This window comes from Micromonospora sp. NPDC000442 (assembly GCF_042898635.1).
Classification (GTDB): domain Bacteria; phylum Actinomycetota; class Actinomycetes; order Mycobacteriales; family Micromonosporaceae; genus Micromonospora.
Window position 1 is genome coordinate 114,242 of sequence record NZ_JBIAYZ010000011.1, and the last position, 93,677, is coordinate 207,918.

General features: G+C 70.3%; 86 protein-coding genes and 1 pseudogene (1 of these 87 cut by a window edge). 44 read left to right on the forward strand and 43 right to left on the reverse strand.

What is annotated here, in order from left to right; all coding sequences use genetic code 11:
• The 3 genes from manD to ACFY2A_RS19305 all read right to left on the reverse strand — a co-directional run.
• On the reverse strand, positions 1 to 70 hold the beginning of the coding sequence (gene manD / locus ACFY2A_RS19295) for a D-mannonate dehydratase ManD (RefSeq protein ID WP_363925329.1). It extends 1,139 nt beyond the left edge of the window; only the first 70 of its 1,209 coding nucleotides appear in the window; its start codon is at positions 68 to 70; the stop codon falls past the left edge of the window.
• A 200-nt stretch (positions 71 to 270) separates the two neighbouring features.
• Entirely contained in the window at positions 271 to 1,878 is a 1,608-nt protein-coding gene (locus ACFY2A_RS19300; RefSeq protein ID WP_387173253.1) for an RICIN domain-containing protein, read from the reverse strand.
• Positions 1,879 to 2,081: 203 nt separating this feature from the next.
• On the reverse strand, positions 2,082 to 3,446 hold the full coding sequence (locus ACFY2A_RS19305; protein ID WP_387173255.1) for a PHB depolymerase family esterase: 1,365 nt from the start codon (positions 3,444 to 3,446) through the stop codon (positions 2,082 to 2,084).
• A 217-nt stretch (positions 3,447 to 3,663) separates the two neighbouring features.
• On the opposite strand from ACFY2A_RS19305, the gene ACFY2A_RS19310 reads away from it, so the two are divergent.
• Positions 3,664 to 5,301, forward strand: coding sequence for a glycosyltransferase 87 family protein (locus ACFY2A_RS19310; RefSeq protein WP_387173257.1), 1,638 nt, complete (start codon positions 3,664 to 3,666; stop codon positions 5,299 to 5,301).
• A gap of 3 nt (positions 5,302 to 5,304) precedes the next feature.
• Here ACFY2A_RS19310 and ACFY2A_RS19315 read toward each other — a convergent pair whose 3' ends face one another.
• Together ACFY2A_RS19315 and ACFY2A_RS19320 are read right to left on the reverse strand one after the other, a co-directional pair.
• Complete coding sequence (locus tag ACFY2A_RS19315) at positions 5,305 to 5,475, reverse strand: hypothetical protein (RefSeq protein WP_199172109.1); 171 nt, start codon at positions 5,473 to 5,475, stop codon at positions 5,305 to 5,307.
• A 105-nt stretch (positions 5,476 to 5,580) separates the two neighbouring features.
• Entirely contained in the window at positions 5,581 to 6,687 is a 1,107-nt protein-coding gene (locus ACFY2A_RS19320) for an L-dopachrome tautomerase-related protein (RefSeq protein WP_387173259.1), read from the reverse strand.
• Between the two features lie 212 nt (positions 6,688 to 6,899).
• Here ACFY2A_RS19320 and ACFY2A_RS19325 point away from each other — a divergent pair, with 212 nt between their 5' ends.
• Positions 6,900 to 7,469, forward strand: a complete 570-nt coding sequence (locus ACFY2A_RS19325) for an STAS domain-containing protein (protein ID WP_387173261.1) — start codon at positions 6,900 to 6,902, stop codon at positions 7,467 to 7,469.
• A 67-nt stretch (positions 7,470 to 7,536) separates the two neighbouring features.
• Here the strand turns inward: ACFY2A_RS19325 and ACFY2A_RS19330 are convergent, their stop codons facing one another.
• The 4 genes from ACFY2A_RS19330 to pgi form a co-directional block, all read right to left on the reverse strand.
• Entirely contained in the window at positions 7,537 to 7,836 is a 300-nt protein-coding gene (locus ACFY2A_RS19330) for a BON domain-containing protein (protein ID WP_093407153.1), read from the reverse strand.
• A 244-nt stretch (positions 7,837 to 8,080) separates the two neighbouring features.
• Positions 8,081 to 8,455 (reverse strand): YciI family protein, encoded by a 375-nt coding sequence (locus ACFY2A_RS19335; RefSeq protein WP_387173263.1) that lies wholly within the window; start codon positions 8,453 to 8,455, stop codon positions 8,081 to 8,083.
• Positions 8,456 to 8,558: 103 nt separating this feature from the next.
• Complete coding sequence (locus ACFY2A_RS19340; RefSeq protein ID WP_387173265.1) at positions 8,559 to 9,743, reverse strand: RNA polymerase sigma factor; 1,185 nt, start codon at positions 9,741 to 9,743, stop codon at positions 8,559 to 8,561.
• Between the two features lie 141 nt (positions 9,744 to 9,884).
• Entirely contained in the window at positions 9,885 to 11,519 is a 1,635-nt protein-coding gene (gene pgi, locus ACFY2A_RS19345) for a glucose-6-phosphate isomerase (protein WP_387173267.1), read from the reverse strand.
• Positions 11,520 to 11,750: 231 nt separating this feature from the next.
• Here pgi and ACFY2A_RS19350 point away from each other — a divergent pair, with 231 nt between their 5' ends.
• The gene (locus ACFY2A_RS19350) at positions 11,751 to 13,193 is read left to right on the forward strand and encodes a glucose-6-phosphate dehydrogenase (protein ID WP_387173270.1); all 1,443 of its coding nucleotides are present in this window, start codon (positions 11,751 to 11,753) and stop codon (positions 13,191 to 13,193) included.
• A gap of 68 nt (positions 13,194 to 13,261) precedes the next feature.
• Here ACFY2A_RS19350 and ACFY2A_RS19355 read toward each other — a convergent pair whose 3' ends face one another.
• A complete protein-coding gene (locus ACFY2A_RS19355) occupies positions 13,262 to 14,704 on the reverse strand; it encodes a cellulase family glycosylhydrolase (protein WP_387173272.1) in 1,443 nt (480 codons plus the stop codon).
• A 193-nt stretch (positions 14,705 to 14,897) separates the two neighbouring features.
• Positions 14,898 to 15,128 (reverse strand): hypothetical protein, encoded by a 231-nt coding sequence (locus ACFY2A_RS19360; RefSeq protein WP_387173274.1) that lies wholly within the window; start codon positions 15,126 to 15,128, stop codon positions 14,898 to 14,900.
• Between the two features lie 180 nt (positions 15,129 to 15,308).
• Between ACFY2A_RS19360 and ACFY2A_RS19365 the strand changes: the two genes are divergently transcribed.
• The 4 genes from ACFY2A_RS19365 (at position 15,309) to ACFY2A_RS19380 (ending at position 18,045) form a co-directional block, all read left to right on the forward strand.
• Complete coding sequence (locus tag ACFY2A_RS19365; protein ID WP_387173276.1) at positions 15,309 to 16,190, forward strand: hypothetical protein; 882 nt, start codon at positions 15,309 to 15,311, stop codon at positions 16,188 to 16,190.
• A 141-nt stretch (positions 16,191 to 16,331) separates the two neighbouring features.
• On the forward strand, positions 16,332 to 16,655 hold the full coding sequence (locus ACFY2A_RS19370; RefSeq protein WP_363925313.1) for a plasmid stabilization protein: 324 nt from the start codon (positions 16,332 to 16,334) through the stop codon (positions 16,653 to 16,655).
• Between the two features lie 322 nt (positions 16,656 to 16,977).
• Complete coding sequence (locus ACFY2A_RS19375; protein ID WP_387173278.1) at positions 16,978 to 17,457, forward strand: aromatic ring-opening dioxygenase LigA; 480 nt, start codon at positions 16,978 to 16,980, stop codon at positions 17,455 to 17,457.
• Between the two features lie 222 nt (positions 17,458 to 17,679).
• Positions 17,680 to 18,045 (forward strand): MmcQ/YjbR family DNA-binding protein, encoded by a 366-nt coding sequence (locus ACFY2A_RS19380; RefSeq protein WP_387173280.1) that lies wholly within the window; start codon positions 17,680 to 17,682, stop codon positions 18,043 to 18,045.
• Positions 18,046 to 18,519: 474 nt separating this feature from the next.
• On the opposite strand, the gene ACFY2A_RS19385 is transcribed toward ACFY2A_RS19380, so the two are convergent.
• The gene (locus ACFY2A_RS19385; RefSeq protein ID WP_387173411.1) at positions 18,520 to 19,191 is read right to left on the reverse strand and encodes a response regulator; all 672 of its coding nucleotides are present in this window, start codon (positions 19,189 to 19,191) and stop codon (positions 18,520 to 18,522) included.
• 5 nt (positions 19,192 to 19,196) lie between these two features.
• Entirely contained in the window at positions 19,197 to 20,432 is a 1,236-nt protein-coding gene (locus ACFY2A_RS19390; RefSeq protein WP_387173282.1) for a sensor histidine kinase, read from the reverse strand.
• A 153-nt stretch (positions 20,433 to 20,585) separates the two neighbouring features.
• Between ACFY2A_RS19390 and ACFY2A_RS19395 the strand changes: the two genes are divergently transcribed.
• The gene (locus ACFY2A_RS19395) at positions 20,586 to 21,005 is read left to right on the forward strand and encodes a DUF6220 domain-containing protein (protein WP_387173284.1); all 420 of its coding nucleotides are present in this window, start codon (positions 20,586 to 20,588) and stop codon (positions 21,003 to 21,005) included.
• On the opposite strand, the gene ACFY2A_RS19400 is transcribed toward ACFY2A_RS19395, so the two are convergent.
• Positions 20,983 to 21,297, reverse strand: coding sequence for a hypothetical protein (locus ACFY2A_RS19400; protein ID WP_387173286.1), 315 nt, complete (start codon positions 21,295 to 21,297; stop codon positions 20,983 to 20,985). The genes ACFY2A_RS19395 and ACFY2A_RS19400 overlap by 23 nt on opposite strands.
• A 23-nt stretch (positions 21,298 to 21,320) precedes the next feature.
• Here ACFY2A_RS19400 and ACFY2A_RS19405 point away from each other — a divergent pair, with 23 nt between their 5' ends.
• The 3 genes from ACFY2A_RS19405 (at position 21,321) to ACFY2A_RS19415 (ending at position 26,738) form a co-directional block, all read left to right on the forward strand.
• Positions 21,321 to 22,967 carry a multicopper oxidase family protein gene (locus ACFY2A_RS19405; RefSeq protein WP_387173288.1) on the forward strand — a complete coding sequence of 549 codons (1,647 nt, stop codon included), beginning with the start codon at positions 21,321 to 21,323 and terminating at the stop codon, positions 22,965 to 22,967.
• A gap of 343 nt (positions 22,968 to 23,310) precedes the next feature.
• Complete coding sequence (locus ACFY2A_RS19410; RefSeq protein WP_387173290.1) at positions 23,311 to 25,026, forward strand: ABC transporter ATP-binding protein; 1,716 nt, start codon at positions 23,311 to 23,313, stop codon at positions 25,024 to 25,026.
• A complete protein-coding gene (locus ACFY2A_RS19415) occupies positions 25,023 to 26,738 on the forward strand; it encodes an ABC transporter ATP-binding protein (protein ID WP_387173292.1) in 1,716 nt (571 codons plus the stop codon). The genes ACFY2A_RS19410 and ACFY2A_RS19415 overlap by 4 nt, the downstream gene beginning before the upstream one ends.
• A 135-nt stretch (positions 26,739 to 26,873) precedes the next feature.
• Here ACFY2A_RS19415 and ACFY2A_RS19420 read toward each other — a convergent pair whose 3' ends face one another.
• Positions 26,874 to 28,277, reverse strand: a complete 1,404-nt coding sequence (locus ACFY2A_RS19420) for an MFS transporter (RefSeq protein WP_387173294.1) — start codon at positions 28,275 to 28,277, stop codon at positions 26,874 to 26,876.
• Positions 28,278 to 28,490: 213 nt separating this feature from the next.
• On the opposite strand from ACFY2A_RS19420, the gene ACFY2A_RS19425 reads away from it, so the two are divergent.
• Positions 28,491 to 29,177: a TetR/AcrR family transcriptional regulator gene (locus ACFY2A_RS19425; RefSeq protein WP_387173296.1), complete on the forward strand. Its 687-nt coding sequence runs from the start codon at positions 28,491 to 28,493 to the stop codon at positions 29,175 to 29,177.
• Positions 29,178 to 29,278: 101 nt separating this feature from the next.
• On the opposite strand, the gene ACFY2A_RS19430 is transcribed toward ACFY2A_RS19425, so the two are convergent.
• Positions 29,279 to 30,643: a PHB depolymerase family esterase gene (locus tag ACFY2A_RS19430; RefSeq protein ID WP_387173298.1), complete on the reverse strand. Its 1,365-nt coding sequence runs from the start codon at positions 30,641 to 30,643 to the stop codon at positions 29,279 to 29,281.
• Positions 30,644 to 30,929: 286 nt separating this feature from the next.
• Here ACFY2A_RS19430 and ACFY2A_RS19435 point away from each other — a divergent pair, with 286 nt between their 5' ends.
• Entirely contained in the window at positions 30,930 to 32,024 is a 1,095-nt protein-coding gene (locus ACFY2A_RS19435) for a PaaX family transcriptional regulator C-terminal domain-containing protein (protein ID WP_387173300.1), read from the forward strand.
• Between the two features lie 54 nt (positions 32,025 to 32,078).
• Here the strand turns inward: ACFY2A_RS19435 and ACFY2A_RS19440 are convergent, their stop codons facing one another.
• Positions 32,079 to 33,212: a sensor histidine kinase gene (locus ACFY2A_RS19440; protein ID WP_387173302.1), complete on the reverse strand. Its 1,134-nt coding sequence runs from the start codon at positions 33,210 to 33,212 to the stop codon at positions 32,079 to 32,081.
• A 75-nt stretch (positions 33,213 to 33,287) separates the two neighbouring features.
• Here ACFY2A_RS19440 and ACFY2A_RS19445 point away from each other — a divergent pair, with 75 nt between their 5' ends.
• The 4 genes from ACFY2A_RS19445 to ACFY2A_RS19460 all read left to right on the forward strand — a co-directional run bounded on the left by ACFY2A_RS19445 (position 33,288) and on the right by ACFY2A_RS19460 (position 39,172).
• The gene (locus ACFY2A_RS19445) at positions 33,288 to 33,926 is read left to right on the forward strand and encodes a nitroreductase family protein (protein ID WP_363925294.1); all 639 of its coding nucleotides are present in this window, start codon (positions 33,288 to 33,290) and stop codon (positions 33,924 to 33,926) included.
• Between the two features lie 136 nt (positions 33,927 to 34,062).
• Positions 34,063 to 34,485, forward strand: a complete 423-nt coding sequence (locus ACFY2A_RS19450; RefSeq protein ID WP_363925292.1) for an OsmC family protein — start codon at positions 34,063 to 34,065, stop codon at positions 34,483 to 34,485.
• Positions 34,486 to 34,622: 137 nt separating this feature from the next.
• The gene (locus ACFY2A_RS19455; RefSeq protein ID WP_387173305.1) at positions 34,623 to 37,457 is read left to right on the forward strand and encodes an AAA family ATPase; all 2,835 of its coding nucleotides are present in this window, start codon (positions 34,623 to 34,625) and stop codon (positions 37,455 to 37,457) included.
• Between the two features lie 158 nt (positions 37,458 to 37,615).
• Positions 37,616 to 39,172 (forward strand): SGNH/GDSL hydrolase family protein, encoded by a 1,557-nt coding sequence (locus tag ACFY2A_RS19460; RefSeq protein WP_387173307.1) that lies wholly within the window; start codon positions 37,616 to 37,618, stop codon positions 39,170 to 39,172.
• Between the two features lie 68 nt (positions 39,173 to 39,240).
• Here the strand turns inward: ACFY2A_RS19460 and ACFY2A_RS19465 are convergent, their stop codons facing one another.
• From ACFY2A_RS19465 to ACFY2A_RS19480, 4 genes are read right to left on the reverse strand one after another with little or no spacing between them, the layout of a single operon-like run.
• The gene (locus ACFY2A_RS19465; RefSeq protein ID WP_387173309.1) at positions 39,241 to 40,467 is read right to left on the reverse strand and encodes an ABC transporter permease; all 1,227 of its coding nucleotides are present in this window, start codon (positions 40,465 to 40,467) and stop codon (positions 39,241 to 39,243) included.
• Between the two features lies 1 nt (position 40,468).
• Positions 40,469 to 41,164 carry an ABC transporter ATP-binding protein gene (locus tag ACFY2A_RS19470; protein ID WP_387173311.1) on the reverse strand — a complete coding sequence of 232 codons (696 nt, stop codon included), beginning with the start codon at positions 41,162 to 41,164 and terminating at the stop codon, positions 40,469 to 40,471.
• On the reverse strand, positions 41,161 to 42,237 hold the full coding sequence (locus tag ACFY2A_RS19475) for a peptidoglycan-binding protein (protein ID WP_387173313.1): 1,077 nt from the start codon (positions 42,235 to 42,237) through the stop codon (positions 41,161 to 41,163). Before ACFY2A_RS19475 ends, ACFY2A_RS19470 begins: the two co-directional genes overlap by 4 nt.
• Positions 42,234 to 42,767, reverse strand: coding sequence for a hypothetical protein (locus ACFY2A_RS19480; protein ID WP_387173315.1), 534 nt, complete (start codon positions 42,765 to 42,767; stop codon positions 42,234 to 42,236). Before ACFY2A_RS19480 ends, ACFY2A_RS19475 begins: the two co-directional genes overlap by 4 nt.
• A gap of 129 nt (positions 42,768 to 42,896) precedes the next feature.
• Between ACFY2A_RS19480 and ACFY2A_RS19485 the strand changes: the two genes are divergently transcribed.
• On the forward strand, positions 42,897 to 43,553 hold the full coding sequence (locus ACFY2A_RS19485; RefSeq protein ID WP_363925285.1) for a response regulator transcription factor: 657 nt from the start codon (positions 42,897 to 42,899) through the stop codon (positions 43,551 to 43,553).
• Positions 43,550 to 44,713 carry a sensor histidine kinase gene (locus tag ACFY2A_RS19490; RefSeq protein WP_387173318.1) on the forward strand — a complete coding sequence of 388 codons (1,164 nt, stop codon included), beginning with the start codon at positions 43,550 to 43,552 and terminating at the stop codon, positions 44,711 to 44,713. The genes ACFY2A_RS19485 and ACFY2A_RS19490 overlap by 4 nt, the downstream gene beginning before the upstream one ends.
• A 46-nt stretch (positions 44,714 to 44,759) precedes the next feature.
• Here the strand turns inward: ACFY2A_RS19490 and ACFY2A_RS19495 are convergent, their stop codons facing one another.
• The gene (locus ACFY2A_RS19495; protein ID WP_387173320.1) at positions 44,760 to 45,875 is read right to left on the reverse strand and encodes a GNAT family N-acetyltransferase; all 1,116 of its coding nucleotides are present in this window, start codon (positions 45,873 to 45,875) and stop codon (positions 44,760 to 44,762) included.
• A 57-nt stretch (positions 45,876 to 45,932) separates the two neighbouring features.
• On the opposite strand from ACFY2A_RS19495, the gene ACFY2A_RS19500 reads away from it, so the two are divergent.
• The gene (locus tag ACFY2A_RS19500) at positions 45,933 to 46,382 is read left to right on the forward strand and encodes a MarR family winged helix-turn-helix transcriptional regulator (RefSeq protein WP_387173323.1); all 450 of its coding nucleotides are present in this window, start codon (positions 45,933 to 45,935) and stop codon (positions 46,380 to 46,382) included.
• Between the two features lie 170 nt (positions 46,383 to 46,552).
• On the forward strand, positions 46,553 to 47,050 hold the full coding sequence (locus tag ACFY2A_RS19505; protein WP_387173325.1) for a VOC family protein: 498 nt from the start codon (positions 46,553 to 46,555) through the stop codon (positions 47,048 to 47,050).
• A 27-nt stretch (positions 47,051 to 47,077) separates the two neighbouring features.
• On the opposite strand, the gene ACFY2A_RS19510 is transcribed toward ACFY2A_RS19505, so the two are convergent.
• Entirely contained in the window at positions 47,078 to 48,544 is a 1,467-nt protein-coding gene (locus ACFY2A_RS19510; RefSeq protein ID WP_387173327.1) for a hypothetical protein, read from the reverse strand.
• A gap of 430 nt (positions 48,545 to 48,974) precedes the next feature.
• On the opposite strand from ACFY2A_RS19510, the gene argS reads away from it, so the two are divergent.
• Positions 48,975 to 50,699, forward strand: coding sequence for an arginine--tRNA ligase (gene argS / locus ACFY2A_RS19515; RefSeq protein WP_387173413.1), 1,725 nt, complete (start codon positions 48,975 to 48,977; stop codon positions 50,697 to 50,699).
• A gap of 202 nt (positions 50,700 to 50,901) precedes the next feature.
• On the opposite strand, the gene ACFY2A_RS19520 is transcribed toward argS, so the two are convergent.
• Positions 50,902 to 51,543, reverse strand: a complete 642-nt coding sequence (locus tag ACFY2A_RS19520; protein ID WP_387173329.1) for a maleylpyruvate isomerase family mycothiol-dependent enzyme — start codon at positions 51,541 to 51,543, stop codon at positions 50,902 to 50,904.
• Positions 51,544 to 51,599: 56 nt separating this feature from the next.
• On the opposite strand from ACFY2A_RS19520, the gene ACFY2A_RS19525 reads away from it, so the two are divergent.
• The gene (locus ACFY2A_RS19525) at positions 51,600 to 52,307 is read left to right on the forward strand and encodes a winged helix-turn-helix transcriptional regulator (protein WP_387173331.1); all 708 of its coding nucleotides are present in this window, start codon (positions 51,600 to 51,602) and stop codon (positions 52,305 to 52,307) included.
• Entirely contained in the window at positions 52,304 to 52,600 is a 297-nt protein-coding gene (locus ACFY2A_RS19530; protein WP_387173415.1) for a dihydrofolate reductase family protein, read from the forward strand. Before ACFY2A_RS19525 ends, ACFY2A_RS19530 begins: the two co-directional genes overlap by 4 nt.
• Positions 52,601 to 52,676: 76 nt before the next feature.
• Here ACFY2A_RS19530 and ACFY2A_RS19535 read toward each other — a convergent pair whose 3' ends face one another.
• Complete coding sequence (locus ACFY2A_RS19535) at positions 52,677 to 53,186, reverse strand: GNAT family N-acetyltransferase (RefSeq protein ID WP_387173333.1); 510 nt, start codon at positions 53,184 to 53,186, stop codon at positions 52,677 to 52,679.
• A 274-nt stretch (positions 53,187 to 53,460) separates the two neighbouring features.
• Here ACFY2A_RS19535 and ACFY2A_RS19540 point away from each other — a divergent pair, with 274 nt between their 5' ends.
• The 3 genes from ACFY2A_RS19540 to ACFY2A_RS19550 all read left to right on the forward strand — a co-directional run bounded on the left by ACFY2A_RS19540 (position 53,461) and on the right by ACFY2A_RS19550 (position 56,893).
• Positions 53,461 to 54,915, forward strand: a complete 1,455-nt coding sequence (locus ACFY2A_RS19540) for a glycoside hydrolase family 43 protein (protein ID WP_387173335.1) — start codon at positions 53,461 to 53,463, stop codon at positions 54,913 to 54,915.
• A gap of 222 nt (positions 54,916 to 55,137) precedes the next feature.
• A complete protein-coding gene (locus tag ACFY2A_RS19545; protein ID WP_282238207.1) occupies positions 55,138 to 55,365 on the forward strand; it encodes a potassium transporter TrkA in 228 nt (75 codons plus the stop codon).
• Between the two features lie 49 nt (positions 55,366 to 55,414).
• Complete coding sequence (locus tag ACFY2A_RS19550; protein ID WP_387173337.1) at positions 55,415 to 56,893, forward strand: cation:proton antiporter; 1,479 nt, start codon at positions 55,415 to 55,417, stop codon at positions 56,891 to 56,893.
• Positions 56,894 to 56,939: 46 nt separating this feature from the next.
• On the opposite strand, the gene ACFY2A_RS19555 is transcribed toward ACFY2A_RS19550, so the two are convergent.
• The 4 genes from ACFY2A_RS19555 to ACFY2A_RS19570 all read right to left on the reverse strand — a co-directional run bounded on the left by ACFY2A_RS19555 (position 56,940) and on the right by ACFY2A_RS19570 (position 63,678).
• On the reverse strand, positions 56,940 to 58,595 hold the full coding sequence (locus tag ACFY2A_RS19555) for a hypothetical protein (protein WP_387173339.1): 1,656 nt from the start codon (positions 58,593 to 58,595) through the stop codon (positions 56,940 to 56,942).
• A gap of 349 nt (positions 58,596 to 58,944) precedes the next feature.
• The gene (locus tag ACFY2A_RS19560; RefSeq protein ID WP_387173342.1) at positions 58,945 to 59,595 is read right to left on the reverse strand and encodes an MIP/aquaporin family protein; all 651 of its coding nucleotides are present in this window, start codon (positions 59,593 to 59,595) and stop codon (positions 58,945 to 58,947) included.
• Between the two features lie 110 nt (positions 59,596 to 59,705).
• Positions 59,706 to 61,298: an FGGY-family carbohydrate kinase gene (locus ACFY2A_RS19565; RefSeq protein ID WP_387173344.1), complete on the reverse strand. Its 1,593-nt coding sequence runs from the start codon at positions 61,296 to 61,298 to the stop codon at positions 59,706 to 59,708.
• A 4-nt stretch (positions 61,299 to 61,302) separates the two neighbouring features.
• Positions 61,303 to 63,678 carry an aminotransferase class III-fold pyridoxal phosphate-dependent enzyme gene (locus ACFY2A_RS19570; protein WP_387173346.1) on the reverse strand — a complete coding sequence of 792 codons (2,376 nt, stop codon included), beginning with the start codon at positions 63,676 to 63,678 and terminating at the stop codon, positions 61,303 to 61,305.
• 98 nt (positions 63,679 to 63,776) lie between these two features.
• Here ACFY2A_RS19570 and ACFY2A_RS19575 point away from each other — a divergent pair, with 98 nt between their 5' ends.
• The 4 genes from ACFY2A_RS19575 (at position 63,777) to ACFY2A_RS19590 (ending at position 68,396) form a co-directional block, all read left to right on the forward strand.
• Positions 63,777 to 64,958, forward strand: a complete 1,182-nt coding sequence (locus ACFY2A_RS19575) for a PucR family transcriptional regulator (protein WP_387173348.1) — start codon at positions 63,777 to 63,779, stop codon at positions 64,956 to 64,958.
• Positions 64,959 to 65,453: 495 nt separating this feature from the next.
• A complete protein-coding gene (locus ACFY2A_RS19580) occupies positions 65,454 to 66,488 on the forward strand; it encodes a glycoside hydrolase family 11 protein (protein ID WP_387173350.1) in 1,035 nt (344 codons plus the stop codon).
• A 271-nt stretch (positions 66,489 to 66,759) separates the two neighbouring features.
• Positions 66,760 to 67,653 carry a DUF1996 domain-containing protein gene (locus tag ACFY2A_RS19585; RefSeq protein WP_387173353.1) on the forward strand — a complete coding sequence of 298 codons (894 nt, stop codon included), beginning with the start codon at positions 66,760 to 66,762 and terminating at the stop codon, positions 67,651 to 67,653.
• 74 nt (positions 67,654 to 67,727) lie between these two features.
• Positions 67,728 to 68,396, forward strand: coding sequence for a DUF305 domain-containing protein (locus ACFY2A_RS19590; RefSeq protein ID WP_387173355.1), 669 nt, complete (start codon positions 67,728 to 67,730; stop codon positions 68,394 to 68,396).
• 57 nt (positions 68,397 to 68,453) lie between these two features.
• Here the strand turns inward: ACFY2A_RS19590 and ACFY2A_RS19595 are convergent, their stop codons facing one another.
• A complete protein-coding gene (locus ACFY2A_RS19595; RefSeq protein WP_387173357.1) occupies positions 68,454 to 68,870 on the reverse strand; it encodes a DUF6223 family protein in 417 nt (138 codons plus the stop codon).
• Between the two features lie 229 nt (positions 68,871 to 69,099).
• Between ACFY2A_RS19595 and ACFY2A_RS19600 the strand changes: the two genes are divergently transcribed.
• Positions 69,100 to 70,233, forward strand: a complete 1,134-nt coding sequence (locus tag ACFY2A_RS19600; protein ID WP_387173359.1) for a sensor histidine kinase — start codon at positions 69,100 to 69,102, stop codon at positions 70,231 to 70,233.
• Entirely contained in the window at positions 70,230 to 70,892 is a 663-nt protein-coding gene (locus ACFY2A_RS19605) for a response regulator (RefSeq protein ID WP_387173361.1), read from the forward strand. The genes ACFY2A_RS19600 and ACFY2A_RS19605 overlap by 4 nt, the downstream gene beginning before the upstream one ends.
• Positions 70,893 to 70,950: 58 nt before the next feature.
• Here ACFY2A_RS19605 and ACFY2A_RS19610 read toward each other — a convergent pair whose 3' ends face one another.
• Both ACFY2A_RS19610 and ACFY2A_RS19615 read right to left on the reverse strand, forming a co-directional pair.
• Positions 70,951 to 71,265 carry a hypothetical protein gene (locus ACFY2A_RS19610; protein ID WP_387173363.1) on the reverse strand — a complete coding sequence of 105 codons (315 nt, stop codon included), beginning with the start codon at positions 71,263 to 71,265 and terminating at the stop codon, positions 70,951 to 70,953.
• A gap of 9 nt (positions 71,266 to 71,274) precedes the next feature.
• Positions 71,275 to 71,433 carry a hypothetical protein gene (locus ACFY2A_RS19615; RefSeq protein ID WP_387173365.1) on the reverse strand — a complete coding sequence of 53 codons (159 nt, stop codon included), beginning with the start codon at positions 71,431 to 71,433 and terminating at the stop codon, positions 71,275 to 71,277.
• A 372-nt stretch (positions 71,434 to 71,805) separates the two neighbouring features.
• Between ACFY2A_RS19615 and ACFY2A_RS19620 the strand changes: the two genes are divergently transcribed.
• The 7 genes from ACFY2A_RS19620 to ACFY2A_RS19650 all read left to right on the forward strand — a co-directional run bounded on the left by ACFY2A_RS19620 (position 71,806) and on the right by ACFY2A_RS19650 (position 79,430).
• Positions 71,806 to 72,579: a (Fe-S)-binding protein gene (locus tag ACFY2A_RS19620; protein ID WP_387173367.1), complete on the forward strand. Its 774-nt coding sequence runs from the start codon at positions 71,806 to 71,808 to the stop codon at positions 72,577 to 72,579.
• 17 nt (positions 72,580 to 72,596) lie between these two features.
• Positions 72,597 to 74,006, forward strand: coding sequence for a lactate utilization protein B (locus ACFY2A_RS19625; protein ID WP_387173417.1), 1,410 nt, complete (start codon positions 72,597 to 72,599; stop codon positions 74,004 to 74,006).
• Positions 73,988 to 74,647 (forward strand): lactate utilization protein C, encoded by a 660-nt coding sequence (locus tag ACFY2A_RS19630; protein WP_387173369.1) that lies wholly within the window; start codon positions 73,988 to 73,990, stop codon positions 74,645 to 74,647. The genes ACFY2A_RS19625 and ACFY2A_RS19630 overlap by 19 nt, the downstream gene beginning before the upstream one ends.
• Before the next feature lie 69 nt (positions 74,648 to 74,716).
• Positions 74,717 to 75,166 (forward strand): helix-turn-helix transcriptional regulator, encoded by a 450-nt coding sequence (locus tag ACFY2A_RS19635; RefSeq protein ID WP_387173371.1) that lies wholly within the window; start codon positions 74,717 to 74,719, stop codon positions 75,164 to 75,166.
• 4 nt (positions 75,167 to 75,170) lie between these two features.
• Positions 75,171 to 75,581 (forward strand): VOC family protein, encoded by a 411-nt coding sequence (locus tag ACFY2A_RS19640; protein ID WP_363922097.1) that lies wholly within the window; start codon positions 75,171 to 75,173, stop codon positions 75,579 to 75,581.
• Positions 75,578 to 77,956 carry an ATP-binding cassette domain-containing protein gene (locus ACFY2A_RS19645; protein WP_387173373.1) on the forward strand — a complete coding sequence of 793 codons (2,379 nt, stop codon included), beginning with the start codon at positions 75,578 to 75,580 and terminating at the stop codon, positions 77,954 to 77,956. Before ACFY2A_RS19640 ends, ACFY2A_RS19645 begins: the two co-directional genes overlap by 4 nt.
• A 277-nt stretch (positions 77,957 to 78,233) precedes the next feature.
• On the forward strand, positions 78,234 to 79,430 hold the full coding sequence (locus ACFY2A_RS19650; RefSeq protein WP_387173375.1) for a helix-turn-helix domain-containing protein: 1,197 nt from the start codon (positions 78,234 to 78,236) through the stop codon (positions 79,428 to 79,430).
• A 512-nt stretch (positions 79,431 to 79,942) separates the two neighbouring features.
• On the opposite strand, the gene ACFY2A_RS19655 is transcribed toward ACFY2A_RS19650, so the two are convergent.
• From ACFY2A_RS19655 to ACFY2A_RS19670, 4 genes are all read right to left on the reverse strand, one after another.
• Positions 79,943 to 80,182, reverse strand: a complete 240-nt coding sequence (locus tag ACFY2A_RS19655) for a hypothetical protein (protein ID WP_387173377.1) — start codon at positions 80,180 to 80,182, stop codon at positions 79,943 to 79,945.
• A gap of 86 nt (positions 80,183 to 80,268) precedes the next feature.
• A complete protein-coding gene (locus tag ACFY2A_RS19660) occupies positions 80,269 to 80,406 on the reverse strand; it encodes a hypothetical protein (protein WP_387173379.1) in 138 nt (45 codons plus the stop codon).
• A 572-nt stretch (positions 80,407 to 80,978) separates the two neighbouring features.
• A complete protein-coding gene (locus ACFY2A_RS19665; protein WP_387173381.1) occupies positions 80,979 to 81,458 on the reverse strand; it encodes a hypothetical protein in 480 nt (159 codons plus the stop codon).
• Between the two features lie 573 nt (positions 81,459 to 82,031).
• The gene (locus ACFY2A_RS19670; protein ID WP_387173383.1) at positions 82,032 to 82,799 is read right to left on the reverse strand and encodes a transposase family protein; all 768 of its coding nucleotides are present in this window, start codon (positions 82,797 to 82,799) and stop codon (positions 82,032 to 82,034) included.
• A gap of 229 nt (positions 82,800 to 83,028) precedes the next feature.
• Between ACFY2A_RS19670 and ACFY2A_RS19675 the strand changes: the two genes are divergently transcribed.
• A complete protein-coding gene (locus ACFY2A_RS19675) occupies positions 83,029 to 83,733 on the forward strand; it encodes an NADPH-dependent F420 reductase (protein WP_387173385.1) in 705 nt (234 codons plus the stop codon).
• Between the two features lie 503 nt (positions 83,734 to 84,236).
• Here ACFY2A_RS19675 and ACFY2A_RS19680 read toward each other — a convergent pair.
• The 3 genes from ACFY2A_RS19680 to ACFY2A_RS19690 form a co-directional block, all read right to left on the reverse strand.
• Entirely contained in the window at positions 84,237 to 85,031 is a 795-nt protein-coding gene (locus tag ACFY2A_RS19680) for a hypothetical protein (protein ID WP_387173387.1), read from the reverse strand.
• 57 nt (positions 85,032 to 85,088) lie between these two features.
• Positions 85,089 to 85,496 carry a VOC family protein gene (locus tag ACFY2A_RS19685; protein WP_387173389.1) on the reverse strand — a complete coding sequence of 136 codons (408 nt, stop codon included), beginning with the start codon at positions 85,494 to 85,496 and terminating at the stop codon, positions 85,089 to 85,091.
• 203 nt (positions 85,497 to 85,699) lie between these two features.
• Entirely contained in the window at positions 85,700 to 85,987 is a 288-nt protein-coding gene (locus tag ACFY2A_RS19690) for a hypothetical protein (protein WP_387173391.1), read from the reverse strand.
• Between the two features lie 127 nt (positions 85,988 to 86,114).
• On the opposite strand from ACFY2A_RS19690, the pseudogene ACFY2A_RS19695 reads away from it, so the two are divergent.
• Positions 86,115 to 86,250, forward strand: a pseudogene (locus ACFY2A_RS19695) (IS5/IS1182 family transposase); the annotation flags it as partial.
• A gap of 58 nt (positions 86,251 to 86,308) precedes the next feature.
• On the opposite strand, the gene ACFY2A_RS19700 reads toward ACFY2A_RS19695, so the two are convergent.
• From ACFY2A_RS19700 to ACFY2A_RS19710, 3 genes are all read right to left on the reverse strand, one after another.
• On the reverse strand, positions 86,309 to 89,266 hold the full coding sequence (locus ACFY2A_RS19700; RefSeq protein WP_387173393.1) for a M48 family metalloprotease: 2,958 nt from the start codon (positions 89,264 to 89,266) through the stop codon (positions 86,309 to 86,311).
• A 3-nt stretch (positions 89,267 to 89,269) separates the two neighbouring features.
• Positions 89,270 to 89,842, reverse strand: a complete 573-nt coding sequence (locus ACFY2A_RS19705; RefSeq protein WP_387173395.1) for a hypothetical protein — start codon at positions 89,840 to 89,842, stop codon at positions 89,270 to 89,272.
• A gap of 296 nt (positions 89,843 to 90,138) precedes the next feature.
• Positions 90,139 to 90,378, reverse strand: coding sequence for a hypothetical protein (locus tag ACFY2A_RS19710; protein ID WP_387173397.1), 240 nt, complete (start codon positions 90,376 to 90,378; stop codon positions 90,139 to 90,141).
• A gap of 255 nt (positions 90,379 to 90,633) precedes the next feature.
• Between ACFY2A_RS19710 and ACFY2A_RS19715 the strand changes: the two genes are divergently transcribed.
• Positions 90,634 to 91,551, forward strand: coding sequence for a DUF2199 domain-containing protein (locus tag ACFY2A_RS19715; RefSeq protein ID WP_387173399.1), 918 nt, complete (start codon positions 90,634 to 90,636; stop codon positions 91,549 to 91,551).
• A 76-nt stretch (positions 91,552 to 91,627) separates the two neighbouring features.
• Here ACFY2A_RS19715 and ACFY2A_RS19720 read toward each other — a convergent pair whose 3' ends face one another.
• Positions 91,628 to 92,269: a DUF4291 domain-containing protein gene (locus ACFY2A_RS19720; RefSeq protein WP_387173401.1), complete on the reverse strand. Its 642-nt coding sequence runs from the start codon at positions 92,267 to 92,269 to the stop codon at positions 91,628 to 91,630.
• A gap of 232 nt (positions 92,270 to 92,501) precedes the next feature.
• Here ACFY2A_RS19720 and ACFY2A_RS19725 point away from each other — a divergent pair, with 232 nt between their 5' ends.
• Positions 92,502 to 93,260, forward strand: coding sequence for a formylglycine-generating enzyme family protein (locus ACFY2A_RS19725; RefSeq protein ID WP_387173403.1), 759 nt, complete (start codon positions 92,502 to 92,504; stop codon positions 93,258 to 93,260).
• The last annotated feature ends 417 nt before the right edge of the window (positions 93,261 to 93,677 follow it).

Consider the following 93,677-nt stretch of genomic DNA (forward strand, 5'->3'; position numbering starts at 1 on the left):
TCACGAGCTTCAACGTGACGAAGTTCCGGCCGGGACAGCTGACGATGACCCGGGCATCGGCGATCTTCATCCAGGCTCCTCACCGGTGGCCGACGGGATCGACGCGAGCCAGTCTGGGATCGCCCTCATGATCTGTCAACCGGCTCCACCGCGGTGACCGGTCGTGCCGATCGGTCGCCTGACCTGCCGGCACCCCGTGCACCCGGTGGTCGGTTGACCGACCGCCGTGGGGCGGGGCCGCCCGGGCTGGCGCGGGCGGCCCCGGCACGGTCAGCAGCGGCTGATGCTCGAATTGCTGAGGGTGACGTTGCTGATGGTCAGGTTGGTGGTGCAGGGGCTTTCCAGGATCCGGCTGTTGACCAGGGTGAAGTTGCGCAGGGTGATGTCCCGGTTGCCGGGGAACTCCGTCCGCGCCGCCAGCCGAACCTCTCCGCCGCCGCTGATGGTGCCGCCGCCGGCCGCGATGTCCACGCCGTAGCAGTTCTCGAGCAGGATTGCGTTGTTGCCGGTGTTGGCGATGTCGACCCGGTTGACCGCCACGCCGCCGGATTCGGAGACGCAGAAGATGCCCCGGCCGCCGCCGCGTGCCCGCACGGTGCCGACCCGGATGTTGGTCGGGTAACTGGAGCCGATCCGCCCGGCACGGTTGGCGGTGCGGAACGCGGCGTAGCCGGTGCCGGTGCCGGCGTTCTCCGCGTCGACAGTGGTCACGGTCGCGTTGATGGTCTCGTTGAGCAGGAGGCCGGAACCGCCGACGTTGCGCGCGGTCACGGTGCCGACGGTCAGGCCGTCCACGCCGTATGTCTCGACGCCGTGCGTGCTGGTGCCGGAGACGTAGACGTTGTCGATGCGCACGTTGCGCGTCCACTGGCTGGTGTCGCCCCGGTTGTCGATGCGTACCCCCAGCCCGCTGGAGAGCCGCAGGTCGATCTGGCCGAGGATCACGTTTGTGACGTTGCGCATGAAGATCCCGTAGAGGGGCGTGCCGGTGACGGTGAGGTTCTGCACCTCGACCTGGGTGGTGCCGCGCGAGTAGATCGGCGCCTGGTCACCGGAGCCGGAACCGGTCACGTTGATCGTGCCGCAGACGTCGATCGTCGTGTAGCTCGGCAGGGAGATGCGCGAGCCGGCGCTGATCGAGCCGGAGCCGCGTACCACGACTCGTTGCTTGCTGGTCCGGCCGGCGCTGAGGCTGTTCACCGCCGCCTGCACGGCGGCCTGCATGCTGCTGCCGGAGTAGACCGTGCTGCCGCCGTTGCGGGCGGTCCAGGTGCCGCCGTTGAGGACCGCCTCGGCCTGGAACGAGCCGCTGCCGCAGCCGTTACCGTTGCCGCCTCCCAGGGCGACCAGTTGCCACTGTTGGTTGGCGCCGTCGTGGTCCTGGTACTGCGAGATCATGCCGCCGTCGGCGGTGGACCAGCCCCACACGTCGAGGGCCTTGTTGGAGTGTCGGTTGAGGAACCGGACGTACCCACCGGCGGAGTCGGCGAGGCGGAAGTGCTGGCGGGTGTTGCCGCTGGCCGCGGCGTTCTGCACGAGTTGGACGCCGTCGTTGGCGTTGGGCAGTTCGAGGACCTTGCCGCTGTGTACAGAGCGGACCTGGTAGTAGCCGCTGCCGACGTCGACGAACCGCCACTGCTGGACGGCCGCGTCGCTGCGGGCGTACTGGTTGATCGGGGCATTGTCGGCGGTGGACCAGTTCCACACGTCCATCGCCTTGCCGCTGTGCCGGTTGACGAACACGTAGGTGGCGTTGGGATCGACCGTCGCGGCCTGGGCGCTCGGCGAGGCCACCACCACGCCGGCGCCGAGCAGCGCCAACGTGGTGGTGGTGACCAGCCAGCGCCGAGGGGTTCGTCTTCCTGTCCTGAACAGCATGCGGGTTCCTCCGGGGGCGGGTGCGGTGGCGGAGCGCGTGCCGGAGTAGTGAACGACGCAGAGCAAGCGCTTTCCTGACATCGACAGGAATATATCTTCCTGTCGGCCTCAAGCCAATGGCGGTAGGCGGGTCGATCCTGCCGGCCCGGTGTCCGTACGGACGACAGCCGTACGGACACCGGGCCGGGTGGAGCGGGTGACGGTCAGCTGACCGTGCAGGGAGCGCCGTTGAGGGTGAACGAGGGCGGGCTGGCGGTGTTGCCGCTGTGGTTGGCCTGGAAGCCGATGGTGACCGAGCCGTTGGGGGCGATGGTGCTGTTGTAGGAGACGTTGCGGGCGGTCACCGCCCCTGAGGTCGGCGAGTAGGTCGCGTTCCAGCCGTTGGTGATGTTCTGCCCGGGGGGCAGGGTGAACGCCAGGTTCCACCCGTTGACCGCCGTGACGCCGGTGTTGGTGATGGTCACCGAAGCGGTCAGTCCGGTGTTCCAGGCGTTGACCGCGTACCCGATCCGGCAGCCCGTGCCCGGCGGCACCGTCGGCGGCGTGGTGGGGGTGGGGGTGATCGTCGGCGTCGGCGTCGGCGTCGGCGTGGGCGTGGGCGTCGGAGTGGGCGTCGGCGTGGGGCTGGTCGGCGTCGGGGTGGGGGGCCCGGCGTCGAGCCCGAAGAAGCGGATCGCCTGCGCGGCGTCGACCGGCAGGTTGTGCGACACGCCCTGCATGCTTATCGCCTCGACCGGTGCGTTGCCGCCGGAACCGCCGTACCGGGTCCGGGTGTAGCCGGACTGCGGGCTGTCGGTGAAGGTCGGGGTCTGGCTCAGCCCGTGCAGGTTGGTCCACTGCTTGATCTGCTCGCCGAAGTTCGGGTAGCGCAGGATCTCGTCGTTGGTACCGTGCCAGATCTGCATCCGCGGTCTGGGCCCGGTGTAGCCGGGGTAGGCGTTGCGGACCAGGTCCCCCCACTGCTGCGGGGTGCGGCTGATCTGCCCGTTGGCGCACTCGCTGTTCCACTCCGAGCCGCCGGTGGTGGCGAAGCAGCCGAAGGGCACCCCGGCGAAGGCCGCGCCGGCGCGGAACACGTCCGGGTAGAGCCCGAGCAGGACGTTCGTCATCATCGCTCCGGACGAGGTGCCCGTCGCGGCGATCCGGGTCGGGTCCACGGAGTAGCGGTTCCGGACGTGGTCCACCATCGACATGATGCCGACCGGGTCGCTGCCGCCACCGCGACGCAACGCCTGCTGCGAGTAGACGTCGAAGCACTGGCTGCTGCGGGTCACCGACGGGTAGATCACGATGAAGCCGTACTGGTCGGCCAGGCGTGCGAACTGGGTGCCCGAGTACATCGCGGGCCCGCTGCCGGTGCAGTAGTGGACCACGACCAGCAGGCCCGGCCGTGGCGCGACCCGGTCCGGTACGTACAGGTACATGCGCAGGTTGCTCGGGTTGGTACCGAAGTTGGTTACCTCGGTCAGCGTCGCCGCCGACGCCGGTGTCGGGATCGACAGCGCGGCCAGCGCCGTCAGGACGATGGTCGCCAGCGCGGCGCACCACAGTCGGATCGCCTTCTTCATGAACAGGTCCTCCGGACGGAAGGGGACATGGTGGTGTTCCGATCGAGGGCTGCCCGGTGCCCTACCTCGTCCGGCTCTCAGAACATCGACAATTGTCTTCGTGGATGCGAAGGGGTGACAAGGCGTGGTGGCGCAGCCGCGCTGAGCGGTGGTGGGACCGCGCCGAGCGGCGAACAGTCTCGCGCCCAGCGGTCACCGGTACCTCTATTCTCTGTCCATGCGGGATCGTCGGGCGGCGCTGCTGTGGGTGGGATTCGCGGTCGCGGCAGCGGTCTCCGTCGCGCTGGTGCTGCGGCGCCCCGACCGCCTGTCCGACCTGCACATCTATCACGGAGCGCTTACCGACCTGCGCGCCGGGCGTCCGCTGTACGGGTACGTCGCGCCGAACGGGGGACCGTTCACGTACCCGCCGTTCGCGGCGCTCGTCCTCTGGCCGATCACGACCGTGCCGCTCGGCGTGGTCGAAGCGCTCTGGCTGGCGGCGACCTGTGCCGCCGTAATCGCCATCGCCGTACCCGTCGGTCGCGCGCTGGTCGCGGGTCGCACCGGCCCGCCGCTGCGGGGCACGGCCGGCAGCCACCTGACGACCTCGGCGTCCGTCAGCATCGCGGCGGTCGCGGCGGTGCTCATGATCGCCGCGCCGGTGCAGAGCAACCTGCGGTTCGGTCAGGTGAGCATCTTCATCGTGCTGATGGCGCTGCTCGACGGGATGGCGCCGCCATCACGGATGCGCGGTGTGCTTGTCGGCGTGGCGGCGGCGATCAAACTGACGCCGCTGCTGTTCGTGCTCTACTTCGTGGCCTGCGGCCGGTACCGCGACGCCGCTCGCGCGCTGGCCGCCTTCGTGGGCTGCGGAGCGCTCGCCCTGGCCGTCCTGCCCGCCGAGAGCCTGACCTACTGGGCGGGCACGGTCACGCAGACCTCCCGGATCGGCAACCTGGCGTCGCTGGGCAACCAGTCGGTGCACGGGATGCTGCTTCGTATCGGCATGGACGAGGGGTCCCTTCCGCTGGTCTGGGCCGCCCTGGTGGCCGTCATCTGCGCCCTGGCGTTGCTCCGCGCGCGGGCGCTGTCCCGGCTGGGGCGGCCGGGGCACGCCGCCGTGCTGGTCGGCTGCGCCACCGTGGCCGCGTCCCCGGTCTCCTGGACCCACCACCAGGTGTGGACCGTCCTGGCCGCGATGCTGCTGGTGGGTGCCGTCGGCGTGACCCGGCGGGTCGCCGGTGCCCTGCTGCTGACCAGCATGGTGCTCTCGCTGGGCGCGGTGCTGGCCCCGGTGTCGATGCGACCCGGTGTGCAGTTCCTCTTCGAGAACGCCCGTGCCGTCGGCACCGTCGCGCTCTGCGTGGCGGGGTTCGGCGCGGTCGCGCTCACCACCGCCCGCACCCGTCCCACCCGGGCCGTCCAGCGCGGGTGGCTGCGGGTCGGCGTCGCGTCCCTCGGCGCGCTGGCGTTCTTCGCCGTGCAGCCGTTGCCGGCCGGCGCCGATCCCACCTTCAAGGCGTACCGCCTCCCGGACGTGGTCAACTCGCGGTACTTCTTCGTCTGCCGCGGGCAGGTGGAGTGCGCCCGCTACGGCACCGATGCCCCGGTCACCTTCGGCACCCGCAGCGAGAAGACCAAGGTGCGCGTCAACGGTGTGGTCTCCGACCAGGTGGCGCGGCTGGACTACCACTCCGCTCCCGGCGGCCCACCCCGCAGCATCCCGCTGCTGGCCGCCTATCCCGGGGTACGGACGTTCTCGTTCCGGTCGGCCACCATGGTCCACGGGCGGCTGATCGCCTACTCCGCCGACGGACGTGCCCTGGCCCGCTACGACGACGAACTGACCGCCGCGGTACGCGCCGGCGGGTAGCCGCTACTGCTCTCCGTCGATCACGTCGGTTTCGCCGTCGTGAGAGTACGTCACCGGCGGGTGCTCGTCGGGTAGCGGCGTCTGCGCCGGATTGTGATGGGGGTCGCCGTCCGGGGAGAACAGCACCGGGTCGGTCTTCGCGCTCTTCTCGCGCTCTTCCTCCGGCTCGGTCACGACCCGCTCCTCACCTCGTGGGCATTTCCCTCCGACGCTACGTGCGGCGTGCGGCGCGCCGCCTCGATCGGGTGCCACTTCCACCCGATCGAGGCGCGCTGGTCGTCACGGTCGCAGCAGCACGGGGCCCGCGTCGATGCGGGTCCGGAACAAGGCGTACGGCCTGCGTCGCAGGTCCCGGCCGCGGTTGAACGGTGGCTGCCGGTGCACCTGGTTGGCGATGATGTAGAGGTGCCGGTTGGTGGCCACGCTGAGCGTGTCCGGCCAGAGCAGCCGGGCGTCGTGCACCACGGTCTCGTACTCGCCGTCGGGCCGGCGTCGTAGCACGGCGTTGTGCTCGTAGTTGGTGAGATAGATCCGGCCGGCGTCGTCGGACTCCAGGCCGTCGGCGCCGCCGCCCTTGTCGCCCTCGTCGATCACCGTCGCGGCGACCTCCGCGTCGCCGAGGGCGCGGTCGGCCAGGGCGTCGGTGGCGACGCTGTACCAGCGGCGGGTGGCGAGTGCGCAGTAGTACAGCCGCGCGCCGTCGGCGGAGATCGCGATGCCGTCGGCGCCGACACCCACCGGCTGCGGGGGAGCGTCCGGGGGCCGGACCAGGAACGGGCGTCCCTCGACCACGGGACGGAAATCCACAAGCGGCGCGGCCTTGGTGGACGGGTGGTCGTTGAGTCGCCGCCACGAAGACCCGCTGGCCAGGTCGACCACGATGAGGGCGTTGGGGGCACCATCGGCGGAGTCGGTGAGGTACGCCAGGCCGGCCTCCCCGCGGCGCAGGTCGAAGCGCACGTCGTTGAGGTACGACGTGGGCAGCACCACCTCGGGCGGGAAGGTGATCACCTGGGCGACCGTGTCGGTCCTCAGGTCCACGCGGACCAGCTTCGGCCCGCCGGGCGAGGTCGGTTGGAACATCGGGCTGCCCGTGTCGAGCACCCAGAGCCGGTCGGCCGGGTCGACCACCACACTCTGCACCGACACGAAGGCCGACGGGTCGTCGTCGCCGGACGGTGTGTTCCACCGCAGGTCGGGATAGGGAACCTCGCGTCCGCGCCGCAGCTCCACCACGGTTGCGGGCACCTCGTCACCCCAGCGGGGAAAATTGACGAAGATCCGACCACGGTGCGAGACGGTCACCCCGGTGGGCATCGGGCCGCGGAACCGGTGCACCACCTCCAGGGTGCCGACCGGCTCGTCTGCGGGTAGCGCTTTTCGCATCCTTCGACCTCCCGTCGCACACAGGGATCAACTGATCGCTCTACGTCTATCGTCTCAAAGCGGACGACGTACGCGACACCGTCGTCGCCCATCCGACCCGCAAGCAGCGGGAAGGCGATTCGTCACCCAACCGTCACGTGTCCGCGCGGTGCCCGCCACCTGACCCCGGCAGGGTGGGACCTCCACCCCTCCGACCTGGGAAGGAGCGCGCCATGGCCGTCGTCCTTGATGACCACCTGGTCACCCTGACCTGTGACAACTGCGGTGACACGGTTGCCGGGCCGCGGACGCCCTCCGACGCGGAGGTGGTGTGGCCGCTGGTGTCCGAGCACGGCTGGAGCGGTTCCCCGCTGGCCGACGGCCCGCACCGCTGCGGGCACTGCACCCAACTCGGCCCCGCCGCTGCCGGCGCACCCGGTGGCATCCTCGGCATCGAGCACCTCGGTGCCGTGACCGTGGTGACCGTCGCCGGCGATGTCGACCTCGACACCGGTGAGACGCTGGGCATGGCGTTGGGGCACGCGGCGGACATGGGCGGGCACGTCCTGGTGGACCTCGGCCGGACGGATCTTCTCGACTCCACCGCGCTCGGGCTGCTCGTCCGCGCTCATCGTGGCGCCGCGGAACGCGGCGCACTGCTCTGCGTGGTGTCGACCTCGCCGCTGATCCGTCAGGTGCTCCAGGTGACCCGGCTGGACGAGGTGTTTCCGGTCGCGGACAACCGCGCCGACGCGCTCGCCCGCCTCCAGAGCCGCCCCGCGGCTGCGGGCACGTCCCAATAGGCGACCTTTATCGGGTTCGGCTCGTCCACGGCGCCGGTGCCGGGCACCGTGGACGAGCCGAAGTTCATCAGCGGCGACCTCGCCGGTGGCCGGCCAGCCGTAGCGCGTTGCAGACGTCCGTCACGCCTTCGATGTCCCAGGCCAACTCGCCGGCCGCGCGGCGGGTCTCGGCGCTGGCGACCAGGCCGGTGAGGATCACGACCCGGTTCTGCACCATCACCGTGATCTGCTGCCTGCGGGTCGACCAGTCGGCGCTCAGCCGCTGGGCGACCAGGGCGGCGAGGCGGACATCCTCGTCGTGGTGCTGCGGCTCGTCCCACAGCGCCCGGAAGGAGTGATCGTCGGGCATCGGCCAAGGCCACGGCATCACCACAGCGGTCTCCTTCGTCGTTGATGCCGGCGACCCGACGCGCCGTCTCGATCGACCACCACCTTGCGCAACGACCTTGGAGTCGACCGCACGGTTGGATGACAGTTGGATGACAGTCACAGTGGCGTGCTGGCCGGCGGCCGGGAGTTTCCGGTCCGATCGGCTGCCGGCTGCCGGCTGCCGGCAGCCACAGCACGAAGGTGCCAGCGGGGGCCGCACAGCGCGATCCGCCGTGGTCAGGTCAGCCTCGTCTGCTGGCCTCGCGGAGCATCGCGTCGGTTTCGGGGTCCGGCATGAGGTGCCGCACCTCCTGCGCGCAGCGGCAGGCGACAGCGATCTTGGCTGCCCAGGTCAGCGCCTCCTCGCGGGCGGCCACGTCGACGACCACGAATCCGCCGATGACCTCCTTGGTCTCCGGGTAAGGGCCGTCGGTCACCAGCCCGTCCATGGCGACGACGCTCGCCCGCTGCCGCTGCAGTCCGGCGCCGAACACGAACACTCCGGCGTTCACGGCCTCCTGGGTCACCGCGTGCGCGGCCTTGCCCACGTCGGGCCAGTCCTCGTCGGGGATGTGGTCCATCGCGCCGTCGTTGAACGAGATCAAGTACCTCGTCATCACATCGCTCCCTTGTCCCGGCGGCCTTCTCCGGCCACCTGTCACCTGATCCACGAACGACCCGCCGCCCATCCGACACTGGGCCAGGAGGTTTTTCACCCGGTCAGCCCGCGAGCTGGTCGCGGCGGCGGGCGAGGTAGGCCCGCTCCGCCGGGTTGCCGGCAAGACCGATGGCCCGGTCGTACGCCGCCCGCGACTCGCCGCCGCGTCCGAGCCGTCGCAGCAGGTCGGCGCGGGCGGCGTGGAAGGCGTGGTAGCCGTCGAGGGTATCGGCGAGTCGGTCGATCTCGGCAAGCCCGACCGCGGGACCGTCGACCTCGGCGACCCCGACCGCCCGGTTCAGCCGCACGATCGGCGAGGGGTCGAGCAGCAGCAGGCGGCCGTAGAGCGCGACGATGGTGGACCAGTCGGTGTCCCGGCTGGACGGGGCGTCCATGTGGACCATGTTGATCGCGGCCTGCAGTTGGTAGCGACCCGGTGGGTCACCGCCGCCCGCCACCGCGCTGATCCGCTCGCGGACCAGCGCGCGGCCCTCGGCGACGAGGGTGCGATCCCATGCACCGCGGTCCTGCTCGTCGAGGGTCACCAGTTCCCCGGTGCGGGACACGCGCGCCGACCGCCGGGCGTCGGTGAGCAGCATCAGGGCGAGCAGGCCGGCCACCTCGCCGTCGTCCGGTAGGAGGGTTCGGAGCAGGCGACCGAGGCGGATCGCCTCGTCGCTGAGGTCGGCGCGTACCGGGTCGTCTCCCTGGCTGGGCAGGTAGCCCTCGTTGAAGACGAGGTAGACGACGGCGAGCACCCCGACGAGCCGTTCGTGGATGTCGTCGGCCTCGGGTACCCGGTAGGGGATGCCTGCCGCCTTGACCTTTGCCTTGGCGCGGGTGATCCGTCGCGCCATCGTCGTCTCCGGCACCAGAAAGGCGCGGGCGATCTCGCCGACGGTGAGGCCGCCGAGCAGGCGCAGCGTCAGCGCCACCCGGGCCTGCATCGCGAGCGCCGGGTGGCAGCAGGTGAAGACCAGTCTGAGCCGGTCGTCCTCGATCGGACCGGTCGGCTCAGCCGGGGTGTCGTCGTAGACCATCCGGGCCGCCCGGTGCTTGGCGTCGCGCTGCGAGTCGCGACGAAGCCGATCGATCGCCTTGCGGGTCGCGGTGGTGGCGAGCCAACCGCCGGGATTGGGCGGTACGCCCTCGCGCGGCCACCGCTCCGCGGCCGTCACGAACGCCTCGGCCGCCGCTTCCTCGGCGACATCGAGGTCGCCGAAACGGCGCGCGAGGCTGGCGACCACCCGCGCCCACTCCTCGCGGTGGACGCGGGTGATTGCCTGCTCAACGCTCCGACCAGTCACGGCTCACGCAGCGCTCGGCCGGGATTTCCGGGTTCGGACGGTACGGGCCTCGACCCTGCCGCGGCGCGCTGTTGATCAATTTCAATCCCGCTGGCGCTGGATGCGGTAGCGGCGGATCAGGGCGGCGGTGGAGGAGTCCAGGTCGGTCAGGTCGGCCCGGTCGCCGGTGAGCAGCGGCGCGAGCTGGTTGGCCATGACCTTGCCCAGCTCGACACCCCACTGGTCGAACGGGTTGATGTCCCAGATCGCGCCCTCGGTGAGCACGATGTGCTCGTAGAGGGCGACCAGCTGACCGAGAGTGGCCGGGGTGAGCCGGTCGGCCACGATCGACGTGGTCGGGTGGTTGCCGACCATCACCCGGTGCGGCACGAGATCGGCCGCGGTGCCCTCGGCCGCGACCTGCTCGGCGGTCCGGCCGAAGGCCAGCGCCGCGGTCTGGGCGAAGAAGTTCGACATGAACAGGTCGTGCATGTCGCCGATGTCGTGGTTGGGCTCGCTGAAGGCGATGAAGTCCGCCGGCACCAGCCGGGTGCCCTGGTGCAGCAGCTGGTAGAAGGCGTGCTGGCCGTTGGTGCCGGGCTCACCCCAGAAGATCTCCCCGGTGTCGTACGACACCTGGCGGCCGTCGGTGCGTACCGACTTGCCGTTGCTCTCCATGGTCAGCTGTTGCAGGTAGGCGGGGAACCGGTGCAGGTACTGCGAGTACGGCAGCACGGCGTGGGTCTGCGCGCCCAGGAAGTTGGTGTACCAGACGTTGAGCAGGCCGAGCAGCACCGGCGCGTTGGCCGCCAGCGGCGCGGTACGGAAGTGCTCGTCGACGGCGTGGTAGCCGGCCAGCATCTCGTCGAAGCGTGCCGGCCCGATGGACAGCATCACCGACAGGCCCACCGCCGAGGGCAGCGAGTACCGGCCGCCGACCCAGTCCCAGAAGCCGAACATGTTGGCCGGGTCGATGCCGAAGTCCGCCACCCGCTGGGCGTTGGTGCTGACCGCGACGAAGTGGCGGGCCACCGCGTCGGCATCGGCGTCGAGGCCGGCGAGCAGCCAGCGCCGGGCCTGCTCGGCGTTGGCCAGCGTCTCCTGCGTGGAGAAGGTCTTCGACACCACTACGAACAACGTGGTGGCCGGGTCCAGGTCGGCGGTGGTGTCGTGGATGTCGGTGGGATCGATGTTCGACACGAAGCGGCAGCTCAGACCGCCGTCGCGGTACGCCTTCAACGCCTCGTACGCCATCACCGGCCCCAGGTCGGAGCCGCCGATACCGATGTTGACCACGGTGCGGATCCGCTCGCCGGTGTGCCCGCGCCACTGGCCGGAGCGCACCTTCTCGGCGAACTCGGCCATCCGCTGCCGCACCGCGTGTACGTCGGCCGCCACATCCTGCCCGTCGACGGTGAGCGTGGCGTCGGACGGCAGCCGCAGCGCGGTGTGCAGCACCGCGCGATCCTCGGTGCCGTTGATGTGGGCACCGGCGAACATCGCGGCGATCCGCTCGGTCAGCCCGACCCGCTCGGCCAGGGCGGTCAGCAGGCGCAACGTCTCGTCGGTGACCAGGTTCTTGCTGTAGTCGACGTAGAGGTCGGCCACCTCGACGGTCAACCGTCGGCCCCGTTCGTGATCGGTGGCGAACAGCTCCCGCAGGTGCGTCCCGCGGATCTCCTCGGCGTGCTTGCGCAGGGCCTGCCACTCGTCGGTGCTGGTGACGTCCGCAGCCATCGGATCGATCGTCTCCTCGCAGGTTCGGGCACGCCGCCGGCCTCGTCCCCGGCCGACGGTGAGACCAGACTGCCACATGAAGATCGGCTCGCCAGCCCGACACCACGACCGGTGGAACTCCGGACACCACGGGGGTGACGATCCGCACGGATCCGGGTGCGGTGCGCGAACGGCCGGCGAGTCCACGGGGTCCGGTGCTTGCCGGTCGCCGGGACAGGGCATGGTGGTGGCATGACGACGCCGGCATCGAGCGCACCCGCAGCTGTCCCCGCAGAACCCGCCGCCACCGGCGTACGGCAGACACTGCTGGTGCTCGGCGCCAGCGGTGACCTGACCGGGCGGTTGTTGCTGCCCGGCCTGGGCCGGCTGCTGGCCACCGGGGCCGTGCCCGGGTTGCGGCTGATCGGCAGCGGCATGGACGGCTGGGACGACGAGCGCTGGCGGCGCCGGGTGGCCGACTCCTTCGGAGCCGTCGGCGCGGTGGGTCCGGTCGAGTCCGAGGTGGTCCGTGAGACGCGCTACGTGCCCGCCGACGTGACGCGCGAAGAGGACCTGCGGTCGCTGCTGAGCTGCTGCACCGGGCCGCTGGTGATCTTCTTCGCGCTGCCGCCACTGGTGACCGCCCGATCGGCCGCCGCGCTGGCCCGGATCGGGGTGCCCCCTGGCACCCGGCTGATGCTGGAGAAGCCCTTCGGCGTCGATCGGATCTCGGCCCGCTCGCTCAACGAGCTGCTGGCCACCCTCGTACCGGAGAACCAGGTCCACCGGATCGACCATTTTCTCGGCAAGTCGACGGTGCTCAACCTGCTCGGCCTGCGCTTCGCCAACCGGATCTTCGAACCGGTACTCAACTCCGCGCACGTGGCCTGCGTGGACATCGTCTTCGACGAGACGCTCGGCCTGGAAGGGCGGGCGGGCTACTACGACGGTGCCGGGGCGCTGGTGGACATGGTGCAGTCCCACCTGCTCCAGGTGCTGGCCCTGCTCGCCATGGATCCGCCGCCGACGCTGCGCGCCGAGGAGCTGCGGGGACGCAAGGCGCAGGTGCTGCGGGCCACCCGGCTGTGGCGTGACGACCCGGCGGTGGCCAGCCGGCGGGGCCGGTACACCGCAGGAGAGATCGACGGGCGGCGGCTGCCGAACTACGCGGACGAGCCCGGCGTCGACCCCGCGCGGGGCACGGAGACGCTCGCGGAACTGGCGGTCACGGTGGACACCTGGCGCTGGGCGGGAGTGCCGTTCCGGCTGCGCTCCGGAAAGGCGGTGGACGCCGTACGCAAGGAGGCGATCATCACCTTCAAGCAGCCGACCCGGGTGCCCGACGGCCTGACCGGCTACGAGCGACCCGACCGGCTCCGGATCGGCTTCGGCCCGGACCGGCTCTGCCTGGATCTCAACGTCAACGGTCCCGGGAACCCCTTCGAGCTGGAACAGGTGAACCTGACGGCGAACTTCGGCCCCGGCGACCTGCCCGCGTACGGCGAGGTGCTGCGGGGCGCCTTCGAGGGCGATCCGACCCTGTCGGTGCGCGCCGATGTCGCCGAGGAGTGCTGGCGCATCGTGGAGCCGGTGCTGGCCGCCTGGAAGGCCGGGACGGTGCCGCTGCAGGAGTACCGGGCGGGCTCTGCCGGGCCGGCCGACTCGCTTATCGGCCCGCTGCCCGACGCGACCTGAGCCGGGCCTCCGCACCAGTGCGGCCCCGGCGGTTCACCGCCGGGGCCGCACTGGTGCGGAGGCCCGGCTCAGCTGGTGGGGAAGTTGTCCGGGGTGCGGATGCGGTCGCGCATGAACGCCCCGGAGGTGGTGAGCACCGAGGTGCCGGTGTAGGTGCTGCCGTTGCAGGTGCCCGGCCGCAACGCGGCGCTGCCCTCGGCCTTGTCGGAGAAGGTCCAGTTGGCGTAACCGATCTTCAGCCGGTCGAGCAGATCGAGCCACTGGGCGCTGCTGGTCAGGTCGGCGGCGCCGTCACCGGTGTAGTCCACCGTGCCGAACTCCGTGACGAACAGCGGCAGCCTGGCGGCGGCCCGCTCCACCTCGGCGCGGTAGTTGTCCTTGTGTGACGCGGCGTAGAAGTGGAACGCATACATGATGTTGCTGGCGTTCACCGGATTGTTGACGATCTCGGTGTGGTTGGCGCCTTCGGAGACGCCGAGCGAGGACCAGGCACGGGTGCCGACGATGACGACCGCGTCCGGGTCGTTGGCCCGGATCACCGGGATGACCTGCTCGGCGTAGTTCTTGATGGTGGACCAGGCGACCCCGTTGGGCTCGTTGGTGATCTCGTAGATCACGTTGTTCTTCGCGGCGTGCCGGGCCGAGACGGTGGCGAAGAAGGTCTTGGCCCGCTCCAGGTTGTACATCGGGTCGCCCGGGGTGAGCGTGTGGAAGTCGATCATCGCGTACATCCCGCGTCGGGTGGCCTCCTCGACCAGGTTGTTGACCCGGTTGGTGAAGCCGGCCGGGTCGGTCTCGTAGCCCTGCTCCTGCACGTACATCGCGATGCGGAACAGGTCGGAGCGCCAGTCGTCGGCGAGGGCGTCGAGGGAGGCGTTGTTGTAGCAGTTGCCGAACCACTGGATGCCGTGGCTGCTCATGCCGCGCAGTTGGATCGGTCGGCCGTACTGGTTGCAGAGGTTGACCCCGCAGACCCGCAGTTGCCCGTTGATGGCCACCGGAGTCTGCCCACCGGGCGGGGGCGTGGTGGGCGGCGGGGTCGTCGGCGGGGGCGTGGTGGTCGGCGGGGGAGTGGTCGGCGTGGTCGAGCCGGTGCACGCCGTGCCGTTGAGGCTGAACGAACTCGGCGACGGGTTGGCGCCGGTGAAGCTGCCGTTGAAGCCGATGTTGGTGCTGGCTCCGGTGGCGAGCGAACCGTTCCAGGACATGCTCTGCGCGGTCACGGAGCTGCCGCTCTGGCTCCAGGTGGCCGACCACCCCTGGGTGAGCCGCTGGCCGCTGTCGGGGAAGCTGAAGCCGAGCGTCCAGCCGTTGACCGGGTCACCGAGGTTGGTGACGGTGACGCTCGCGGTGAACCCGCCGGACCAGCTGTTCGTCGTGTAGGTCACGGAACAGCCGGTCGCGGCCATCGCGTTGGTGGTGGGCAGGGCCGTCAACGCGCCGAGGGTCAATGCGCCGACGGCACCGGCCGCGACCAGCAGGCGCCTCAGGCGGCGCGGGGGTTGCTTCATGATGGACCATCGCAATCCGGTCGTGGTGGTGGGGGTACGGCACTCCGCGACAAGGGACGAGGATTCCGGGAGCGCTCCCACGGCAGCCTACGATGCTTCGAAACGATGACGCAATATTTCGATACGTCGAAGCCCTGGATCAACTGTGGCCCCGGGACGTCGTCCCGGGGCCACAGTTCGGGGCAGGTCTGGCTCAATCCTCGCCGGCGGCCCGTCGCCGGTCGGCTTCGGCGTCGGCGGCCCCGACGGGAGTCGGATCGGTGTCCCGTCCTGCTGCGGTCAGATCGATGTCGGCTCCGGTTCGTACGGCATCGGCCGCCGCGTCGTCCGCGCCGACCAACTCGGCGCCGGTGTCGCCATCGTCGTCGATCAGCTTGCCGGTCCCGGTCAGCGCGATCGGCGTGTACCTCGGGTCGGTCGTCATCTCGTCCTCCTCTCCGGTGCCCGACAGGTACCCGCCGCGCGACGCCGGCACACCGGTGACCCGCGCGCGACGTCCGTCCTCCGGGTGGTCGGGGAGTCGATGGCGTCCGGACTTGCGCTGCTCACTACCCTGACTGTGATCATCGGCAAGGTAACCTCTCGACTTTGACAAGGGCATCAGATGAGTGACAGCCACCCTCCGTACGGTGGGCAACAGCCGGATCCGAACGCCGCCCCCTGGGGCACACCACCCGGCTCCCCGGTCGGTCCGCCGGGCTCGCCGGTCACCCCGGCCGGCTACCCCTCGCCGTACGGGGCGCCGGTGCCGCCTCCACCCCCGCCCTACGGGACGCAGCCGACGAAGTCCTCGAACAAGGGCCTCTGGCTCGGTCTGGGAATCGGTGCCGTCGTGATGGCGGTGCTCGTCGCCTGCGGTGGCGTCATCGGCTTCTTCGTGCTGGCCGACGACGACGAGGGGGAGCCGGTCGCGGGCCCGCAGAGCGTCGCGCCCGGTGCCCCGACCGGCGCGCCGTCGATCGTTCCGCCGGCAGAGGAGCAGCCGGACAACAACAACGCGGTCACCGCCCGTAACTCCAGCGACATGTCCGCCGTGTGCGAAGGCAGCCCGATCCTCAACGCCGCGCCCTACAGCGGGGCGAAGGGCACCAAGGTCTACACGTTCGCCAACTCCCCGGAGCGTCCGCAGTCCTGGCTGAGCAAGTCGGTCGGCTTCGACAAGCCGTACTACGCCAAGACCGCCGAGTGGGCATCGGTCTCCGTCGTCGGCTGCCTCACCTTCGAGCAGGGCAGCGAGGGCACGCCCCGCAAGTGCCAGTACAAGGACCGCGACGACAAGCAGGTAAGCGTCGACTACGTCTCCTCGCGCTACACGCTGACCTTCTACGCCGCCAAGACCGGCGAGAAGATCGGTGAGGGCGGCCGGGTCAACGCCCCGGCGGTGCGGTGCCCGAGCTTCATCTCCTACAACAAGGAGACCATGCGGGCGTACGCCCAGCCGGACAGCGGTGCCATCGAGGTGGCGCTGGACAAGTTCACCTCCTGAGTCACCGGCATCCCGGGCGGCGGGGCGGACACCGTTCGCCCCGCCGCCCCCGGTTGCGGGGCCGGTTCGCGCGCCGGGTGTTTCGGTCGCCGGCAGTGGGGCACCTGACCACTGAACACTGTCGGTGGAGGGAGGCATTCCATGCCTGCGGGATCCAGCCCGAAGAGAGAACGGCAGTACGAGCACATCAAGGCCAGCGCCAAGAAGCGTGGCGTGGCCACCAGCCGGGCCGAGGAGATCGCGGCCCGTACGGTCAACAAGGAGCGGGCCCGATCCGGTGAGGCGCGGACCGCGAGCCGATCCTCGGTCGACGACGTCTCGTCCGGCCACCGGGGTGGCAAGCGTTCGCACCGTGGCGCTGGTGGGCGCACCAAGGAACAGCTGTACAACGAGGCGAAGAAGCGTGGCGTCAAGGGCCGCTCGTCGATGTCGAAGGCGGACCTGGAGAAGGCCCTGTCCCGCTGATACGGCGTCCCGGAAAGGTCGGCGGCCCGGTGCACGTTCCTGGACATCGCGCGCTCCGGACACCGACCCCGAGCTGGCACGACGGCCCGCCGAGCCACCACCCTCCCGCAGCAGCGGAGAACCCTTACTGCTGTGCCGGTCGCACCGCGGACGCCTCCGGTGCGGAGGATGCTCCCGGTCACCCCCTCGGTCCGTTCAATGGCCTGCCTGCCGGTCGGGGGGTGTGCGCGCAACGCGGTACGTCGATACTGATCATCGTCCCCACCCTGGGGCAGCCGCATCCGCAGACGTGCCGGCTGCTGCGACCAAGAAGGGAGAAGTCGTGACGAAGACGACCGACGCCAGCGCGGTCAGGTCGACGACGCCCGGCGGTGTCGTCCGGGTCCTGTCGGTGCTGGTGATCGTGGCTGGCCTGGTCATGTCGGTGGCCGGTGGCGCGACGTGGCTGACGGTGCAGCGGCAGCTTGCCGACGAGCGAATCACGGTTTCGGAGGACGCGAAGTGGTTCGCCGGTGAGAAGATCGACGGTCCCCTCACCGCGTACGCCGAGGCCGAGGTCATCGAGCGGCACGCGCTGGAGGCCAGCGGTGGCCGGACGTACGCTGAACTCGACCGGGAGGACCCGACGCGGCAGGTCGTGATGACCGGGTCCTTCCTGCGGGCGTCCCTCTTCACCTCTGTGGTGTCCTTCGGGGTGGCCGCCCTGGCCATGGGCCTCGGACTGATCCTCGCCATCATCGGCTACGTGCTTCTGCTCGTCTCCCGCCGACTGGCCGCGCTGACGCCGTCCGCGACGGATTGACGATCGGCTGGTGGTCGCGCCACGGCCGTGGGTGGGCCCGCGCCATCGGGCTCGCCCGCGACCGGTCGCTTGATTCTGTGCGCGCCTGGCACCGGGCAGGACTGTCGGCACCCGACGAACGGAGACCTCTCGCGGGTGCGCGAGACGCCCGATGCGGCGTCGATGTCGGAGCGGGCGGCTAGCCTCTCGGCATGTCGCGATCGGTGATCCCAGGGAGAGGCGATGGCTGACGCCTCCGACGTACGCCGGCTGGCCCTGGCGCTACCGCACGCCGTGGAGATCGACAGCGACGGCTTCGACTTCCGGGTCGCGGACAAGGGCTTCGTCTGGTCCTATCCCGAACGCCGGCCGGGCAAGCCGCGCGTCATCCGCACCGACATCGCCGTGTTGTACGTCGGCGACGAGGCCGAGAAACAGGCGCTGCTCCTCGGCGAGCCGCCGCTGTTCTTCACCACCCCCGCCTACGACGGGCTTCCGCTGATCATGGTGCGTCTGGCCGAGGTCACCGTCGAGCGGCTCGACGAACTGATCACCGACGCGTGGCGGATGCGCGTGCCGGATCGTCTGTCGCCGTCTCGACGCCCCTGACCGGACGTCGACAAGGCGGCGTAGCGCCTCGGTCTCGCCACACCAGTCGGACGTACACGGCACAGATGACGGAGATCCGGCACGTCTCGTCGCCGCCGAGGATCAGGCTGTAGCAGTTGACCGCGACCTCCTCGACGGTCAGCGCGACCCCGTCCACCTCGGCGCTCGCGAGCATGCTGAGCACGTCGTCGCCCGGCTTGCTCCGCCGCTCCTCGGCCACCTCGGCGGCGAAGTCGAAGGAGCCCGCCCGACGACCGCCGACACGCTGTCGGTGGCAGGATGCCAGTAGACCGGGCGCTCCGTCCGCACGTCCCGCCAGAACACGTGCACGTCGTTGTCGACGAAGGTGGCCGGATCGACCAGGCCCAGGGACCGGGCACGAGGGTGGGCTCGCTCATGGCCCGATGGTGGCAGGCCGAGCACGCTCCCGTGTGGACTCTTGCCGGTTCCTTTCCGACGCGACGCGGGACCGGATCAGTGCTGCTCGGTGTACTGGCCCAGACCGGTCTGGTAGGCGATCGCCACCAGTTGCGCGCGGTCCCGGGCACCCAGCTTGCCCATGGTGCGGCTGACGTGGGTGCGGGCGGTGGCCGGGCTGAGGAACAGGACGGCCCCAATCTCGTCGTTGCTCAACCCCTGCGCGACAAGCGCGAGCACCTCACGCTCGCGATCGGTGAGCATGGCGAGTCGGTCCTCGCCGGCCTGCGCCGCCTTACGCCGCGCGGTGAACTGACTGATGAGCCTGCGGGTGACCCGGGGGGCGAGCAGCGCGTCTCCGGCGGCGATGACCCGGATGGCGTGCAGCAGCTCGGCAGGGCCGGCATCCTTGAGCAGGAAACCACTCGCGCCCGCCTGAAGGGCCTCGAACACGTTCTCGTCGGTGTCGTAGGTGGTCAGGATGAGAATGCGGACCTGGTCCATTCCGGGCATCTCGACGATCTGCGCCGCGGCGCGGATGCCGTCCAGTCGCGGCATGCGGATGTCCATCAGGACGACGTCGGGTCGGGTGGCACGAGCCAGTTCGACGGCCTCGGCGCCGTTGGTGGCCTCGCCCACCACGGTGATGTCGTCCTCAAGGTCTAGCAGCAGCCGGAAACCAGAGCGGACCAGTCGCTCGTCGTCGGCGAGCAGCACCTTGATGGACACGGCGGTCACCGGAGGGACGCAACCGGCGCGAGCGGCAGGCGGGCGACGACCTCGAAGCCGCCACCGGGACGTGCCGTGGCGTGCAGTTCCCCGCCGAGCAGTTGGCAGCGCTCCCGCATGCCGACGATCCCACGGCCGCTCGACTGTGGACCACCCGCACCCACCGCGACCAGCACGGGGTCCCGGACACCCTCGTCGATCACCTGGATGCGGAGCGCGTCGGACGCGGTCTCGATCGTCACGGCCACCCGGGTCGGCCCGACATGGCGGATCACGTTGGTGATCGACTCCTGGACGATGCGGTAGGCCGCGCTGTCCACCGCGCTCGGCAGCGACGCCACGGCCGGGCTCTGCTCGATGGTGACCTCCAGGCCGGCCTCGCGGGCCTTACCGGCGAGCGCGTCGACCTGGTCGAGACCCGGGTGAGGTTCGCGCCCGTCGTCCTCACGCAGGACGCCGAGCACCGCGCGCATCTCGTGCAGCGCCCGGGAGCTGGTCTGCTCGATGGCCCGCAACGCGTCGCGGGCCTGAGCCGGCCGCTTGTCGAGCACGTGCGCCGTGACGCTGGCCTGCACGTTGATGATGGCGATGGCGTGGGCGACAGTGTCATGGACCTCGCGGGCGATCCGTAACCGTTCGGCGTCGACCCGCGCCCGGGTCTCCTCCTCGCGGGCGCGCTCGGCCATCTCGGCCCGTCGTTGCGCGTCGGCGGCGATGACCCTGCGGGACCGGACGGACTCGCCGAGCGTGATGCTGATGACCGACGCCCCGATCCGGAAGAGCACCCAGCCCAGGGCTTCACTCGGCTGGACGTCCGCCCCGGCGACCAACCAACCGGCGGCCAGCACCGCGGTGCCCGTGCCCGCTATCAGCAGTGACCGCCGCCCGTCGCCGTAGGCGGCGAGGGTGTACAGGGCGACGAACAGACCGAGGCAGGACATCCGGTCGGGGAACCCGAGGCCGAAGTAGACCAGGCTGGCCGCTCCGGTGACCGCGAACACGGCAACCGGCCACCGGCGTCGGGCGACGACGGCCACGCCACTCAACACCACCAGGGCGTAGCCGGCGTACCCGAAATCCGAGGCGGGACGGCCGATCGGCTCGGGAAGGACGGCACCGTGCTCACTGACACTCTGGACCTGAACCACCGTGACGAACAGAGCCAACAGGACGTCGGCGAACCAGGCAGGCCGACGGCCGAGCCAGGCCCGTAGTCGTTCCGGCATCAGCCGCAGGTCCATGCCGCGATCCTACGACACCTGTCGCACTCTCCGGTGCGCGGCCGACTACGCCCTGCGACGTACCCGGACCGTCTCCAGCTACGCGGATCCGCGTAGTAGGAGCCACGCCTCGTGCCATGCGCGACAGGTGGCCCCGGCACCAGGATCGGTGCCATGAAGAAGCTCTTCGCGGGCCTGGCGTCACTGTTGCTGCTCGCCGAGGTCGCACAGTTCTATCTCGCCGCCAGCGGAGCGTTCGACTCCGCGCCGATCGAGGAGGCGTTCTCTCCCCACCGCTTCCTCGGGTATTTGATCCTCTTCTCCGCTGTGGTGCTCGCGGTCGTCTGCGCGGTGGCCCGGATGCCCGGCCGGGTCATCGGCAGGACGGCCCTGGTGGCCGGGCTGGTGCTCATCCAGTCGCTGATCCGCGAGGTCGCCAGGTCCTTCGGCGAGGGCTCCGAGACGGGTCACCTCATCTTCGGCGTACACGCCGTCAACGGGCTGATCATCGTCGGGGCGACCATCTGGGTGGTGCGGGAGGCTCGCCAGATCGCCTGGCAGCGCACCGAGCTCAGCGACGCGACCCGGTCATGACCACGGCGGCACTGACCATCCTGGACCACGCCTGGGCGCTGCTCGGCGCCGGCGCGTGGCTCGCCTCCGCAGTGACCGCGGTACGGGGCCGCGCCAGAGCCGCCCTGGTGCTGCTCGGCGCGGCACTGGTGTTCACCCTGGCCAAGGCCGTGTCGGTGGCGGTGCTGGCCGGACGGGGCTGGTGGTTCGTCCAGGAGAAGGTGCTGCTGGGGATGCCGCTGCTTGCGGTGGCCGCGGTGGCCGCCGTGGTGACCGCCGGACCGATGCTGCTCGCCCGGGGGTACCGGAGCACCCCGGCGATCCGGTGGCGAACGGGTGGGCGTCGTCGCGCTGTTCGTCGCCGGGTACGCCGCGTTGGCCGGCTTCGTGGTCACCTACCTCGGGGGGTATCCGCTGACCTTGCCGACGGCGCTGATCACGGTCGGCCTGGTGGTGGCGGCCGTCGGGCTGACCGCGCGGTCGCTTCCGGCACCCGGCGCGGACGTCGCGGGGGAGGGGTTCCCGAACGCCGGGATGCGCCTGTCCCGCCGTGGCTTGCTCGGCGTCGCCGGTGGTGTGGCCGCGGTCGGCGCGACCGGCACCGGCGCAGGCCTGTCGGTGCTGTCCTCCGGCGCGACACACACCGTCGGCGGTGGGCCCGGCCCGAGCCGGGGGTCGCTGGTGTCGGTGGCCGACCTGCGCGGGCCGGACACCCCCGCGCCGGGCGGCGTTCGACGGGCGTACGAGGTGACCGCCCGCAAGGCCGCCGTGCGTCTGCCGTCCGGGAAGGACATCGACGCCTGGACCTTCGACGGTGCGGCGCCCGGCCCGCAGCTCAGCGCGACCCAGGGTGACCTCCTCGAAGTGAAACTGGTCAACCAGGACATCGACGAGGGGGTGACCCTGCACTGGCACGGCTACGACGTGCCGTGCGGGGAGGACGGGGTGCCGGGGCTCAGCCAACCGGCGGTGGCGCCCGGAGCCGCCTTCGTCTACCGGTTCCGTGCTGAGCAGGTCGGGACGTACTGGTATCACACCCACTACGCCTCCCATGTCGGCGTGCGGCGCGGCCTCTACGGCGTGCTCGTCGTGACCCCTCGTGCGGATCCCGATCCCGCTGATCTCGACGTGGTCGTCCCCGTGCACACGTTCAGCGGCGGCGCGGCGGTCGCGGGCGTCGAGCATGTCGCGGCGGCGGGCGCGACGGTCCGGTTGCGTCTGATCAACACCGACTCCGACCCGCGTCGCTTCGTGCTGGCGGGCACCCCGTTCCGGGTGGTCGCGGTCGACGGTCGGGACCTGCACGGGCCCGGTGAGACGAGCCGGACCGCGGTGCGGGTCGCCGCGGGTGGGCGGCGCGACCTGGTGTTCGCCATGCCGGAGACCGCTGTCGCGCTGTTCGTCGACGGCGTGGCCGCGGTGTGGCTACGACCTCATCCCGGCGCGCCCGACGGTGCGGTGGCCGCGCAGGACACCGCCGGGTGGCCGGAACTGGACCTGTTGACCTACGGGACCTCGACCCCCGTGCCATTGCGCACCGCGTCCGCGGACCGGCATTTCACCCTCGTGCTCGACCGTGGGCTGGCCATGGTCGACGGACGACCCGCGTTCGCGCAGACCGTCAACGGGCTTGGTCACCCGTCGATCCCGGACCAGCTCGTCGCCGAGGGCGACGTCGTCCGATTCACCGTGGTCAACCGCAGTCTGGAGACCCATCCCTGGCACCTGCACGGCCATCCGGTGCTGATCCTGTCCCGCGACGGCCAGCCGTCCTCGGGCAGCCCGCTGTGGATGGACACCTTCGACGTCCGTCCCGGCGAGGTGTGGGAGGTCGTGTTCCAGGCGACGAACCGGGGCATCTGGATGAACCACTGCCACAACCTGCCGCACGCCGACCAGGGCATGATGCTCCGCCTGCGGTACGACGGCGTCAGCACGCCGTTCCACGGCGCGCACGCGGCGGGACACCGCCGCCCTTCCTGACACGACAGCCTCAGGTGGTCAGCATGATCTTCGGGTACCGCGCCGTGACCATCTCGCTCACCTTCGTACCACGAACGAACACCACGTTCTCGTGACCGATCTCTGGGTGAGTCACATTCTGTTCATTCGCGGCCTGCCGGTTCGCGGTAGCTCGGCGGATGGGTTCGGGGTAAGGTAATTCTCGAACATGTTTGAAAATAGGGACGGGAGAGCGATGAGCGCGACCCACTCCGTTGAGGTAGGAGAGCAGTCCACGCCGTCATCGGGAGGCACTCCCACGGTACGGCCGCCGGTGAGTACGGGGCCGTTGCTGCGCCCTCATGCCCCCAGTTTCGTGGCGGTCGTGGTCCTGCAGGTCATCGGCGCCGTCGCCGGGCTGGCGCCGCTGTTCGCGGTGATCGAGTTGGGGCGCGCCCTGCTGTCGTCCGGCCCGGTCGACTCCGATCGGGTATGGACCTTCGTGATCCTCGGTGCGATCGGTCTGTTCGTCCGGCTGGTGTTCACCGGCGCGTCGTCCGGGCTCGGCCACGTCCTCGACGGCAAGGTGCAGCTGTCGCTGCGTCGGGCGCTGGCCCGCAGCCTCGGGCAGGCTCCGATCGGCTGGCTCTCCCGTCGCCGCAGCGGTGAGCTGGCGAAGGTGGTCGGTGACGATGTCGCCGCAGTGCACCCGTTCATCGCCCATGCTCCCGGCGAGTTGGTCTCCGCCTTCGTCGTGCCGTTGGTGTCGCTGGTCTACCTGCTGACCATCGACTGGCGGCTCACCCTGATCACCCTGATCCCGGTGGTGCTGGCCATCGCCCACGTCCCGCTGCTGATGACTCCGGCGCGCACCCGCGAGCAGCAGGACTTCGACGCGGCGATGGGCCGCATCGCCACCTCCGTCGTCGAGTTCGTACAGGGCATCGCCGTGGTCAAGGCGTTCGGCGGCTCCGAGCGCGCCCACCGCAAGTTCCTCACCGCCGCCGACGAGTTCGTCGACATCTTCACCCGCTGGGTACGCGGCGTCTCCGCCGTCGCCGCCGGCATGCAGTTGGCGCTGTCGCCGCCCTTCGTGCTGCTGGTGGTGCTGATCGGCGGCACGGTGCGGATCACCTCCGGCGACATGGCACCGGTGGACCTGCTGCCTTTCCTGCTGCTCGGGTTGGGGCTGACCGCTCCGGTCGCGGCCCTCGGCCACGGCTTCGACGACATGCAGGCCGCCGGCCGCGCGGTGAGCCGCATCCGCGAGGTCCTCGGGGTGGGGGCGCTACCGCAGCCCGCGCGCCCGGCCACTCCGCAGGACAACCGGGTGGAACTGCGTGACGTCCGGTTCAGCTACGACGACGACGGCCCCGAGGTCCTGCGCGGGATCGACCTGACGCTGGAACCGGGCACGCTCACCGCGGTGGTCGGCCCGTCCGGCAGCGGAAAGTCCACGCTTGTGCAACTGCTGCCCCGGTTCTTCGACCCGACGGACGGTTCGGTGCGCCTCGGCGGCGTCGACCTGCGCGACATCGACAGCAGGGAGCTCTACCGTCGAGTCTCCTTCGTCCTGCAGGACGTCCGGCTGCTGCGCACGTCGGTCGCGGACAACATCGCGCTGGCGGTTCCGCACGCCGCCCCCGAGGACGTGAAGCGCGCCGCCCAACTGGCGCACATCCACGATCGCGTCCTCGCGTTGTCCCGCGGCTACGAGACCGTGATCGGCGAGGAGGTCAAGCTCTCCGGCGGCGAGGCGCAACGCATCGCCATCGCGCGTGCCCTGGCCGCCGACACGCCCGTCCTGGTACTGGATGAGGCGACCGCCTTCGCCGACCCGCTGACCGATCAGGCGGTACGGCAGACCCTGGCGACGCTGCGCGACCGGACCGTCCTGGTCATCGCCCACCGCCTGGAGACCATCGCCGACGCCGACCTTGTCGTGATGCTCGAGGACGGGGCGGTCGTCGAGCAGGGCAGACCGACCGACCTGCTCGCCCAGGATGGAAAGTTCGCCGCGTTCTGGCGGACCCAGCAGTCGGCGGCCGCCGACGACAGCGAATCCCGCGGTGGTGTACTGCAAGGAGACCTTTCCCGATGATCAGAATGTTGTTGCGGGTGCTCGGCGACGAGTACGCCAAGCCGATGCGTCGCACGGTCGCCCTGATGACGGTGACCGCCGTGCTGGAGGGTCTGCTCTACGCCCTGCTGGTGCCCGTGCTGCGGGCGCTGTTCGGGGACACCCCGTCGGACGCCTGGCCGTGGCTGATCGCGTTCGGGATCTCCGTCGCGGTCTACGCGGTGCTGCGGTACACCAGCGACCTGTCCGGCATGCGCGTCGGCACCACGATGCTGCGGGGCATGTACCACGGCCTCGGCGAACACCTGGCCCGGTTGCCCATCGGCTGGTACAACGCCGCCCGGGTGGGCGAGGTGTCCGTCATGGCCAGCCGCGGTCTGCTCGCGGCGATGGGCGTGTCGGCGCACCTGCTCGGGCCGTTCATCTCCGCCTGCGTGACGCCGCTGACGATCGTTGCCGTGATCACGGTGTTCAACTGGCAGCTCGGGCTGGCCGCGCTGGTGGCGGCGCCGCTCGTGGTGATCACTCAGCGATGGACCGCGCGACTGATGGCCGCCAACGACGCCGACGACGCCGCACGCAACAACGAGGCGAGCGCCCGGGTCATCGAGTACCTCCAGGCTCAGCCGGTGCTGCGGGCCGGTGGCCGAAGCGGCGAGCGTTTCAGTCTGCTCGACGACGCGCTGCAGGGCGTGGAGCGGGCCTCCCGCCGCCAGACGATGTCGGTGCTGCCCGGCGCAGTGGGTCTGACGCTCATCGTGCAGGCCGTCTTCACCACCGTACTGGTCCTGGGAACCTATCTCGCGCTCGGCGGAGACGTCGGAGCCGCGGAGGTTCTGTCCATTCTGGTGCTCGCCGCCCGGAGTGCGGACCCGCTGCTGTCCCTGTCCGACATCGGCGGCAAGCTACGCACCGCCCGCGCCGAGTTGGACCGGCTCGACAAGGTGCTGCGCACCGAGCCGCTGCCCGAAGCGGACCAGCCGGTCCAGCCGCAGCGGTTCGACCTGGAGTTCGACGCGGTCACGTTCCGCCACGGCGATCGCACGGTGTTCGAGGGCGTGTCGCTGTCGGTGCCGCAGGGGCAGCGGTTGGCCGTCGTCGGTCCGTCCGGCGCGGGCAAGAGCACGCTGCTCCAGCTGATCGCCCGGTTCTACGACGTGGAGTCGGGAGCGGTGCGGGTGGGCGGGGTCGACGTGCGACAGATCGACTCCGGCGTGTTGATGGCACAGATCGCCGTCGTCTTCCAGGACGTCTACCTCTTCGACGGCACGATCGAGGAGAACGTACGGCTCGGTCGCCCCGACGCCACTGACGCCGAGGTGCGGGCGGCGGCGACCGCCGCGCGGCTGGACGAGGTCGTCGAGCGGCTGCCCGGTGGATGGGCTGCGAACGTCGGCGAAGGTGGCGCGTCGCTGTCCGGCGGTGAGCGCCAGCGGGTCTCGATCGCGCGGGCACTGCTGAAGGACGCGCCGATCGTTCTGCTCGACGAGGTGACCTCGGCCCTCGATCCGGTGAACGAGGCGGCCGTCCACGACGGCATCGAACGCCTGATGGCGGGTCGGACGGTGGTCATGGTCGCGCACCGGATGCGGACCGTCCGACGCGCCGACCGCGTCGTCTTCGTCGACGACGGACAGTTCGTGGAGGAGGGCAGTCACGACGAGTTGCTGCGTCGCGGCGGTCGCTACGCCGACTTCTGGAGCCTGTCCATGGCCTCCAACACGAGCGAATGAGCTGCTCAGATGCCGGCCCATGAGCTGCTCGCGGGGGCGTGCGATTCCGGCCAGGGGCGGCGCACGACACGTGTGTCGTCGCGTGCCGCCCCTGGCCGTCACCGAGTGAGCCGTTCAGGACGTACCGGCCGTCGGTCAGGCCGCCTTCTCCGGTACGTCGATCAGCTCGCGGTCGCCCAGCTCGGCCTGAGCCGTCGGGCTGACCCGGGGTAGCACGACGAGCGCGATGACGGCGGCGACGATCCAGAGCCCGGCGCCGAGGGTCAGGGCGAAGGCGTACCCGTCGCTGAGCGCGCTGGGCGTGCCCTCCTTGCCGGAGTACTCGAAGGCGGCGGTGCTGAGCGCGGCGAGCCCGAGCGCAGCACCGAGCTGGCGGGAGGTGTTCAACAGGCTGGACGCGGTGCCGGTCTCGTGTTGGGCGACCCCGTGCGTGGCGGTGGAGACCATCGGCCCGAGGCAGAGCCCGAAGCCGACACTGGCGATCACCGACGGAACGAGGACGTCGGCGAGGAACGAGCCATCGGCATCGATCATGCCGAACCCGGCGAACCCGACCGCGCTCACCAGCGCACCCGCGATCATGAGCGTGCGGGCGGGAACCTTGTAGCCGAGCTTGATGGCGATGGCGGAGCCGACGACCACGCCGATCGCCAGTGGCAGGAACTTCAGCCCGGTCTCCGCCGGGCTGGTGCCGAGCACCCGTTGCAGGTAGAGCGAGAGGAAGTAGAAGGCCGAGGCCATGGTGGCGCCGAAGATGAGGTTGTAGGCGTTGGCACCCGCGACCGAACGGTTGGCCAGCAGGCCGACCCGGACCAGGGGATCGCGGGTGGTGGTCCGCTCGACGTAGACGAACGCGGCGAGCAGCACGACCGCCGCCGCCAGGGTGCTGAGCGTGACCATCGAACTCCACGCGTACCGGTCCGTACGGACGATGCCGAGCACCAGCAGCGTCATGCCTCCGGTGGCCAGCAGTGCACCCAGCACGTCCGGGCGGCCTTCGGGCGCGACCGGCAGGTCCCTGGCGATGCCACGCCAGGTCAGGACCATGGCGAGCGCGGCCATCGGCGCGCTGACCCACATCACCCACTCCCAGCCGGCGTACTCGGTGAGCACGCCGCCGATCAGGACGCCGAGGGCACCACCCGCGGCGTTCATCGCGGCCCACACGCCGAACGCCTTCACCCGGGGCTTGCCGCTGGGAAAGGTCGCGGTCAGCAACGCCAGCGCGGCGGGCGCCAGCATCGCGGCCCCGACACCCTGCGCGACGCGGGCGGCCACCAGCTGACCCGGCACGTCGGCGAAACCGCCCGCGAGGGAGGCGAGACCGAACACGACGAGCCCGATGAGCAGCATCCGCTTGTGGCCGTACCGGTCGGCGATCTTGCCGCCGAGCAGGAGTAGTCCGCCGAAGGCCAGGGCGTAGGCGTGGATCACCCAGGTCAGGCCCAGTTCGCTGAAGCCGAGGCTTTCGGCGATCTCCGGAAGACCCAGGTTCACGACTGACAGGTCCAGCGAAACCATGAACTGCACGACGGCCACGGCGGCCAGGGTGAGCCCTGGCCGGGCACCCCGGTCGACTGCTGATTGTCCGTTGACTAATGCCTTGTTCGTCACCGCAAAACCGGTCCTCTGTCGTAGTGACGGGTAGCGTCCGAGTTTTCGAACGCGTTCTTAAATTAACCTCGGCCGTGGGCCGCTGTCTAGCGCGTCACCTCGGAGGAACCTGGTTGGTGGAGGAGGCATGATGGGTCGGTGCCCCAAGCCAATGCGCCGCGACTCAAAGCAGGCAGACCGCCGACGACATCTCGCGCCCAGATCCTGGCCGCCGCGCGCGGCCTCATCGATCGCAACGGCTGGGAGAGGCTCACCATCCGCAAGCTGGCCGCCGAGATCGGCGTGGGGGCAACGACCCTGTACCACCACGTGCAGGACAAAGAGGACCTACTGTTCCTCCTGATCAATGAGTACGGAGAGCAGGTCGCCCACCCCGGGCTGCCGGAGGAGCCGCAGGAACGCGTCATCGTCGCTGCCGCCACGATCCACGATGCGCTGGCGGCGTGGCCGTGGGCGGCCGAGGTCCTCACCACCGACGGATTCATCACCCGGCTCGGCGACTCGCCGCTGGGGCTGGTCGAGGCGGTCGTGGCCGGCGCCATCGACCACGGCTGCACTCCCGACCACGCTGTCTACGTCTTCCGCAGCATCTGGTACTACACGGTCGGTGAAATTCTCGTCCGGTCACACACCGCGCGTCGGGGCGGCGGCGACGGGGCGAACCACCGAGGCCCGTTCTTCGGCAACATCGACGCCGAGAAGTTGCCGCATCTCGCGGCGCTCGGTGACCGCTGGGCGGTGCTGGCCCCGCGCGACACCTATGTCGACGGCCTCCGTGCCCTCGTCGACGGGCTGCTCGCCCAAGGCGTCCAGGCTGAGTCGTAGGCGCGTCGGGGCGCGGGACCCCAGGGCTGCCGACGCGGCATGTCACCGACAGGCACGCCGGGGAGGTGCGCCAACGTCTCCTCCCCGGCGTGCCGACGGTGTCAGGCGATCGTGCAGGACGCCCCGTTGAGGGCGAACGAGCTGGGCCTTGCGGTGTTACCGGTGTGGGTGGCCTGGAAGCCGATCGTCAACGATCCGTTGGCGGGGATGCTGGCGTTGTACGAGACGTTCCTCGCCGTCACCTGCCCCGAGCTGGGGGAGTAGGTGGCGTTCCAGCCGCCGGTGATGTTCTGACCACCGGGCAGGGTGAACACCAGTGACCAGCCGTTGATCGCACTGGTGCCGGTGTTGGTGATGGTGAGGTTCTCGGTGAGCCCGTTGTTCCACGCGTTGATGGCGACGGCCACTCGGCAGGCGGCGGAGCCCGGCGGGGGCGTGGTCGGGTTCGGCGGCGGCGTGGTCGGGTTCGGCGGCGGGGTGGTCGGGTTCGGCGGCGGGGTGGTCGGGTTCGGCGGCGGGGTAGTCGGGTTCGGGTTGGTCAGGCCGAAGAACTGGACGGCGGCCGCGGCCATGCCGCCGGAGGGCAGGCTGTGGCCGGCACCCTGGATGCTGTACGCCTCGACCTGGACGGTGCCGCTGCTGTCGGCGAACCGGCGGCGGTTCCAGTTGGCCTGCGGCGTGTCGGTGGAGGTCGGATTCTGGCTGAGACCGAACACGTTGGTCCACTGCTCGACGGCTTCCTGCAACAGTGAGAACGGCACGAGCGTGTCGTTGGTGCCGTGCCACAGCTGCACCCGGGGACGCGGACCGGAGTAACCGGGGTAGGCCTGGCGCACCGCGTCACCCCACTGCTGCGGGGTCCGGTTCATGTTGCCGCCGGTGCACTGGCTGCTGCCGGGCGGGTAGTCCGCCGCGTTGGCGAAGCAGTTGAACGGGACCCCCATGAACGCGGCACCGGCCTTGAACACGTCGGGGTAGAGGGCCAGCATGTGGTTGGTCATCATGCCGCCGGACGAACTGCCCGTCGCGTACACCCGGTCGGGATCGGCGTTGTACTGCTGTTGCGCGTACCGGACCATCGACATGATGGAGACCGGGTCGCTGCCGCCGCCGCGACGCTTGGCGGCATCCGACCAGACGTCGAAGCAGTTGCCGAAACCGGCCTGCTGGGTCGCGGACGGGTAGATCACGATGAAGCCGTAGCGGTCGGCCTGGCTGGCGAACTCGCTGCCGGAGTAGAAGCCGGGGCCCGAGCCGCCACAGCCGTGCATGGCCACCACCGTCGCCGGCCTGGCCGGGCGGTTGTCCGGCACGTAGATGTGCATGCGCATCCGGCCGGGGTTGTCGCCGAAGCTGGTCACCTCGGTCAGCGAGGCCGCGTACGCGGGACTGATCGTGGGGGCCACCAGGCCGGCCGCGACAAGCGACACGGCCAGGCCGAGCAGTAACTTTCTTCTGATTTTCACGGACGACTCCTTCGAACGCCTGTTAGCAGGCTGGGATCGGTCTGCGCGTTGTGCTCGCGGGTGCGCCCAACTCCCCGCAGTGATCACGGCGTGTCCACCACGTCTGGCTTGCCCTGCCCGGCTCCGTGTGGCGTCGTGTAGCAGATATTGTTCTCCTGGGCCCAGGAAGTGTCAATCGACGTACCTCGATCAACTGTGGCCCTCGTCCCGGCCGGGCCGACGGACCGACTCATCAGCGTCCATCTACAGTCGATACCCCGTCCCCCGAGTCGAGTCCGGAGCGCCCGTGACTAGCCCGTTCCACATCGAGGAGATCTATTCCGACGACGGGAGCAACTCGCTCCGGATGCCGCGGCGACAGGTGGGCAACTCGCCTCAGGGCTTCGCGATGACGCTGCTGGCGGACTACACCCTGCGGACCCGCGCCGCGCTTCCCTCCGCCGCAATCGTCGCGCTGCTCACCGAGTCCGGGGTGACCACCGCCGGTGCCCGTACCGCGATCAGCCGGCTGGCCCGTCGTGGTGTGCTCGAAGGAAGTCGGCACGGACGCCGCAGCTCGTACCGACTCAGCCGGGCCGCCGCCGCCAACCTCTCCAGCGGAGGCAACTGGATCCTCACCTCCACCACCGCCGCGGCGCCGTGGGACAGGTGCTGGACGATCGTGGCCTTCTCGCTGCCGCAGGATCGCAGCGCCCAGCGCCGGGCGCTGCGCAGTCAACTCCGCTGGCTCGGGTACGCGCCGCTGTACGACGGCCTGTGGATCTCGCCGTACGAACTGACGCCGCGGGCGCGGGTCCAACTCGAACAACTGACCCTCGGCACCGTCACGGTCTTTCGCGGCCGCCAGAACGTGCTGGGGTCGATCAGTGACCGTGCCCCCATCGAGGCATGGGACATCGACGCCATCAACCGGCACTACGCGGAGTTCCTGGACAGTTGGACTTCGCTGCTGCCGCTGGTCAGCTCCGGGCAGGTCGACGGTGCCGCGGCGGTCCGAGCGCGTACCGAGGTGATGGACACCTTCCGCCGCTTTCCCACCCTCGACCCGCAGCTACCGGTGGAACTGCTGCCGGCCGGCTGGCTCAGGCAGCCGGCCCGGGAGCTGTTCGCAGCGGTGTACGACGGTCTCGCGCAACCCGCCGAGCAGCACGTCCGGGCGGTCGTCGGGCGGTTCACCGACAGCGCGCCGCTCGGCATCCGGGCCCACACCACCGCCGACCTGATCGCCGGCGTACGCGCTGACGGCGGCGCCGGCCCGGCTGAGACCGGGCAACCCGGTGAGTGGCAGGGCCCGGACCCGGCCACCCACTGCGACGAGGCTGACGGCCCGGGCCCCGGCCGAGCTGACCTGACGGCCCGGGCTCCGGCCGAGCTGACCTGACGAGTCGGCGTCCAGCACCTGACCGTCAGGCCGGCGGGCGTCGCCCGCTGCGGCTCATGCCGCCACGGTGCGCGGCAGCGTCGCCGACACCGTCCAGCCGCGGTCGAGGTTCGGCCCGGCATCGACCGAGCCGCCGAGCAACTGGGCCCGTTCGCGCATGCCGATCAGCCCGAAGCCGGCGGGCCCGAACCCGCGTGGACCAGGACCTTCTCCGTCGTCGCTGACCCGTAGCCGCACCACCTCATCGTCGCAGGCGACCCGCACCACGATGCGCGTCGCATGTCGGGCGTGCCGGCGAGCGTTGGTGACCGATTCCTGGGCCAGCCGGTAGATCGCAGTGGACACCGGCATCGGCAACCCGTCGAGATCACCGGACAACTCCACCTCGACCGCCGGGCCCCGAGCGGAGCGGCTGGCCAGATGTTCGAGGTCGGCGATGCGTGGGGCCGGCGTCCGGTCGGCCGGCTCGTCGCGGCGTAACACCCGCACCATCGCGCGCATCTCGACAAGCGCCCGGGTCGCCTCGGCCTCGATGATCCGTAGCGCGTCGGCGGCAGCGGCCGGTTGCGTGTCGAGCACGGCCAGCCCCGCCTGGGCCCGGATCGCCATCGCGGACACGTGATGGGCGACCGTGTCGTGCAGATCGCGGGCCAGTCGCTCCCGCTCCAGCAGCTTCACCTGCTCGAACTCGCGTTGGCGCGCTCGTGCCCGGTAACGCAGCGCAGCTCCGAGGGCCAGCGCGGCCGAGACCACCCCGGCCCCGGCCAGCGCGTCGCCCGGACGGAGATGACCGACCGCCGCCGACAGCACGATCTTCGCGGCGACGATGGTCGCTCCGAGGACGGCCTCGCGTCCCGCACCCCACCGCGACAGCGAGAACACCAGGATCAGCAGGTAGGCCAGCGTGTGCAGGCCGAGATCGCCGCCGACCACGGCCTCGCCGACGGCGCAGACCGGGAAGGCGACCGCCGCCATGAGCAACGGCCTGGTCCGTCGCCAGAGCAACACCGGGGCGAGCCCGACGCCGACCAGGACCGGCACGAACGCCGGTGCCGGCAGATCCGACCGTACGAACCCCTCCAGCAGCGCCGTCGCCGCGAACACGACGACCAGCAGCCAGTCCCGCCATCCGCGCGGTGGTCCCGCCGGGCGCGGCTCGTGCCACCACGATCGCAGCAGCTCCCGCACCACCCGATCGTACGGGCGGCCGAACCTCGACCACCAGGGGCGACAGCGCCCCGGACCTGGTGGCAGGATCCCCGCATGCAGTTCGCAGAGGTGATCCGTCGTCGTCGGATGGTGCGGCACTACGCCGACCGGCCGCTCAGCCCCGAGATCGTCGAGACGATCCTGGCCAGCGCGCTGCGGGCGCCGTCGGCCGGCTTCTCGCAGGGCTGGGCCTTCCTCGCCCTCACCGAGCCGGGCGACCGCGCCCGATTCTGGCCCTTCGTGCCGACCCGCGTCGCGCAGACCCCCACGATGCAGAACGCGCCGCTGGTGGTCGTACCGCTCGCGCACAAGGCGGCCTACCTCGCCCGGTACGCCGAGGCCGACAAGGGCTGGACCGACCGGTCGGAGGCCCGCTGGCCGGCACCCTACTGGTACATCGACACCGGCATGGCGGCGCTGATGATGCTGCTCACGGCCGTCGACGAGGGACTGGACGCCTGCTTCTTCGGCATCATGCCGGCAACCGGTGCGGACTTCACGCCCGAGGTCGACGTCCCCGCGCACACGGCCGCCTTCAAGGCCGAGTTCGGCATCCCCGACGAGTACACGCCGATCGGCGGCATCTGCATCGGTTACCGCGCCCACGACCTGCCGCCGCAGAACCCCACCGTCGCCGCGCGTCGCCGGGACGCCAGTTCGGTCATCCACCGCGGCCAGTGGGGCAACGCCTGACCCAGTCTTCCGGCTCCGGCAGCACCGTGCCGGTCCGGTCGGGTGTCGATCAGCGGGGCGGTGCAGGCCCAACGGCCCTGCCGCGCATACCTCCTCAGGGTTGGGATGAGAGAGAGGACGTACCCGAGGAGGGGCTATGACACCCACGAACACCAGAGTCGACCTGGACCCGATCGACGTGCGGTTTCGTGCCGGAGAGGCGTACGAGATCCGGGTGCGCGATCACCGGCTGCTGGCCGACCAACCGGTCGACGCGGGCGGTGCTGACACCGCGCCGAACCCTACGGAGCTGTTCGCCGCCTCGCTCGCCGCCTGCGTCGCGTACTACGCCGGGCGTTACCTGACCCGGCACGGGCACGACCGTGCCGGCCTGACGGTGACCGCGTCGTTCGAGATGGCCACCGACCGACCGGCCCGGGTCGCCGCCATCCGGATCACCGTACGACCGCCGACCGACCTGCCGCCGGAGAAGTGGCCCGCGCTGCGTGCCGTGGCGAGCCACTGCACGGTGCACAACACCCTGCTGAACCCGCCTGAGATCGAGGTCGACATCGAGTGAACCGGCGACGGCCGGTGCGGCACCGACGACGCCGACGAGCCGGCGGCGGCACGGCACCGACGATGCCGACAACGATCGGGCCGATAGTTGATGGTCACCGATGGCTGTCGCTGTGACACTCCCCGTGGGGAGGCGAGATGACGGCCAACCGAGAGGTGGGATTCGGGCCCGACCCGGTGCTGGTGGGCCGGGCAGCCGAGCTGGAGTCGCTGGACAGTGCGGTGGCCACCGTGCGGGCCGGGCGATCCGTGGCGGTCGAGGTGTGCGGCGAGGCGGGCCTGGGCAAGACCCGGATCCTCCGCGAGTTGGCCCGGCGGGCCGCCGCCGCCGGGCTGCTGGTCCGCCTCGGCCGGGCCACCCAGTATGAGCAGGGTGTGCCGTTCGGGCTCTACGCCGAGATGGTGGAGGCGGCCGGTAGCGGGCCGGGCGACGCGGCGCAGCCGTCGGTGCCGGTGGCGGTGCGGCGGATGCTCACCCAGGCACCGGAACCGGGTGCCGCGCTGCTGCTCGACGACGTGCACTGGGCCGACTCGGCGTCACTGGAGCTGACCGAGCATCTGATCGGCAACCCGCCGCCGGTGCCGATGCTGCTCGCGGTGGCGTTCCGCAGCGCCTGCCCACCGGCACGGCTGGTCAACGCCATCGCACGGCTCGGCCCGGCAGCCACCCTCATCGACCTTCCGCCACTGGACGCGGCCAGTCTGGACGTGCTGCTGGCCGGCGTGCCACGTCGCCGCCGGGAACTGATCCTGCGGTCCAGTCTCGGCAACCCGCTCTACATCCAGGCGCTGTCCCGGCTCGACGACGACGAACTGGACGGTCTGGCGGCCCTGGCCCGGCGGCACGACCCGGTCGACGACGACCGCCTCGCCGGATCGCGACGGTCCGTGCTGGCGGGACTCGCCGCCGAGATCACCGCCCAGCAGTTGTCGGTGCAGCGGGTCGCCCACATCGCCGCGGTGGTCGGCGACCACACCACGATCGACCTCGTCGGGCACGTCGCCGGCCTGCCGATGCCCGTGGTCACCGCGGCGGTCGACCAGCTCGGGCGGCTCGGGCTGCTTGACGCGGACGGCGGTCGGCTGCGCTACCGGCACCCGTTGATGCGGGCCTCGGCGTACGCGTTGACCGGCGCGGCCTGGCGGTTCGAGGCGCACACCCGCACCGCCGGCTACCTGCGTGGCCGGCGGGCGTCCCGGCAGTTGGTGGCCCACCACACGGAACGGTCCGCCCGCCATGGTGACGAGACCGCCGTGGCCACGTTGGTCGACGCGGGTGTCGCGTTCGCCCACGAGGCCCCCGCCCAGGCGGCCCGCTGGCTCGGCACCGCGCTGCGCATCATGCCGGACACCGGGCCGCGCGACGAGCGGCGTGCCGAGGTGGCGATGTGGTACGCCCGAGCCCTCGGCCGCAGCGGCGAGTTGGCCCGCAGCCGCGAGGTGCTCCAGCGGCTGTGTCGGGCCGGGGGGCCGGTGCAGACGCGGGCCGAGACGTTCGGTGTGGCGGTGGCCCGGCAGCTCGGCGACTTCGCCGAGGCGGCCGCGACACTCGGCACGCAACTCGGCCGGGGCGGGCTCGACCCGGTCGAGGAGGCGAAGCTGCACGTGGAACTGGCGGCCGTTGACGCGTTCCGGGAGGAGCCGACCTCGGCGGTGCACCACGCGCAGCGGGCCCTTGAACTGCTCGACGAGCGCCGGTCGGTGCTCGTGGCGGCGGCGCTGACGCTGCGGGCCCTTGCCACCCTGTACCTCGGCTGCGCCGGGTCGGCACGCGAGCAGCTTGCCACCGCCGTCGTCGCCGTGGACGCCACCGGCGACGCGGACCTGCGCCCGTACGTCGAGATCGTCTCACCGTTGGCGCTGGTGGAGATCCAGTTGGGCAACTTCGCTGACGCGGACCGACATCTTGCCCGGGCGAGACGGATCCTGGACGGCCTCGGGCCGAGCAGCGCCTCGCCGTACCTGCTCGTCATGGAGTCGCTGGTGCACACCCGCGCCGGCCGGCTGACCCGTGCGGTGCGGGCCGCGGAGGAGGCGCGGACCGCCGCCGAGCGGGTGGGCAGCACGGAGATGGGCGCGATGGCGGCGGCGGTCCGGCTGCGCCCGGTGCTGTGGACCGCCGGCCCGGCCGCGGCCCTCGCCACCGCCGGCCCTGCCGTGGCCCCCGTCGGCGGCGACCTGGGCAGCGACGGGCCCGAGGTGGTCGGGCCGCCGCGGTCCCGGGCGTGGTGGCGGATCAACCGGGTGGAGCTGGCCCTGGCCAGGGCGGTCGCGGGTGACTGGGGCGGTGGCGCCGACCTGCTCACCGAGCCGGCGACACCGCCGTCGAGACATCCACCGGTGCTGGTGGCGCGGGACCTGGTCGCGGCCGTCGCCGCCGTCGGGCGAGGTGACCACGCCACCGCCAGACAGGTCGGTGAGCGGGCGGAACGCCGGGCAACGGCCGCCGGCCTGCCGTACGAGATCGGACTGGCCCGGTTCGCCCGAGCCTTCACCGCGTACCGGATGGAGGGCCCGGACCGGGCGACGATGCTGGCGGAGAGCGCGGCGGCCAGCTTCGCGGCGGCCGGGACGCCGATGGAGGAGGCGTTGTCCCGCCACCTCGCCGGTGCCGCGTACCTCGTCGCGGGCCGGTACGGCCCGGGCGCCGCGGCACTCGACCGCGCCGAGACCGGTTACCGGGCCTGCGGTGCCGGGTGGGCCGCATCCGTGCTCGCCGGGCACCGTGCCACCGGCCCGGCACGCTCCGGGCGACCGGACGGTGATGCCGCCCTCACCGTCCGGGAGCGGGAGATCGCCGGCCTGGCGACGACCGGCCTGAGCAACAAGGAGATCGCCACGCGGCTCTATCTGAGCCCACGGACCATCGAGTCCCACCTGAACCGGGTCTTCGCCAAGCTCCAGGTCCACTCCCGCACCGCGATGGCGCGCCGGCTCTCCGAGGCTGCCGGCGACCACGGGCCACCTGCGTAGCCGCTTGCGTAGTTTCACGGATCCGCTGCGTCAGCGCGCTTTGCCACCCTGCCGGTACCCGATTCCGCAGGACGTGAGGGGTGATGATCGTGGACGGAAGACGCCGGTCCCGGCACCGGAGCGCCATCGCATGGTGGTCGCTACGGCGACGTTCCCGGGTGGGTGTGTCGATCCTGATGGTGGTCGGGCTGCTGACCGCGATCCAACCGGTGACGGCCGCCTCGGCCGCCCCGATCGGTTCGACGGCCGGGCCGACGGTGTCGGCTGCGGGGCCGGACGCCGGGTCGACCGAGACCTGGGAGCCGCGGCCCACGCTGCCCGGACCGGTGGTGGTGCCGCGTAAGGGCACCCGGCCGGCGCCGTTCACCAGCCGGACCGCACCGGTCAGTCCCAAGGCGCTGCCGGGGCAGGAGAAGGCGACCGGGAACGGTCTGCGGGCCGGCGTCGGATCCGCGGTCCGCAGCCGGACCGCCGGTGCCGGTCAGGACGCGGACTGGTACTGCCAGGAGCAGGTGACGCGCCGGACATCGGTCAACGCCGACGCCGACAACTACTCCGCGACCGTCGAATATTTCGCCGAGCTGAGCTGCAACTTCTACCTCGACTACGCGTACGGTGTCGCCGGTGTCGTCGACCGCACCCCCGGCTACGACGGCACGCTGTTGTACGTGGGCTCGCCGTTCGCCTTCAACCGGTACTACTACGGAGCCACCAGCGGCGGCGTCCGGATCCCCGGTGACCTCTACGACGGTGGGCGTCAGGTGGAGATTCTGTTCGAGCTCTACCTGCTGGCGCCGGTCGGTTCCGCCTGGGGTGCCTGCGGTCCACTGCCGGGCCTGCGCTACCTGCTCTGCGAGGGGCTCGGCACGGATCTGCTGCACATCGTGCTGGGCACCGGGACGTTCGACAGTGGGCTGGCGGCACCGGTGATCCGTCACACGGCGCTGGGTGACTCGTACTCCGCCGGCACGGGTGCACCGCCGTACCTCGGCCCGCCGAACCCGGCGATCTGCCGGCGGGCCAACGCCACCTACTCGATGCAGATCCAGGGTGACCGCTTCCGGGGTCTGCCGATCGACCGGACCAACCTCAAGGCGTGCCACGGCGCGCGGATCAACGACCTGACCAACCGGCAGAGCCTGGAGGAGTTCGCCCAGGTCGACTACGTGAAGCCCTACACGAGGCTGGTGACGGTCACGATCGGCGGCAACGACCTCGGGTTCGCCACGAAGCTGCGCGACTGCGCGCTGTCGGACTGCGGTGGCGCCCCGCTGGTCACCCCGGCGGAGCTACAGGCCACCCAGGCCAGGCTGGTGTCGCTCTACCAGAACATCCTCTCCCGGATGCGGTCCGACGCCGTGCTGGCGGTGCTGAGCTACCCGGCCTTCCTGCCCGTGCCGGGCGTCGACCCACTGCCCACGAGCGGGGGGTGCTTCGGTACGAACGCCACCATCGACACCGCCGAACTCACCCGCATCGCCGAGGCCACCGCCCAGGCCCGGGACATGATCGCCGCAGCCGTCCGGGCGACCGGTGACGGGCGGATCGTCTTCGTGGACGCCTTCGACGTGTTCCAGGGCCACCGGGTGTGCAGCGGTGATCCGTGGTCCAACGGGTTCGTGGTCTCGGACCCGGAGGATTCCTTCCACCCCAACGCCCGCGGCTACCGGGCCATGGCCGACCGGCTGCGCCAGGTGCTGGGCATCACTCTGTGACGGTGACGCCGGCAGGGCACCCGGGTGCCCCTGCCGGCGTCACCATGGCGGGCCGGTCCTCCGCCGACTCACGTCGTCGCCAGGGCCTCGGTGGGGGAGAGGCGGGAGGCACGGATCGCCGGATACAGGCCGGCCAGACCGCCGATGAGTAGCGTCGCGAGCACACCCCCGGTCGTCGCCCAGGCCGGGACCACGGTCGGCCACCCCTGGGACAGCGCGTAACCGGAGGTCACCAGGATGCCCAGCAGCACCCCGCCGGCCCCGCCGAGGGCCGACAGCAGCAGCGATTCGGCGAGGAACTGGGTGCGGATCTGCCCCCGGGTGGCACCCAGCGAGCGCCGCAGCCCGATCTCCGACCGCCGCTCCAGCACCGAAATGACCATGGTGTTGGCCACTCCGACGCCACCGACGAGCAGGGCCACCGCGCCCAGCCCCAGCAGCAGCGCGGTGAACGTCTCGTCGGTGGCCTGCGCGGCGGCCAACGCGTCCGAGGGACGGGAGACGTCGACCTCGTTGGGTGCCTCCGGGTTGGCGGTCGCCCCGAGCACCGCGCGGACCGCCTCGACCTGGTCGGCTTCGGTCCGGGTGTAGACGGTGGTCGGGTGACCGTCGAACCCCAACTGGTTCGCGGCGACGGCCCAGCCGACCAGGGCCGAGCTGTCCAGCTCCGGTGCCAGCGGTGCCGGAGCGAGGATGCCCACCACGGTGAACCAGCGATCACCGAGCCACACCTGCACGTCCGGGCCGGCGGCACCCAGCCCGAGCCGCTCGGCGGTGGACGCGCCGAGTACCACCGCCGGGTACCGGGCGGTGGCCTCGTTCAGCCAGGTGCCGCTGGCCACCTCGCCGCCGACGGTGTCCAGGAGCCCGAGCTGGGCCGCCCGTACCGCGATGCCGCCGGTCTCCGCCTGCGGGATGCGGTCGGTGCGGTAGACCTTCGCGTCGGCGACCTGACCGGTGGCCGCCACCTGCGTCACCGGACCGATCCGCCCGATCATCGCCACCGAGTCGTCGGGCAGTTGAGCGTCGGCACCGAAGAGGGTCCGGCCCGGTGACACGGTGAGCAGGTTGGTGCCGAGCGCGGCCAGGGTGCGATCCAACTCGGCACGCGAGGACGACGAGATGCCGACCACGGCGATCATCGCGGCGATGCCGATGGCGATGCCGAGCGCGGAGAGAAACGCCCGCAGCGGACGGGTCCGGAGCCCGACGCCACCCACCCGCACCACGTCGGCGGCGGGCATCCGGGCCGGGGTGAGCTGTGCGGCCGGCCGGTTCTGCACCGTCACGGACATGTCAGCTCACCCCGCTCGACACGAGCCGCGAGTCCGCGCAGATCCGCCCGTCGCGCATCCGCACCTGCCGCGGCAGGGCGGCGGCGATCTCCCGGTCATGGGTGATCACGACAACCGTGGTCCCGGCCCGGTGCAGCTCGTACAGCAGGTCGAGCACGGCCGTCCCGGAGCCGGTGTCGAGGTTGCCGGTCGGCTCGTCGGCGAGCAGCACGGCGGGCTCGCCGACGACCGCACGAGCCACCGCGACCCGCTGCCGTTCGCCGCCGGAGAGTTCGTGCGGCCGGTGCCCGAGCCGGTGCCCGAGACCGACCCGATCCAGCGCGGCCTCCGCCCGCCGCCGACGCTCCCGGCGGGGTACGCCGGCATAGAGCAGTCCGTCCGCCACGTTGTCCGCCACCGGTACGCCCGGGGCCAGGTGGAACTGCTGGAACACGAAGCCGATCCGGGTGGCGCGCAACACGGAGAGTTGCCGGTCGGACAGCCGCGCCACGTCGTGACCGTCGATCACCACGGTGCCCGAGGTCGGCTCGTCCAGCGTGCCGATCACGTTGAGCATCGTCGACTTGCCGGAGCCGGACGGGCCGACGATGGCCACCAGTTCGCCGTACCCGATGCGCAGCGACACCTCGGCGAGCGCGACCACGTCGCCGCCGTACCGCTTGCCGACCTGGTCGAGCACGACCACGTCGCCGCTCACCGGGGCATCCCGACGGTGCTGCCCTCGACGATGCCGTCGCCGGTGATCTCGACCCGCCCGTCGGCGAACAGCCCGGTCGTCACCGCCACGATCCGGCTGGGCCCCTCGTCGAGGACCTGCACCCCGTAGCCGCCCTCGGCGAGCGCCAGCAGCGCGGCCACCGGCACGGTCAGCACGTCCGTGCGCTCGCTGACGGTGAAGGTGATCTCGGCGGACGCCCGGTCGAACTCGGCCAGCGCCTGCTGGTCGTCGACGGCGATCGTCACCTCGATTCTCGTCTCGGCGCTGGTGTCGCCACCGGCGTCCGCCGATCCGTTGTGGATCACCGTTTCGACCGTGGCGACCTTTCCCGTCACCCGCCGGCCGTCGGGCAGGGTGACCTGCACGGTCGTGCCACGCTCGGCGAGACGCTGGTCGTCGACGTCGAGTTCGGCGGTGACCAGCCGGCTGGTGCCGGTGTAGGTGAGCACCGCCTGCCCCGGCTGGATGGCCGCGCCCTCGTCCACCTGGTGACCCTCCACCCGGACGGCGCCGTCGGCGAAGGTGATGCGACCCAGCTCGACGCGGCCGGTCTCCGGCACGCCGAGGTCGTCCTGCCAGGCACGGACCGCCTCGGCGGTGGCCCAGGTGTACGCGTCGTCGACGGTGAAGCCGGAGTAGCCGAGGGCCTCCAGGTTCCGTTCCAACTGTTTGACGTCGGCCCCCTCGACGCCGGGTTGCAGCGTCCGGTAGGCGGGCAGCCGCCCGTAGAGCAGGACCACCGGGTCGTTGTCGACGGCATAGAGGGCCTTGCCGCGCGTCACCGTGGTGCCGGTGTCGGGCAGCGCGGTGAGCGTGCCGGGCAGGCGGCTGGTGGCGGTCCGACCGGGCCCGTATCCCAGCTCCCCGTCGACGGTCTCGGCGTCGGCGAGGGTCTGTCGGGTGACGGCGGCGCTGCCGGGCGCGGCCGTGCGAGCCTCGGCGGAGCCGTCGCCGGAGCCACCACCGAAGCCGACCGCTGCGGCCACGCCGGCCCCGGCGACGAGGACCAGCGCCGCGCCACCGGCGGCGGGCAGGCGGGTGCGACGGGTCACCGGCCGCCCCCGAACTGCGGGGCGTGCTGACGACACGCCTCCAGGGCGGAGCGGAACGCCGGGTCGTCCGGGTCGATTCGCAGGGCGTCCCGCTGGATCTGGATCCGGCCGTCCGCGGCCGGGTCGGGGAAGTCCGGCACGCCGTTCTCGCGCATGCACCGGGCCATCACCCGCATCTGTTCGAGCTGCTCGGCGTCGAGCTGCGCCGCCTGCCCGCCGTTGGGCAACAGCTGGCGGCACTTCTCCATGCCGGCTTCGACCTGCTTCGGGTCGACACTGCCGTCGAACCGGAACATCGGTCCGTTGCCGGCCTCCGGGTCTGGCATCTCCACCCCGTTCTCCCGCATGCAGCGGGCGAAGTCCAGTCTTCGTTCGGCGTCGCTGCCGCCGGCACTGTCACCGTTGGCGGAGGCGGTGGGCGCGGCGGCGCCGCCGGCGGTGGCCACCCCGGTCCGGTCGCCGTCCTGGCCGGCGCACCCGGCGAGCGCCAGGATCAGCAGGACGGGAAGCGTGAGTGTGCTCCGTCGCATCGTCGGTGTCCTTTCCGGTGTCCGACGGCGGTCGCCGGACACCGGACCAGTGCATGCGAGGCGGCGTATCGCGGGCGTAACCGATCACGTTTACGGCGGGGTTATCTCCGGTCGCGGCACCATGGACCGGTGCGAGTGCTGGTGGTCGAGGATGAGGACGTGTTGGCCGACGCCATCGCGGAGTGGCTGCGCCGGGAGGCGTTCGCGGTCGACGTCGCGTACGACGGCGACGCCGCGTTGGAACGGCTCGGGGTCAACGAGTACACGGTGGTGGTGCTCGACCGCGACCTGCCGGTGGTGCACGGCGACGACGTGTGCCGGGCGATCGTCGACTCCGGGGGTGACACCCGGGTGCTGATGCTCACCGCGGCCGCGGCGGTACGTGACCGGGTGGCCGGCCTCGCCCTCGGCGCGGATGACTACCTGGTGAAGCCGTTCGCGCTGGTGGAGCTGGCTGCCCGGGTGCACGCGCTGACCCGGCGGGCCCGGCCCGCCGCGCCACCGACGTTGCGCCGGGCGGGCATCGCGGTCGACCCGGGCCGCCGCGAGGTGTACCGCGACGGTCGGTACGTGCCGCTGTCGCGCAAGGAGTTCGCGGTGCTGGCCGAGTTGCTGCGGGCCGACGGTGCGGTGGTTTCCGCCGAGGAACTGCTGGAGCGGGCGTGGGACGAGCACATCGACCCGTTCACGAACGTGGTCCGGGTCACCGTGATGAAGCTGCGGCGCAAGCTCGGCGATCCTCCGGTGATCGAGACCGTGCCGGGCACGGGGTACACGATCCGGTGAAGCGACTGACTCTGCGGGCCCGCCTCACCCTGGTCTACGGCGGTCTTCTCCTGCTCGCCGGCATCGTCCTGCTCGGCGTCACGTACGTGCTTGTGGACCAGCGGATGCCGCAGCCGATGCGCGCCGAGTTGCCGGACCGCGCCACCGTGGTGACCCGGTTGCCGACGTCGATGGAGGACCTCGACAAGATCCGCATGTTGATCCAGGACGTGCAGAGCGAGGCCAAGCGTTCCGCCCTGGAGTCGCTGCTCACCCAGGGCGGCCTCGCGCTGGTGGTGGTCTCGGCGGCGGCCGTGGCGATCGGTTGGCTGGTCGCCGGCCGGGCGCTGCAACCACTGCACCAGATCACCGGGACGGCCCGCCGGATCGCCGGGGCCGACTCCGCCGGACGCGGTTTGCACGAACGGATCGCCCTGACCGGCCCTCGTGACGAGGTACGGGAGCTGGCCGACACGTTCGACCAGATGCTGGAGCGGCTGGACCGGTCCTTCGACGGGCAACGACGGTTCGTCGCGAACGCCTCCCACGAGCTGCGTACGCCGCTGGCGCTGAACCGGGCGCTTGTGGAACTGGCGGTCAGCCGGCCGGACGCGCCGGCCGAGGTTCGTCGGCTCGGTGAGGCGTTGCTGTCGGTGAACGAGCGGCACGAGCGACTGATCGACGGTCTGCTCACCCTCGCCGACTCGGAGAGCGAGCTGACCGAGCGCGCGACGGTCGACCTCGCCGAGATCGCCGCCCATGTGGTCGAGCAGGTGGCGCCGGTGCACCCCGGCGTTCCGGTGCACCGCTCGTTGGAGTCGGCCCGCACGGTCGGTGACCCGGTGCTGCTGGAGCGGCTGGCGTTCAACCTGGTGGAGAACGCCCTGCGGCACAACGTCCCGGTGGACGGCTGGGTGCGGGTGCGTACCGGGCAGGTGGCCGGACGTCCCACGCTGGTCGTGGTCAACACCGGTCCGGTGATCCCGAGCTACGACGTGGAGACGATGTTCCAGCCGTTTCGGCGGCTCAGCCGGGAGCGGGTCGCCGGCGCGCGGGGCTTCGGGCTCGGGCTGTCCATCGTGCGGGCGGTGGCCCGGGCACACGGCGGCACCGTCGAGGCAGAACCACGCCCTGACGGCGGCCTGACCGTGACGGTGACGCTGCCGCCGTCCACGCCGTGACGGTGATGTCGCCGGCGCCGACCACCCGGACCCTCGTGCCTGGAGATCACACCACACCGGCAGCGTGGTGGACAGCGTCGGTCAGGTGGTGGGGGAGTGGCTTGGACAGGTGGACGCTGTCCGGTGGGGTGTCGGCGGTGGCGGTGCGGGTGTAGCCGGCGCGTTCGTACAGGCTGATGTTGCGGGTGCTGTGGTGGCCGGTGAACAGCGTGCAGTGCGTGGTCTGCTCGGGTGCCTGTCCTTCGGCGTACGACAGCAGCCAGGAGCCGATGCCGTTGCCCGCCTGGTCGGGTGCCACCATCAGGCGACCGATCAGCCAGGCCCGCTCGTGTACCCGGGCGCGCACCGCGGCGACGAGGCGGCCGTCGCGGCGTACGCACCACCACCGCCACGTCGTCAGCGACGCCCGCAGGTCGTCGATGGTCTCCCGCAGCGGCGCCAGGTCGAGGGTGTCGTTGACGACGGCCTCCTGGACCCAGCAGCACCGCTGAAGGACGAGCAGCTCCGCCAGGTCACCGGCCCGGGCTTCGCGAAGCGTGAGACCGGCGACCGGTCCGTCGACCGTCGGGTCGTCGCCGCCGCGCAGCGGACGCAGCGCACGGGCCACCCGGCTCAGCTCGACCAGCACCGCGCGGGCGGCGTCGTCGAGCGCGGCCGACCCGGCCACGTGACCGTCGTGGACGGTGTCCGCGATGCGCAGGGCGACCGTTGCGCCGACGGGCATCATCCGCAGTGTGGTGACGACCTGCTTCGCCATCTGCACCGACCGGGTGCCGGCGGAGGTGTTGCCGTAGCTGACGAAGGCCACCGGCTTCCATGCCCACTCGTGATAGAGGAAGTCGAAGGCGTTCTTCAACGCCGCTGGCATGCCGAAGTTGTACTCGGGCGTCACCACCACGAAGGCGTCGGCCGCGGCGACGGTGCGGCTCCAACGGCGGGTGTGCTCGTGCCGGTAGCTGCCGCGGGCGGGATGGTCGGGCTCGTCGAGCAACGGCAGCGCGACGTCGGCCAGATCAGCGACGTCGACCGTGATCGCGTCGGCCGCGGCGTCCGGGCGGACGGTCCGGACGAACCAGTCGGTGATCGCGGGTGCGAGCCGGCCGGGGCGGGTGCTGGCGGTGATGACGAGGACACGGAGATCGCCGGAGCTATTCGATGACATGTCAACGACCCTAGACGCAGTTTCAATGACGTGTCAATGACATGTAGGGTGGCGGACATGGAGACCGCCTGGCTGAGCGCGGACGAGGAGCAGGCGTGGCGTGCCTTCCGGCGGCTGCTCATCGCCCTACCCGCCCGGATCGGCCGTGACCTGGCACGCGACTCGGGACTGTCCGCCCCGGACTACGAGGTGCTCAGCACACTGTCGGAGAAACCCGACCGCCGATGGGCGCTGCGGGAGTTGGCCGCCAAGATGGAGTGGTCGCGCAGCCGCCTGTCCCACCACGCCGCCCGGATGCAGGCACGGGGGCTCATCGACAAGGAGCCGGACCCGCAGGACGCCCGCGGGTGCCTTCTGCACCTGACCGACGACGGCTTCGGCGTCCTCGAACGGGCCGCCCCGCACCACGTCGTCTCGGTGCGATCCCGTTTCCTGGAGCACGTGAGCGCCGACGAACTCGCCATGCTGCGCAAGCTCTCGACCCGGATCGCCGGCCTGCCCGACTGAGGCCGGCGACTGTCGTGTCGCGGGTCGGTGACCACCCGTACCCGTGAGGTGCCCGGCGACGTGGCGACCGGCCCGGCCGCCCAGGGTGGCGGTCGGCGGCCGAGCGCACCACCATGGCCGGTGGGTGCCGGCGCCGGCACCCACCGAACAGGCACAGGGGAGTGGCAGCAGTGAGTTCATCCGAGAAGTCCACGTCGACGGTCCGTCAGCTGCGGCTCGTGGTGCAGGCCGATGACTACGACGCGGCGGTGCGCTTCTATCGCGACGTGCTCGGCCTGCCGGAGCAGGCCGCGTTCTCCGGCAGCGACGACGCGCAGGTGGTGATCCTGGACGCCGGACGGGCCACGCTGGAGATCGCCAACCCGGCGCAGAAGCGCATGATCGACAACGTGGAGGTGGGGCGCCAGGTCGCGCCGCGCATCCGGGTGGCGTTCGAGGTGGACGACACCGCCGCCACCACCGACCGGCTGGTCGCCGCCGGTGCCGAGCAGGTGGCACCACCCACCACCACGCCGTGGCAGTCGGTCAACGCCCGCCTCGACGCCCCGGCAGGTCTGCACATCACCGTGTTCCAGGAACTGCGTACGCTCGACGAGCGTGCCGCGCTCGACGGGTTCGGCACCGACGCGGGCGGGTCACCGCCCCCCGGCGACGACGCGGTCCGGTGACCGGACGTCCGGACCGCCGGCATTCGGTCAGCCGGCGGCCGGCTTCGGGGTGCCGCAGAGTTTGGTGCCGGGCGGAATGACCTCCTCGTCGCTGTGGATGACGTACGGCGGCGGCCCCAGCTTGCCGGAGGGGTCGATCGGACTGATGTTCACCAGGCTGAGGAACTTGTTGATCACGTTCACCACCGGGGCCAGGATGGTGTATCCGACGCCGTACGAGGCCCGGACGCCGATGCCCACGCCCCGGCAGACCGCCAGCGGCGCGCCCAGCGCCGATCCGATGGTCGTCCCGTACGCGGTGGACACCTCGAAGAACAGACCGGCCTTGAGCACGAACGCGCTGAACCCGACGTCGAACCGGACCTGATGCTCGATGAGCAGGCCCATCACCCCGACCGGAACGCCGTGCAGCGAGTTGATCAGGCTCTCCTTGCGCTTGAAGTTCTTGCTGACCTGCGGGCCGAACGTGCCGTTGGCGTAGCCGTAGCCGAGCGAACCGGCGAGGGAGAACTCACCCTTGCCCTTGATCGTGCCCACCTTCGCGCCGAACGCGGTGGTGACCTTCACCGTCTGACTGATTGTCAACGCCAGCGGTACGCCGAGCACCGTGCCCATCGGAATGCTGAAGTCCACCGGGATGGGGAGCACCGTTCTGATGTTCTGCCCGTCCCGGAGACCGGCCTCGAACGAGTAGCGGATGCCGAAGCCGCCGCTGATCGACAGCTCCGCCCGGGCCACCGAACCACCCCTGATGTTCAGGTGGAAGTCCGCCTCCGGCTTGGCGAAGGTCAGCGCGGCCCGCCCGGACAGCTTCGTACCGTTGCGGTGGTAGTGGAAGCTGACCTCCGCGCCGTCGTTGAGGCTGACGCCGGTGGAGAAGTTGGCGACGACCGTCCTGACTTCGCCACCGCCACGGCTCGGCGGCGGCTGGTTCGGCCGTGGCGGCGGCGGGGCGAGCCGCAGCGGCCCGGCGCGCCCGGCGCGGCCGGACGGCGTGGTGCCCACGGCGTCGGCCTCCTCCTCGGACATCGCCCAGATCGGCTCACCGGCCTGGTAGACGACCGGGTTCTCGATGGCGATGCCCCGCTGCTCAAGCGTGCCGTCGCGGATCACGTCGGTCACCGTGACGGGACCGATCGTGACGAGCAGCTCGCCCCCGTCGCGTTGGAGGTCGAGCACCCGGCCGACGCCACGACCGGTGACGAACATGACCTTTCCGGGAGCCAGGTCGTCGGCACGGGGGGCGTCGGGGTCGATCCGCCAGGTCAACCCGTCGGCGGTGACCGACCGGACCGAGCGGCCGCCGCCACCGACGAGGACCACGTCCGGCTGGTACGTCAGGTCGGGATGCGGCACCGGCGCCATGCCGTAGCGCAGCGCGGACTCGCTGTACGGGTCCTCGTCGCCGGCCGGATCGCCCGGGAACCGGCCGCCACAACCCGTCGCGGCCAGCGCGAGGACCACGGTGAGGACAGCCGAGACAACCTTGCGCACCGGGACTCCTCGTCGGATCGGGACGACGCCACCCACCGGCACCCCGACACCGGAGCTGTGGCGTCAGGCGCGGTCAGACCGGCGCGGACCAGAGCGGGCCATGGATTCGACCCTAGACAGCGCCCGCGGTGAGGGAATCAGGGTTTTCCCCACGCCTCGTCGGCACGGGCACTCCGCCGGCGCGGAAACCCGGTCCACGTTCGCTCGGGATGGCGCGTACACTTCCGGCATCTGGCCGCGCTCGGTTCGCGGCCCCGGCGTTCGAGGCGGTGGAGATGGATCGGGTGCTCGGCACCGTCCGCCGCTCGCGCCTGCGACGACGATAGTCGTCCCGCTCACTCGCGCGTTCCTTCCGCCGTGTCCGCACTTGCCGTGCGGCCGGCACGCCTCGTGACGATCGCCCATCCCATCCCCGGGAGTACCCGTGACCGTGCCCTCGCTGGCCTCGTCGTTGTCCGACTCCGTCACCGCCGCCGCGGCCCGCCTGGGAATGGCGGACCTCGCGCCGCAGATCCGCCGTTCCGAGCACGCCGACTTCCAGGCCGACGGCGTGCTGGCGGCGGCGCGGACGCTGCGCCGCAACCCACGGCAGGTGGCGGCGGAGGTGGTCGCCGGCCTACCCGACGACGGTCTGCTGGCCAGCGCTGGTGTGGCCGGGCCGGGCTTCGTCAACATCGAGCTGACCGACCGGGCGCTGCTGGCGCAGGTCGCCGGCCGGTTGGGCGACGACCGGCTCGGCGTCGGCACCCCCGAGGCCGGCGTCACCACCGTGATCGACTACTCCCAGCCGAACATCGCCAAGGAGATGCACGTCGGGCACCTGCGCTCCACCATCATCGGTGACGCGCTGGTACGCATCTCGGAACACCTCGGCGGCACCGTCGTGCGGCGCAACCACATCGGCGACTGGGGAACCCAGTTCGGCATGCTCATCCAGTATCAGGTCGAGCACCCCGAGCCGCCGACGCCGGACGACGCCGGCACCATGAGCCGGCTGGCCACGCTCTACCGGCGGGCCCGGGCGGAGTTCGACACCGATTCCACGTTCGCCGACCGGGCCCGGCGGCGGGTGGTGGCGTTGCAGGCCGGCGAGCCGAGCACCGTGGCCGCCTGGCGGGACATTGTCGCCGAGTCGGCCCGCTATTTCGTGGAGGTCTACGACCGGCTCGGCGTGCGGCTGACCGACGCGGACACGGTGGGGGAGAGCGCCTACAACGCCGCGCTGCCCGGGGTCGCCGACGAACTTGAACGCCGGGGGGTCGCGGTGACCAGCGACGGCGCGCTCTGCGTCTTCTTCGACGACCTCCGCGGCCCGGACGGCGAGCCGACGCCGCTGATCGTACGCAAGCGGGACGGCGGTTTCGGCTACGCCGCGACCGACCTGGCCGCGCTGCGGCAGCGCGTTGTCGAGCTGCGCGCCGACCGGCTGCTGTACGTGGTCGACGCCCGGCAGGCCCTGCACTTCCGGATGGTCTTCGACACCGCCCGGCGGGCCGGTTGGCTGCCGTCGGCCGTGGCCGCCGAGCACGTGGCGTTCGGTACGGTCCTCGGTCCGGACGGGCGGCCGTTCAAGACCCGGGCCGGTGACACGGCCCGCCTGGTCGACCTGCTCACCGAGGCGGTCGATCGGGCCCGGGAGGTGGTCGCGGCGAAGAATCGCGGGCTGACCGGGGCCGCCCTGGACGAGCGGGCGCGGCAGGTCGGCATCGGCGCGGTGAAGTACGCCGACCTGTCCACCAACCGGACCCGGGACTACAGCTACGACCCGCAGCGGATGCTGGCGCTGGCCGGCAACACCGGCGTCTACCTTCAGTACGCGCACGCCCGCGTCCGGTCCATCCTGGCCCGGGCCGACGGCGCCGACGCGACCGTCGACCTCACCGTGGCCCTGGAACCGGCCGAGCGGGCGCTGATCCTCGACCTCGATGCGTTCGCCGACACCCTCGCCGAGGTGGTCGCGGTGCAAGAGCCGCACGGCCTCTGCGGCTACCTGTACCGGCTGGCGCAGACCTTCACCGCGTTCTACGAGCACTGCCCCGTACTGCGCGTCACCGGACCACAGCGCGCCAACCGCCTGGCCCTGTGCCACCTGACCGGCGAAACCCTGCGTACCGGCCTCCACCTGCTCGGCATCCCCGCCCCCGCCCACCTGTAACCACCACGCCACCCGCCCCGCGGGGGCTGCGGTCTGGGCGGGGTCTTGGGTAGGGGTGCCGGCGGCGGGGCACCAGACGTCGGTGGCGGGGCGCTCCCGTCAGCACGCGCGCGCAGCGGGCGGCCGGCGTGCGCCTCACGATGCTTGACCGTCGCGGCAGGCTGCCGCGCAGGCTCGGCGGCAGGTCCGGATGAGATTCTCGTCAGGAGACGGCGCGCTCGGCGAGAGTTGCGGCTCCTGGGCCCGTGAGCTCATCGGGCTCAACCGGGCGACCGGAGACCGCGAGCAGGAGGGCGAGGGCCGATCCGCGCACCTGGGGTCCGGATCCGCTTTCGATGGGTGCATCGGAGGCGACCAGTCGCAGACCGTTCGCGCGTTCCTTGCCGCCGCCCATCTTCACCGTCGTACGTAGTTGGAACTCCAGCGCCGTCGCCACCTGGTCGGCCGGGTAGTCGCCGCTGAGTCCAACCGCCCGCCGGACGTCTTCCCCATGGACGAAAGCCTCGACGAGGCGGGTGGCGATCGCTGCCGGCGGAGTGCTGGTGCGTGTCACGACGGATCGGAACGCGCTGAGGGTGTCCGTCGGGTCGTCGCGCCGTTCGCGTGCGAGACCGAGGGCGTTCTGGCGGTCGAAGTCGAAGCGGGCAGTGACCATGTCTCGGACGAAGCGGATCCTCGTCGCCTTCGCACCGTCGACGAGGTGGGCCACGACGTCGTGCACGTCCCATCCGGGGCAGCCGGTCGGAGCGCTCCACTGCTCGGGCGTCAGGGTCGCGAGGTCGCGGACAAGAGCGGCGCGCTCGTTGTGAACGACAGTCCACACGGCGGTGCGTTGATCCTTCATGCCGCTACTAAATCAGTAGCGCTTACTACCAGGCAAGTAGTTAGAATGATCCGGTGGTGGCTCGAAGGACATACGGCTCGTACAACGACGGCTGCGCCTCTGCGCACGCGCTGGACCTCATCGGAGAGCGGTGGGCCCTCATCGTCGTGCGGGAACTGCTGCTGGGACCGAAGCGATTCGTCGACATCCAGCGCGACGTCCCAGGAATCGGCCCGGGAGTGCTCTCCCGCAGGCTGCAGGACCTGGAGGAGTCCGGCATCGTCGTGCGGCGCACCCTGCCCCGCCCCGCAGACGTCACCGTGTACGACCTCACCGAGTGGGGGCGCCAACTCGAGGAGGTCAACGCGGCCCTGTCGCGATGGGCGGTACGCTCCCCTCGACTGCCGCTCGAGGCAGACATGAGTCCCGACACGCTCGTTCTCGCCATGCGGGCACACGCGCGGCCGGCACCGGCGGGTGATCCGATCCGCCGGGTCGCGATGACGCTGACGGATTCCCGCACCGCCGGGCACCAGCCGGTCGAGTACCTCGCGACCGTGGGCCCGGGCGGCACCACGGTCTGGAAGGAGTCGATCCCCGACGACGTGGACGCGCGAGTCGAGGGAACAACCCTCGCCTGGAAGGCTCTCGTCATCAGCGGAGCTCCGATCGAGGGTGCAGCGGCGGTCGCCGTCACCGGCGACGTCGAAGCAGTCCGTGCCCTGCTGGACGCAACCCGGCTGGAGGGTACGGGCGCTTCAGGATCACGGGCGTCGGGCGTCTGAGGACGTTTTTCCGGCACGGTGTCGGATCTGCCGCAGTACACGAGTTGAGGGCCGCGGCCGGCAGCGATCTGGCCGTAGGAGGTGCCGACCTCGCGACGCAGGCTTTCCAGGCCGGGCTGGTCGACGAGTGTCAACTGTTCGTCCTGCCCGTCGTCGTCGGCGGCGGCAAGCCAGGGCTGCCGACCGGCATGCGCACCGACCTCGAACTCCTCGATGAGCGCCGGTTCCGCAACGGCGTCGTACACCTCCGCTACCGCCCCCGGACAGCAGACGACACCCCTGTCCGCTCATAGGCGCAAGCACCGCGTCGGGACGACGGCAACGACAGCGCACCTCAGTCCGGGGAACGTCCCCGAGAACGACCCGCCCTCAGCACAGAATCCGGCGCATGCAGACGCGGGGCCAGCGGTCGAGTCCGTGTGCCGCCTCGCGTTGGCGGACGGCCCGAAGGCCCGGGGTGAGGTCGCTCGGGTCGAGGGTGTGGAAGCCGCAGCGGGCGTAGTACGGGGCGTTCCAGGGCACCTGAGTGAAGGTGGTGAGGGTCAGCGCGGGGATGCCGCTGGTCATCGCATGGTCGGCGAGGTGGTTGATGAGCTGACGTCCGATCCCGCGACGGGCGACGTCGGGATGTACGGAGACTTGTTCGATGTGGAAGTTGCCGTCGACGAGGTCGGCGATGAGGTAGCCGAGCGGTGCGTCGGTGGCGTCGGTGGCCACCCAGGCACGGCCTGCCTCGTGGTAGCGGCCGAGCACGTCCAACGGCAGCGGTTCATCGTCGGCTATCTGCGGCATACCGACGTCGCGAAAGCATTGTCCGGCGGCACGCTCGATGCCTTGCAGGATGGGTAGCTCGTCCTGACGCACCTCTCGGATCTGCACCGGGACATTTTGTCGGTGCTGTTCTCCACCGTCATCCATGTTTCCGTTGCACGGCACGGCGGAAGCGGAGACCGGCCCGGCTGACGTCTGCCCGTCGCCGTCGCCGTCGCCGTCGCCCTCACCGACGGCATCGGCAGGGAGGCGGCCACCATCTTGACGGGTGTCGATTTCAAGCGGAGACTGCGTAACACCCCCGAAACAGTGACCAGGGCCGTCCGGGCGCGGGTGATGTTAGCGCTAACGTCGGCCGGGCCGGACGGACGGAGAGCCGTACATGTCCAGAGTCCTGACCAGGGCGAGCGCCCTGCTCGCCGCCCTGTGTCTACTGTTGCTGCCGGCGGCGCAGGCACCTCGTGCCGAGGCCGCCGCGCTCGACCCGTTCACCGGCTACCTCATGGCGCATTTCACCGGCGAGTCGGCCAACGATGAGCAGGTCTACTTCGCGCACAGCCGGGACGGGTTGACCTGGCGTGACCTGAACAACGGCGCACCCGTGCTGCTGTCCACGATCGGCACCCGGGGCGTACGTGACCCCTCCATCGTCCGGTCGCCCGCCGGCGACCGGTACTGGATCATCGCCACCGACCTGCGGATCGCCAGCGGCACTTCGTGGAACGACGCAGCGAACCGGGGCAGCAGATCGCTTGTGGTGTGGGAGTCCCGCGACCTGGTGAACTGGTCCACGCCGTGGCTGATCAACGTCGCGGGCGCTATCCCCGGCGCCGGCAACGCCTGGGCACCGGAGGCCATCTGGAACGCGGCGACCGGTGACTACGTCGTCTACTGGGCGACGAACTCCCTCCGCGACGGCGTGACCAAGCACCGCATCTGGTACGTGCTGACCAGCGACTTCCGCAGCTTCACCGCGCCCCAGCTCTACATCGAACGCCCCGGCGGCGGCCAGGGCATCATCGACACCCAGATCGTCGAGGTACCGGGCTCCGTCGGCGGCTACCGCTACTACCGGGCGTCGGCCGACGGGCACATCACCATCGAGGCCAGCAACTCGATCCTCGGCTCGTGGACGCCGCTGGGGAACCTTTCCCACCTGGGCATCTCCAACGGAACCGGCGGCGGCAACGTGGTCGAGGGGCCGATGTGGATGCAGTTCAACGGTCGCAACGAGTGGGCGCTCTGGCTCGACCAGTACGCCACCGGCCGCGGCTACCTGCCGGTCACCTCCACCAACCTGGGCGGTGTCACCAACTTCCGGACCCGGTCGGACTACAACCTGGGCGGCACCCGCAAACGGCACGGCTCGATCCTGAACCTGACCGCCGCCGAGGAGAGTGCGGTGCTCGGGCGCTGGGGTGCCACCACCCCGGTCAACCGGATCCAGGCGTACACCCATCAGGACCGGTACGTGCGGCACGCCAACTACGACGTACGCATCGACGCGAACGTCAGCCCGGCGCAGGATGCCCAGTTCCGGGTGGTGCCCGGGCTGGCCGACGCCGCCAGCGTGTCGTTCGAATCGGTGAACTACCCCGGCCACTACCTGCGGCACTACGGCTTCGACTTCGTGCTGGCGGCCAACGACGGAAGCTCGGTGTTCGCCGCGGACGCCACCTTCCGGCAGGTCGCCGGCCTGGCCAACTCGTCCTGGTCGTCGTTGCGGTCGTACAACTACCCCGACCGGTACGTCCGGCACTACAACTACCAGCTGCGACTGGACCCGATCAACGACGCCCAATCGCGCGCCGACGCCACGTTCCGCCTCACCTCGTAGCCGTAGGCCAGCGGGAGCGCGTCGACGACGCGCCAGCCGCACGGCACCGGGGCGATCACCGCGACGAATCGCTGGTCTTCCTGGAGATGTGCCGCCACCATCAACGTGTCCCGGTCCCTGATCGACGCGCTGCTGCGGCGCAAGCAGGTGGTGATTCAGCCGCACTGCGCCGGCCGCCTCGTACCATTGCGCTGAGATCGGACCGTGCAGCGGGGAGGGGCCATGGGCAAAGGGATATATGTGCAGGAACTGCCGGGTATCGGCAAGCGGTACGACGTCGACCTGGGCAGCAACACCCAACGGATCTCGGTGGTGGTACGCCGGGACGGTAACCGTGACCTGTACGTCTTCGCCGCCGGGCAGGATGATCCGGTCGCCGTGATCGAGATGTCGGAGGAGCAGGCGCGTAAGGTGGGCGCCCTGCTGGCCGGCACGTACTTCTCCGAGTAGTCGTCCCGCGTCGTAGGCCCTCGTTCAGTCCGCTCCAGGAGTCCTCACCGTGCATGCTGACCTCGTGGGCTTCGGGGCCCTCGTACTGATCGCGGGCCTGCTGGCCCGTGCGGGTCGCCGGATCAACCTGCCCACCGTGCCGTTCTTCATGCTCGCGGGCATCCTGCTCGGGCCCGGTACCCCCGGTCCGGTGCTGATCGCTCATCCCGAGGACCTGAGCCTGCTCGCCTCGCTCGGCCTGGTCCTGCTGCTGTTCCATCTGGGCGTCGAGTTTCCGGTCGACCAGGTGCTCGGCAGCGGCAAACGACTGTTCGTCGCCGCCGGCTCGTACATCGGCCTCAACGTCGGCGCCGGCCTGCTGTTCGGCTTCGCGCTCGGTTGGGGCGGCTACGAGGCGTTCGTGATCGCCGGTGCGCTCGGCATCTCCTCCTCGGCGATCGTGACGAAGCTGCTCATCGAGTTCCGTCGGTTGGCAAACGCTGAGACGCCGGTCATCCTCGGCATCATCGTGATCGAGGACCTGTTCCTCGCGCTGTATCTGGCGCTGCTCTCGCCGCTGCTGTCCGGTGCCGGATCCGCCGGGGAACTGGTGCTGCGCATCGGCCTGAGCTTCGCCTACCTGGTGGTGCTCTTCGCGGTCGCCCGCTTCGGTGCCCGCCTGGTCGGCAAGGTGATCGACAGCAACGAGGACGAACTGCTGGCCATCCTGATGGTCGGGTTGGTGGTGCTCGTCGCCGGGGTGTCGGCCGAGATCGGCGTCTCCGACGCGATCGGCGCCCTGATGATCGGTCTCGTGGTGGCCCGCACTCCCATCCGCGAACGGGTCGAACGCCTGGTGCTGCCGCTGCGTGACGTCTTCGCGGCCGTCTTCTTCCTGGTGTTCGGGCTGAGCATCGACGTCGGCGATTTCGGCTCGGTGGCGTTGCCGGTGCTGCTGGCCGTACTGATGACCATCGTCACCAACGTGGCGGCCGGCCTGATCGCCGGCCGGCTGTTCGGGCTCAACCAGCGCGGAGCCGCCAACGTCGGCCTGACCGTGCTGGGCCGGGGCGAGTTCTCGCTGATCCTGGCCACCCTCGCCATCGCCGCCGGCCTGGACGACCGGCTCGGCCCGTTCATCGCCCTGTACGTGCTGATCCTGGCCGTGGCGAGCCCACTGCTCGCGGCGAACTCGCGTTACCTGGCCCGGATCATCCCGGACCGGCTGTTGCACTCCAGTTGGCGGTACGTGCGCGAGGAGACCATCAGCACCGCCTGCACCCACCTCGACCGGATCCACATCACCGAGTCCGATGCCGAGGCGTGCCCGCAGTGTGTGGAGAGCGGCGACGACTGGGTGCAGTTGCGGATGTGTCTGACCTGCGGCGCGGTGGGCTGTTGCAGTGACTCGGTCAACAACCACGCGGAGGAGCACTACCGGCAGACCGGACATCCGTTGATCCGGTCGCTGGAGAAGGGCGAGGACTGGCGTTACTGCTACATCGATGGTGCCCTGATTCGCGAGCCGATGGGCCCCACCCGGGAGTGACGGGCGTCGTCCGCGGACGACGCACGTACCCCTGCGCTGATCCGGCTCAGTCGAGGCGGTACACCAACGCGCCGGCTATCTCCTCCCGGGTGATGCCGAGACCATCGACGGGCCGGGTGGGCAGACCGTCCCAGGGCGTGCCGGCCAGCCGATCCGGCAGGACGACCACCGACCGGATGCCGACCTGCCGGAGAAACGCGATGCTGCCCGGATCGGGAAAGGTCGTGGTCACCGCGCGGATCTGTTGGTGACTGGCCGGCAGGAAGGTGACGGAACCGTTTGCGACGCGGGGAAATCCGTCGGTGGACCAGAGCATGATGTCGGATTCGGCCGTACCGTTACTGGGCAGGACCAGGAAAGGTTCGGTCGCCGCCCGGAGCGCTGGCGGGGCGGTTGGCACGGTGGGGTGCGGTGTCCGGTTGACGCCCTCGACCGTGACCAGCAGCAGGGGCAGCAGGAGCACGACTGCGCTCACCGACCTCCGCCACCCGAGCTTGGGGCGGTTTCGTCCGAACTCGCTTATCGCCCCGGCGGCGAGAATGGCGAGCAGCAGGCTCGTCCACACCATCAGCCGCCCCGGGGTTCGTAGCGCATCCCAGCCGGGGAGCAGGCGGGACAAGGTCAGGTATCCCGGGTCACCCTGACCGACGAGGTTGGTGCCCAGCCCGAGTGCGCCGGTGACCAGCACACCGAGCCCGAGCAGAACACGGTGACGGACCCGGAACGTCGAGTAGCTCAGCCCGGCCACGGCCAGCACGATCAACGTGACGCCCGGCAGCAGCGCCATCTCCGGCGGCCAGGACAACTGGGCGCGGGCGACCGCGAAGTGCTCGCCCCACAGCCACGAGTCCGCCGGCGCGACGAAGTATCCCCGCAGGGGTGGGGAGAACATCTCCGTCCAGGACAGATCCCGGTGCGCCTCCGGGTTCAGTTCCACCACCCGCAGGAAGGCGGTCCCCAACCAGACGCACACCCCGCCGAAGACGACGCCACCCAGCAGGTTGGCCAGCACCATCCGCCGACCCAGCACCCATTTACCGGTCCGCCACCGGGCCCAACCGACGGCCGCGAGGACCACCAGCCCGATACCGGCCAGGACATACGCGAGCGGCAGGCCGATCGCCAGGCCCAGCGTCAGCTGCCAGGCGGCGACCAGCCAGCCGGCCACCACCCACCCGGGGCGGTGCAGCTCCGGTCGGTGACCGTCGCGCAGGGACCAGCCGTGACCGCGAGCCAGCATCGCCAGGCACAGCGCGACGCCGCCGATGGAGAGGATGTTCAGATGGCCGCTGTGCGCGAGCCGCCACGGCGCGAAGGCCCAGGCGACGCCCGCCACGGCCGCCGCCGTCCGGATAGCCCCCAGCTGGCGCACCAGGGCGTACGCCCCGACGAAGGCGAGTGCGTGAGCCAGGACGTAGAGCAGGTTGTAGCGGAAGATGGCCGCCGCTACGCCGTGGCCGAGCAGACCGGCCGGTGCATAGCCGAGCACCACGTCGGTGTAGGCGTACGTGTACAGATTCGGGAAGAACGTATTGGAATGCCAGAGGTTAAGTGGGTCGGTGAGCAGCGCATGCCCGGCCCAGGCGACCTGCCACGCCTGCAATGGGGGATCGCCGATGTCGCCCGGGATGGTCGTCCACGGCTGTTTCAGCGTCGGCCAGGTGAGGAGAACGGCAAACGCCAGGCCAGCGATTGTCGCCAACGTCCATTCATGCCGCAGCAGGCGCCACGCCCCCCGAAAGGCCCTCGCCCGCCGCTGTTGTCCGGGTCGGGACTGGGGCTCCGTTTCGGCCTGGTCCGGGTCGGCTTGCTCACGGTCAGCGGACGGGGCTCCGAGTAGCCTTCGACGTATTGCCTGCACGTATCCTCCTGCCGATGGCCGTCGCCGACGTCATAGCGTCGCATCGATTGGAGGATAAAAGCCATCATCGATGATGACCGAAAATTCCAGGCGGGCACCTCGGCCACCGATCCCGATTGATGGGAAACGGGCAAAAGCGAATCAAGCGTTTTAGGCGCAGAAGGTACCCGCGCCACCAGGGTGGCCCGGGTCAGCGCCCAGAGGGCCGGGGGGTGCCGATCCTGGTGACGCCGGAGCCGTGTTCGACAAGCGGCGCGACCAGCGCGGCCAGGACACCGCCGAGCAGCGGGAAAACGATGAACACCCAGAGCTGACGGAGCGCGAGGCCGCCCTCGAAGATCGCTGGCCCGAAGGCCCGGGCCGGACTCACCGCCGCGCCGGTCAGCGCGACGCCGACCAGGTTCGCCACGCCGAGAGCGAGCCCGATCGCCAGGCCGGCGAAGCCCGACAGATCCGTGCTTCGCTTGCTCACCACGAGTACGACCGGGACGAACAGGAAGGTCAGTACGGTCTCCAGCAGCATCGCGCCACCGGCGTTGATGTTGGTGCCGTAGCCGTTGGCGCCCAACACGCCGGTCTGATCGGTCACCCCTCCCCAGCGCACCAGCACCCAGAGCAAGAGAGACGCCACGGCGGCACCGGCGAACTGGGCGATCCAGTAAACAACCGCCCCGAGTGCAGTGATCTTGCCGGAGAGCAGCACTCCGAGGGTCACCGCCGGGTTCACATGACTGCCGGAGAGCTGGCCGATCGTGTAGACCAGCGCGAGCAGGACGAACCCGAACGCCAGCGAGACCACCACCACACCGCCGTCGATCCGGGCCGCGACGGCGCTGCCCACGCCGAAGAGACCAGAAGGAAGGTGCCGATGAACTCAGCCAGGTACCGTCTGACGTCGACCATGGCCTCAGTCTCGCCAAACCGGACCCTCTTGGTGGCCGTTTCCGCAGGTCAGCTGCGGTTGAGCCGGCGGTAGACCGGGGCGAGCCGCTGGTGCAGTTGCCGGTAGACGGCGAAGATCTCGTCGTAGCCGGCCCGGTGCGCCGGGTCCGCGGTGAAGACCCGGTCGGTACGCATCAGGCCCGGGATGTCGGCGAAGGTGAGCTGACCGGTGCCGACCGCGCCGATCCAGCCCGCACCTCGCGCGTTGACCGCGAGCGGTTGGGCGTCGCGGTGGATCTCGACGCCGAGCACGTCGGCGAAGATCTGACACCACGAGTCCGACAGCGCCCCGCCGCCGGTGATGGCCATCGAGGCGACCGGCGCGCCGAGGAACCGGTTCACCGCGCCGAGCAGCCAGCGGGTGTTGAACGCCACCCCCTCGAACACGGCCCGCAGCAGGTCCGAGCGGTTGGTGTCGAGGGAGATGTTGAAGAACCCGGCACGCAGGCTCGCGTCGTCCACCGGGGCACGTTCGCCGTACAGCCACGGGGTGTAGAGCACCCCATTCGCGCCCGGCGGCACCGTCGGGATGATCGTGTCGAAGGCGTCGAAGATCGTCCCCTCGTCGCGGCTGAGGTGGCCGGCGCTGAGCAGCGGATCGTCGTACTCCACGATCTTGTCCCGCAGCCAGGTCAGGTTGGCGCCGGCGGTGGCCTGGAGGGCGGTCATCAGGTAGCGGTCGCCGATCGCGCAGGGCACCGCGGCGACGCCGGCGGCGACGTCGGTCTTCTTCCGGGGCACGTGGGCCGCGATCCAGGAGGAGGTTCCGACGTACAAATGCGGCTCCCGGTCGCCGGTGGTGCCGGCGCCGATCGCCGCCGCGGTGTTGTCGATCGCCCCGGCGACCACCCGCACCGTCGCGGGCAGGCCCAGGTGCGCCGCGGCGGTCGCCGTCAACGTGCCGATCACCTCGGTGCAGGCGACGATCGGTGGCAGTTTGTCCGCGTCGACCCCGCTGTCGGCGACCAGGGCGGGGGAGTAGCGGATGTCGCCGGGACGCCGGTTGTCGGTCACCCACGAGGTCAGGATCGAGTCGACGGTGGCCACCGTGCGGCCGGTGAGCTTCAGGTTGATCCAGTCGAGCACGTTGAGGAACGTCGCCGTCCGCGCGTACACCTGCGGCAGGGTGTCGCGGACGAACAGCATGTGGGCGGCGGGGTCCTTGCCGGTCGGTGAGGGCATGCCGCCGGTGAGCCGCAGCCAGCGGGCGATCCGGCGTAACGACATCCCCTGGTACGCGGGAAAACCGCCGAACTGCCGTCGCAGGTGCGGCGCGCCACGCATGTCGAGCCAACTGATGCACGCGGTCAGCGGTGCACCGGCCGCGTCCACCGCGATGGTCCCCTCGCCCTGGGTGGAGGCGCATACCGTGGCGACCGCCCGCATCTGGTCGGGATGGTCGCGTCCCAGGTCGGCGGCGACCTGCCCGAGCGCCGTCCACCAGGCGAGCGGATCCTGCTCGGCGCCGCCACCGGGCAGCACCCGCAGCGGGACCGGTCGCTCGGCCCAGCCGGTGACCGTGCCGTCGGCGGCGACCAGCGCGGCCTTCAGTCCCGAGGTGCCCAGGTCGATGGCGAAGACCTGCGGCGGGCTGGCAGCCACCGGCTCAGACCCCCTCGACCAGCGCGAAGACCTGGTCGAAGCGGGCGAGCGCGTCGTCGATGACCTCGTCGGTGTCCGCCATCGACGTGTACATCCGCGATCCGGCCAGGGTGACGATGCCGTGCGCGGTGTAGGCGGCCCCCATCTGTTCCATCAGCCGTTTGCGGGCCTTGTTCTCCTTGAGCAGTTTCACCGGGTTGCGCATGTCCAACAGCATCACGCCGCTGCACTCCAGGTGCACGATCGACCCCTGGTTGTACGCGACGTACGGCAACCCGTAGGAGTCGATCAGCCGTTGCAGCCCCCGGGTCAGCCGGTCACCGGCCCGGCCGGCGATCACCGGGGCGTTGGTGCGGGCCATCTCCTCGATGGCGAGGTAGCCGGCCGCGCAGGACAGCGGGTTGGCCGACAGGGTGCCGCCGACCTGGATGTGCGCGCCGCTCCTGCCGTCCAGCCCGGAACCGAAGACCGCCATCACGTCGGCCCGCCCGCCGACGCCGCCGGCCATCGGATAACCGCCGGAGACCGCCTTGCCCAGCACGGTCAGGTCGGGGGTGACGCCGAAGTAGCCGGCCGCGCCACCGAGCCCGAGCCGGAAACCGGTGACCACCTCGTCGAAGATCAGCAGCGCGCCGAACTCGTCGCAGAGCTCGCGGACGTGCGCGTTGAAGTCGCGCGGTGCCGGCCGGGTGCCGGACTCCGGGCCGACCGGCTCGACCACCACCGCCGCGGTGCCGCCCCGTAGCCGGTTCTCGATCAGCTTGCGCTTGAGCTGCCCGAGGTCGTGTGGGAAGGCCTCCCGGGTGCGGGCCGTCGCCCCGAAGGGAATGCCCTTGGCGTTCATCCGCCACGTGCCGGGCACCCGCAGCCCGTAGACCATGGTGTCCGACCAGCCGTGATAGGCGCCACCGACCTTGATCACCATCTTCTTGCCGGTGAAGGCACGGGCACCCCGGACGGCCGCCATCACCGCCTCGGTGCCTGAGCCCAGCGACCGGTACATCTCCACGTGCGGCATGAACCGGTGGATGATCTCGGCGAGCTTCAGCTCGTACTCGTGGAACAGCCCGGTCACCGGGCCGGAGTCCCGGACCACCTCGGCGACCCGCTCGTTGACCGGGCCGTAGTTGCTGCCCAGGATCGTCGGGCCGCCGGCCTGAAGGAAGTCGATGTACGTGTTGCCGTCCCGATCCACCAGGTACGCGCCGTCGGCCTTGTCGACGGCGAGCGGGAACGGATAGTTGAACGCCAGGTTGTGTTGCACCCCGCCGGGGATGCGCCGCCGCGCCCGATCGGTGATCTCCTTGCTGGCACGGCACTTGGTGTCGAAGTAGTTCAGCACGTCGAGCAGCGCGTCGTGGCGCAGCCCGCGCACCGGCTGGGCGGTCAGCGCCTTCAGCCGACGCATCACGTCGTCGACGTCGGGGTACTCGCTTATCGCGTACCCGAGCCGGGCCGACTCGGCACCCGGGGCGCTGCCCGCCTCGTCGTCGGCGGTCCCGTTGGCCCTCGCCGCGCTGCCGGCCGCGCTCGCCGCCGCACCCGGCGTGGTGCTGGTGGTCCGGGCGGCGACCTCGGTGGCTGCCGCGTCGGCGCTGGGTAGTTCCTCGTCGGCCGGTACGCGCAGCGGCTCGACCGCCTCGGTGAGCTGCGCGGCGATCCGCTTCTCGTCGGCCCGCAACTTGGTGAAGGCGATCTCCCGGATCGCGGTCGGGATGGTGTGGACCTTTCCCGCCTCGCTGGTCAGCGCCAGCAGGTAGGCGATTGACACCTTCTCCAGCAGCGCCATGTTGAACACCGCCCGATCGGGGTCGGTGCCGACGGCGACCACCCCGTGGTTGGCGATGATGAAGGCGTTGTCCCCGCTGGCGACCTTCTTCTGCACGTTGCGGGCCAGGAACCCGGTGCCCGACGGGGCGTAGTCGATGATCGCCACCTCGCGGCCGAGGAAGCGCACCTGCTCGTCGGTGAGCGCCGGGATCGGCTTGCGCAGGAAGGCCAACGCCGAGGCGTACGGCTGGTGGGTGTGCACGATCGCGTTGACGTCCGGCCGCTCCCGGTAGATGTTGGCGTGCATCCCGCACTCGATGGACGGCTTCAGGTCGGCGCCGGAGTCGTCGGGTACGTGCTTACCGTCGAAGTCCACGATGCAGATGTCCTCGACCCGCATCCGGTCGTAGTCGTAGTTGCTCGGGGTGACCGCGTACAGCCGGTGGCCGGGCACCCGGACCGAGACGTTGCCCTCGGTGGCCTTGAGGTACCCCCGGGCGAGCATGGTCCGGCACATGTCGACGACGTGCTGGCGGGACAGGCGGTGCTGCACGGCGTTCTCCTCCGTCGGTTCGTCGGCCGCCGGGCGGTCACTCGTCGGCCCGGTCACCGGTCGGGTTCATCGTCGCGCGGGTGTGCCGATCGAAACACGTCCCGCCGGCAGCGAGAACCGCCGCCGTTCTTATCCTGTCGTGACAAAATCGCCGGGTGATCGCGCCTGTCTCCGCGACCCCCTGGCGACACCTGCCCGCCGATCTGGCCGCCGCGATGCGCCCGCACCTGCCGGCCACCGTGGCCGCCGTCGCGGTCGCCGTCACCGAGGCCACCCCCGCCTTCGCCGGCATCGCCGACGACAAGTTCGCCCGGGACGTACGCACCGCCGTGCAGGTGGCGCTCGACCGCTTCCTCGATCTCATCGGCACCGGGGAACCGGCACTGCCGCCCCGGTTCCGGGAGGTCTTCGTCGGGTTGGGGGCCGCCGAGGCCCGCGAGGACCGGGGGCCGGAGGCGCTGCTGGCCGCGCTGCGGACAGCGGCCCGGCTGTTGCTGCGTACGGCGTCGCAGTCACTGGCCCGGCTACGCCCGGTCGACCCGGAGGAACTGATCGACCTCTCCGACGCGGTAAGCGCGTACGTCGCCGAACTGGCCGCCGCGAGCACCGACGGGTACGCGCTGCAACTGCGCGAGCAGGCCGGCGAGGGCGACCGTCGTCGACACCTCGCCGAGCTGCTGCTCCGCGGCGACGGCCTGCCCAGTGCCGTCGAGTCGGCTGCGGCCCGGATCGGCTGGGCCGACCTGGATGCGGTGGTGCCCGTACTGCTGCCGCTGTACCAGGCCCGCGACGCGCGGTTCCGGTACGGCCCGGACGGACTTGTCATCGAGCGTGGCCGCGACGCCGTGCTGCTGCTGCGGGCCGGCGCCCGGGCGTCCCGCGCCACCCTGGCCGAGGCGTTGGCCGGGCGGCCGGCGGTGGTCGGCCCGGAACTGGGCTGGCCGCAGGTGCCGGCGGCCGTCCGGCTCGCCGAACTGGCCGCCGGGCTGGTCGGACCGTCCCCTGGTCCGGTCTTCGTCGACGACCATCTGGTCACGTTGACCCTGCGCGGCGAGCAGCGGGCGTTGGCGGTGCTCACCGCCCGCCGCCTCGCGCCGCTGGCGCACCTACGCCCGGCACAGCGGGAGAGCTTGTTGGCGACGCTCTACGCCTGGCTCCGGCACTGGGGCTCGCGTGCCGAGGTCTCCACCGAGCTGTTCGTGCACCCGCAGACGGTCAGCTACCGCCTCAAGCGGCTGCGTGACCTGTATGGCGACGACCTGGACGACGCCACCGCCCGTTTCGAGCTGCTGGTGGTGTTGACCAGTCATCTCACCAGCCACCCCGGTAGCGGATAGCCAGGTTCACCCGTCCCGCCACGGCAGGTGGGGACCTCCACCGGCCCGGGTCGCCGCCGGTCGCGCAACCGTCCGACCAGCCAGTATGGACCGAGCCTGCCGGCGAGGAACATCCGGAAGGTCGCTGGAACTTCCGGTTGACAGTGGTCCTGACCTGGCGTGGCCGGTCGTTACCTCACGTTGCGGTGACCTGCCGGCCTGTTGTTGCTGACCAGCCCCAACGTACTCCCTCTTGTCAGCGGCTGGCCGGGGCAAGGTTTCGAGAGTATTTCCGGAAGTTGTTGACGGCTCGACGGCGACGCGCCAATACTGTTGCCCATCGACGAATCTGGATGATCGTTGATTGTCGCTACCTACTCCGCCGGTCACGGTGCAGGACGACCGGCAGACCACCACCCGGTACGACGTCGACAGTCGATGGTGGCCGTCCGGCCACCGGGACCGCCGGTTCGTAGCGCACTGCTGGCCACCGGCCAGCCGTCATGAGGAGGAAGCATGAACAACGTCCCCGTCCCACCACGAAGTCGCAGGCGTGGACGCATCAGGATGCTGGCTGCCGCCGCCTTCGCCGCAGTGTTGGCCACCACTGGCACCGTCGCGATCTCGGCCAGCCCCGCCCAGGCCGAGGCCGACCGGCAGGTCTGCTCGAACACGGAAGGCACCCACAACGGGTTCTTCTTCTCGTTCTGGAAGGACAGCGGCGACGCCTGCATGGTGTTGCGTGAGAACGGCCGCTACTCCAGTTCGTGGAGCAGGAGCACCAACAACTGGGTCGGTGGCAAGGGCTGGAACCCTGGCACCCGCCGCACGATCAGCTACTCGGGCAGCTATAACCCGGGTAACAACAACAGCTACCTGGCCCTGTACGGCTGGACCCGTAACCCGCTCGTCGAGTACTACGTCGTCGAGAACTTCGGCAGCTACAACCCGAGCAGCGGCGCCACCCGGCTGGGCAGCGTCACCACCGACGGCGGCACCTACGACATTCTGCGCAGCCAGCGGGTCAACCAGCCCTCGATCGACGGCACCCAGACGTTCTACCAGTACTGGAGCGTCCGGCAGCAGAAGCGCAGCAGCGGCACCATCACCACCGCCAACCACTTCGACGCCTGGGCCCGGGTTGGCCTGAACCTCGGTAACCACTACTACCAGATCATGGCCACCGAGGGTTACCAGAGCCAGGGAAGCTCGGACATCACCCTCCGGGAAGGCGGCAGCTCGGATCCCGGCAACCCGGGCAACCCGACCACCCCGCCGCCCGGTAACGGCGGCTGCACGGTCAGCGTGAACCGCGCCGAGGATTGGAACGACCGGTTCAACACGACCTTCTCGGTCAGCGGCAGCAACAACTGGACCGTCACCATCCGTACGAACGGTGGCCAGAGCCTGCAGAACAGCTGGAACGCCTCGATCAGCGGCAACAGCGGCACGCTCACCGCACGTCCGAACGGCAACGGCAACAACTTCGGCATCACGCTCTGGAAGAACGGCAACAACACCACGCCGAGCGCGACCTGCTCAACCGGCTGACCTGGTGAACATGGGTGGGGCGTCGACCGAGGCCGACGCCCCACCGCCACCGCCAGTACCAGCACTGCGACGGGCCGACCCTGAGGGTCGGTCCGTCGTTGCTGCGCCCAGCTGCATCTGTATTGACAACCATCGACATTGGGGTGACGCTGATGTGTGAGAGCGCTCTCTCGATTACAGCCGCGACTACACCAGTCCGGCCAGGGGAGTTCCGATGTCCACGGCGGCGGCGTCGGAAGGACCCCTGACCCTCCCCGACAGGAGCCATCAGATGGAAAACGCCGCACCCCACCCCGTCAACCACAGCCGGCTACGCCTCGCCACCGCGATCAGTGCCCTGCTGGTGCTGCTCGGCAGCTACGTCGTGGCCACCACCGCGCCGGCCGACGCCGCCCCGGGCATCAACGCCATCCGGGTGGCCGAATTCCCGGCCGACTGCACGTACAGCCATCGGCTCCCGGACGACCCGATCGTCTTCCCCGGGCTGCCCGGCGCCTCGCACATGCACAGCTTCTTCGGCAGCACGGTGACAAACGCCCACACCACGCTGCCCGACCTGGTCGGCTCCGCCACCACCTGCAACCCCCGGGTGGACGTCTCGTCGTACTGGGTGCCGACCCTCTACCGCGACAACGTGCCGGTGGAGCCGTCCATCGCCACGTTCTACTACCTGGGCGAAGGGGTTCGTCCCGACGTCGTCGCGCAGACCCAGCCGTTCCCGCTGGGGCTGCGCCTGGTCGCCGGAAACGCCCGGGCCGCCGGACCGGGCGACAGCATCGCCCGCTGGTCCTGCCTGCACGCCGGGCACGTGCCGCCGTCGAAGGACTTCGTCACCTGCCCGGCCGGCACGATGCTGGAGTCGTACCTGGACTTTCCGCAGTGCTGGAACGGCCGGGACCTCGACTCGCCGGATCACAAGAGCCACCTGGCATATCCGGTGAACCAGGCCTGCCCGGCCAGCCACCCGGTGCACGTGCCGAAGCTGCGGCAGGTGCTGCGGTACCCGGTCAACGGTGACCCGGCGCGGCTACGGCTGGCCTCCGGGCCGGGCTACACGATGCACGGCGACTTCTTCAACGCCTGGCCCGTGGATGAGCTGGCGCGTCGCGTCCGCGACTGCATCCGTCCGGTCATCAAGTGCGGACACGACGGCAGGCCGCTCTGAGTCGACCCGTGACACCCGGCGGCGGGCCCGGTCGTGCCGGCCCGCCGTCGGGCGGACGCGAAGGAGGAGGCCGGGTGCGAGCCCGACCCGCTACGCTGCTCGCCGCGCTGCTGCTCGTCACCGGGTGCGCCGCCAGAACGTCACCCACCGCCGGACCATCGTCGCCGCTGCACACCGGGCCGTCGCCGGCCCTCGCACCGGCGGCCGACCCACCACCGGCCGGCGGGCCGCCCACGGTGGCGTTGCCGGGTACGACCGGACAGTTCAGCGCCACCGACATCGCCTGGCTCCAGCTGACGGCGGCCATGGCCGAACGGCTGCTGCCGATGCTCGACCTGGTGTCGAACCGGACCACCGACCGGGGCTGGCGGCGGCTCGCCACCCGGATCGGGACCGGCGAACGCACCCACCTGAGCCGGTCCCGGCGGCTGCTGGCCGACGCCGGCGCACCGGTGGTCAACCCACACGAGGGCCACGACATGCCCGGCATGGTCACCGACGAGGAACTGGCTGCGCTGCGTTCGGTCACCGGGCGGGCGTTCCGCACGTTGCTCACCCGGCACCTGCGGGCGCACCTGACACAGTCGGTGCGGATCGCCACCGCCGAGCAGCAGGGCGGTGCCCACCCGGCGACCACCGCGTTGGCCGCGGCCGTGGTCCGGGCCGGCACCGTCCACCTCGCCCGGCTCGACCACCTGGACCGGCCACCGACGCTTCCCCCGGTGCCTGCTCCACCACAGTGACGGCGACCCCTCGGCGGCGACGGCGACCGTCGGCCGTGTCCAACCAGCCGCGGCCAGTCAGCCAACACGCCGGGAGCGGGCCAGCACGACTCCACCGACGACCACGGCGATCAGCCCCACCACCAGCGCCACGTAACCGCCGCCCCGTCCGTTGCCGGTGCCGATGCCAGCGTCCGAGGTGACCACGACCAGACCACCGAGGGCCATCCCGACCGCCCCCGCGACCAGGGCGATCCAGCCCGCCCGCACCCTGCCGGTGCGGAGACGACCCGGGGCGAGCGCTAGTCCGCCGACGACCACCCCCGCGAGTGCCAGCAGGGCGGCCACCGTCGATCCGATCCGGCCGCCGCTCATGCTCATTCCCTGGGCGGCGGTCGGATGGGCGGCGATGTGCGTGGTCACCGGTGCGGCGAGTCCGACCGCCCCGGACGGGACGGCCACGACGGTGGTGAGCACGAGCCTGACGATCGTCATGTCTGTCTCTCCTCTGTGGTGCGACTGGTCGTGGATCCGACTTCACCGATCATGTCGGCGGGCGTACCGACGGTCATCCGGCCGGCGTAGGCACTTGCGGCTGCCGCAGCCGGCATGACCTGCTGCCACGTACGCGGTTGGCCGCCGCCCCACTACCGCGTGCGTGGTAGGTGGCCAGTCGTCCGTGAGCAGGAGTCGCCGGGCCGCGCCGGCCGGTTAAGGTGCGCGCATGGGCGAGCGGTGCGGACGGATCCTCAGGGGCGCTGCGGTCAGGGACTGGGCGATCGCGGTCGGCGTGACGGCAGTGCTGCTGATCGCCGGGCTGTCCGCGACACGCCCCGCCACCGGGGAGGACCTGTTCGGTTACGCCTGGTTGGTGACCGGCGGCCTGGCGTTGGCCGCGCGTCGACGGGCTCCGGTCGCCGTGCTGATCGTCACCGGGGTGTGCGCGGTGGGCCACCAGGCGACCGGCATCGAGGTGCCCGCCGTCGCGTTCCTGTTCGCGGTGTACGCGGCCGTACGCGCGGGGCACCGCGTCGTGACGGCTGTGGCGGGGGCCGCGATGCTGGTCTCCCTTCCGCTCGCGGCCCTGGCCCTACCACCGGGACTGCCCGTCGGCGAAGCACTCGCGCGGGCCCGCGACGCCCTCGAAGTGGCCTGGCTGATCGCCGCCGGGGCGGCGGGTGAGGCGCTTCGACAGGCCGAGCGGCGTGCGGAGGAGGCCGAGCGCACCCGGGAGGAGACGGCACTGCGCCGCGCCGACGAGGAGCGGCTGCACATCGCGCGGGAACTGCATGATTCCCTCACCCACCAGATTTCGATCATCAAGGTGCAGGCCGAGGTCGCCGTGCACCTGGCCAGCCGGCGCGGCGAGCCGGTGCCGGAGGCGCTGTCGGCCATCCGGGAGGCCAGCCGCGAGGCGACCCGGGAACTGCGCGCGACCCTGGAGACGCTGCGCGCCGACGGCACCGCCACCTCGCCCGGGCTCGACCAACTCCCGGAACTCGTGCGACGGGCCCGGATGGCCGGCCTGGACGCGACGTTGACGATCGACGGACAACGGCCCGACGTGCCGGTCGCGGTGGGCCGCACCGCCTACCGCATCGTGCAGGAGTCCCTCACCAACATCGCCCGTCACGCGTCCGCCGCCACGGCGTCGGTGCGGGTCGACTACCGGCCGGGCATCCTCGCGATCCGGGTGGACGACGACGGCGCCGCCGCTCCGGGCCGCGCGACGGCACCCGGCGTCGGACTGCTCGGGATGCGGGAACGCGTCGCCGCTCTCGGTGGACTGCTGCGGGCCGAGGCACGCGACGAGGGCGGTTTCACCGTCCACGCCGAGCTTCCGGTGGGCGTGGCATGATTCGCGTCCTGCTGGTCGACGACCAGCCGCTGCTGCGCAGCGGATTCCGCGCTCTGCTCGACATCGAGGACGACATCGAGGTGGCGGCCGAGGCCGCCGACGGCCAGCAGGCGCTGACCCTGGCCCGCAAGCACCTGCCCGACATCGCGCTCGTCGACATTCAGATGCCGGTCATGGACGGCATCGAGGCGACCCGGCACATCGCCGCGGATCCGGCGCTGGCCGGCGTGCACGTGGTCATCCTGACCAACTACGGTCTGGACGAACACGTCTTCCACGCGCTGCGCGCCGGTGCCGCCGGTTTCCTCGTCAAGGACATCGAGCCGGCGGATCTCGTGCACGCCGTCCGGGTGGCTGCCCGCGGCGACGCCCTGCTCGCACCGTCGATCACCCGCAAACTGATCGACAGGTACGTCACCGAGCCGCCGCGGACGCAGACCGGTGCGCGACTGAAGGAGTTGACCAACCGCGAACGGGAGACGGTCGTTCTCCTCGCGCAGGGCATGTCCAACGGCCAGATCGCCGAACGCCTGGTGATCAGCCCACTGACCGCCAAGACCCACATCAACCGGGCGATGACCAAGCTCCATGTCCGCGACCGTGCCCAACTCGTGGTCATCGCCTACGAGTCCGGCCTGGTCGCCCCCCGCGACCGCTGACCTCGACGGTTCGCGGTGCGGCAAGGTGCGGCATCCCGGACACCCGGGTACCAGCCGGTCACGGTTCAAGCAGGTGGTGCTCCACGGTCGTCAGGACCAGCCGGAGCAGTTGCTCGTCCAGCGGCTCCTGCCAAGCGGAGACGAACACCGTGACGACGGCGTACCCGACCGCCATCATCACGTACGCATTGTCCGCGGCCAAGGTGCCGCCGCCGGCAAGATCGGCTGTCATCGTGCTGTCGTACCGCCAGCTCAACTCGCCGATCCTCGGCGCGGTGGCGGCCCGGACCTCGACGTCCAGCGAGTCGTCGAGCGTGAACGACGGGCAGGCCCGCCGGGCGTCGCGGGCGGCGGTCAGCACGGCTTCGCCCACCGCGGCGTCTTACGCGTAGACGGTGACGGTCAGGTCGGTGTACGGGAATCCACCGTCCGTCGGTTCGCTGGTGTAGGTCCGCTTGCCGGTCGCGCGGAGGCTGGACTCACCCACCGCCAGGAACCGCTCCCTGACCAGTGGCTCACACTCGGGGACGGAAACAGCCACCCGCGCCGACACGATGCCCTGACCAGCCGGTCCGGATTCGGGGGCACCCCAGCCGAACGGGATCACCTGAACGCTGGACTGGGCCGCCCGGTCGGCCTGCTCGGCGGAACCCGGCCCGCCAGGCGGCGGCCACCTGGTCGAAGATGCCCGACTCGGCCGGGGCGATCTGCCCGCTCACCTCCCGGGCCAACCGGATCACGGCCTCGGATCCGTTGACCGTCGCCGGTGGACGGGCGGGTTCGATCGTCAACGCCGGCTCCCCGAGGCACCTCATGCACGGACGGCAGGTCCGCCACAGACTATCGTGCGCTACGGGCCCGGCGGGGTCCCGTAGCGTCGGGACGGGTGCGGCGGGGGTGGGGGAGGTGCGGCATGCGGATTGCGTTGTTCGTGACGTGTCTGGCAGACACCCTGTTCCCCGAGGCGGCGAAGGCGACGGTGCGGTTGCTGGAGCGACTCGGTCACGAGGTGGTGTTCCCGCCGGGGCAGACGTGTTGTGGGCAGATGCATGTCAACACCGGCTACCAGGCGCAGGCGGTGCCGTTGGTGCGTCGGCATGTGCGGGTGTTCGATCCGTACGACGTGATCGTGGCGCCGTCGGGGTCGTGTGTCGGGTCGGTGCGGCATCAGCACGTGACGGTGGCGCGGCGGGCCGGTGATGTCCGGTTGGCGTCCCGGGCGGAGTCGGTGGCGGCGCGGACGTTCGAGTTGTCCGAGCTGTTGGTGGACGTGCTCGGGGTGACCGACGTCGGTGCGTTCTTCCCGCACCGGGTGACATATCACCCGACGTGTCATTCGCTGCGGATGTTGCGGGTTGGCGAGCGGCCGGTGCGACTGCTGCGCGCGGTGCGGGGGCTGGATCTGGTGGAGTTGCCGGCGGCGGAGCAGTGTTGTGGGTTCGGGGGCACCTTCGCGGTGAAGAACGCGGACACGTCGACGGCGATGTTGGCGGACAAGATGCGGCATGTGGTGTCCACGGGTGCGGAGGTCTGCGCGGCGGGGGATGCGTCGTGTCTGATGCACATCGGTGGTGGGCTGTCGCGGATGCGGACCGGGGTGCGCACCGTGCATCTGGCGGAGATCCTGGCCTCGACCGAGCAGGACGTCGTTACCGACGGGCGGGGTGGGCTGGTGGTGGGGTCGTGAGGCGGACCTTCCTGGGTATGCCGGCGACCGCCCCAGCGGGCGTGGGCCATCTGCGTGGCGCGGAGCCGTTCCCGGCTGCTGCCCGGCGGGCGCTGGGCGACGCGCAGTTGCGCCGTAATCTCGGGCATGCCACGGCGACGATCCGGGCGAAGTCGGCCGGGGTGATCGGTGAGGTGCCGGACTGGGAGCAGTTGCGGGCGGCCGGGTCGGCGATCAAGGCCGACGTCATGGCGCGGTTGCCGGAGCTGCTGGAGCAGCTTGAGGATCGGGTGACGGCCGCCGGGGGAGTGGTGCACTGGGCGGCCGACGCCCATGAGGCGAACGCGATGGTCGTGGACCTGGTGCGGGCCACCGGTAGTGACCGGGTGATCAAGGTCAAGTCGATGGTGACGCAGGAGATCGGTCTCAACGAGGCCCTCGAGGCGGCCGGGATCGCGCCGGTGGAGACGGATCTGGCCGAGCTGATCGTGCAGTTGGGTGAGGATCGGCCGAGCCACATTCTGGTGCCGGCGATCCACCGTAACCGGGCCGAGATCCGGGAGATCTTCCTGCGGGCGATGCCGGGGGTGGATCCGGGGTTGACCGACGAGCCAGCGGTCCTCGCCGCGGCGGCGCGTCGGTTTCTGCGGCAGACGTTCCTGGCCACGTCGGTGGCGGTGTCCGGGGCGAACTTCGCGGTGGCGGAGACGGGCACGCTGGCGGTGGTGGAGTCCGAGGGCAACGGTCGGATGTGTCTGACCCTGCCGCAGACGCTGATCACGGTGATGGGTGTGGAGAAGGTGGTGCCGACCTGGCGCGACCTGGAGGTGTTCCTGCAACTGCTGCCCCGCGCCTCGACCGGGGAGCGGATGAACCCGTACACCTCGATGTGGACCGGTGTGACTGCGGGTGACGGGCCGCAGGCGTTTCATCTGGTGCTGCTGGACAACGGTCGCAGCGCGGTGCTCGCCGACGAGGTGGGCCGGCAGGCGCTGCACTGCATCCGCTGCTCGGCCTGCCTGAACGTGTGCCCGGTCTACGAGCGCACCGGCGGGCACGCGTACGGGTCGGTGTATCCGGGGCCGATCGGTGCGGTGCTGTCGCCACAGCTGACCGGGGTGGCCGACAACGCGTCGCTGCCGTACGCGTCGTCGCTCTGCGGGGCCTGCTACGACGCCTGCCCCGTGAAGATCAACATCCCGGAGCTGCTGGTGCACCTGCGCGACCAGGCGCCGCACCCGCGCGGTGAGTCGGCCGCGATGGCTGCCGCCGCGTACGCCATGGACCACCCGGCGCTGTACGCGGCGGCGCAACGCGCGACCCGGCTGAGCCGGCTGACCGGCCGGCGCGGTCGGGGCCTGCCACCGCCGCTGTCCGGCTGGACCACCGGCCGCGACCTGCCCGAGGCACCACCGCAGACCTTCCGCGAGTGGTGGGCGCAGCGGTGAACGCCCGGGAGACCATCCTCGCCCGACTCCGCGCCGCCCTCGACCCCGCGGCCCTCGACCGGGCCGCTCTCGACCCCGCCGCTCTCGACGCGGCCGCGTCGGCGCCGGTGGAGGTGCCACGCGACTACCGACGTGACGGCCCGGTCGACCTCGACCGGCTGGTCGACCGGCTCACCGACTACCGCGCCCATGTGCACCAGGTCGGCGAGCCGGCCGTCGCCGACACCATCGCCGCCATCCTGCCGACCGGCGCGAGCATCGTCGTACCACCGGGGCTGCCGGCGGCCTGGCTGCCCCCGACCGTGACCGCCCGGCCCGACGACGACCTCGACAACCAGCAGATCGCCGCCGCAGATGGCGTCGTCACCGCCGCCGCCGTCGCCATCGCCGACACCGGCACGGTCGTGCTCGACGGCTCACCCGACCAGGGCCGCCGCGTGCTCAGCCTCCTACCCGACCTGCACATCTGCGTGATCCGCACCGACCAGGTCGTCGCCGGCGTGCCCCAGGCACTGGCCCGCCTCACCCCGCATCGACCACTGACCTGGATCAGCGGCCCGTCAGCCACCAGCGACATCGAACTCAACCGGGTCGAAGGCGTCCACGGCCCCCGCACCCTGCACGTCATCCTGCTGCCCTGAGCGCTCCGCGGCACGCCAGGCGGCCGGCGAACTCGCCGCCTGTCGGACCGGCGTGGCACGATCGCTCAGGTGACCAGCAGATCCACCACCGAACAGCGCCTCGACGATCTGGCCCGGCTGCGCCGCGTGCGTGACCGCATCGACCGGGAGTACGCGCAGCCGCTTGACGTCGAGGCGCTCGCCCGTGGGGTCAACATGTCGGCCGGGCACCTCAGCCGCCAGTTCCGGCTGGCCTACGGCGAATCCCCGTACGGCTATCTGATGACCCGGCGCATCGAGCGGGCCATGGCACTGCTGCGTCGCGGCGACCTCAGCGTCACCGATGTCTGTTTCGCGGTCGGCTGCTCGTCCCTGGGCACCTTCAGCACCCGTTTCACCGAACTGGTCGGCGTGCCGCCCAGCGTCTACCGCCGCGACGCGGCCCGCGCGACGAAGGGGATGCCCTCCTGCGTGGTGAAACAGGTGACCAGACCGGTCAGGAATCGAGAAGCCGCGGCCCGCGCGCCGCAGTTAGCGTGACGGCATGGACATCACGATTCACGCCAGTTTCCTGCCGCACAACGACGCGGACGCCGCCCTGGCCTTCTACCGTGACCTCCTCGGCTTCGAGGTCCGCAACGATGTCGGCTACCAGGGCATGCGCTGGATCACCGTCGGCCCGCCCGGTCAGCCCGGCACCTCCGTCGTGCTGCATCCGCCGGCCGTCGACCCCGGGGTGACCGAGGAGGAGCGCCGTACCATCACCGAGATGATGGCCAAGGGCACCTACTCCTCTATCCTGCTGGCCACGCCCGACCTCGACGGTGTCTTCGAGCGGTTGCAGGCCAGCGACACCGAGATCGTGCAGGAGCCGACCGAGCAGCCGTACGGGGTTCGTGACTGCGCCGTCCGGGACGCCGCCGGCAACATGATCCGTATTCAGGAAGTGCGATGAGCGAGGACAACCGGTCGGCGGCATCGCAGGCCGCCGACAGCCACGATTTGATCCGGGTGCAGGGTGCCCGGGAGAACAACCTCAAGGACGTCACCGTCGAGCTGCCGAAGCGCCGGCTGACGGTGTTCACCGGCGTCTCCGGTTCGGGCAAGAGTTCGCTGGTGTTCAGCACCATCGCGGCGGAGTCGCAGCGGCTGATCAACGAGACCTACAGCGCCTTCATCCAGGGCTTCATGCCGACGTTGGCGCGGCCGGAGGTCGACGTCCTCGACGGGCTGACCACCGCGATCATCGTCGACCAGGAGCGGATGGCCGCGAACCCACGGTCCACCGTCGGCACCGCCACCGACGCCAACGCCATGCTGCGGATCCTGTTCAGCCGGCTCGGCAAGCCGCATATCGGCTCTCCCCAGGCGTACTCCTTCAACGTCGCCTCGATCAGTGGCGCCGGCGCGGTGACCATCGAACGGGGCGGCACCACGACGAAGGAACGGCGGAGCTTCAGCATCACCGGTGGCATGTGCCCGCGCTGTGAAGGCACCGGGCGGGTGACGGACATCGACCTGACCGCGTTGTACGACGACAGCAAGTCGCTCAACGAGGGCGCGATCACCGTGCCCGGTTACAGCATGGACGGGTGGTACGGCCGGATCTACCGCGGCAGCGGCTTCTTCGACGCGGACAAACCAATCCGCAAGTACACCAAGAAGGAACTGCACGACCTGCTCCACAAGGAGCCGACCAAGATCAAGGTTGACGGGATCAACCTGACGTACGCGGGTCTGATCCCGCAGATCCAGAAATCGTTCCTGTCCAAGGACGTCGAGGCGATGCAGCCGCACATCCGCACCTTCGTGGAGCGGGCGGTCACCTTCACGACCTGCCCCGACTGTGGCGGCACCCGGCTGAGTGAGGCGGCCCGGTCTTCGAAGATCAAGGGCGTCAACATCGCCGACGCCTGCGCGATGCAGATCAGCGATCTCGCCGAGTGGGTACGCGGGCTGCGCGAGCCCTCCGTGGCACCGCTGCTGGCGTCGTTGCAGCACACCCTCGACTCCTTCGTCGAGATCGGGCTCGGCTACCTCAGCCTGGACCGACCGTCCGGGACGCTCTCCGGCGGCGAGGCGCAACGCACCAAGATGATCCGCCACCTCGGCTCGTCGCTCACCGACGTCACCTACGTCTTCGACGAGCCGACCATCGGGCTGCACCCGCACGACATCCAGCAGATGAACCGCCTGCTGCTGCGGCTGCGCGACAAGGGCAACACCGTGCTCGTGGTGGAGCACAAGCCGGAGACGATCGCCATCGCCGACCACGTCGTCGACCTCGGCCCCGGCGCCGGCACGGCGGGCGGCACCGTCTGTTTCGAGGGCACCGTCGAGGGACTGCGGGCCAGCGGTACGCTCACCGGCCGGCACCTGGACGACCGGGCCACCCTCAAGAAGTCGGTGCGTACGCCCACCGGGCAACTGCCGATCCGTAAGGCATCGACGCACAACCTGCGCGACGTCGACGTCGACATCCCGCTCGGGGTGCTGGTCGTGGTCACCGGCGTCGCCGGTTCGGGCAAGAGTTCCCTGGTGCACGGGTCGATCCCGCCCGGTGCCGGGGTGGTGTCGATCGACCAGGGCGCGATCCGTGGCTCACGGCGGAGCAACCCGGCGACGTACACCGGACTGCTCGACCCGATCCGTAAGGCGTTCGCTAAGGCCAACGGTGTGAAGCCGGCGCTGTTCAGCGCCAACTCCGAAGGCGCCTGCCCCAACTGCAACGGCGCCGGTGTCATCTACACCGACCTGGCGATGATGGCCGGCGTCGCCACCGTGTGCGAGGAGTGCGAGGGCAAGCGGTTCCAGGCCTCCGTCCTGGAATACCGCTTCGGCGGTCGGGACATCGCAGAGGTGCTCGCGATGCCGGTGAGCGAGGCGGAGGAGTTCTTCGGGTCCGGCGAGGCGCGCACGCCGGCCGCGCACCGCATCCTCAATCGGCTCGCCGAGGTCGGCCTCGGCTACCTCAGCCTCGGCCAGCCGCTCACCACGCTCTCCGGCGGCGAGCGGCAGCGGCTCAAGCTGGCCACCCACATGGCCGAGCAGAGCGGGGTCTACGTGCTCGACGAGCCGACCACCGGGTTGCACCTTGCCGATGTCGAGCACCTGCTCGGCCTGCTCGACCGGCTCGTCGACTCCGGCAAGTCGGTCATCGTCATCGAACACCACCAGGCGGTCATGGCCCACGCCGACTGGATCATCGACCTGGGTCCGGGCGCCGGCCACGACGGCGGTCGGGTGGTCTTCGAGGGCACTCCCGCCGATCTCGTCGCTGCCCGGTCCACCCTCACCGGCGAGCACCTCGCCGCCTACGTGGGCGACTGAAAAGCCACCAAAGGGGGGCACCGGTTCGATCCCAGGGTCGCCAAGCACGTAGCGGCCTGATCACTCCACCAGACGGAGTGGTCAGAACTTCCTAGCGGAGGGTCGGGTGGCTCTCGGTCAGGGTCGGCAAAGCTCGAAATCTCCCACCTGACGGATACGGCATCTGCCGCCGTGGCGGGGCGCGATGAGGCGGTGGACGCGGGTACCGTCGACTGTGGTGATCTGTTGGCGTAGTGGCCGGTGGTTCGCTGCCCAGACCGCTACCTGGGAGACGATGATGAGCGATCCCGCGACCTTTGGTGCGCGCCTTCGAATGTATCGGGAGCGTGCGGGAAAGACTCGGCCGGTTCTTGGTGGGTTGGTGGGGCGTAGCGCGGAGTGGGTCAAGGCTCTGGAGAATGGCCGGCTTCTGCCGCCTCGCCTGCCCATGCTGCTGCGGCTGGCTGAGGTGCTCGACATTTCCGATCTTGCGGATCTGACTGGTGATCAGTCGTTACCGGTGGCGTCGGTGACCAGGGCTGGACATTCAGACGTCGGCAAGGTGGCCGCTGTGATGCAGCGGGCTTCCGTGCCGGCGGGTGTGGTGACGCCGGTCGTCGTGGTGCGCGATCTGGTTGATCAAGCGTGGGCGTTGTGGCACCGGTCGACGGCTGAGCGTACGGCGGTGGCGGCGGTGCTTCCGGGGTTGCTGACGGAGGTGCAGAGGAGCGTCCGGATGCTCGATGGCGGGGACCGTCGGCTGGCGTTTGTGGAGTTGGCGCGGGTGTATCACCTGGTGCAGTTGTACTTGGCGCACCAGCCGTTGCCGGAGTTGGTGTGGCTGGCTGCCGACCGGGCGATGTCGGCGGCCCAGGACGCTGACGACCCGGCCGCGATGGCGGTGGCGGCCTGGTACTACGCGCACGTCTATCGGGGCGCGAACCAGGTCGATGCCGCCGAACAGGTGCTGGTAGAGGCTGCGGGTCTGGTCGACCCGGCGGCGGGTGGTGAACAGTTGGCGCGGTGGGGGCAGGTGCAGCTCGGGATCGCGCTAGGGCACAGCAAGGCTGGCCGGGCGGGTCGGGCGTGGCGGGCGTGGGATGCCGCCGACTCAGCCGCCAGCCGGCTCGGCGGTGGGTACGCCCATCCGTGGCTCATGTTCGGGCCAGCGGCCTGTGCGGCGTACGCGGTCACCGTCGAGACTGACCTGTGCCGCCCGGGTGAGGCGGTGCGGCGGGCCGACACCACTGACTATCGGGCGTTGCCCTCGCACACCCGCCGCGCGGCCGCGCTGATCGAGGCCGCTCGTGCGCACCTGCTGTCGCGGGGGGAGGTGGCGGCGGTGCACCTGCTCGGCCGGTCGCTGCGGGAGAGCGTCGACACGGTACGACACAATCCGTACGCCCGCACTGTCGCGCTGGAACTGTCGAACCGGCCGGGCACGGTTGGTGAGGACGCCCGAGAGTTGGCCCTCGCCGTCGGTATAACCGGGTAGCCGTCCCTCAGGTACAGACTCTCCCCGCCACAGCCGCTGACCATTCGTAGCGTTCCCGTTACTGGCGGCGGCGGGCCGGTGCCTGCTTCACACCCGATAGAGCCGGACAGATCTTCGTCGCCGCCTCCTGTTGCTCGATCAAGGGGGACGAATCTGTGGCGATCTGGTCTGAGCTGTGCGCGCTGACGCGGTGGCTGTCTCGACGACCTCAGCCTCCGCCACCGCCAGGGGCCGGTAAGCGCTACCAGGACGTTGAGCAGGCGGCCGCGCAGCAGCGTCTACTCGACCATGCAGGCAACTGCGGCGGCCTCAGGGCAACCACGAATCGGCAGACCAGTGCAGCCACGGCGACCGGAGGGCCTCCGGTGAGCCGACGTGTGGTGTGCGGTGACCACCCATGGGCCGGTGTTGCCGATCTGGAGCTGTGGTGGCTGTGACCTGCCGTGGCCGTGTCCGACGCGGCGGCGGAAGCTGCGCGCGGAGTACGCCGACGCGCCGGTGTCGCTGGCCCTCTACCTCGGTGCGTATCTCGTGCAGGCGGCCGAGGACATGCCCTGGGCACCGGCCGGCGCACTGCACCGCCGCTTCATCGGCTGGACCCGGCAGCCAAGGTCTGCAAGGAGGTCGAACGCGACCTCCCACTCGTCGTGGTCGAGGTACTCGCGTACGTCCACCACCGTCACGCCGGCCTCGTTCACGACATCAGCCGGCACCATGGCCGCAGCCCGAGCGAGCAGACCGGCAACATCCACCCGCGGATTATTCAATATCGCTGCAGCACCAGCTCAACGGCTCCCACCGGCGCCCGGATCTGCCACGATAAGGGGTACTGACCGGCTTACTGCTGGCGGTCGATCTCCACCCAGGTCAGTGCGTCCAGAGCCGACTGCACCTCGGGGAGCGGGGTGCGGCACACGGTACCCGGCAGGGCCGGCAGGAGAGTGTTGCCCAACGCGTCCGTCAGTGCCAGCAACACCCGGCACGACGAAGACCGCCGCACACACCGGCTCGCCGTGCTGCTCCTGTGGCGGTAGGTGCAGCGCCCGGACGAGGTCGTCGAACGGACCGGCCGACCGCTGCGCGGCAACCCAAGAAGCCGGACGAGGGCGAACCTGCGGACTGCTCGACGGACATCCGAAAAGTGCACCGGACGGCCGAGACCGGACGAAAGTCCGCGAGCAACTGGTCCCCAGAGCGTTGTCCGGCCAACCCGTCCACGGGCGGGCAGGAAACAACCGACTGAGTGAGGTAGAGCGCGCGCCCGGAGTCGTTGGAACAGGCTGCCACTGCCAGGACGGCCACGAGCAACAATCCGATCCGTCGGACAGTCATGTTCATGGAACCGTGTGGCAACGCCGTCGGTTCCCAACAGACACCGAACGCATACTCGCTGAACAGCCGATACCCCTACCGGCAAGCCTCCGCCAACCCGATCATCCCGGAGGTGTTCGAGTATCCGCTTCTGCCGAAAGTAGTGCACTTGATCATGCTGATACGCGTGCCTGGGTGAGTAGTGGGCGAGATGGCGGATACCTGAACCCGATCCCGTCAGGCGTTTGCCTTCGCCACCAGGTCGCTCAGCGTATGGAGCTGTTCGGCTTCGCGCTGCGCCCCAGAAGCGGGTTCCGGTCGAGCGGTGGCCGCGAGGACGCCGTGCTCGCCCTGAGCGAAGACGCCGCACTGGGGGTGCACGACCCGGTACAGACTCTTGTCGGCAGTGGGGTCCTCGGCCGGGGCGCCGGGTTTCCTCGTCGCGGCCGGCTCGCCCTGCCAGCGCAGCAGCCAGACGGAGGGATTCCGAGGCAGCTGCGATCGCATGGTCTCGACGGTGGCTTCGATTGGGTCGGGCAGGAATGCGGCCGGGAACTCCACCCGGACGACGCCGCCCAGTTCGGGCCGCAATGCCCCGCGGAGGACTTCTGTAACCGTCAGCTCTACGTCGAGGAACTGGAGATCGCCGAGGGTGCGGCCGGGTCGGACGTCGGCGACCTCGGCCAGGACCGTGGCGGTCGATGCTAAACCCTCCACACAGGCCGCGACACCGCGTACGCCCAGATCAGGGACACCTCAATCGACTACGCAAAGGCTCTGGCACACTCAGGTCGCCTTTGTATTCCGATCGAATCGAGCGTGCTCGTAGCGATCAGCGGTGCGGGCCAGCACGGGCAGCGCGAGCACCCAGGCCGGCACGGATGCATCCGGTAGGACTTGACCGCCAGCGGTGAGCCCACGGGCCGACTTCCGCCGCCCAGAGGTGATTGGTGCCCCTCCGGCTTCGCCAAGATCAGGCGTGCACTCATGGCTGCAGACCGAGCGTGACGTTTCGTTACGACGGTGCGATGCTGCTGGATGCGGTGATACCGATGAGCGGAGTGCCCGGTCGGACTCACTCCTGAGGATCGTCTTCCATTCGCGTCAAGCGTCCGCGGCTCAGATACCGAACCGGCTTGCCGAGCGACTCCGCGTAGGCGATTTTCCGTTTGGTTGACTCGCCTATTTGGCCGCCCGGATCCACGATGTACACCTCGTCAGCCAACCGAATCTTTGGAGGCACACGCCGCCAATCCGCTCCTTTAGGTCCAAGCTGTCGACTGAGCGCTTTCATCGTGGGTTTTGGCTGGTCGGGCCGTGATGTAGGGCGAGGATGGCCTGGACGATCGCGGTGGCGCGTCGGGGGCAGCAGCGGAGTTTGGTCAGGATCTTCCAGTCCTTGAGGGTGGCGACGGCACGCTCGCCGACGGCGCGGATCTTGGCGTGGTGCCGGTTGACGGTTTTCTGCCGGTGGGACAGTCGCGGCCGGTGACGGCGGGGCTTGAAGGGCGTACGGATGCTGCCGCCGGGGCCTTGGTATGCCTTGTCGGCGAGGGTCATGACGTTCGCGCTGGTCAGCGCGTCGATCAGGTCGTGGGTGCGGGCGGCGGTCAGGTCGTGCACGGTGCCCGGCAGGGTGGGCGAGGCCCAGATGAGGCGTCCCTTGCAGTCCGCGATGACCTGCACGTTGACGCCGTGCCGCTTGTGCTTTCCGGAGTAGTACGGCTTCTGGTCCGCGACTCGGTCGATCGGGATCAGGGTGCCGTCGAGGATCGCGTACGCGAGCCGGGCGATGCGCCGCATGGCCTGGTTCAGGTCCTCGGCGTGTGCGGCGAGCAGGTCGATGGCTTCCCGGACGTACCGCCAGGCCGTCGTGACGCTGACCGCGAAGCCGCAGGCCAGACGAGCGATGGTGTCCCCATTACGCAGATGCGCCAGGGCGAGTAGGGCCTGCTGGCCGGCGTCGAGGCGCCGCCACCGGCCTTGGCGCCGGATGAGGTCGGCCAGGTGGTTCAGGGTGCGGGTGGACAGCCCGACCGCGGACGGGTAAGACAGCACAGCGAGGCTCCCGGTTGGAGCATCGGAACTTGGTCGACTGCTGTCCTACCGGGAGCTTCCTCCTATGTCGACAGACCCCTGCCCGCACCCACCGCGACCAGGCCCGTCACGATGAAAGGCCTCACTGATCTGCCGCTGTCATCGCGTGCTGACCGCGCGGCAGGCACGGTCGGTGTATGTCGGTCGAGGTGTGTGCCACCCGTCACGATGTGCCGCCGGCCGGAATCGGTTGAGGGCCGTCGAGGTTCGCGCTGACATGACGACGATCGGACTCATCGGCAGTGGCAACATCGGAAGCACGGTAGCGCGGCTGGCGGTCGCCGCCGGTCACGACGTGGTGCTGAGCAACTCCCGTGGCCCGCAGACCCTCCAGGACCTGGTGTCCGAGCTGGGGCCGAAGGCGCGCGCCGCGACCCCCGCGCAGGCGGCCGCGGTCGGTGACATCGTGGTGGTGACCGTGCCGCTGCGGGCGTACCGGGACGTCCCGGCGCAGCCCCTCGCTGGCAAGGTGGTCATCGACACCAACAACTACTACCCGGAGCGCGACGGCGTCTTCGACGCGATCGAGGACGGCTCCACCACCACGGGTGAGCTGCTGCAGAAGCAGCTTCCGGAAGCCCGCGTGGTGAAGGGTTTCAACAACATCTGGTTCGAACACCTGCGGTCCCTGGCGCGACCGGCTGGCAGCCCGGACCGGTCTGCGCTGCCGATCGCCGGTGACGACGCGGCCGCCAAGCAGGCGGTCGCCGAGCTTTTCGACAGCCTGGGCTTCGACACCGTGGACGCCGGCCCGCTCGCCGAAAACTGGCGCACTCAACGGGACACCCCGGTCTATGTGACTCCCTACGGCGCTTACGGGGTGCTTCCCGGTACGCCGGCAAGCGCGCAGGTCGTACGCGAGGCGCTTGCCGCGGCGAAGCCCACCACAGCCTGAAGCCCCCCGCCAGCTGAGACCCGCTGCCGAGGCCATCGGCGGCGGGTCTCAGCGCTCCTGATCGCTCCATTCGGTGGACGGAGGACGACCGGGCCGGAGCGCGGGAGCATTACCGGCGAGCGTCGGTCACGCTTTGCCGGGGCGGTGCAGCGGCTATCCGCAGTCGCGGGCCGCGTAGCTCCTATGAGCGTCTTCCCGATGACATCGCCGGAGCTGTTACTGACAAGCGCAAGCCGCAGCCCATCGAGGTTCGAGGCATTCTGCGCCGCAACGTCTTCTCATACCCTCGTTCCAGGCGGGGAACAGCTTTCGCCCTGGCGGGCGATGCCATTGACCGCTACGGGCGCCCGGCGTCCAAACTGCCCGCATAACGAAGTCCGCCCTGCGAGTATGGCAACCGAGGATCCCACCACCCGCTCACGGCCGCAGACCGTGCACCGCCCGCAACTGGTGTGGGCTGTCGACGAACGGCCGGAGGTGCTGGTGAACGGGCAGCGGAGGGGTCAGTTCCCGGGGCCAAGCGCCTCGGTGATCAGGGCAAGACGATCCGGTGGTGTCTGCGGGCTGCGAGGGCTGTGTGAGCCCAGGCAGACATAGCGGTCCCCCTGCTCGGTCCAGGCCGGAGCACCCCAGAAACGACGACTCGCGGTCAGTAGCTCGCCGGCAACCTGCCGCCGGTACCGCTGTTCACCGCCGACCGCGACGACGGCCGTGGCGACCAGTTCCTTAGCGTCGTGGGGCAGGTCAGCATCGCCGACGGCGGGCAACAACAGCAGCAGGCGTTCCGCCCGCGTCCTTGCGGGGTCCGGCTGACCAGCGGTTACGAGAAGTTCCGGCCACGATAGGCCTGGTCCCTGGAAGCTTCCCTCCAGTGCGGCGAGCGTGATTACCGTGTTGGAGTCTGCCGGTTGGAGCAGGTAGTCCCATCCGGAGTCGTCCTCGAAGTTGCGGAAGAGAATGTATAGGCGGTGCCCACGGGCGAGCGGCAGGATGAGGAACGGCCAGCGGTTGGGGTCGTGCAGCTCCGCTGCGTATTCTTCGACATCAGCGGGGTCGATGTCGAAGGCGATTGCTGCGGTGTCAGAGCCACCGAACGAGAGCAGGAACGCCGGCCAGAACAGTCGATCATTCAGCCACAGCGCCGGTTCGGTAAGCACGGACTCATCGACCGGTGGGCGAAAGCCGCTCAGGTAGCGCCGAAGGGACATCGCATCAGTCTTCCAGGCCGGCCACTCGGCGCGTGTCCGGATCTGCCGCGTGGAAGCGAGCGGAGAGGCTTGCAACGGTGTCGGGCGCACGACCCAGATCGGGGGTGGAGGCGAATACTGGCGGTGGAACCCGGCCCGTGGTGCGGATCAGTGGTTGGTAGGCGTCGTGGGTGGACGCAGCAGACAGAATTCGTTGCCGTCATGGTCGGCGAGGACGTGCCAGGCCCAGCCGCCTACTTCGATGGGACTGTCCGTGATGCACCGCGCTCCCAGAGACACCAGTCTGGCCACCTCCGCCTCAAGGTCGGGTACGCGCAGATCCAGGTGCATCCTGTTCTTGTCCGTCTTTGGTTCGGGCACTCGCTGCAACAGGAGCTCAACGCCGTTCCCGTCGGCGGGTAGCAGCCGCCGGTAGTGCCCTGGCGAGAGCGGTTCAGGCAGGTATCCGAGCGCCTCGCACCAGAAGGTCCCCGAGCGATCCAGGTCGGCACAATCCAGGACCACCGCCAGGACGACATCGCTGCGTCCACCAAACCGAGCCGGCCCCTCAGTCATTGCTGCAGGCTATGACAGCGACCATCGGCTCCGCACAGGCACCTCGGAGGTACTGCGCTCACCGGTAGGCCATCCGGATCTGCCGCCGATCGGGTGTCACCGTGGGTGACGGCGTGCTGGTCGTCAACTTCCGAATGTGCCGAAGACAGGATGCGTCGGTGCCGAATCTGCGCACGCGGGCCGGCGCCGAGCAGACGATGCTGTCACGGGCTTTCCGCACGCTCGCGGTCTGCGGCTATCCGGACGTCGCGAAAGTCCAGGACAGCCTCCCGAGCGACGCGAATGAGCATGGCAAGACTGCCGTGTGCTAGCAGCAGCACGTCGTCGAGAACCGGCGGAGGTATCTCAAGCTCGCGCGGGCCGTAGCAGTCGTGCCAGGCCATGTCCGTGAGGTGCAGCAAGTCGAGCGCGGCCTCGGCATCCCGGGAAGCGAACAGTGCCTCAATACGTGGTTTGCGTTCCCGGCGGCGTTGATCTGCCCCGATCGCCATAGGATCTCCTCCCAGCCGTGCCCGCAAGCCAACAGAATCTCCAACCACAGCACGCGTCGACAAAGGTTGGCGGCCCTCCGGTCGGATCCAGCCACCGAGCCAGGCCACAACCGACTCCGCGCGGTCGGCGAACCGCGGCAACAGCCTGCTCAAGACCACCTTCAAAGCCCTGCGCAACGTCGACCCTCTGCCCCTGGAAGATCGGCAACATCGTCGCCGCAGCCCTGGTCATCCTCCACATCGAGCACGGACGAACCATCTGAAAACGCGCACTACACACGGTCACACATCGTTACCCGGAAAGGCTTAATGGGCAGCCCGCTACGAGAAACCTGCTGCCCGCTTGACACTTTCGTTGCGTTCGTTCATCAACGAAAGCGCGGTCGTGGCTTCGGTCAGCTCGTTCAGGGCCGCGGCCAACATGCGGCCGCTCGATGCTTCGAGGGCTCGCTCGCAGTTTCGACCACCTTGTGCTGTGCCAGTCGTGAACGCCCTCCAGTACGACTGGGCCTGAGTATCGGGTACGGGCAGGTAGTCGGCGGCCTCCCTCGCGATTTCCTGGAGCTCCCCGCAATACTTGATCACCGCGGATTCGTCAGCCATCTCCGGTCTCTGGAGAAGGGCACCCAGCTCGCCCCCGGCGGTAATGAACCGCTTCTGAAGTTCCAGGCCGCCGTACTTCTCCCATGCGTACACCTGCAGCGCTTTGGTTCGGGGAGACAGTTCCGTCTGCCGCGGCTCGGTTCTCGATTCGGCGGCCAGCGCAGCCTGATCGACCACGGGCGCTACCAGGTCGCTGACCGTGATCACCACGACCACGACGCCCAGCACTCCCATCGCCAACCGCCTCGGCAAGAGTCCGTACCGGGAGGGCGTCCGTAGGCGTTGCCCAGGAGCCGCTTGCCGGGCTGGCCGAAGTCGACGAATCACCGAGACGGCCGCGGCGGTGACGGCGGTGACCAGCACAGCCAGTACGAGCGTGGGGCCAATGATGAGGCGGAAGCCCAGCCAGGCCGACGCAATGGGATAAGGATGGCAGGACAGCCGCAGTACGGACAACTGCGGGACACAGCCGTCCAGAGACGCCACCGCAATCGCTCCGGCGAAGCCCACCAGCACCGAAGTCTGGGCCCCGATCAGCGCGCACAACAGCCGATAGCGGTCGACCAGCGCCGCCGCCGTGGTCGCGGCAGCGCCGGCTCCCACGACCAGAGCGATGAGCACCCAGACCAGGTAGGTCCAGATCAGCAGGGCCCTCGACGCGGTTGTCGGCGGCGGCCAGGTATGCATGTATGCCATTGCCCCGGCGACGATGCACGCGGCAAGGACTCCGCCGAGGAAACCCGGGAGCAGAACCCGCCGCAGGGGTGGCAGTACCCCGCGGTCTCGGAGCTGGGGCTCTCCTTCCTCCGCCCGGGACGATGTTGTTGCCACGGGTGGCCACACCATCGCCTGTTGCGCGCCCGGCTCATTACGCGAAGTACCGCTGGCGGAACGCACCGCCCAAGCCGCGAGCGGCACCAACCAGAGGAGCGCGACCGACGTCAGGGTGAGCGGCCATTGGGTCAGGGCGACCAGCGACGGCCACACCGTGGATAGCCCGGTCACGATGCCGTCCTGCTGCGCGACATCTGCGGCGGGCAGCCCGCGCGTGATGCCGGCCCGCACCTCGTCCACGGAGTACGGCCAGCCTCGCACGAACAGCCCGCCATACACCTGCCACCAGGCGAACCATGACGACAGCAGCACACCACCGATGCCGGTTCCCAGCAGTGTCATCGGACGGAACGTGGACCCCGGCCATGCTCTGATCCACAGCTCCGCGCACCGGGCGGTCCACCAGCCGAAGAGCGCTCCGGTACAGATCGGCAGCAGCAGAGCGGCAGGATGTGCCGGCAGCAGGGAGTCAAGCCCGACCTGGTATCCGGTCAGTTCGCCGGCGGCCATTCCTATTCCCAGCCACAGCCCAGCCCGTAGTCCTGAGGACACCCGCTGCCCGGTGAGGACGGCATGGGCCGAAGCACGCCACAGGATGGTCCCGGCCACTCCGGCGACCAGCACCGCCGTCAGTACCCGGGAGGCGTCCGCCAGCCACGTCGTGTCGTATGACGCGGCGTACAAGCCCAGTTGGGAGTTGATCAGCGGGGCGAGGACCCCGGTGAGGAACATCGGCAGTGTCCTGGCCACGTACAGCGGCGCAGGGTCGACCAGGGCCACCTGACGCAGATCGCCTCTGGGGTGCGTGCTCCACAGCTCCAGGACCGTCCTGGGCAGGCGGCGCAGCCGTCCCCTGCCATCCGCGCCTCCTCCGGTAGCCAGGGCAAGGGTCGACCACTTGCGGGGATCGGCTCCCCAGCTCACCGCCGCGAGGTCGGCGTACGTCTCCCGACTGCGTAGCACGTCCGCGCGCGCGAGGTGGACAAGGACCACGAGGACCGCCGCTGTGGCGAGCAGTCTGCCCAGCAGGATCGACGAGCCGTCCACGATCTCCATCACCTCAGGCTCCAGGGGCGCACGCACTCCGGTGGCGAACAGGGCCGCCCATCCCGCCAGGGTGAGGAGCACCAGGACGTACGGGAGCAGCACGGCACCGAGGAAGGCCCGCCACAGCGCAACGGTGAGGTAGGTGAGGGTGACGTCTCCGTTTCGGATGTGGGCGTACTCGTGGAGAACTACTGCCCGGAAGCCCTCGGGGTCGGTGCTTCGGCCAACGAGGAGCCCGCCATGCAGGCAGACGGTCGGCCGACGGTTGCTGCCGAACACCACCGCGCCGCCTGATGCCGCCGCCGGGTCGATGACGATGCGCGGCAGGCGGTCGAGCCCGGCTACCGCAGCCAGTTCACTCATGGTCTTTCGGATGTCACCATCGACATCGACTGTTTCCAGGGGGACGACCCGGCTCCGCCGTGCCTTCCAGGCAGGAATCGTCCACATGAGCGCGGCGGCTACCGCCACGACAAGCGCCGGCCAGACCCGCGATGGCCACCAGGGCAGCCTTGACGTTGACGAGAAGCGGTCGACGCAGGCGCGGTAGGCGCTGCTGTTCTGCTGCGGGAAGGGTTCGCCGATCCGGCTGGGATCTCCCCCCGCGGCCAGTTCACACCCAGCGGAGCCGCCTGTGGTCGAGGGCGGCGTGGGCCCCGCCCCAAGGACCAGCATGATCATCGTTGCGCTGCTCACTAAGATCAGCACTGCGAGCACGACGAAGCGCAAGGTGGTCCCGGAGGCCAGAACGGGCTTGCCCAGATGCTGCGCGGTGGGTTGTCCGACTGCCGTCACCTGTCACGGCCTCGTCCGGTTCTGGTCCGCCTCCGCACTGCCTCCGGTCTCGCGGGTGTCGCGCTGGCCGGAGAGGCCCTCTGGGCCGCGAACCGTGGGCGTGCCGGCCGCCGACTCGCCCTCCGGTCGGTCCCGCTCATCCGAGGTACCCAACACCAACCTGGCCACCACGGCGTCAGCGATCGTGTCTGCCCTGTCGCGCTCCAGGCCCCGCTGTGCGGCCACCTCCAGGACACGCCGCCGCACCTCACCGAGCTGTTCGGGAGTCAGCGCAGGAACGGTCGCTGGTTCAGCTCGTCTACGGAAGAGCCTGCGTAGCAGCGCCTTCATCCGCCAGAGCAGGCTGTCTGTGGCGGCGTCTCCCAGCCGTCGCACGGACTGGTCAACCGCCAGCCACACCACAGCCGTCACCAACGCCGCGGCCTCTCCCGCGCCGAAACCCAGCGGCTCGCGCCGGCCGCCCCAGCGCCCAAGCCGCCGTACAACAGTGGCTTCGTCGAATCGGGCCAGGCCCGCGACGAGGGGAAGCTCCTCCGGGGCAACTTCGACAACCACATCCCGCACGACATCCTGCACGGTGTCCCTGGCTGGCCGGGTGGCCCTGCGCCCCTGTGACGAGGCTGCCTCTGTGCCCACTTGTCCCCCTGGACGTACTCGCTGACCACATATCCACCACGCCCAGGGTGGGCGCTGGCCCGTATCGCGTGAGACCCCGCATGGGTTTTGCTGGCCACATTGACTTCATACCGATACTGGCCCCGGCTGTCCATCGACTGTCGCCTACGGATCGGGCGTGTGGATCTAACGGCACCTTGAACCGCCCCGGGTTCTGTGGAGTCTCTACAAGATCCGGGGCGGTTCACCTCTCTGTGTCAAGGCGTTGGCATCAGAGAGATCTCCGTGTCTTTGATCATGGTGCGGTAGACGACGTCGGCGAGGCGGCGCTTGAGGCAGCGCATGGCCTCTTTGTGGGTCTTGCCGGCGGCTCGTTTCCGCTGGTAGTAGTCCTGGCCCGGGGTCGCTCGTTTGATCTGGGCCATGGCCATGACGTGCAGGGCGTAGTTGACGAGGACCCCAGCCTGATCGACGTTCTTGACCTCCCGCCCGGGCACAGCGCGGTACGCGCGGGCGTCGGGAAACCCTGGACTGGCAACATCTAGCGCAATCGAGGCATTACTACAGTAGCCGGCCTTCGGTCGGCCGCTGGCGACCAGTGGACCAGCAACCTCATCTGCCGCGCAGCGGGCGCGACAGGCGGCCCGACATGTGTCGCCTCTTCGGCGGCCATGCCGTGGGCTCGTCGGGCGGACGCGTCGTGGTGCCTGGCGGCGTTCGACGCTGGGGTGAGCTTCTCGTACAGTCCCGGTGTGCTCGATCATGTGCCTGGTTGCTCGTGCTGCGGTGAGCCTCTGGATGGTGTTGACCTTGACATCCGGTCGTCGTTGCCGGACGCGATCCTGGCGCTGCCTGCCGAGCAGCGGGCGTCGGCCTGGGGAAACTCCGATTTCCAGCGGATCGCGGGCGTAGGCGGCTTCCTGCGCTGTCTCATGCCGGTGCACCTGACCGGTGGCGCAAGCGTGACGTATTCGGTCTGGCTGAAGCTCGACGACGAGCAACTGCGCCACGCCAACGCGGTCTGGACCACACGCGAGTACACCGATCTCACGCTCCGGGGTGAGGTTGCGAACGCGATCAAACCATGGCCCGGGCTGCTCGGTGAGATTGCCGGGGCGCAGGTCCGCGATGCCGGAACCTTGCCGTATCTGGTCGCAGAACGGAACAGTCTGTTGTCGCGGGTGCTGACCGAGGCGTGGGACCGCGACGATGTACTCAGTCGGATCTGGCACCCGCTGCCGCTCTCGGTCCGCCAGCAGATCACCGCGAGCTGGTCCGTGGAACGCACCGCCGGTCTGGGCTCGCGAACGGCCGACGGCATCATGATGTTCGTGGGACGCGGCCGGACCGTTCACATCGAGGCGTTCGATACCTCGAAAGCCATGACAGCCGACGCTGCGATCGCCGAACTCAGCGGGGGCTTGCCCGAACGGTGCGACGGCGAGTTGTCGGAGCAGGACGGCGAGGTGGTGCGACGGGCATTCTGGCTCACAGTGGTCGTCGACGGTAAGCCGCAGCATGAACTCCACGGTTATGCCGCGACCTCCGAAGGCATCCTCCGTATCACGTGCATGCACGACGACGCCTCCGACCATGCGTGGGCTCGACAGGTCTGGCGATCGGCGCGGTACGACAATACCGAACAAGAAGCGAGTCATTCCCCTGTGTAATCCTCGGCAGAGTCACCCGGGAAAGGGCAGCGCACGGATTTGCCGCGAGTGGGCGAGCTGGCGTGTCGAGTGGCTGTCACTGTGCGTGCTGCTGCTCGGGCATGTCGTCGGTGGTGAGGTTCGGGCTGGCGTGGAGGCTGGCGGCGATCTGAGCCGGCAGCGGGTAGGCGGATTCGACAGGCAGGTGGGCTGCTACGGCCTGTTCATGGCCGGCGCGTAGGAGGTTTCTCACGCGCTCGACGGTGGCCGTGATGTCGGTGATGGCAACCGTCCAGTCGTCGACGTACCGGTCGACAGCCTCGCCGGACAGCCCGACCTGCAGTGACCGGTACGGTAGCGCCTTCAGCTGCAGTGATCGCTCCGGATCCCATTGCACTCGTACAGGGCTGGCTTTCAGTAGCCGTGACCAAGTCGCCTTGTCGCCGTGCAGGTTTCGGTCGTAGTGACTCAGGCAGGCGCGCGTCAGCGCCCACTCGAAGCCCTCCCGCGTGATGTCGATGGACAGTACGCGCTCTTGCCCGGGCTTGGTGGCCCAGCCGCAGCGGTACATCATCCACAGGAACGACGGCTTGATCCACGTCATCCGGTCTCGCTTGAAGGGGGCCACGAAGCGGCCGGCCGCGACCGCTGGTAGCGCGATCTGCGGGGGGTACGCCTGGTACACGGTGATGGTGTCGGTGGAGTAGCGGGCGCGGATCTGACGGATGGGAACGGACACGACATGATCCTCACCGATCGGGGCTCGACTGCTCCACGAGATTCCGCGCCCACGCCAGAGCCAGACCGAAATGGACGCGTGGCTGCATCCGCATCCGCGAATCGCTCGCGACGCAGCGTCGCGTTCAGCTCGGGCGACCGGACGCACGGTCGCGGCCGATGAGCGCGCGTGCTGCCCGAGTGCTCGTGCTTGTGCCGGGCGATGCGGTTGGTGGCTGCTAGCGTTCGGCGCCATGTGGACCGAGGAGATGGTGGCCGGGCGGCCGGCTTTGCGGCACGTCGCGTCCGGCGTGGTGTTTCGGGAGGTGCCGGGTGGGACCTTCCGCATGGGTCTGTCCGAGGCGGAGCTGGCGGCGGTACGCGCAATCGAGCACGGTGGCGGAGTCGGGGACACTCTTGAGCCGTTCTTCGCCGGCGCGGGGGATGCCCAGCCGGTACGTGAGGTGCGGGTCGAGGCGTTCCTGATCGCTCGGCATCCGTTGACGGTCGCGCAGGTGCGGCACTGGTTGCCGGAGTACGAGGACGACTACGCCGACGTGGAGTCCGGCACGGCCCGGCTTGAGGATGACCTGGATGATCTGCTCGATGCGTTGCCGTTCCGGCTGCCCAGCGAGGCGGAGTGGGAGTACGCAGCCCGAGCGGGCACCACCACCTTGACCTTTCGCGGCGACGGGAAACCCGGCGGAGACCAGGTGCTCGACGACTTCGGTGATGAGCAGCGGACAGCCGCCACCGAGAACGCGTTCGGGCTGGCCGCGATGGGCTCGGCGAACGAGGTCTGCGCCGACGTGTGGATTCCCGGGTTCGCGGACGCCCCGGCGGATGCCCGCCCACGTACCGGTGACGGTCCCAGAGCGGTACGCGGCGGTGCCGCCGACGTCTACCCGTGGCAGGGCTGCGACGAATGGCTGCTGCTGCTCGCCGCCACCCGGTACGAGCACGCCCAGTTCACCGCGGTCCGCCCGGTCGCACCATTGCCACCCCGCCATTAGCCCCAGCCGCCGGACAAGACAGATGCGCCACGACGCGCAGAGGGATCAGCGGTCGCTACGAACGTCGTGGCGTGCTGGGTCCTCCGGCTCACGGCTCTGCCGAATTGAGTGCATCCGCGATTAGGGTGAGATCAACGCTCCTATTTAACGAACAGGATTACGTAACAGCCGACTCAAGCCGTTCACTGCAATTGCTGAATGGTGCATCGGCCGTGAATCGCATCGGCACGTCTACCGCGCTACGCGGCTCACGACCGATTTACATCCGCGTGCGGTCACGCTGAGATTGGTCTCGACTGCCCGTCCCCTTACCGACGGCTAATACGGCAGCCGCCGTTTGAGATGTCGCTGGTGGGGCCGGGTAGACGAGGTGCGGCCACCGCGTGATCGTCTGTCTGCTGTGGACATGACTTCAGA

Bases quoted from the DNA above. Each gene is read 5' to 3' on its own strand.
- ACFY2A_RS19300 (WP_387173253.1), bottom strand. From the start codon at position 1,878: ATGCTGTTCAGGACAGGAAGACGAACCCCTCGGCGCTGGCTGGTCACC.
- ACFY2A_RS19305 (WP_387173255.1), bottom strand. From the start codon at position 3,446: ATGAAGAAGGCGATCCGACTGTGGTGCGCCGCGCTGGCGACCATCGTC.
- ACFY2A_RS19310 (WP_387173257.1), top strand. From the start codon at position 3,664: ATGCGGGATCGTCGGGCGGCGCTGCTGTGGGTGGGATTCGCGGTCGCG.
- ACFY2A_RS19320 (WP_387173259.1), bottom strand. From the start codon at position 6,687: ATGCGAAAAGCGCTACCCGCAGACGAGCCGGTCGGCACCCTGGAGGTG.
- ACFY2A_RS19325 (WP_387173261.1), top strand. From the start codon at position 6,900: ATGGCCGTCGTCCTTGATGACCACCTGGTCACCCTGACCTGTGACAAC.
- ACFY2A_RS19330 (WP_093407153.1), bottom strand. From the start codon at position 7,836: ATGCCGTGGCCTTGGCCGATGCCCGACGATCACTCCTTCCGGGCGCTG.
- ACFY2A_RS19335 (WP_387173263.1), bottom strand. From the start codon at position 8,455: ATGACGAGGTACTTGATCTCGTTCAACGACGGCGCGATGGACCACATC.
- pgi (WP_387173267.1), bottom strand. From the start codon at position 11,519: ATGGCTGCGGACGTCACCAGCACCGACGAGTGGCAGGCCCTGCGCAAG.
- ACFY2A_RS19350 (WP_387173270.1), top strand. From the start codon at position 11,751: ATGACGACGCCGGCATCGAGCGCACCCGCAGCTGTCCCCGCAGAACCC.
- ACFY2A_RS19355 (WP_387173272.1), bottom strand. From the start codon at position 14,704: ATGAAGCAACCCCCGCGCCGCCTGAGGCGCCTGCTGGTCGCGGCCGGT.
- ACFY2A_RS19360 (WP_387173274.1), bottom strand. From the start codon at position 15,128: ATGACGACCGACCCGAGGTACACGCCGATCGCGCTGACCGGGACCGGC.
- ACFY2A_RS19365 (WP_387173276.1), top strand. From the start codon at position 15,309: ATGAGTGACAGCCACCCTCCGTACGGTGGGCAACAGCCGGATCCGAAC.
- ACFY2A_RS19370 (WP_363925313.1), top strand. From the start codon at position 16,332: ATGCCTGCGGGATCCAGCCCGAAGAGAGAACGGCAGTACGAGCACATC.
- ACFY2A_RS19380 (WP_387173280.1), top strand. From the start codon at position 17,680: ATGGCTGACGCCTCCGACGTACGCCGGCTGGCCCTGGCGCTACCGCAC.
- ACFY2A_RS19390 (WP_387173282.1), bottom strand. From the start codon at position 20,432: ATGGACCTGCGGCTGATGCCGGAACGACTACGGGCCTGGCTCGGCCGT.
- ACFY2A_RS19395 (WP_387173284.1), top strand. From the start codon at position 20,586: ATGAAGAAGCTCTTCGCGGGCCTGGCGTCACTGTTGCTGCTCGCCGAG.
- ACFY2A_RS19415 (WP_387173292.1), top strand. From the start codon at position 25,023: ATGATCAGAATGTTGTTGCGGGTGCTCGGCGACGAGTACGCCAAGCCG.
- ACFY2A_RS19445 (WP_363925294.1), top strand. From the start codon at position 33,288: ATGCAGTTCGCAGAGGTGATCCGTCGTCGTCGGATGGTGCGGCACTAC.
- ACFY2A_RS19450 (WP_363925292.1), top strand. From the start codon at position 34,063: ATGACACCCACGAACACCAGAGTCGACCTGGACCCGATCGACGTGCGG.
- ACFY2A_RS19455 (WP_387173305.1), top strand. From the start codon at position 34,623: ATGACGGCCAACCGAGAGGTGGGATTCGGGCCCGACCCGGTGCTGGTG.
- ACFY2A_RS19465 (WP_387173309.1), bottom strand. From the start codon at position 40,467: ATGTCCGTGACGGTGCAGAACCGGCCGGCCGCACAGCTCACCCCGGCC.
- ACFY2A_RS19480 (WP_387173315.1), bottom strand. From the start codon at position 42,767: ATGCGACGGAGCACACTCACGCTTCCCGTCCTGCTGATCCTGGCGCTC.
- ACFY2A_RS19495 (WP_387173320.1), bottom strand. From the start codon at position 45,875: ATGTCATCGAATAGCTCCGGCGATCTCCGTGTCCTCGTCATCACCGCC.
- ACFY2A_RS19500 (WP_387173323.1), top strand. From the start codon at position 45,933: ATGGAGACCGCCTGGCTGAGCGCGGACGAGGAGCAGGCGTGGCGTGCC.
- ACFY2A_RS19520 (WP_387173329.1), bottom strand. From the start codon at position 51,543: ATGAAGGATCAACGCACCGCCGTGTGGACTGTCGTTCACAACGAGCGC.
- ACFY2A_RS19540 (WP_387173335.1), top strand. From the start codon at position 53,461: ATGTCCAGAGTCCTGACCAGGGCGAGCGCCCTGCTCGCCGCCCTGTGT.
- ACFY2A_RS19545 (WP_282238207.1), top strand. From the start codon at position 55,138: ATGGGCAAAGGGATATATGTGCAGGAACTGCCGGGTATCGGCAAGCGG.
- ACFY2A_RS19580 (WP_387173350.1), top strand. From the start codon at position 65,454: ATGAACAACGTCCCCGTCCCACCACGAAGTCGCAGGCGTGGACGCATC.
- ACFY2A_RS19585 (WP_387173353.1), top strand. From the start codon at position 66,760: ATGGAAAACGCCGCACCCCACCCCGTCAACCACAGCCGGCTACGCCTC.
- ACFY2A_RS19595 (WP_387173357.1), bottom strand. From the start codon at position 68,870: ATGACGATCGTCAGGCTCGTGCTCACCACCGTCGTGGCCGTCCCGTCC.
- ACFY2A_RS19600 (WP_387173359.1), top strand. From the start codon at position 69,100: ATGGGCGAGCGGTGCGGACGGATCCTCAGGGGCGCTGCGGTCAGGGAC.
- ACFY2A_RS19605 (WP_387173361.1), top strand. From the start codon at position 70,230: ATGATTCGCGTCCTGCTGGTCGACGACCAGCCGCTGCTGCGCAGCGGA.
- ACFY2A_RS19620 (WP_387173367.1), top strand. From the start codon at position 71,806: ATGCGGATTGCGTTGTTCGTGACGTGTCTGGCAGACACCCTGTTCCCC.
- ACFY2A_RS19625 (WP_387173417.1), top strand. From the start codon at position 72,597: ATGCCGGCGACCGCCCCAGCGGGCGTGGGCCATCTGCGTGGCGCGGAG.
- ACFY2A_RS19640 (WP_363922097.1), top strand. From the start codon at position 75,171: ATGGACATCACGATTCACGCCAGTTTCCTGCCGCACAACGACGCGGAC.
- ACFY2A_RS19645 (WP_387173373.1), top strand. From the start codon at position 75,578: ATGAGCGAGGACAACCGGTCGGCGGCATCGCAGGCCGCCGACAGCCAC.
- ACFY2A_RS19650 (WP_387173375.1), top strand. From the start codon at position 78,234: ATGAGCGATCCCGCGACCTTTGGTGCGCGCCTTCGAATGTATCGGGAG.
- ACFY2A_RS19685 (WP_387173389.1), bottom strand. From the start codon at position 85,496: ATGACTGAGGGGCCGGCTCGGTTTGGTGGACGCAGCGATGTCGTCCTG.
- ACFY2A_RS19690 (WP_387173391.1), bottom strand. From the start codon at position 85,987: ATGGCGATCGGGGCAGATCAACGCCGCCGGGAACGCAAACCACGTATT.
- ACFY2A_RS19725 (WP_387173403.1), top strand. From the start codon at position 92,502: ATGTGGACCGAGGAGATGGTGGCCGGGCGGCCGGCTTTGCGGCACGTC.